95 protein-coding genes and 1 pseudogene are annotated in these 115,343 nt (G+C 61.7%); 64 read left to right on the forward strand and 32 right to left on the reverse strand.

Going from position 1 to position 115,343, the window contains the following annotated elements:
• Positions 1 to 191: 191 nt before the first annotated feature.
• Positions 192 to 2,141, reverse strand: coding sequence for an ABC transporter substrate-binding protein (locus tag J2X76_RS24005; RefSeq protein ID WP_310219906.1), 1,950 nt, complete (start codon positions 2,139 to 2,141; stop codon positions 192 to 194).
• Positions 2,142 to 2,536: 395 nt separating this feature from the next.
• Between J2X76_RS24005 and J2X76_RS24010 the strand changes: the two genes are divergently transcribed.
• The 3 genes from J2X76_RS24010 to J2X76_RS24020 are packed head-to-tail and all read left to right on the forward strand — an operon-like array spanning position 2,537 to position 5,017.
• The gene (locus J2X76_RS24010) at positions 2,537 to 3,268 is read left to right on the forward strand and encodes a FadR/GntR family transcriptional regulator (RefSeq protein ID WP_310219908.1); all 732 of its coding nucleotides are present in this window, start codon (positions 2,537 to 2,539) and stop codon (positions 3,266 to 3,268) included.
• Positions 3,269 to 3,308: 40 nt separating this feature from the next.
• Positions 3,309 to 4,139: an NAD(P)-dependent oxidoreductase gene (locus J2X76_RS24015; RefSeq protein WP_310219909.1), complete on the forward strand. Its 831-nt coding sequence runs from the start codon at positions 3,309 to 3,311 to the stop codon at positions 4,137 to 4,139.
• On the forward strand, positions 4,136 to 5,017 hold the full coding sequence (locus J2X76_RS24020; RefSeq protein ID WP_310219910.1) for an SMP-30/gluconolactonase/LRE family protein: 882 nt from the start codon (positions 4,136 to 4,138) through the stop codon (positions 5,015 to 5,017). Before J2X76_RS24015 ends, J2X76_RS24020 begins: the two co-directional genes overlap by 4 nt.
• 52 nt (positions 5,018 to 5,069) lie before the next feature.
• Here the strand turns inward: J2X76_RS24020 and J2X76_RS24025 are convergent, their stop codons facing one another.
• Entirely contained in the window at positions 5,070 to 6,650 is a 1,581-nt protein-coding gene (locus J2X76_RS24025) for a diguanylate cyclase domain-containing protein (protein ID WP_405030080.1), read from the reverse strand.
• Positions 6,651 to 6,843: 193 nt separating this feature from the next.
• Positions 6,844 to 7,827 (reverse strand): D-erythronate dehydrogenase, encoded by a 984-nt coding sequence (gene denD / locus J2X76_RS24030; protein ID WP_310219912.1) that lies wholly within the window; start codon positions 7,825 to 7,827, stop codon positions 6,844 to 6,846.
• 172 nt (positions 7,828 to 7,999) lie between these two features.
• Between denD and J2X76_RS24035 the strand changes: the two genes are divergently transcribed.
• The 5 genes from J2X76_RS24035 to J2X76_RS24055 all read left to right on the forward strand — a co-directional run bounded on the left by J2X76_RS24035 (position 8,000) and on the right by J2X76_RS24055 (position 13,293).
• Entirely contained in the window at positions 8,000 to 9,445 is a 1,446-nt protein-coding gene (locus J2X76_RS24035; protein WP_310220340.1) for an FAD-binding oxidoreductase, read from the forward strand.
• 34 nt (positions 9,446 to 9,479) lie between these two features.
• Positions 9,480 to 10,190 (forward strand): FadR/GntR family transcriptional regulator, encoded by a 711-nt coding sequence (locus J2X76_RS24040; RefSeq protein ID WP_310220341.1) that lies wholly within the window; start codon positions 9,480 to 9,482, stop codon positions 10,188 to 10,190.
• A 248-nt stretch (positions 10,191 to 10,438) separates the two neighbouring features.
• A complete protein-coding gene (locus J2X76_RS24045) occupies positions 10,439 to 10,972 on the forward strand; it encodes a TRAP transporter small permease (RefSeq protein ID WP_310219913.1) in 534 nt (177 codons plus the stop codon).
• Complete coding sequence (locus tag J2X76_RS24050; RefSeq protein WP_310219914.1) at positions 10,972 to 12,249, forward strand: TRAP transporter large permease subunit; 1,278 nt, start codon at positions 10,972 to 10,974, stop codon at positions 12,247 to 12,249. The genes J2X76_RS24045 and J2X76_RS24050 overlap by 1 nt, the downstream gene beginning before the upstream one ends.
• Positions 12,250 to 12,285: 36 nt before the next feature.
• Positions 12,286 to 13,293: a TRAP transporter substrate-binding protein gene (locus tag J2X76_RS24055; RefSeq protein WP_113128247.1), complete on the forward strand. Its 1,008-nt coding sequence runs from the start codon at positions 12,286 to 12,288 to the stop codon at positions 13,291 to 13,293.
• A 66-nt stretch (positions 13,294 to 13,359) separates the two neighbouring features.
• Here the strand turns inward: J2X76_RS24055 and J2X76_RS24060 are convergent, their stop codons facing one another.
• The 3 genes from J2X76_RS24060 to J2X76_RS24070 all read right to left on the reverse strand — a co-directional run bounded on the left by J2X76_RS24060 (position 13,360) and on the right by J2X76_RS24070 (position 16,645).
• On the reverse strand, positions 13,360 to 14,274 hold the full coding sequence (locus J2X76_RS24060; protein ID WP_310219915.1) for a DMT family transporter: 915 nt from the start codon (positions 14,272 to 14,274) through the stop codon (positions 13,360 to 13,362).
• Between the two features lie 12 nt (positions 14,275 to 14,286).
• Complete coding sequence (locus J2X76_RS24065) at positions 14,287 to 15,489, reverse strand: mandelate racemase/muconate lactonizing enzyme family protein (protein WP_310219916.1); 1,203 nt, start codon at positions 15,487 to 15,489, stop codon at positions 14,287 to 14,289.
• 241 nt (positions 15,490 to 15,730) lie between these two features.
• Entirely contained in the window at positions 15,731 to 16,645 is a 915-nt protein-coding gene (locus J2X76_RS24070) for an iron-siderophore ABC transporter substrate-binding protein (RefSeq protein WP_310219917.1), read from the reverse strand.
• A 94-nt stretch (positions 16,646 to 16,739) separates the two neighbouring features.
• Between J2X76_RS24070 and J2X76_RS24075 the strand changes: the two genes are divergently transcribed.
• From J2X76_RS24075 to J2X76_RS24125, 11 genes are all read left to right on the forward strand, one after another.
• Positions 16,740 to 17,747 (forward strand): iron ABC transporter permease, encoded by a 1,008-nt coding sequence (locus J2X76_RS24075; RefSeq protein WP_310220342.1) that lies wholly within the window; start codon positions 16,740 to 16,742, stop codon positions 17,745 to 17,747.
• Positions 17,744 to 18,775 (forward strand): iron ABC transporter permease, encoded by a 1,032-nt coding sequence (locus tag J2X76_RS24080; RefSeq protein ID WP_310219918.1) that lies wholly within the window; start codon positions 17,744 to 17,746, stop codon positions 18,773 to 18,775. Before J2X76_RS24075 ends, J2X76_RS24080 begins: the two co-directional genes overlap by 4 nt.
• On the forward strand, positions 18,768 to 19,601 hold the full coding sequence (locus J2X76_RS24085) for an ABC transporter ATP-binding protein (RefSeq protein WP_310219919.1): 834 nt from the start codon (positions 18,768 to 18,770) through the stop codon (positions 19,599 to 19,601). Before J2X76_RS24080 ends, J2X76_RS24085 begins: the two co-directional genes overlap by 8 nt.
• Before the next feature lie 387 nt (positions 19,602 to 19,988).
• A complete protein-coding gene (locus J2X76_RS24090) occupies positions 19,989 to 21,821 on the forward strand; it encodes an ABC transporter ATP-binding protein (protein WP_310219920.1) in 1,833 nt (610 codons plus the stop codon).
• Between the two features lie 37 nt (positions 21,822 to 21,858).
• Complete coding sequence (locus J2X76_RS24095) at positions 21,859 to 23,394, forward strand: ABC transporter substrate-binding protein (RefSeq protein WP_310219921.1); 1,536 nt, start codon at positions 21,859 to 21,861, stop codon at positions 23,392 to 23,394.
• A 63-nt stretch (positions 23,395 to 23,457) separates the two neighbouring features.
• Entirely contained in the window at positions 23,458 to 24,381 is a 924-nt protein-coding gene (locus tag J2X76_RS24100; RefSeq protein WP_113128254.1) for an ABC transporter permease, read from the forward strand.
• A gap of 5 nt (positions 24,382 to 24,386) precedes the next feature.
• A complete protein-coding gene (locus tag J2X76_RS24105) occupies positions 24,387 to 25,235 on the forward strand; it encodes an ABC transporter permease (RefSeq protein WP_310219923.1) in 849 nt (282 codons plus the stop codon).
• Positions 25,232 to 26,968, forward strand: a complete 1,737-nt coding sequence (locus J2X76_RS24110) for a M14 family metallopeptidase (protein ID WP_310219925.1) — start codon at positions 25,232 to 25,234, stop codon at positions 26,966 to 26,968. The genes J2X76_RS24105 and J2X76_RS24110 overlap by 4 nt, the downstream gene beginning before the upstream one ends.
• Positions 26,969 to 27,303: 335 nt before the next feature.
• Positions 27,304 to 28,797 (forward strand): DUF4153 domain-containing protein, encoded by a 1,494-nt coding sequence (locus tag J2X76_RS24115; protein ID WP_405030081.1) that lies wholly within the window; start codon positions 27,304 to 27,306, stop codon positions 28,795 to 28,797.
• Positions 28,798 to 28,844: 47 nt separating this feature from the next.
• The gene (locus J2X76_RS24120; protein ID WP_310219927.1) at positions 28,845 to 29,549 is read left to right on the forward strand and encodes a response regulator; all 705 of its coding nucleotides are present in this window, start codon (positions 28,845 to 28,847) and stop codon (positions 29,547 to 29,549) included.
• Positions 29,549 to 30,562, forward strand: coding sequence for a HAMP domain-containing sensor histidine kinase (locus J2X76_RS24125; protein ID WP_310219929.1), 1,014 nt, complete (start codon positions 29,549 to 29,551; stop codon positions 30,560 to 30,562). The genes J2X76_RS24120 and J2X76_RS24125 overlap by 1 nt, the downstream gene beginning before the upstream one ends.
• 67 nt (positions 30,563 to 30,629) lie before the next feature.
• Here J2X76_RS24125 and J2X76_RS24130 read toward each other — a convergent pair whose 3' ends face one another.
• The 3 genes from J2X76_RS24130 to J2X76_RS24140 all read right to left on the reverse strand — a co-directional run bounded on the left by J2X76_RS24130 (position 30,630) and on the right by J2X76_RS24140 (position 33,703).
• Complete coding sequence (locus J2X76_RS24130) at positions 30,630 to 31,454, reverse strand: ATP-binding cassette domain-containing protein (RefSeq protein WP_310219932.1); 825 nt, start codon at positions 31,452 to 31,454, stop codon at positions 30,630 to 30,632.
• Positions 31,455 to 31,634: 180 nt separating this feature from the next.
• Entirely contained in the window at positions 31,635 to 32,360 is a 726-nt protein-coding gene (gene hutC, locus J2X76_RS24135; RefSeq protein ID WP_310219934.1) for a histidine utilization repressor, read from the reverse strand.
• The gene (locus tag J2X76_RS24140; RefSeq protein ID WP_310219935.1) at positions 32,357 to 33,703 is read right to left on the reverse strand and encodes a formimidoylglutamate deiminase; all 1,347 of its coding nucleotides are present in this window, start codon (positions 33,701 to 33,703) and stop codon (positions 32,357 to 32,359) included. Before J2X76_RS24140 ends, hutC begins: the two co-directional genes overlap by 4 nt.
• Before the next feature lie 98 nt (positions 33,704 to 33,801).
• On the opposite strand from J2X76_RS24140, the gene hutI reads away from it, so the two are divergent.
• From hutI to fhuB, 10 genes are all read left to right on the forward strand, one after another.
• Positions 33,802 to 35,055, forward strand: a complete 1,254-nt coding sequence (hutI, locus tag J2X76_RS24145; RefSeq protein WP_310219936.1) for an imidazolonepropionase — start codon at positions 33,802 to 33,804, stop codon at positions 35,053 to 35,055.
• On the forward strand, positions 35,052 to 36,587 hold the full coding sequence (hutH, locus tag J2X76_RS24150; protein ID WP_310219938.1) for a histidine ammonia-lyase: 1,536 nt from the start codon (positions 35,052 to 35,054) through the stop codon (positions 36,585 to 36,587). The genes hutI and hutH overlap by 4 nt, the downstream gene beginning before the upstream one ends.
• Entirely contained in the window at positions 36,588 to 37,406 is an 819-nt protein-coding gene (hutG, locus tag J2X76_RS24155; RefSeq protein ID WP_310219939.1) for an N-formylglutamate deformylase, read from the forward strand. It begins immediately after the preceding gene.
• Between the two features lie 13 nt (positions 37,407 to 37,419).
• Positions 37,420 to 39,093 carry a urocanate hydratase gene (gene hutU, locus J2X76_RS24160; RefSeq protein WP_310219940.1) on the forward strand — a complete coding sequence of 558 codons (1,674 nt, stop codon included), beginning with the start codon at positions 37,420 to 37,422 and terminating at the stop codon, positions 39,091 to 39,093.
• Between the two features lie 4 nt (positions 39,094 to 39,097).
• On the forward strand, positions 39,098 to 39,685 hold the full coding sequence (locus J2X76_RS24165) for a HutD family protein (protein ID WP_310219942.1): 588 nt from the start codon (positions 39,098 to 39,100) through the stop codon (positions 39,683 to 39,685).
• A 99-nt stretch (positions 39,686 to 39,784) separates the two neighbouring features.
• Positions 39,785 to 40,285: an RNA polymerase sigma factor gene (locus tag J2X76_RS24170; protein WP_310219943.1), complete on the forward strand. Its 501-nt coding sequence runs from the start codon at positions 39,785 to 39,787 to the stop codon at positions 40,283 to 40,285.
• Positions 40,286 to 40,364: 79 nt separating this feature from the next.
• The gene (locus tag J2X76_RS24175) at positions 40,365 to 41,300 is read left to right on the forward strand and encodes a FecR family protein (protein WP_310219944.1); all 936 of its coding nucleotides are present in this window, start codon (positions 40,365 to 40,367) and stop codon (positions 41,298 to 41,300) included.
• A gap of 98 nt (positions 41,301 to 41,398) precedes the next feature.
• Positions 41,399 to 43,840: a TonB-dependent siderophore receptor gene (locus J2X76_RS24180; protein WP_310219945.1), complete on the forward strand. Its 2,442-nt coding sequence runs from the start codon at positions 41,399 to 41,401 to the stop codon at positions 43,838 to 43,840.
• Positions 43,841 to 43,850: 10 nt separating this feature from the next.
• Entirely contained in the window at positions 43,851 to 44,735 is an 885-nt protein-coding gene (locus tag J2X76_RS24185; protein ID WP_310219947.1) for an ABC transporter substrate-binding protein, read from the forward strand.
• Positions 44,736 to 44,773: 38 nt separating this feature from the next.
• The gene (gene fhuB / locus J2X76_RS24190) at positions 44,774 to 46,732 is read left to right on the forward strand and encodes a Fe(3+)-hydroxamate ABC transporter permease FhuB (RefSeq protein ID WP_310219949.1); all 1,959 of its coding nucleotides are present in this window, start codon (positions 44,774 to 44,776) and stop codon (positions 46,730 to 46,732) included.
• A gap of 30 nt (positions 46,733 to 46,762) precedes the next feature.
• On the opposite strand, the gene J2X76_RS24195 is transcribed toward fhuB, so the two are convergent.
• Both J2X76_RS24195 and J2X76_RS24200 read right to left on the reverse strand, forming a co-directional pair.
• Positions 46,763 to 47,782 (reverse strand): 2-dehydropantoate 2-reductase, encoded by a 1,020-nt coding sequence (locus J2X76_RS24195; protein WP_310219950.1) that lies wholly within the window; start codon positions 47,780 to 47,782, stop codon positions 46,763 to 46,765.
• A 213-nt stretch (positions 47,783 to 47,995) separates the two neighbouring features.
• Positions 47,996 to 48,904: an AraC family transcriptional regulator gene (locus J2X76_RS24200; protein WP_310219951.1), complete on the reverse strand. Its 909-nt coding sequence runs from the start codon at positions 48,902 to 48,904 to the stop codon at positions 47,996 to 47,998.
• 203 nt (positions 48,905 to 49,107) lie between these two features.
• Between J2X76_RS24200 and J2X76_RS24205 the strand changes: the two genes are divergently transcribed.
• The 7 genes from J2X76_RS24205 to kduI are packed head-to-tail and all read left to right on the forward strand — an operon-like array spanning position 49,108 to position 56,879.
• On the forward strand, positions 49,108 to 49,992 hold the full coding sequence (locus tag J2X76_RS24205) for a sugar ABC transporter permease (protein WP_310220346.1): 885 nt from the start codon (positions 49,108 to 49,110) through the stop codon (positions 49,990 to 49,992).
• Positions 49,993 to 49,994: 2 nt separating this feature from the next.
• On the forward strand, positions 49,995 to 50,903 hold the full coding sequence (locus tag J2X76_RS24210) for a carbohydrate ABC transporter permease (protein WP_310219952.1): 909 nt from the start codon (positions 49,995 to 49,997) through the stop codon (positions 50,901 to 50,903).
• A gap of 4 nt (positions 50,904 to 50,907) precedes the next feature.
• The gene (locus tag J2X76_RS24215) at positions 50,908 to 52,020 is read left to right on the forward strand and encodes an ABC transporter ATP-binding protein (protein WP_310219954.1); all 1,113 of its coding nucleotides are present in this window, start codon (positions 50,908 to 50,910) and stop codon (positions 52,018 to 52,020) included.
• A 48-nt stretch (positions 52,021 to 52,068) separates the two neighbouring features.
• Entirely contained in the window at positions 52,069 to 53,325 is a 1,257-nt protein-coding gene (locus tag J2X76_RS24220; RefSeq protein WP_310219955.1) for an ABC transporter substrate-binding protein, read from the forward strand.
• 4 nt (positions 53,326 to 53,329) lie between these two features.
• On the forward strand, positions 53,330 to 54,844 hold the full coding sequence (locus J2X76_RS24225; protein WP_310219956.1) for a glycoside hydrolase family 28 protein: 1,515 nt from the start codon (positions 53,330 to 53,332) through the stop codon (positions 54,842 to 54,844).
• Positions 54,845 to 54,850: 6 nt separating this feature from the next.
• Complete coding sequence (locus J2X76_RS24230) at positions 54,851 to 55,996, forward strand: glycoside hydrolase family 88 protein (protein ID WP_310219957.1); 1,146 nt, start codon at positions 54,851 to 54,853, stop codon at positions 55,994 to 55,996.
• Between the two features lie 34 nt (positions 55,997 to 56,030).
• On the forward strand, positions 56,031 to 56,879 hold the full coding sequence (kduI, locus tag J2X76_RS24235; protein WP_310219958.1) for a 5-dehydro-4-deoxy-D-glucuronate isomerase: 849 nt from the start codon (positions 56,031 to 56,033) through the stop codon (positions 56,877 to 56,879).
• A 60-nt stretch (positions 56,880 to 56,939) separates the two neighbouring features.
• On the opposite strand, the gene J2X76_RS24240 is transcribed toward kduI, so the two are convergent.
• On the reverse strand, positions 56,940 to 57,989 hold the full coding sequence (locus tag J2X76_RS24240; protein ID WP_310219960.1) for a LacI family DNA-binding transcriptional regulator: 1,050 nt from the start codon (positions 57,987 to 57,989) through the stop codon (positions 56,940 to 56,942).
• Positions 57,990 to 58,162: 173 nt separating this feature from the next.
• On the opposite strand from J2X76_RS24240, the gene J2X76_RS24245 reads away from it, so the two are divergent.
• The 11 genes from J2X76_RS24245 to J2X76_RS24295 all read left to right on the forward strand — a co-directional run bounded on the left by J2X76_RS24245 (position 58,163) and on the right by J2X76_RS24295 (position 74,141).
• Positions 58,163 to 60,088 carry an ABC transporter substrate-binding protein gene (locus J2X76_RS24245; RefSeq protein ID WP_310219962.1) on the forward strand — a complete coding sequence of 642 codons (1,926 nt, stop codon included), beginning with the start codon at positions 58,163 to 58,165 and terminating at the stop codon, positions 60,086 to 60,088.
• Positions 60,089 to 60,175: 87 nt separating this feature from the next.
• The gene (locus J2X76_RS24250; RefSeq protein ID WP_310219963.1) at positions 60,176 to 62,284 is read left to right on the forward strand and encodes a family 10 glycosylhydrolase; all 2,109 of its coding nucleotides are present in this window, start codon (positions 60,176 to 60,178) and stop codon (positions 62,282 to 62,284) included.
• A gap of 109 nt (positions 62,285 to 62,393) precedes the next feature.
• The gene (locus tag J2X76_RS24255; protein ID WP_310219965.1) at positions 62,394 to 63,380 is read left to right on the forward strand and encodes an ABC transporter permease; all 987 of its coding nucleotides are present in this window, start codon (positions 62,394 to 62,396) and stop codon (positions 63,378 to 63,380) included.
• A 10-nt stretch (positions 63,381 to 63,390) separates the two neighbouring features.
• Positions 63,391 to 64,581 (forward strand): ABC transporter permease, encoded by a 1,191-nt coding sequence (locus tag J2X76_RS24260; RefSeq protein ID WP_310219966.1) that lies wholly within the window; start codon positions 63,391 to 63,393, stop codon positions 64,579 to 64,581.
• A 10-nt stretch (positions 64,582 to 64,591) separates the two neighbouring features.
• Positions 64,592 to 66,298: an ABC transporter ATP-binding protein gene (locus J2X76_RS24265; protein ID WP_310219967.1), complete on the forward strand. Its 1,707-nt coding sequence runs from the start codon at positions 64,592 to 64,594 to the stop codon at positions 66,296 to 66,298.
• A gap of 11 nt (positions 66,299 to 66,309) precedes the next feature.
• Positions 66,310 to 67,098: a 2-oxo-tetronate isomerase gene (gene otnI / locus J2X76_RS24270; protein ID WP_310219969.1), complete on the forward strand. Its 789-nt coding sequence runs from the start codon at positions 66,310 to 66,312 to the stop codon at positions 67,096 to 67,098.
• A gap of 108 nt (positions 67,099 to 67,206) precedes the next feature.
• Positions 67,207 to 69,315: a beta-galactosidase gene (locus J2X76_RS24275; protein ID WP_310219970.1), complete on the forward strand. Its 2,109-nt coding sequence runs from the start codon at positions 67,207 to 67,209 to the stop codon at positions 69,313 to 69,315.
• Positions 69,316 to 69,443: 128 nt separating this feature from the next.
• Positions 69,444 to 70,739, forward strand: coding sequence for an FAD-dependent oxidoreductase (locus J2X76_RS24280; RefSeq protein WP_310219971.1), 1,296 nt, complete (start codon positions 69,444 to 69,446; stop codon positions 70,737 to 70,739).
• 187 nt (positions 70,740 to 70,926) lie between these two features.
• Positions 70,927 to 71,613, forward strand: a complete 687-nt coding sequence (locus tag J2X76_RS24285) for a GntR family transcriptional regulator (RefSeq protein WP_310219972.1) — start codon at positions 70,927 to 70,929, stop codon at positions 71,611 to 71,613.
• 39 nt (positions 71,614 to 71,652) lie between these two features.
• Positions 71,653 to 72,903 carry an FAD-dependent oxidoreductase gene (locus J2X76_RS24290; protein ID WP_310219973.1) on the forward strand — a complete coding sequence of 417 codons (1,251 nt, stop codon included), beginning with the start codon at positions 71,653 to 71,655 and terminating at the stop codon, positions 72,901 to 72,903.
• Between the two features lie 95 nt (positions 72,904 to 72,998).
• The gene (locus tag J2X76_RS24295; protein ID WP_310219974.1) at positions 72,999 to 74,141 is read left to right on the forward strand and encodes a Xaa-Pro peptidase family protein; all 1,143 of its coding nucleotides are present in this window, start codon (positions 72,999 to 73,001) and stop codon (positions 74,139 to 74,141) included.
• Positions 74,142 to 74,302: 161 nt separating this feature from the next.
• Here J2X76_RS24295 and J2X76_RS24300 read toward each other — a convergent pair whose 3' ends face one another.
• Positions 74,303 to 75,661: an MFS transporter gene (locus J2X76_RS24300; RefSeq protein WP_310219976.1), complete on the reverse strand. Its 1,359-nt coding sequence runs from the start codon at positions 75,659 to 75,661 to the stop codon at positions 74,303 to 74,305.
• A 331-nt stretch (positions 75,662 to 75,992) separates the two neighbouring features.
• Here J2X76_RS24300 and cyoA point away from each other — a divergent pair, with 331 nt between their 5' ends.
• The 6 genes from cyoA (at position 75,993) to J2X76_RS24330 (ending at position 81,636) form a co-directional block, all read left to right on the forward strand.
• Entirely contained in the window at positions 75,993 to 77,195 is a 1,203-nt protein-coding gene (gene cyoA, locus J2X76_RS24305) for a ubiquinol oxidase subunit II (RefSeq protein WP_310219978.1), read from the forward strand.
• Positions 77,196 to 77,209: 14 nt separating this feature from the next.
• A complete protein-coding gene (gene cyoB / locus J2X76_RS24310) occupies positions 77,210 to 79,213 on the forward strand; it encodes a cytochrome o ubiquinol oxidase subunit I (RefSeq protein WP_310219980.1) in 2,004 nt (667 codons plus the stop codon).
• Positions 79,214 to 79,217: 4 nt separating this feature from the next.
• Complete coding sequence (cyoC, locus tag J2X76_RS24315) at positions 79,218 to 79,850, forward strand: cytochrome o ubiquinol oxidase subunit III (protein ID WP_113128296.1); 633 nt, start codon at positions 79,218 to 79,220, stop codon at positions 79,848 to 79,850.
• Entirely contained in the window at positions 79,847 to 80,254 is a 408-nt protein-coding gene (gene cyoD / locus J2X76_RS24320; protein WP_310219982.1) for a cytochrome o ubiquinol oxidase subunit IV, read from the forward strand. The genes cyoC and cyoD overlap by 4 nt, the downstream gene beginning before the upstream one ends.
• Positions 80,255 to 80,291: 37 nt before the next feature.
• Positions 80,292 to 81,041: an SURF1 family protein gene (locus J2X76_RS24325; protein ID WP_310219984.1), complete on the forward strand. Its 750-nt coding sequence runs from the start codon at positions 80,292 to 80,294 to the stop codon at positions 81,039 to 81,041.
• 139 nt (positions 81,042 to 81,180) lie between these two features.
• Positions 81,181 to 81,636, forward strand: coding sequence for a hypothetical protein (locus J2X76_RS24330; protein ID WP_310219986.1), 456 nt, complete (start codon positions 81,181 to 81,183; stop codon positions 81,634 to 81,636).
• Positions 81,637 to 81,707: 71 nt separating this feature from the next.
• Here J2X76_RS24330 and katG read toward each other — a convergent pair whose 3' ends face one another.
• Positions 81,708 to 83,891 carry a catalase/peroxidase HPI gene (gene katG, locus J2X76_RS24335; RefSeq protein ID WP_310219987.1) on the reverse strand — a complete coding sequence of 728 codons (2,184 nt, stop codon included), beginning with the start codon at positions 83,889 to 83,891 and terminating at the stop codon, positions 81,708 to 81,710.
• Positions 83,892 to 84,096: 205 nt separating this feature from the next.
• On the opposite strand from katG, the gene J2X76_RS24340 reads away from it, so the two are divergent.
• Positions 84,097 to 85,008 (forward strand): LysR substrate-binding domain-containing protein, encoded by a 912-nt coding sequence (locus tag J2X76_RS24340; protein WP_310219988.1) that lies wholly within the window; start codon positions 84,097 to 84,099, stop codon positions 85,006 to 85,008.
• A 74-nt stretch (positions 85,009 to 85,082) separates the two neighbouring features.
• Here J2X76_RS24340 and J2X76_RS24345 read toward each other — a convergent pair whose 3' ends face one another.
• Genes J2X76_RS24345 through J2X76_RS24380 form a run of 8 tightly spaced genes read right to left on the reverse strand, consistent with a single transcriptional unit; the run spans position 85,083 to position 93,658 of the window.
• Positions 85,083 to 86,507: a carboxylesterase family protein gene (locus J2X76_RS24345; RefSeq protein WP_310219989.1), complete on the reverse strand. Its 1,425-nt coding sequence runs from the start codon at positions 86,505 to 86,507 to the stop codon at positions 85,083 to 85,085.
• Positions 86,504 to 87,454, reverse strand: a complete 951-nt coding sequence (locus tag J2X76_RS24350; RefSeq protein WP_310219990.1) for an ABC transporter ATP-binding protein — start codon at positions 87,452 to 87,454, stop codon at positions 86,504 to 86,506. Before J2X76_RS24350 ends, J2X76_RS24345 begins: the two co-directional genes overlap by 4 nt.
• Positions 87,451 to 88,473: an ABC transporter ATP-binding protein gene (locus J2X76_RS24355; RefSeq protein WP_310219992.1), complete on the reverse strand. Its 1,023-nt coding sequence runs from the start codon at positions 88,471 to 88,473 to the stop codon at positions 87,451 to 87,453. Before J2X76_RS24355 ends, J2X76_RS24350 begins: the two co-directional genes overlap by 4 nt.
• Entirely contained in the window at positions 88,470 to 89,414 is a 945-nt protein-coding gene (locus tag J2X76_RS24360; protein WP_113283541.1) for an ABC transporter permease, read from the reverse strand. The genes J2X76_RS24355 and J2X76_RS24360 overlap by 4 nt, the downstream gene beginning before the upstream one ends.
• Positions 89,415 to 90,317, reverse strand: a complete 903-nt coding sequence (locus J2X76_RS24365; RefSeq protein WP_310219993.1) for an ABC transporter permease — start codon at positions 90,315 to 90,317, stop codon at positions 89,415 to 89,417.
• Positions 90,318 to 90,319: 2 nt separating this feature from the next.
• Positions 90,320 to 91,897 carry an ABC transporter substrate-binding protein gene (locus J2X76_RS24370; RefSeq protein ID WP_310219995.1) on the reverse strand — a complete coding sequence of 526 codons (1,578 nt, stop codon included), beginning with the start codon at positions 91,895 to 91,897 and terminating at the stop codon, positions 90,320 to 90,322.
• Positions 91,890 to 92,300 carry a hypothetical protein gene (locus tag J2X76_RS24375; RefSeq protein ID WP_310219996.1) on the reverse strand — a complete coding sequence of 137 codons (411 nt, stop codon included), beginning with the start codon at positions 92,298 to 92,300 and terminating at the stop codon, positions 91,890 to 91,892. The genes J2X76_RS24370 and J2X76_RS24375 overlap by 8 nt, the downstream gene beginning before the upstream one ends.
• On the reverse strand, positions 92,297 to 93,658 hold the full coding sequence (locus J2X76_RS24380) for an acyclic terpene utilization AtuA family protein (RefSeq protein ID WP_310219997.1): 1,362 nt from the start codon (positions 93,656 to 93,658) through the stop codon (positions 92,297 to 92,299). The genes J2X76_RS24375 and J2X76_RS24380 overlap by 4 nt, the downstream gene beginning before the upstream one ends.
• 121 nt (positions 93,659 to 93,779) lie before the next feature.
• Between J2X76_RS24380 and J2X76_RS24385 the strand changes: the two genes are divergently transcribed.
• Both J2X76_RS24385 and J2X76_RS24390 read left to right on the forward strand, forming a co-directional pair.
• A complete protein-coding gene (locus tag J2X76_RS24385) occupies positions 93,780 to 94,502 on the forward strand; it encodes a GntR family transcriptional regulator (RefSeq protein WP_310219999.1) in 723 nt (240 codons plus the stop codon).
• A 213-nt stretch (positions 94,503 to 94,715) separates the two neighbouring features.
• Entirely contained in the window at positions 94,716 to 95,483 is a 768-nt protein-coding gene (locus J2X76_RS24390) for a methyltransferase domain-containing protein (RefSeq protein WP_310220001.1), read from the forward strand.
• Here J2X76_RS24390 and J2X76_RS24395 read toward each other — a convergent pair.
• A complete protein-coding gene (locus J2X76_RS24395) occupies positions 95,406 to 97,187 on the reverse strand; it encodes a hypothetical protein (RefSeq protein WP_310220002.1) in 1,782 nt (593 codons plus the stop codon). The two genes, J2X76_RS24390 and J2X76_RS24395, sit on opposite strands and share 78 nt — an antisense overlap.
• A gap of 197 nt (positions 97,188 to 97,384) precedes the next feature.
• Between J2X76_RS24395 and J2X76_RS24400 the strand changes: the two are divergent.
• The 4 genes and pseudogenes from J2X76_RS24400 to cysN all read left to right on the forward strand — a co-directional run.
• Positions 97,385 to 97,824, forward strand: a pseudogene (locus J2X76_RS24400) (transposase); the annotation flags it as partial.
• A 329-nt stretch (positions 97,825 to 98,153) separates the two neighbouring features.
• Positions 98,154 to 99,284 (forward strand): acyltransferase, encoded by a 1,131-nt coding sequence (locus J2X76_RS24405; protein WP_310220003.1) that lies wholly within the window; start codon positions 98,154 to 98,156, stop codon positions 99,282 to 99,284.
• 21 nt (positions 99,285 to 99,305) lie between these two features.
• Complete coding sequence (gene cysD / locus J2X76_RS24410) at positions 99,306 to 100,202, forward strand: sulfate adenylyltransferase subunit CysD (RefSeq protein ID WP_310220004.1); 897 nt, start codon at positions 99,306 to 99,308, stop codon at positions 100,200 to 100,202.
• The gene (gene cysN, locus J2X76_RS24415; RefSeq protein ID WP_310220006.1) at positions 100,202 to 102,103 is read left to right on the forward strand and encodes a sulfate adenylyltransferase subunit CysN; all 1,902 of its coding nucleotides are present in this window, start codon (positions 100,202 to 100,204) and stop codon (positions 102,101 to 102,103) included. Before cysD ends, cysN begins: the two co-directional genes overlap by 1 nt.
• A gap of 44 nt (positions 102,104 to 102,147) precedes the next feature.
• On the opposite strand, the gene J2X76_RS24420 is transcribed toward cysN, so the two are convergent.
• The gene (locus tag J2X76_RS24420) at positions 102,148 to 102,555 is read right to left on the reverse strand and encodes a hypothetical protein (RefSeq protein WP_310220008.1); all 408 of its coding nucleotides are present in this window, start codon (positions 102,553 to 102,555) and stop codon (positions 102,148 to 102,150) included.
• 398 nt (positions 102,556 to 102,953) lie between these two features.
• Here J2X76_RS24420 and J2X76_RS24425 point away from each other — a divergent pair, with 398 nt between their 5' ends.
• From J2X76_RS24425 to J2X76_RS24440, 4 genes are all read left to right on the forward strand, one after another.
• On the forward strand, positions 102,954 to 103,964 hold the full coding sequence (locus J2X76_RS24425; RefSeq protein WP_310220010.1) for an ATP-binding protein: 1,011 nt from the start codon (positions 102,954 to 102,956) through the stop codon (positions 103,962 to 103,964).
• A gap of 252 nt (positions 103,965 to 104,216) precedes the next feature.
• The gene (locus tag J2X76_RS24430; RefSeq protein WP_310220012.1) at positions 104,217 to 105,152 is read left to right on the forward strand and encodes a hypothetical protein; all 936 of its coding nucleotides are present in this window, start codon (positions 104,217 to 104,219) and stop codon (positions 105,150 to 105,152) included.
• 4 nt (positions 105,153 to 105,156) lie between these two features.
• A complete protein-coding gene (locus J2X76_RS24435; protein ID WP_310220014.1) occupies positions 105,157 to 105,504 on the forward strand; it encodes a hypothetical protein in 348 nt (115 codons plus the stop codon).
• A gap of 269 nt (positions 105,505 to 105,773) precedes the next feature.
• The gene (locus J2X76_RS24440; RefSeq protein WP_113283530.1) at positions 105,774 to 106,673 is read left to right on the forward strand and encodes a MurR/RpiR family transcriptional regulator; all 900 of its coding nucleotides are present in this window, start codon (positions 105,774 to 105,776) and stop codon (positions 106,671 to 106,673) included.
• A 7-nt stretch (positions 106,674 to 106,680) separates the two neighbouring features.
• Here J2X76_RS24440 and J2X76_RS24445 read toward each other — a convergent pair whose 3' ends face one another.
• From J2X76_RS24445 to J2X76_RS24480, 8 genes are all read right to left on the reverse strand, one after another.
• On the reverse strand, positions 106,681 to 107,397 hold the full coding sequence (locus J2X76_RS24445) for an aspartate/glutamate racemase family protein (RefSeq protein WP_310220016.1): 717 nt from the start codon (positions 107,395 to 107,397) through the stop codon (positions 106,681 to 106,683).
• A gap of 30 nt (positions 107,398 to 107,427) precedes the next feature.
• The gene (locus J2X76_RS24450) at positions 107,428 to 108,333 is read right to left on the reverse strand and encodes an ABC transporter substrate-binding protein (protein WP_310220018.1); all 906 of its coding nucleotides are present in this window, start codon (positions 108,331 to 108,333) and stop codon (positions 107,428 to 107,430) included.
• Positions 108,334 to 108,338: 5 nt separating this feature from the next.
• Positions 108,339 to 109,499, reverse strand: a complete 1,161-nt coding sequence (locus tag J2X76_RS24455; RefSeq protein WP_310220020.1) for an ATP-binding cassette domain-containing protein — start codon at positions 109,497 to 109,499, stop codon at positions 108,339 to 108,341.
• A 3-nt stretch (positions 109,500 to 109,502) separates the two neighbouring features.
• A complete protein-coding gene (locus tag J2X76_RS24460; RefSeq protein ID WP_310220022.1) occupies positions 109,503 to 110,339 on the reverse strand; it encodes a carbohydrate ABC transporter permease in 837 nt (278 codons plus the stop codon).
• Entirely contained in the window at positions 110,336 to 111,241 is a 906-nt protein-coding gene (locus tag J2X76_RS24465) for a sugar ABC transporter permease (RefSeq protein WP_310220024.1), read from the reverse strand. The genes J2X76_RS24460 and J2X76_RS24465 overlap by 4 nt, the downstream gene beginning before the upstream one ends.
• Positions 111,242 to 111,268: 27 nt before the next feature.
• Entirely contained in the window at positions 111,269 to 112,528 is a 1,260-nt protein-coding gene (locus J2X76_RS24470) for a sugar ABC transporter substrate-binding protein (protein ID WP_310220026.1), read from the reverse strand.
• 80 nt (positions 112,529 to 112,608) lie between these two features.
• Complete coding sequence (locus J2X76_RS24475) at positions 112,609 to 114,042, reverse strand: Xaa-Pro peptidase family protein (RefSeq protein ID WP_310220027.1); 1,434 nt, start codon at positions 114,040 to 114,042, stop codon at positions 112,609 to 112,611.
• A gap of 608 nt (positions 114,043 to 114,650) precedes the next feature.
• Positions 114,651 to 115,316, reverse strand: a complete 666-nt coding sequence (locus J2X76_RS24480; RefSeq protein WP_310220030.1) for a TetR/AcrR family transcriptional regulator — start codon at positions 115,314 to 115,316, stop codon at positions 114,651 to 114,653.
• Positions 115,317 to 115,343 lie beyond the last annotated feature (27 nt).

Below are 115,343 nucleotides of genomic sequence, written 5' to 3' on the forward strand. Positions count from 1 at the left end.
AAGGAAGCTCACCGCAAACAGAGACGGGATCATCCACAGCAGGCGTTTAACGACGAATTTTAGCATGGAAAGCTCGCAATTCGGATTGCACGGCACACCGATGCGACGCCGATGGCGGTCGCTTCAGCATTCATGCAATGGGACTGGAGGGGTGCCGCCGCCGATCAGGACGGCGGCACGTTCAAGGCAAATCAGCTCGTAAACGTGAATTGCTGCGGCAGGGCCGGACCGGGGTTCGGCCACGACCAGCTGTCAGGCTGCTTTTCCGGCACGTTCCGCAGGTTGTTGCGGATCACGCCGAAGCCACCAACCGCCAGACATATGCCCATGACCTCGAATTCTTCCGCAGCGATATCGAAGAGCTGTTTCATGATCGCACCGCGCTTGTCGAGATCGGCCGTCGCACGTGCCTCGTCGAACAGCTTGAAGCGCTTCTTCTGGCTTTCCGGCGGCTCTTCGCCCTTGGCGCCGTTGGACGTATACCACAGCGTCCACGGGATGGCGTAGCGCGACCCCTGCGGGTGGAAAGCGAAGAAGTCGCGCGGATCGAGCATCGGATCGAGACCACCCGGGCCCGGCCAGACCTGCGCATCATGTGCGTTGTCATCGCCGCGTGTATAATAGAGCGCGCGTTCGATCGTGTTGACCTTCATGTCCACGCCGATCTTCGCCCAGTGCGCCTTTACCAGTTCCAGTACGTCGACCAGATCGGGATAAAGCGTCGGTATGACGTCGACTGCGAAGAAAAGCGGCTGACCGTCCGACCTCAGGCGAATGCCGTTGGCATTCTTCTTGTCGAGGCCGGCCTTGTCGAGCAGGGCATTGGCCTTGTCCGTCGAATATTCGACGAACTGCCGCGCCAGCTTTTCGTGGTACCAGGGGTGCCCCGGACGCGGGCCGGTCTGGTACCCCTCGCTCTGGCCGAAGTAGACGATGTCGATGATTTCCTGGCGATTGATACCCATCGACAGGGCCTGGCGGACCGACTTGTCCGCGAAGATCTTGCGCAGGACAGGGTCCTTGTGGGTCATGTTCAGGTAGAGGGAGCATTGCTGCGCCGCGGACGGCACGAGCGACAGCAGACGATAATCGCCCTTCTTCATGTTCTGCGACAGTGTCGGCTTGTTCGAGAGCGTGTTGATATGACGCTCCTGAATGTCGAGCTTGCCCGAGATGACGTTGAGCATCAGCGATTCAACGTCCTGCGAGATGCCGAAGTTCAACTCGTCGATATAGGGGAGCTGGTTGCCTTCCGTATCGACCTGCCAGAAATAGGGGTTGCGCACCATCAGCACGCGGGTCGCGCCGCCGGAATAGGGTTCCTTGATCACCCACGGATCGAGAACCGGCTTCTCGGCATTGCCCCAGCGCTGCGGGATTTCGATGTCGCCGCATTTGGCGCGGAAGAGATCGGGCCAGTTGGCCGCGCCGGCCGCCTTCACATCGTCGGCAAGCTTGTCGTTGTACTTCGGCAGGAACTTGCTGCAGTAGTGCTTGGCAAACAGCGTCGGATGCTGGCCGAGCGGCGTCGCCAGGTTTTCCAGATAAAGCGCGTTCGGCGCCGCGAAGGTGAACTTGACGGTGTAATCGTCGATCTTCTCGACCACGACGGCCTTGCCGCCTACCTGGATCTGCGCCGGCGTGGCGCTGTAAAGTTCCTTGTTCTTGACCACGTCCTCGATCGCGAAAACCACGTCATCAGCGGTGAACGGATGGCCGTCGGACCATTTCGCGCCCTTCAGCAGATGGAAGGTGAATTGTGAGGCGTCGGCGTTGACCTCCCACTTTTCGGCGAGGTTCGGCAGAACTGCAGTGAAATCCATGTTCCAGCGGACAAGCCCCTGGTTGCCGACCATGCGCAGGATGCCGTTGTGGTCCGACGAGCCGCGCAGGCCGCGCCGCAGCGTGCCGCCATACGTGCCGATCTTTTCCCAGGGCTTCACGACCATGGGATTTTGCGGCAGCCGGTCTGCAAGCGGCGGAAGCTTTCCGTCCTTCACCAGGGCCGCCAGTTGCGGTGCTTCCTTGGCTCCGGCGGCGCGAGCACTGCCGCCCGCCACGGACAGGGCCACAGCCCCGCCGACACCCGCCAGAAATGTCCGGCGGGTCACGCCGGAAGACATGATTTCATCGTCGCGCATAGATCTCCTCCCAATGCAGCACGTGCCGACCGTAGTTGACGACCTGAACGGGTTCCCATCCGAACAGACCGCCATGGACCTCCATCCCATCGGCAGAACGGACCATATGCCGGTTCCCAGATGATTACAAGTATTGACAGGTTTTTACAGGTTCACTAGTTCTAGTTCTCAGGAGCCATGCCGAACGGGAGGAGACGCATGACTTTCAATGGCGAGTCGTGCGAAAGATCAAAGGCGACGCCTGCGATACCGGCCCCCGCCCTGCTGAAACGCGGGCCAGGGAACGTTTTCATTCGGAATGTGCGCAAGAACGGCGGGGATGGGCTGCGGCTCGTATCCTCCGGAAGACGAAGCGCAGGTAGAGTTCCTCGAATGGAGACGTAAAAGGCACGTTGATGGACCAATCCGGCATGATAGCGGCAGCCAAGGCTGAGCCTCGCTTCAGCGACATCATCTACGAAAGGATCGTGGAGATGATCGCCGACGGCCGCTTTCCCGTCAATGAAAGGCTTCCCTCGGAACCCAATCTTTCCGTCATGTTCGGCGCATCGCGGCCGGTCGTGCGCGAGGCGCTGGAGCGTCTTCGTGCCGACCAGCTGATCGTGTCGCGCAAAGGGTCCGGCTCCTATGTGCGCCAAAGGCCGGATTCTTCGGTCCTGAAACAGGTTCCGGTCGGATCCCTGGCCGACGTGCAGCGGTTTTTCGAATTCAGGGCCGGGCTCGAAGCCGAAGCGGCAGCGCTCGCGGCGCGCAACTGGCAAGTCAACGACAAGGTCCGCATCATGGCGGCGCTTGCGGCGCTGGAGCACTGTCTCGAGGTCGGGGAACTCGGTGCCGAGGAGGATCAACGGCTGCATGACGCCATCGCCATGGCGACCGGCAACCAGTTTCATACGATCGTGCGGGAATGGTTCAAGCCGCACTTTTCGATCGGCATGTCGGTGACCCGCAGTCTCAGCCTGAAGCGGACACCGTTGCATGTCCGTCACGTGCAGGACGAACATGCGGCGATCGTGGAAGCCATCCTGGCGCGCCGGGAAATGGATGCGCACAGCGCCATGAAGACACATATCCTGAATGCCCGCGCGCGCATGTTCCAGGGCGTGGAGGCTCAGTCTCTCAACTGAATGATTGCCGCGCGGGGAGGCGCTGCAAGGAGGAGTATTTTTGAAACGGATCGCAATAACTGGCGGCGCGGGCCACATCGCCACTCAAATCAGGAGTTTTCTGCGCCCTGTTGCGCAGCACGTGAGGCTGATCGATCTAAGGCCGGCGAATGCGCTGGCGTCGAACGAAAGTTTTTTCGAGGGTGACCTCGCGGATCCGGATGCCATGCGCGCCGCCCTCGAAGGAATGGACGGCGTCATCCATCTCGGCGGCCTCCCGCGCGAGGCGGATATCCGCGACATGCTGCAGACCAATATCCTCGGCACGCACAATCTCTACGAAGCGGCGCGGGCCACCGGGGTGGACCGGGTCGTTTTCGCCTCCAGCAATCATGCCACCGGCTTTTACCCGCGGTCCGAGACGGTCACGCCGCTCGACGTCCCCCGCCCCGATACGCGCTATGGCCTGTCCAAATGCTGGGGCGAAATGGTGGCCGGCCTTTATTACGACAAGGCCGGCATCCGCACGCTGTCGATCCGGATCGGCAATGCCGCCGCCTATCCCAACAGCGAACGCTCGGCGGCGATCTGGATCAGCCCTCGCGACCTCTTCCAGCTCGTCTGGATCGGCCTCACCCACCCGGAAATAGCCGCCGCGGTCGTATACGGCGTTTCGAGAAGCGATGCCGGGTGGTGGCGCGACGAAACGGCCGAACGGCTGGGTTACCGTCCGCAGGATAATAGTCGCGATCATCTGCGTATCGAAGATACGGGCGAAAGCGCAGTCGCGGCCTTCTTCCAGGGCGGAATTTTCTGCGAAACCGAACATGACGGGCAAATCAGGACGCGCGACAAGAACGGCCTGGTCGCACCCGTGAGGGCCGTATCATGAGCCAACCGGAGATCATCACGCCCAAGGTGCGGCGCGTCATCGACTTTCCGTTGAAGGTTGGAGAATCGCCCACCTGGGACGACCGAACCGGAGACCTGTGGCTGGTCGACATCCTGGCACCGGCGGCGATCTGCCTGCGTGCCGACGGACGGGTCGAACGCTTCGAGATGCCGTTCAAGATCGGCTGTCTCGCACTCTGCGAAAGCGGAGATATCGCCGTCGCGCTGGAAAACGGCGTTCACCTCCTGAACCCTAAGACCGGAACGATGAAGCTGCTCTGCGATCCCGATGGCGGGCGCCCCGACAGCCGGCTCAACGACGGCAAGGTCGGCCCCGACGGCTGCTTCTGGATCGGCACGCGCGACGAGGCGGTCCCGCAGACCGGCAATGCCCGCCTCTACCGGGTCATGCCCGACGGTTCGTTCACCACCGTCGTCGATGGCGGGCTCCTGACCTCCAATGGCCTCGCCTGGAGCCCGGATGGCCGAACCATGTACCACTCGGACAGCAGCGGCCTGTTCGCCCAGGTCTTCGATTTCGATCCGCAGAAAGGCGTCACCGGCCCCCCGCGCCGGCTGCATGATTTCACGCCGGCGGAAGGCCGCCCGGATGGCGCTGCCATGGATGCAGACGGATTCTATTGGATCGCAGGTGTCCTGTCGGGTGGCGTCAACCGGTTGTCGCCGGAAGGCGAGGTCGTCGAAATCTACAAAATGCCTGCCAAATCGCCGACCATGCCCTGTTTCGGGGGCCCGGATCTTGCGACGATCTACGTCACCACGCTCTTTACCGACAACAACGGCACGTTCGAGCACGGGACGCTTTTCGCCTTCGAAGCCGGCATCCGCGGCACCCCCGTCCACCGCTTCAAGATCTGAAGCGACCACGTTGGCCAAGCTGGAGGGGATAACACTCATGACGTTCGGAACGTCAGATAGCCTTGACGAGGGGCTGCACGTGCTCGGCTTCCGTCATCCGCCAGGTGTTCCGACCGTCAGATTTCGCCCGATAGAGTGCGCGGTCGGCGGACTGGACAAGTGTCTCACGATCGCTGCCGACGACGCTTGAAGCGGCGATGCCGATGCTGATGCCAATACTGATGGATAGGCCCTTGATCCGGAAAGGCTCGTTGAAAGCCGCTATGCATCGGTCCGCAAGGTCAGTATCTACGGATCCACCGGTTTTCGCCAGGATCGCGAATTCGTCGCCGCCGAGTCGTGCGACCAGATGTCCGCCCGCCGCCGAACGCAGCCGCTCGCCGGTCATCTTCAACACCTCGTCGCCGGCCGCGTGGCCGAACGTGTCATTGACCGGTTTGAACCCGTCGAGATCGAGGCAATAGACGACGACAATGCTTTCCGTTTCCGGTTTGAGCGCTTCGTCGAGCGCTTTGTAGAATTGCATCCGGTTCGGCAGGCCGGTCAGCACATCGTGATGGGCCAACCGGTTGGCTTCGGCCTCCGCCAGCACCCGGTCGCTGACATCTGCGATGGTCAGCAGAAGCCGTCGGTGGCTGCCGTCGTAGAGCAGGCGGACATAGATGAGGACGTGGTGCTCCTGCCCGTTCGCCGTGCGCTGACGCCAGACGGTGCGGGCTTCGCAATCGCCTTCGAGATGGCGAAGCCTGCCGGCGAACTCCGCACCCTGACCTTCGATGTGCATGTCGAAGACGGCTTTGGCTAGAAGGACCGATCTCTCGTAACCATAGAATTGAAGCGCCGCGTGATTGGCTTCAAGGATCGCAAGACTGTCGCCATCACAGAGCAGCATCGGCATCGGGTTCGCGTCGAACAATTGCCGACGCCATTCTTCCCTTTGCTTGAGGCTGCTGATGTCGATGCGCATGCCGATGGCGCCGCCGTCGGGCGTGCGGCGGTCGTCATAGCGCAACCATCGCCCGTCTTTCATCTGCCGCTCTTCCTGGGAGACGGGCTGGCGAAACCTGGCCATGCGTTCGGCAAGCCAGACATTCGGATCCTGCACGACCTCCTGAATGCTGCCGCCCGCAAGGCTGATCTTCAGAATCTCCTCGAACGGAATTCCCGGCCTTAGATATTCTGCGATATCGGCATAGAGATCGGCATATTTCTGGTTCCAAAGCACGTAACGATCCTTGGAATCGAAGACGCAAACGGCCTGCGGCAGCATCTCGATCACGTATCGGAGCCGAAGATTGGCCTCTCTTGCAGCAAGTCCGGCAGCGTCCTGCAGTCCGCCGGTCTCGATCCAGACCACGGTAATCGGCTCTCCCGATCCGGAACAGGGCGAAACCCTGATATGGCAGCTTCGTATCTCCCCGCCGCCGCTCCGCAAGTGCACCGGCGAACTGTCGTGATCGTCCGGCGGCCATGTCGGCAGGAGATCGGCAACGGCTGCGCCAGGCAAAGTCTCCTCCGCTCCCAAAAGGGAACGAGCCTCGGCATTCGCAAAAAGGACGAAACCGGCCGCGTTCACGATGAGCGCGGCAATTGGACAGGATTCCAGCAAGACCATCACTTCCGCACCAAGCATGGCTTCCTCAAGCACTGCCGACTAAAACGGGAACAATTTTCTGGTCGAAGGTTACGCGGGAAGAATAAAATAAATCGCTAAAGTTCAAACGCGCATATGAATGACGCATCACCACTCTCATTTGCGACGGCGATTTACGGGCTTCCGCTCACATCCGGAGCGGCGCCCTGTCATCAAGGCGCGGTGTGTACCGTTACACGCGGCCGCCAAGCTCATCCTCGATATGAACCCGGATGATCTCGTCGAAATTCTTTTCCGCGGTGAAGCCGAGAGCCGTGGCGCGCTTTGCTTCGAAACCGGGGGCCCAGCCTGCCACCATTCTCATGATCATTTCGTCCGGTACACGACGAATGAGGTTTACGGCTCTTTCACCCGCGACGCGCCGGAGCGCATCGATCTGCTCGCCGACGGTTGCGCTGACGCCCGGCATCGAAAGATTGCGATGCGGGCCGACCTGGCCGATGTCCATGTTCGCCGCATGGACAAGATATCCGACCGCCGAGCGAGGCGACGTATGCCAGTGGCGGACGTCGTCGGGCACGGGGAGAATGGCCTCCTGGCCGATCAGTGGCTCGCGCAGAATATTCGAGAAGAACCCGGATGCCGCCTTGTTGGGCTTGCCGGGCCGGATGCACACGGTGGGCAGCCGGATGCCGATGCCCTCGAAAAAGCCCCGGCGGGTGTAGTCGGAGAGAAGCAATTCCGAAATCGCCTTTTGGGTACCATAGCTGGTCAGCGGCGTCAGATGGAAATCATCCGGGATCGGGAACGGCAGCGGCGCACCTGCGACAGCGATGGACGACGTGAAAATGACGCGCGGCTTGTAACCGTCCTCACCGTTTGCGAGGCGGATCGCATCGAAGAGATAGCGGGTCCCGTCCAGATTGACGCGGTAGCCCTTTTCGAAATCGAGTTCCGCCTCGGCCGAAACGATCGCGGCAAGGTGAAAGATCACGTCGGGGCGGGACAGGATGAGCTTTTCCGCCTCGCCCGGCATGGAGAGGTCGGCGTCGCTCGATATCACGGATCCGGAAAATCCTTCCGGGTGATCGGGTTTTACGACATCGACGAGGGTCAGCTTGTCGATCGGCTTGCCGAGAACCGCGCCTTCCGCAATGAGACGCGTCGTCAGTTTGCGGCCCACCATCCCGGCCGCGCCTATGATCAGAATATGCATGCTTCCTCCCATCTCCCCCGAAGCGCATGGATGCTGGGGAACACCAATATTTGTGTTGTACGGTTGTCTGATAACCTTATATGCTTTCATTGAAAACAGGATAGTTTTGCGCCGGATCCAAAGGCAAATCGAATTATCCGTGCAAGCGACGATTCCGGGGGGAACCATGCAGATGACGGGCCTGCAAGCTGACACGGTCGCAGAGCATCGCCTCCTCCTGCGCTCTAAGCTGGGCGAGGACCTAGCCCTGACGGACGCAGGTGCGATGGAAAGGTATTGCCGCGACTGGCACGGGGACGTGACAAGCGCTGCGATCGCCGTCCTCCGGCCGCGTACGACCGAAGACGTGGCCGCTTGCGTGAAAGCCTGCCGTGAACTCGGCATTGCCATCGTCCCCCAGGGAGGCAATACCGGCCTTGTGCTCGGCGGCATTCCCGACGTGCCGGAAGCCCAGGTCGTTCTCAGCCTGGAACGCTTGAACCGTATCCGCAAGATCGATGTCGATGACTTTTCCGCCGTGGTCGAGGCGGGCTGCATTCTCTGGGAGATGAAGGAAGCGATCGCGGCGCAGGGAATGTTCTTCCCCCTGGCGCTTGGTGCGCAGGGAAGCTGCCGGATCGGCGGCAATGTCTCGACCAATGCCGGCGGTATCAACGTGCTGCGATACGGCATGACGCGTGAACTCGTGCTGGGCCTGGAAGTCGTCCTGCCGGACGGTACGATCTTCGACGGGCTTTCGACGCTGAGGAAAGACAATCGCGGCATCGATCTGAAACAGCTCTTCATCGGCGCCGAGGGCACGCTCGGGATCGTTACTGCCGTATCGATCAAGCTGACGCCCAACCCCGATCAGGTGGCGACCGCCCTTGTCGGCCTCGCCTCTCTGGAGGATGCGATCACGCTTTATCGCCGTGCTCGACGCGACTGCAGCGACCTGATGTCCGCCTTCGAATTCATGCCACCCCTCGCCTTCACGCTCGCCCGCGAAGCCATGCCGGACCTGCCGATCCCGATTGCGGCCGACTACCCCTGCTATGTCCTCATGGAAGTATCGGGCTCGGGCCTCGTCGATATCGACGACCTGATGCAGCGGTTCCTCGAAGGCGTCATGGAAGAAGGTCTCGTGCTCGACGGCACGATTGCCTCGTCGCAGGCGCAGGCCAGAAACCTGTGGCTGATCCGCGAGGGAATGAACGAGGGCCAGGCAAAACGCGGTGTCCATATGCGCAGCGACGTGTCGGTTCCGCTCTCCAAGGTGCCCTCTTTTGTCGCCGAGGCCGAAAACGCGATTCACGAGGCACTGCCGGACTGCGTCTGCGTGTCGTACGGCCATGTCGGCGATGGAAACGTCCATCTCAATGTCCTGCCGTCCACGGAACTGCCCCATGAGCAAAGGCTCGATAGGATCTATCGGTCCAAGACGATCCTGAACCAGGTACTGGATCGCTTCGACGGGAGCCTCAGCGCCGAGCATGGTATCGGCCGGCTCAAGCGGCCGGATTTCGACGCGCGTCTTCCGGACACCAAGCGCCGGCTGCTGACCGCCATCAAGAACGCCATCGATCCGGACATGGTGATGAATCCGGGCTGCCAGTTGAATTTTACCCGCAAGTCGTAGAAGAGCGTCACAAGGGAGAGCGGGCGCCGTGGTAATGGATTTCAGCCAGATCAGACGAAACGATCATCTGCCCGCCCGGATCGCATCGCAGATCGGACGCGAGATCAGCGACGGTCGGATCGCAGCCGGGGAAAAGCTGCCGACGGAACATATCCTGGCAAAGACCTTCGGTGTCAGCCGGTCGGTCGTGCGCGAAGCGATCGCGCAGCTTCGCAATGAGGGCCTGGTCGAGACCCGGCAGGGTGTCGGGGCGTTCGCGACCGATATCGAGCGCCGTCATTCGATCCGCATCGAACAGGGCAATCTCGCAGACCGCCGCAGCTTTCAAAGCCTGTTTCAGCTCAGGCTGCCGCTGGAGATCGAGGCTGCGGGGCTCGCAGCCGTCAATCATACGGCCGAAGACCTTTCGAAGCTCGACGAAGCGCTGGAACAGATGACGGGCGAGGAAAAATGGACCGAAAAAGGCATCCTCGCCGACCTCGCCTTCCATCGCCAGATCGCGGCTTCGACGCATAACGAATATTTCCTGCTATTCCTCGGTTTTATCGCAGAACGAATTCACTTGGCCATCAATACGGCCCGGGAAACGGCGGTGTTGACGGAAATCGTCGAGGTGACGATTGCCGAACACGTCGCGATTCGAGACGCTCTGGCGAGCCGCGATGCGATACGCGCCCGGGAAGCAATGCGCCAACACCTCGACGGCGCGGCAAGCCGGCTCGGTCTTGAGTTGCGGGTTTTCTAGCCGCCTCGGCCGCAGCGGATCGTTGGATCGATCCGGGATTTTCCAAAGCTGTAAAGGGCCGCTGGACAGCACGTAAAACTCTCTCTAGAAATACCGCAGGTGGAAGGTTGTCAGACATCCTGACAATTGAACGGCGCGGAGAGGCGCCTTCACCGGGGAAGGGAGGAGGAGCTGATGAGCCAGGTAATCAGCCGTTTGGAGATATCGAGCCCCAAGCACGGGCTTTGCTAGGAATTCCGGGGGGGAGCATGCAAAAAACAACCGATCTCTTTTTCAAAGTATTGGAAATTCTGTTGATCGTGCTGCTTGCAGCCATGGCGATCATGGTCTTTGCCAATGTCGTTCTTCGTTATGCGTTCAACTCGGGCCTGACGGTTTCCGAGGAGTTGTCGCGCTACTTCTTCGTCTGGCTCACCTTCATCGGCGCCGTCGTCGCCTTTCGTGAGCACGGGCATCTCGGCGTCGAAACCGTCGTCGCGTTCTTTGGCCGGAAGGGACGCATCGTCCTGATGATCCTGTCCAACCTCATCATCCTGATCTGCTCGGTGATCTTTTTCTGGGGCACCTGGAAACAGTTCGACATTAACGCCAGCATGAGCGCCCCCGTGACAGGGCTCTCGATGATCTGGGTCTACGGTATCGGCCTGTTCACCGGCGGGGGAATGTCCATCATGGCGTTTGCACGCCTGATCCGCTCGGTAACCGGCCGGACCACCGACGAGGAAATCGCTGCCTTTGCGGGCGAAAACCTGACGATCGAGCAGATGGCGGAGCGTGCCTGATGACCCTTGTCGTCTTCATTGGATCTCTGCTCGGAGCCATGGCCATCGGTGTACCGGTCGCCTTTTCGCTGATGTTCTGCGGCGTCGTTCTCATGTGGTACATGGGAATGTTCAATACCCAGATCATCGCCCAGAACATGATCGCGGGCGCCGACACGTTTACCCTGCTGGCCATCCCCTTCTTTATTCTGGCCGGCGAACTGATGAATTCGGGTGGGTTGTCGCGCCGCATCATCGACTTTGCGATTGCCTGCGTCGGTCATATTCGCGGCGGTCTCGGGATCGTTGCGATCATGGCCGCCATCATCATGTCGAGCATCTCCGGCTCGGCGGCCGCCGACACGGCGGCACTTGCGGCGATCCTCATCCCGATGATGGCGAAGGCCGGCTACAACGTCCCCCGCTCCGGCGGACTCATCGCCGCCGGCGGTATCATCGCGCCGGTCATCCCGCCGTCGATGGCCTTCATCGTCTTCGGCGTCGCGGCGAACGTCTCCATCACCCAGCTCTTCATGGCCGGCATCTTTCCGGGTCTGCTGATGGGCATCTCGCTGATCGTCGCGTGGCTGATCGTGGTGCGCAAGGACAATATCCAGCCGCTGCCAAAAGCGCCGATGCGCGACCGCCTGAATGCCACCGGCCGTGCCGCATGGGCGCTCGGGATGCCCGTCATCATCCTCGGCGGCATCAAGGCCGGCATCATGACGCCGACCGAAGCCGCGGTGGTCGCCGCCGCCTATGCGCTCTTCGTCGGCATGGTCATCTACCGGGAGCTCAAGCCGGCGGACCTGCCGCGCGTCATCCTGCAGGCGGCCAAGACCACGTCCGTGATCATGTTCCTGGTGGCCGCGGCCCTCGTCTCGTCCTGGCTGATCACCGCGGCAAATATCCCGGCGGAAATCGCCGGTTATATCGAGCCGCTGATCGACCGCCCGATGCTGCTGATGTTCGTCGTGATGATCCTCGTCCTGGTCGTCGGCACCGCCCTCGACCTGACGCCGACCATCCTGATCCTGACGCCGGTGCTGATGCCGATCATCAAGCAGGCCGGCATCGATCCCGTCTATTTCGGCGTGCTGTTCATCATGAACAACTCCATCGGCCTGATCACCCCGCCGGTCGGCGTAGTGCTGAACGTGGTCAGCGGCGTTGCCCGCATTCCGCTCGGAAAGGTGACTGCCGGCGTGTGGCCGTTCCTGGTCGCGCAGACGATCGTGCTTTTCCTTCTGGTCCTGTTTCCGGACCTCGTCATCGTGCCCGCACGGTGGCTGCATTAGGGCCCAGTCTCACTTCAACATCCATGGGAGGATAAAATGAGAAAACTGCTTCTTACGACGACTGCAATTGCATTCGCCTGCTCGGCAGCGGCGCCGGCCTTTGCCGAGTACAATTCGAGAAACATCCGTGTTTCCAACGGCATCAATCAGGATCACCCGGTCGGCAACGGCCTGAAGGCGGTCGACGAGTGCCTTCAGCAGAAATCCGGCGGCAAGATGAAGATCACCGCCTTCTGGGGCGGTGCGCTGGGCGGCGACCTGCAGGCCACCCAGGCCCTGCGCTCCGGCGTTCAGGAAGCGGTGATCTCGTCGTCCTCCCCGCTCGTCGGCATCGTGCCGGCGCTCGGCGTGTTCGACCTGCCTTTCCTGTTCGCCACCCCGCAGGAAGCCGACGCCGTGCTCGACGGCGACTACGGCCAGATGATGAACAAGAAGCTCGAAGCGGCTGGCCTCGTCAATCTCGCCTACTGGGAAAACGGCTTCCGCAACCTGTCCAACTCCGTCCGTCCCGTCACCAAGTGGGAAGACTTTTCGGGGATGAAGGTTCGCGTCATGCAGAACAACATCTTCCTGGACACGTTCCAGAACCTCGGCGCCAACGCCACCCCGATGGCTTTCGGCGAGGTCTTCTCCGCTCTGGAAACCAAGGCGATCGACGCCCAGGAAAACCCCTATGTGACGATCGACACCTCGAAATTCTACGAAGTGCAGAAATATGTGACGGCGACGAACCACGCCTATACGCCGTTCCTCTTCCTGTTCTCGAAGGCGATCTTCGACAGCTATACGAAGGACGAACAGGCGGCCCTCAAGGAATGCGCCGCAATCGGCCGCGACGTGGAACGCAAGGTCCTGCGCGAACTGAACCAGAAGTCGCTCGACAAGATCAAGGCGGCCGGCCTGCAGGTCAACGAACTCTCGGCGGAAGAGCAGACCCGTATCCGCGAGAAGTCGAAGGTCGTCTATGAAAAGCACAAGGCGGCGATCGGTGCCGACGTGGTCGACGGGATGATCGCCAAGCTGACCGAGATCCGCAAGAAGTAGGTCGAAGCTTCGCGCGACCGCGTCGTCCGCGATTGGAAAGCCCGCGAGACAATCGCGGGCTTTTTCTTATTCAGGTATGGCGGGCAGGACGCTCTGGCTTTTCTTGAGCGCCTGTTCGCGGATGAAGATGAAGAGGCCGGAAGCGACGATCAGAGCTGCCCCGACCATCATGCCGAGCCGCGGCGTGTCGCCGAAAAACATCCAGCCGAAGATCACGGCCCAGAGCAGCAGCGTATATTGAAGCGGCGCCACGGTCGCCGCGTCGGAGATCTTGAGGGCGCGATTAACCAGCATATGTGCCGCCATGGCGACGATGCCGAGCAGCCCCAGGAGAAGAAGGTCGCGGCTTGACGCGATCGGCGACCAGTCGACGGGCGCGAAGGCGAGGCCCGCAATGCCTGCACCCATGACCTGAAAGAAAACCAGCGTGCTGTCCGGCGTGCCGCGCAGGAAACGCCCGGAAATCAGCATGAAGGCGAACGCGGCGCTGCCGATGATCGAAATCACGGCGGGCAGGCTGAACATGGCGCTCGACGGCTCGAGCGTGATGATGACGCCGACGAAACCCACCGCAATTGCCGTCCAGCGCCGCCATCCCACCTTTTCACCGAGCAGGAAGGGCGAGCACGCCGCAACATAGATCGGCGCCGCCAGCCAATAGGTCATCACGTCGGCGAGCGGCAGGTACATGACCGCATAATAGAAGCAGAACACTTCGGCGGTCGAAAACGCCACACGGAAAAATTGCATGCCGGGCCGTTCGACGACGAGCAGATTGCCGAAACCGGCCTTCCAGACCATCGGCACGAGGATGAGCAGCGCAGCAAGGCTGCGGACCAGAACAACCTGGCCCAGCCCGTAGCTCGCGACGAGCCATTTGCCCATTGCGTCGTTCAGGGCAAACATCAGCATTCCGAGAAGCATCAGCATCGGGCCGGTCATGCTCGCGGTCCTGAGCACGGTCGCCGAGGAAATATTCATTTCGATTGTACCTTAAAGGATAGAGGCGTCGGACGTCCGCCGGCTGACGGTGAAGACGCGATCGAGTTCCAGATTGAGCTCCATTCCGAGGCCCGGACCGGGCGGCACGGTGATCATGCCATTATTCACTTCCGGCAAAGCGGTCACCAGATCCCGATACCACGTCTTGTAGAACGCACGCACGCTCTCCTGCACCAGCGCATTGGGCGCATTGAGAGACAAATGGGTCGAGGCGCAAAGAACGACCGGGCCGGTGCAGTCATGCGGCGCGACGGGCAGGTGCCAGGTCTCCGCCATGGACGCGATCTTGCGGGCCTCCGAAAGGCCGCCGCACCACGAAATGTCGAGCATGACGATGCCGGCGACCCCGGTTTCCAGGTAGTCGCGAAAACCCCACCGGGTCGCAAGCGTCTCGGAGGCTGAGATCGGCGCGGGCGACACCTCGGCATACCGTTTCAGGCTCGACAGGCTGTCCATCTTGATCGGATCTTCATGCCAGAACGTCTGGTAGGGCGTCAGCGCCTTGGCGATCTGCATGGCCGGCAGGAGCTGCCACATCGAGTGGAACTCCACCATGATGTCCATCCGGTCGCCGACCGCCTTGCGGATCTTCTCGAAAGGCTGGAGCGCAAGCTTCAGTTCCGGCATCGAAATATACTGACCTTTGGTCTTCTCGGCCATGGCGTCGAAGGGCCAGATCTTCATCGCCGTAATGCCTTCTTCGAGCAGCGATTCGGCCAGTTCGTCGGCGCGGTGCAGGAAACCGTTCAGGTCGTCATAGGCGATACCGCCGCTCAAGCCGTAGTTGGCGGTCGTCTGGCCCGTCGCCTTCTTGATGTATTCCGTACCGGCGCAGGTATTGTAGGTGCGGATTTCCCGGCGGCTGAAACCACCCAGCAACTGGGCGATCGGCTGGTCGGTGACCTTTCCGAAAATATCCCACAGCGCGATGTCGAATGCCGAATTGCCCCGCATTTCCGCCCCTGAAGAGCGAAAGCCGACATAGCCGACCAGCTCCTGGGCAAGAAGATCGATCTGGAGGGGATCGCGGCCGATGACCCGGGGAGCAATATATTCGTGGATGTAGCTCTCCACGGTTTCGGCGCCGAAAAAGGTTTCGCCGAGGCCGGTAATTCCCTCATCGGTATGGACGAGAACCCACAACAGGTTCGTGCGCTCTGCGACGCGCACGGTTTCAAGCTTGTTGATTTTCATGTTTCCTCCCTTGACGAATTCAATCACAGGTCATGATCTTTGGTAAGACCAGACGTTGTATTTCTCGCCACAGGACAGGCGTCGAGACCGGGGCGCTTGGGAGAAGCCGCAGCGCCATCGTCCATTCGCCAAGACGACGGAAACCGCGGCCGCTCGCTTCGTTTCAAGCCACCGGCCTCGGTTTCACGAATTCATGGGCACCGAGAAACAGGTTCCGGGCGGCACAACCGCACACCGGTATCTACCGGCGCGAAGCGGACAGCCCGTAGATCTTCTCGATATCGTCCAGCATCAGGTTTGCGGCGATAATGCCACCGGCCGTGTTCCAGACCGCGTCGCTGACGACGCCGACCTTGTTTGCCTTGACGACCGCAAGGTTCTTCCACAGCGCATCGGATGTCCAGTCGGCAGCAGCGGCAGCCGTCTTTCCGTCCCCGGTATCGTAGACGAGGTAGAAAAGCCGGTCGCCTTCGAATTCCGAAATACGTTCCTTGGTCACCTCGTCGGCAAACTCCATGCGGTCCTGATTTGCGGGCCGCGCGAAGCCGACCTGGCTCAACACATTGCCGGCAAAGGTATCCTTCAGCAGTATGCGGGTACGGCCGGGCATGAAGCGCACCAGCGAGATCTTTTCCGCCTTCTTCTCCCCCAGCGCCTTGCTGATCGCCGCGACACGGTCGTCATAGGCCTTGAAGGCGGCTTCCGCCTCGGGCAGCTTGCCGACAGCGGTCGCGTAAAGCTTCATATTGCCTTTCCAGTCGCTTCTGATCCGTTCGGTCAGCACCGTGGGGGCGATAGCCGAGAGCTGTGAATAGATCTTTTCCTGCCTGAACTTGGTACCGAGGATGAGATCAGGCTCGAGCGAGGCGATGAGCTCGAGGTTGACCGCCGATTCGTCGCCGACGACGGTCACGCCGTCCATCTGCCTGGCGATATGGTCGTACCAGGGATTTCCAAGCCAGGAACGAACAGCGCCAACCGGCTTGATGCCGATGGCCAGCAGAGCTTCGGTACCCTCGTTGGTCAGAATGACGACCCTCTTGGGCGCATCCGGTACGTTCGTCGTGCCCATCGCATGAATGACATCGCGTGCATTCGCAGCGGTGAGGAAAAACACGGACAGAAACGCCGCGAACAGGACAGATTTGATACGCACACACGCCTCGAACTTGACAAATGAATGATTTCCAACCAATCGGTCGGGCCGCTAAGATGACGGACATTATCCACTTAAAGTCAAGTTGAAACTCGTGCGCCCGATTGCCATCCCCACGTCTTCCCGCCCGGCGATATCGCTGACGATCGCACTGTGGGTCACATTGACGATGGTCATTCTGGCAAGCATCGCACTGGGATATCGGCAATATTGGCCGTCGGCGATATGGAAGGCGATCTTTGCCTTCGATGGATCGGAAAGCGCCGTTGTCATTACCACTCTGCGCATTCCCCGTGCGCTCCTAGCGCCCCTCGTTGGAGCCGCGCTCGGCGTCGCTGGCGTCCTGACGCAGACGCTTGCGCGCAACCGGATCGCCTCGCCGGACACGCTCGGCATCAATGCGGGCGCGGCTCTGGCGGTGGTGGCGTCGAGCGTGTGGTTCGGGGTGGGCTCGATTGCCGGCATGTCGGTGGCGGCGATATCCGGCGCGCTCGCCACCAGCCTGCTTGTGTTCGGAGTCGCTGCAAGCTCTGGAGGCTTCTCGCCGATCCGGATCGTGCTGGTCGGCGTCACCGTCGGAGGGCTGGGATATTCGATCGTCCAGATCATCCTCACCACCAACGAAGCCCAGCTCAAGGAGCTGTTGTTCTGGCTGACGGGCTCGTTTGCGGATCGCCCGATCTCGTTTGCGATCGGCGGCGCGCCCGTGGTCCTCGTCGGACTGATAGTCGCCTGGATGCTGGCGCAGCCGCTCGATGCGTTGCAGGCAGACGATACGACGGCGGCAAATCTCGGTGTTCCGCTCGCCGTCGTGCGGTGGTCCGGGTTCCTGACTGTGTCCCTGTTGACGGGCGCGAGCGTTTGCATGGCCGGCCCGGTCGGCTTCGTGGGTTTCGTGGTTCCCCATGTCGCAAGACGGTTCGTCGGCCTTGGCCATCGCCGCCTGATCATCACCTCGGCATTGATCGGAGCAATCTATGCAACGACGGCCGACGTGCTTGCACGGTTTATCATCTATCCTGCCGAAGCTCCGGTCGGCGCAATCACCTCCACCGTCGGCGGCATCGTCCTGCTGATCCTTCTGAAGCGGAGGGTGGCATGACCATGCCTGCCCGCGCGCTTGCCTCTTCCAGAGCTCCCTTCGTTCTCGTCGCGATCGTTCTTCTCTTCGTGCTGCTTGCCTCGACCGGCGTCGCATTCGGGTCCACCTGGATCCCGTTGAGCCAGGTCTGGGACGTGCTTCTGGGGGCTGAAATCCGTGGCAAGACCGTGATCATCCTGCAGTTTCGCCTGCCCCGGGTGGTGATCGCCGCGCTGGCGGGCGGAGGTTTCGCCGTCGCCGGATACCTTCTCCAGCGGGTCACCCGCAATGACCTCGCTTCGCCGGGCATTCTTGGCGTCGTCGACGGTGCGGCTCTGGCGGTGGTGTGCTTCCTTGCCGCGCTGTCGAACGAGTCCAACGCTCTCGTCACGTCGATCGCCTACCAGCCCGTCGCGGCCGCCGCCGGATCGATCCTGGCCATCTTCATCGTCTTCGCGTTCGCCGGCAGCCAGGCGGCATCGGCGATCCGGCTGCTTCTGTTCGGCACGGCGGTTGCTGCCGTCCTCAAATCCCTGACGGTGATCGCGATGCTGGTCGGGCCGGTCTATCAGGCGGGCCAGGCAGCGCGCTGGATCGCGGGCGCCGTCAACGAGATCAACTGGAACGAGATCCGCATCACCGCGATGGGCATGCTCCCTCTGATGCTGATCGTTCTGATCGTCGCCCGAAAGCTGCCGCCGGCGGATCTCGACGAGACGTCGGCCCGGAGCATAGGCCTCAACCTGCCGACCTTCCGCGTTCACATATTCGTCCTTGCCGCGGCGATTACCGCATTATCCGCCGCATTTGTCGGCGGTATCGGCTTCATCGGCCTGATGGCGCCGCACCTTGCGCGCCGCCTGATCGGGCGGACGGTCCATTTGGGCCTCGTCGGCAGTTTTTTCATTGGCGCCTCGATGCTGGTTGGCGCGGACCTGATCGTCAGGCTGCTTTTTTCGCCGACGGAAGTGCCCGCCGGTACGGTTCCAGCCATCATCGGCGCTCCCTATTTCCTCTACCTCCTGATGAGAAATCAGCGCCATGACTGAAGCGACGACCGAGGCGACCGCCACCCCGAACGCGGTGATATCGATCGAGGAACTGAGCCTCGACTACGGCAAGGTCAATGTCCTGCATTCCCTGTCGCTCGCCATCCCGAAGGGCAAGATCACCGTGCTGGCGGGAGCGAATGGCTGCGGTAAGTCCACGCTGCTGCGAGCCATCCGCAGGCTCCACAAACCGAGCAGCGGACAGATTTTTCTGGACGAGCTGAACATCCACGGCCTTGGCGAAAAGGCGCTCGCCAGGAAGATCGGACTGCTCGCCCAAAGCCCTTCGGCACCGGAAGATATGACGGTACAGGAACTGGTGCGCCTGGGCCGCTATCCGCATCAGACGCTGCTGCAGCCCTGGAGCGCCGGCGACACCGACGCCATCGAGCAGGCGATGGCCGGTACGGGCGTCGGCGACCTGCGCGACCGCAGGCTCGGCTCCCTGTCCGGCGGGCAGTTGCAACGCGCCTGGATCGCCATGGTGCTGGCGCAGGAGACGGACATCATCTGCCTGGACGAACCGGTCAACCATCTCGACCTCGCACATCAGCTCGAATGCCTCGAACTGGTCCACCGGCTCAAGGAGCAGTTCGGCAGAACGGTCGTGCTGGTCCTGCATGACCTCAACCTCGCGGCGCGATATGGCGACACCTTGGTCTTCCTGCGTGGTGGCAAGATCGTTGCAACCGGCGCACCGGCCGACCTCGTTACCGAGGAACTGGTCGCCGACGTCTTCGGCGTGCAGGCGAGGATCATCACCGATCCCGTCCACGGCCGCCCCCTCTGCATCCCGCTCCGCCTTTCGGAAAGGCAGTCTTCCTAATCAAAAACGCCGGATGCGCGGCTCGGAGCATGACGCCCGGACCGGAGCGTACTGCCGTCGCTTCGCGAGAGAAATATGAGTCGCGCTCACCGTTGACAAAATGTCGACAAAGTGATGACATATTCTTATAAAGGCGGGAGCGAAACAGGTGACGGAAAAACCGAAACAAATTCGGGTCCGCCATGAACGGGAGAATAAACGGGTGCCGATTGGCTTGGCTCTCAGCCGCCGCCATGCTGAAAGCCATGGGCATGTTTCAGGCCCCGCTGCCGCTGCTTGCGCTTCCACACAAATGCTGCCGGGGCCTGATGCCGGTTCCCGTTCGATGTCGGCTACCATCAATCCGGCGGTCTGCGCCGCCATCATCCGGCCAGGGAGCTTCCCCGAGTGACGCCAACCGCATCCGCCCCGCTTCTGACCGTGGACGACCTGTCGGTCGAGTTCGGCGCTTCCCGTGTCATCGAGAACCTGAGCTTTTCCGTTTCGGCCGGCCAGACGGTAGCGATTGTCGGCGAATCCGGTTCGGGCAAGTCGGTGACCTCGCTGTCGGTCATGCGGCTCGCCGACATGCTCGGCGCCAATTACCCGACCGGCCGCATCCTGTTCCAGACCTCGGGCGGCCAGACCGACCTCCTGAAACTCGACCAGAAGAGGATGCGCGGCATTCGCGGCAAGGAGATCTCGATGATCTTCCAGGAGCCGATGACCTCGCTCAACCCGGTCTTCACCATCGGCGACCAGGTGGCCGAAATTTTGAAGCTGCACGAGGGCAAGTCGAACAGCGCGGCGCTGGCCGAAGCAAAACGGCTTCTCGACATGGTCCGCCTGCCCGACGCGGCGGAACTGCTGACCCGCTATCCGCACCAGCTTTCCGGCGGCATGCGCCAGCGCGTGATGATCGCCATGGCGCTTGCCTGCAAGCCGAAGCTTCTGATCGCCGACGAGCCGACGACGGCGCTCGACGTGACGATCCAGGCGCAGATCCTCACCATCCTGCGCGACCTGCAGAAGGAACTCGGCGCGGCCGTCATCTTCATCACCCATGACATGGGCGTCGTCGCCGAAATGGCCGACGAGGTGGTGGTGATGTGGAAGGGCAAGGCGGTCGAAAAGGGCGCGGCTCTCGACATCTTCGAAAAGCCGGTCAATGCCTATACGCGCACGCTGCTTGCCGCCGTGCCGAAACTGGGCAGCATGGCCGGCGAGGAATTCCCCAAGCGCCTGCCGCTGACCGTGCTCGAAGGTGGCGAGCCGAAGCTTTCGGGTAGCGAGCGTATCCAGGATACGGCCCGTTACGACGCCGATCCCCTGCTTTCGGTGCGCGACCTGGTGGTGCGTTTCGATATCAAGAAGGGCCTGCTCGGCAAGGTTACCCATCGCGTCCACGCGGTTGAAAAGGTCTCCTTCGACATTCATCCGGGCGAGACGCTGGCGCTGGTGGGCGAATCCGGCTCGGGCAAATCGACGATCGGCCGCACCATCCAGCAGCTTCAGAAGGCGACGGCCGGCAATATCACCTTCGCGGGCAAGCCGCTTTCGGCGATGAGCATGGCCGAGCGCCACAACCTTCGCCGGGACGTGCAATATATCTTCCAGGATCCGTTCGCTTCGCTCGATCCGCGCAAGACGGTCGGCTTCTCGATTGCCGAGCCGATCCGCACCCACGGCCTTCTCGACAGCGAGAAGGAAATCGCGAAAACCGTCGATGCGCTTCTGGAACGGGTCGGCCTCACCTCCGCGCATGCCCGCCGCTATCCGCACGAATTTTCCGGCGGCCAGCGCCAGCGCGTCTGCATCGCCCGTGCGCTCGCCTCGAAGCCGAAACTGATCATTGCCGACGAGGCGCTTTCGGCGCTCGACGTCTCGATCCAGGCGCAGATCATCAACCTGTTCATGGACCTGCAGGAAGAGCGCGGCCTCGCCTATCTCTTCATCAGCCACGACATGGCGGTGGTCGAGAAGATGAGCCACCGGGTGGCGGTGCTCTATCTCGGCCAGATTATGGAATTCGGCAATCGCCGCCAAATCTTCGAAACCCCGACCCACGACTACACGCGCCGGCTTCTGTCCGCCGTGCCGGTCGCCGATCCGCGCCGGCGCAAGCCGCTGGCGATGATCGAAGGGGACATTCCGAGCCCGGTGCGGGCGGTCGGAAACGAACCGGTGCTTCTCGCCCGGGAGGAAATCGCGCCAGGTCACTACGTGGCCCGCGGTGCATGACGATTTGACATTCGGTTTTTCAACAGGAGCAAAAACGATGATAAAAATGCAGAGGGGTTTGCGGACGGCATTGGTGGCGATGGCGCTCGCAGGCGTGGCATTCGCGCCGGTTTCGGCTCTCGCCGCCGGCAAGCTGACGGTGTCTTCGCCGCAGGATCCGGGCAGCTGGGATCCGATCGACACCTTCCTCGTCAACTGGGCCTCCGTCGCGACCAACATTTTCGACGGCCTGACCTATCGTGGGCCGGACCTGAAGCTCGTTCCGGGCCTTGCGACCTCCTGGGAAGTTCTCGACAACGGCATGCGCATCCGCTTCAAGCTGCGTGAAGGCGTGAAATTTCACAACGGCGAGGCCTTCGACGCCGAGGCGGTCAAATTCACCTTCGACCGCCTGCTCGGAGCCGAAGGCGCCAAGGGTCCGCAGCAGTCCAACTACAACTCGATCGGCAGCGTCGACATCATCGATGCCAACACGGTCGAATTCAAGATGAAGGTGGCCGATCCGGTCATCCTCACCAAGCTCGCCGGTTATGGCGGCATGATCGTGCCGCCGAAATACATCACCGAGAAGGGCGATGCCTATTTCAATGCGCATCCGGTCGGCACCGGCGCCTTCAAGTTCGTCTCCTATGAGCCGAAGGTGAATATCGTGCTTACCGCCAACGCCGACTATTTCGGCGGCGCTCCGAAGATTTCCGACCTCGAATACAAGTTCATCGCCGAGCCGGCGACCGCCGTCGCCGAACTGCAGGCCGGCCGCGTCGATCTCGTCATCCCTCCGACCATCCCGATCGGCATGATCCCGACGATCCAGGGCAATGCCAAGCTCGCCGTGGTCACTTCGCCGGGCCCGACGGTCTATGCGCTGCGCTTCAACACCCGCGACGGCATCACCAAGGATCCGAAGGTCCGCCAGGCGCTGATCATGGGCGTCGACCGCGACGCGATCATCAAGTCGATCCTCGGCGGCCAGGCCCAGCCGATCGCGAGCTTCCAGGGACCGCTGTCCTTCGGTTTCGACAAGACCATGAAGCCGCTGCCTTACGATCCGGCCAAGGCACAGGCTCTGCTGAAGGAAGCAGGCGTCGCTCCAGGCGCTGCCCTGCAGATCGACCTTCGCGGCAACGAGGCGACCTTCATCGAAGTCGCCCAGGCAATCTCCGCCTACCTGCAGACGATCGGCATCACCGCCACGATCAAGCCCTACGAGACGAACGTTCTGCTGAACGACATCATCCCGAACGGCAAGACGGGCGCGATGTTCCAGCAGTCCTGGGGCGGCTGGACGCTCGACTACGACAACACCGCGGTCGCGATGTACAAGACCAAGGAAAAGTGGAACCCCTACGACAGCGACCCGAAGATGGACGAACTGCTCGCCAAGCAGCGCACCATCACCAATGTCGCCGAGCGTGAAAAGGTGCTGCAGGAAATCGCCCGCTACGCCGCTGACCGGGCGCTGGAAATGCCGCTCTACAACCTCAACGCCATCTTCGGCATCAACAAGCGCGTGAAGAATTTTACGCCCGTGCCGGACAGCCGCCTGAAGTTCACCGACGTCACCGTCGACTAAGATTTTAAGAGCCGCCGCCTTTCCAACGAGGCGGCGGCCCGACAAGAACAAGGGACGAGAGATTTGGCCGCATTCCTGGTAAAACGCCTTCTGCAGGCGGTTTTCGTCGTCATCGCCGTGACGCTGACGGTCGCCTTCGCGATCCGGCTGACCGGCGACCCGGCGCTGATGCTGACGCAGGGCGCCGGCAGCGTCACCGAGGCTGACCTCGTGAAAATCCGCGAAGGGCTGGGTCTCAACGAACCGTTCCTCGTCCAGTATTTCAATTTCCTGAAGGGCATCGTCACCCTCGATTTCGGCAAGAGCTTCCTCGGTGGCACGCCGGTATCGCTGCTGATCGGCAAGGCGCTGCCGGCAACCCTGTCGCTTGCCTTCACCTCGCTGATCGTCTCGATCGTCATTTCTATCCCACTCGGCATCAAGGCGGCGACCGCGCGCGGCAAATGGGCCGATCAGATGATCCGCATCTTGTCGCTCGTCGGCCTCTCCTTCCCGAACTTCTGGCTGGCGACGATGCTCGTCCTGCTCTTTGCGATCGCCCTGCCGCTCTTGCCGCCAAGCGGCATGGACGGATTTGCAAGCTTCATCCTGCCGGCCGTTACCATGGGCATCATCCTGACGGCGACCAATGTCCGCCTGGTGCGCACCACCATGCTGGAGACGCTGCGCTCCCAATATATCATGGTCGCCCGCGCCAAGGGGCTGAGCGAAAACGTCGTGCTCTACAAACACGCACTACGCAACTGCGCCATTCCTCTGATCACCTTCTTCGGCCTGCAGTTCGGGGGCCTGCTCGGCGGCATCGTCGTGGTCGAGCGGGTGTTCAACTGGCCGGGTCTGGGGACGCTCGCCTTCGACGCCGTCGGCGCCCGCGACTATCCGGTGCTGCAGGCGGTCATCACGGTCCTGTCGCTGATGATCATCGGCATCAACCTTCTGGTCGACATCGCCTATGGCTTGGTCGATCCCCGCATCCGGACGGAGTGAGAGCCATGGCCTCGTCGCGCAGCGCTTCCTCGAATTTCCTCAAGCTCGAGTTTGTCCTCGGCGCCCTTCTCGTCGGCGTGATCGGGCTCGCCGTCCTCTTTTCCGGCGTGATCTTTCCCGGCGGCGCCGACAAGATCGACCTGATGTCGCGGCTCGTGCCGCCGTTCGCAAGGCCCGCACACCTGTTCGGCACCGATCCGCTCGGCCGCGACGTGTTGGCGCGGGTCGTCGCCGGCGGCAAGATCTCGCTGCTCGTCGGCTTCGCCTCGGTCGCCGGCGGCGTCACCGTCGGCGTCGTCATGGGCCTGATCGCCGGTTATTACCGCGGCATCTGGGACATGCTGGTGATGCGCTTTGCCGATATCCAGCTGGCGCTTCCCTTCATCCTGCTCGCCATCACCTTCATCGCCATCGTCGGCGGCGGGCTGGCGAACACGATCATCCTGCTGGTCGTCTCGCAGTGGGTCCAATATGCCCGCCTGGTGCGCGGCTCGGTGCTGACGCTGCGCGAACGGGAATTCATCCTCTCGGCCCGCGCCATCGGGGTCAAGGATTGGCGCATCATCGTCCAGCACCTGCTGCCGAACCTGATCGGTCCGGTCATCGTGCTGATGACGCTCAATGTCGCCACCAATATCCTGCTCGAGTCGAGCCTCACCTTCCTCGGCCTCGGCATCGACCCGACCATTCCGAGCTGGGGCGGCATGCTGGCCGAAGGCCGCACCTATCTGCAGACGGCCTGGTGGGTCAGCGTCTTCCCGGGCCTTGCGATCCTCCTCACCGTCCTTGGCCTCAACCTCCTCGGCGACTGGCTGCGCGACAGTCTCGATCCCACAGGCAGAACTTCCGCATGACACTGATCCACGAACAGCAGGTCGAGCGCACGCTCGACACCCTCGTCGCACGCTTTTCCGGCGCCAGCGGTGCGACGGTCGAAGCCTGGGTCTTCGACGACGAGAAGAGCCGCAGGCAGGCCGAGGCGAAACTTGCCTCGATGGGCGTCACGGCGAAATTCCGCAGCGCCTATAAGCCGCTGTTGCATTTCCTTCTTGAAGAGGCCGATCTCGAAAACCTCTCGGCCCTGCATGTGGTCTATCCCGTCCACAAGGCCTGCCCGAAGAACCGTTTCCTGCTGGAGGCCTATCCTCTGGCCGGTCTCGTCGGCGAAACACGGCTGACTTTCGAAGCGGGGACTGAAGACGCCTTCTACGCGGTCACGCTGACCACCAAGAACGGCGGCCCCCAGACGCACAAGGTATTCGCGCCGAACCGGCTCCACACGGATTTCATCGGCGAAACGCTGCTGTCGCCCACCGGCTGGCTAAGCCTGGACGGAGGAACCGGCGAACGGCTGGAGACCGACTACGAAATCCTGTTCACGTCCGCAGTCGAAGCCGTCGCGGCCCATGACTGGGGGACGAAGGAGCCTTATTTCGAGGAGCTCAACGTCGCGGTCACCCTGCCGGCCGAAGACCGGCGCCTGGCCGTCGGCGAAGAAGTCGTCAGCCTGCGCGAGGCGCTGCACGAGGATTTCTATTTTTCGCTTCTGGAAGTCTTCCAGAAGAAATCCGGCCGACCGATCGGCGACCGCGGCCTGCAGCCGGGCCAGATCATCCCGGAAATTCGCGAGGGCGAAACCATCTCCGTCCGCGTCGAAACACGGCCGCTCCGGATATCCGACGCAGTCGCTGAACCGCAGCGGCTCACATCCGCCGTGTCTCCGGTTTCCGTGGCGCAGATCCGCCGGGAACTTGCCTCGATCGAGGGCGTCGCCTTCGAAGCCCGCTCGCGGAGCGGCCGCTCCGTGGAAGCGCGTTATCGCGCGGGCGCCGACAAATCCGTTATGATCAGCGGCGGCCAGCACGCTAACGAGACGACCGGCATCGTCGGTGCGCTGCGCGCCGCACAAACGCTTAGCTCAAGACCGGGCGCGCATTTCGTCATTTCGCCGCTCGAAAATCCGGACGGTTACCAGGTACATTGGCGCCTTCGGGCCGACAACCCGCTGCATATGCATCATGCGGCCCGCTACACCGCGCTCGGTGACGATCTCGAATACCGTTCGGGCAAGGAACTGTTCGAAAAGGCGATCCGCGTCGAAGCCGAAAGGGTGAGCGGTGCGAAGCTCCACGTCAACCTGCACGGTTATCCCTCGCATGAATGGACGCGACCGCTTTCCGGCTACGTGCCACGAACATTCGCGATGTGGACAGTGCCGAAGGGTTTTTTCCTGATCATGCGCCATCACGCCGAGTGGACGGCGCAGGCCGAAATCGTGATCGATCGCGTCAGCCGCCATCTCGCAGCCATTCCCGGCCTCGTCGCCTACAATGCCGAGCAGATCAGGCTTTTCGAAACCCATGCCGGCGAAACCGGCTTCCGCATCATCAACGGCTTCCCCTGCCTGATCTCGATCGACGACCGCCACACGGTTCCGCTGACACTGATCACCGAATATCCGGACGAAACCATCTACGGCCCGGCCTTCATCCAGGGCCACACGGCGCAGATGGAAACGGTGCTCGCCGCCTATGACGCGATCCAGACGATCGAAGAACCGGCTCCGGCCCCGGAACCCGCGGTGTAATCACCCTAGCGCTCGTCTGTTTCGGATAGTCTCCAACGCAGCGATGAACCAGGTTTCATCGCTGCGTTGGATGCGCATGCGCGAACCGGCCGCGGCGCAATTCTCCTGAATTACTCCTTGCGGCCTGCACAAAATCTGCAATCCGGTCCGGCATTCTCTTGTCATGAACAAGAGCAACACCCCGCCCCGCATCACCCCCTCCATACTGCCAGACCGCCTCCGCAACGACGGATGGTGGCTGGCGGACGATCGCGAGCCTGACGGAAATTCTCCTGACCGGCGTCCCGTGACCATACTCACGGTGATCGAGGGCGGCCTCAGAGAGAGGACCAGCAGTGCAATCAACCAATAAGCCGATGACACCGAAGCCCTGGACACGCGGCCTCAACCGGATCCCTTTACTCCTGGCGGTCGTGGCAATCTCGGATTTCCTGGTCTTCGGCCGGGCGCCGGGCCTTAATCTTTTCCTGTTTGCGATCTTGGTAACGGCCACGATCCTCTTGTCGGCGCGGCGGCGAATACAACCCCTGACAGCAGCCGTGTGGCTGGGCCTTTCCGCCCTCGCCTCCGGCCCTCTCATCGAAGCTCCCTCGCTGATGGGCATTGCCGTCTCGCTTTGCATGGTCATGTGTGTGGCGCTGGCGGGCGCCAGACTTATACCGCGGAGACTGAGCGGCCTTCCTCCGGTTCTTTTTCGATTTGTCCTCATTGCCCCGCTGCGACTTCTGCAGGACTGCCGTAGGCATCTTGGCTCGCGTACCGAGGGCTCGCTTCTTGTCGCAATCTGGCGAAACATCGGCATCTGGACGGTGCCGCTCATTCTCGCCTCGATTTTCCTGCTTCTCTTTGCCATCGCCAATCCGCTGATCGAGGACGCGCTGCGGAGCATCGACTTCGCATTCCTGCTGCAATTCATGGATCTCTGGCGTATCGGTTTCTGGCTGGCGGTGGCCGCTTTCGTCTGGGCCATGCTGCGCCCGCGCCTCAAGCGGAGGATCCTTCGCCGTCGAGCACATGGCCCGGCCGTGGACCGTGCCGAAATTCCATTTCTCAGCCATGCCTCGCTGCTGCGGTCGCTCATCCTCTTCAATGCGCTGTTTGCGACGCAGACGCTGCTGGATCTCGTCTATCTCTGGGGCGGCGTCGATCTTCCGGATGGCATGAGCCATGCCGAATACGCTCATCGCGGCGCCTATCCGCTGATCGCCACGGCTCTGCTCGCCGCGGCTTTCGTGCTCATCGCTATGCGTCGCGGCGGTCCCGGCGACAACAGCCCTCTGATCCGCAGCCTCGTCCATGCCTGGATCGGCCAGAACATCCTGCTCTGCCTGTCGTCGATCCTGCGGCTCGATCTCTATGTCGAGGCATATTCGCTCACGGAATTGCGGGTTGCCGCGGGAATATGGATGGGCCTCGTTGCCGTCGGCCTTGTCCTGATCCTGCTGCGGATTCTGTTGCGCCAATCCAACCAGTGGCTGATCGCTGCCAATATCGCCGTCCTGATGGGCGTGCTCTATCTCAGCGCCTTCATCGATTTCCCGGCCTTCATCGCCCGCTTCAACGTCACGCACAGCCTGGAACTGAGCCATGAAGGCGTTCCGCTGGATATCGACTACCTGTCGTCGCTCGGCCCATCCGCCATCCCCGCGCTCGATCTATACCTGTCCGCCCTGCCCTATGACGCGACGGAGAAAAGGGGGACGGCACTGTCGATCAGGCAGTCGCTCGCCCACGGTTTCGAGCGTCGTTCGCGCGACTGGCGAAGCTGGAATTTCCGTTCGCAAAGGATCGAGGCCTATCTTCGGTCGCCCTCAACCATTGCAAGATAGAAGAAGAACGATGACAACAGCGTCGGTGAATTTCTGCAGGACCCATCATGGCGCATCGCATCCTCGTCGTCGATGACGAACCCCATATTCGCGACGTGATCTGCTTTGCCCTGGAACGCGCCGGCATGGCGCCGACGACCGCCCGCAACGGCACCGAGGCGATGATGGCCTTCCATCGGGGACATATCGATCTCGTCGTTCTCGATATTGGCATGCCGGAGATGGACGGCCTGGAAGTTTGCCGCCAGATCCGCAGGACATCCGGGCTTCCAATCCTGTTCCTATCGGCCCGGGACGAGGAGATCGACAGGGTGCTCGGGCTCGAAATCGGCGGCGACGACTATGTCACCAAACCGTTCAGCCCTCGCGAACTGGTCGCACGCGTCAAGGCGATACTGAAGCGCAGCGGCAATGGAAGCGGTGCCGATGCCCGGGGGACCATGGTGGCTGTCGGAGAACTCACCCTCGACCGGGCCGGGAGGACCGTAACCTTCGGCGGCACTGCAATCGCGGCGACCGCGCTGGAATTCTCCATCCTCGATGCGCTTCTCTCCCGTCCTGAAATGGTGTTCAGCCGCGAACAGCTGATGGAGGCCGCCTATGGCGCCGGCATCCATGTGGCGGATCGCACGATCGACAGCCATATCCGCAACATCCGGGCCAAGTTTTCGGCAGCGGGCGCCGTTGGCGTCATTGCCACCGTTCACGGCGTCGGTTTCAAGCTGGGCGGCGACCTCGGAAGGAAAGCGTGATGACGGCGCCCAAGGTCAGGACCAAATGGCGGCCTCCGCTGGCGATGATCGTGTATGCCGTCCTGTTGGCCGTGATGGCCCTGCCGGTCCTGATCATCATCTGGTTCCGTGCCACGGAAGCGACCCAGATGCGGATGACACCTGCCGAGGTCGGGGCGCTCGTCGTCGTTCTGGTCCTGACGCTCGCAGTCGCATACGTGCTCGCCCGCACCATCACCGGGCCGATCAATGCGCTGATCTCCCGTACCGAGGAAATCGCCCGCGGAGGCAAGGCGGCGATCCAGCCGCTGGAAAGTTATGGAACGCGCGAAATCGCGACACTGTCGCAAAGCTTCCTTGACCTCGCCGGCAAACTGGTCGACCGCACCGAATATGTCCGCTCCTTTGCCGCCCATGTTTCCCACGAGCTCAAGTCGCCTTTGACCGCGATCCGGGGCGCGGCGGAACTGCTGCGCGATGACGATGCCGATCAGCCGATGACGAAGGCGCAACGCTCGCATTTCCTCGACAATATCGTCGCCGATGCCGAGCGGCTCGATACCTTGCTGTCAAGGCTGAGGGAGCTGGCTCAGGCGGAGCTTCCCGCGATCCAGGGCAAGACAGCGATCGACGATATCCTTCCATTGCTGCGCGAGCGGTTTCCCGTGCTCGAAATTTCCGGTTTGGGAGATATGGATGCCGCCTTCCCCCTTCCCTTCGAGGCAGCCGACATCGTCTTTGCCAATCTCGCGGAAAATGCAGCCCAGCATGGAGCCACCCGATTGGAACTGGTGGCCTCGGTTCATGCGCGGACGGTCACGATTCTCGTGTGCGACAACGGCAGCGGCATTTCCGAAGGAAACCGGGAGCGCGTCTTCCAGCCGTTCTTCTCGACCCGCCGTGAACAGGGTGGCACCGGCATGGGCCTCGACATTGTCCGCACCATGCTCGGATCATACGGCGGCACCATCCGCCTGAAGCAGACGACAGGCACGGGAGCCGAATTCGAGATCGCTCTGCCTTTGGCAGCGTGACGCGACGAGGCCGCTTCAATTTGCCTTGGGTGTGGACCTCATCGGCCCTGCGGCGGCATGCTTGCCGTCAGCATGGCACCCCGACCGGCAAGCCGGTTTGCGGATGCGCCATGATGGCCATGTCGATGCCGTAAATCTGCTTGAGCACATCCGGCGTCATGATCTCCGGCGGAGTTCCGCGCGCGATCAGGCGCCCGCTGTGTAGCGCGATGATCTCGTCGCAGAAGCGCGCCGCCATGTTGACATCGTGCAGGACGACAAGGACGCCGAGCCCTTTCGAATGGCTGAGGCGCTGGACCAGCGTCAGCACCTCCACCTGATGCGAGACGTCGAGTGCCGAGATCGGTTCATCGAGCAGCAGGCATTCCGCATCCTGGGCCACCAGCATGGCCAGCCATACACGCTGGCGTTCGCCACCCGAGAGGGTGTCGACGAAACGGTCCGCCATGTCCGTCACGTCCGTGAGGCTCATGGCCTCTTCGACCTTGTCGCGATCGGCCTTTCCGAAGCGGCCGAGCGCGCCATGCCAGGGATAGCGCCCGAGCGCCACGAGCTCCTTGACCAGCATGCCGTTCGCTGCCGGCGTCTGCTGCGGCAGATAGGCAAGCTTTCTTGCGAACGGCCGATCGCCCCATTCGGAAAGGTACTTGCCTTCGAAAAGCACCGTTCCCCGGGAGGCCGGCTTTTGCCGTGCCAGGACCTTGAGCAAGGTCGATTTGCCGGAACCGTTATGGCCGATCAATCCAATCGTCCGCCGAGCCGGGATTGTCATTGTCAAGGTCTGCAGAAGCGCCTTGCCGGGAACGGTCAAAGACACATCCTTCAGATCGAACAGAGGCGTCTCCCCGCGCTGATGCTCGCTGGTCCTGTCGCGGAGAAGAGCGTCAGTCATCGGATAGTCCTTTCTGCGAATAGGAGATGGCGGCGACGGCGACCCGGAATGGCGGTGTGGCCGCAACTGCGCAACGTCTATGCCAGCAGGATCGTGCCCGGCGCAAGGTCTGCTCCGACCTAGGGGGCGGAATACGAGAGGTCGCGCCGTGCAGTTCCGGCACTGCTGATCGAGCCTGGCCTAATTCTCTCCGCCGGGCGTGAAGCGGGCAACCAGCGCATGCCGGTCGCCCGGATAGGTGAAACGGACGAATGTCACCGGGCCGCTGCTGCCCCAGGTCCGCCGTTCGATGACGAGGCAGGCTGCATTCCTGGGAATATCGAGCGTCTTGCCGACCTCCGCGCTGGCCGACAGCGCATAGATCTTATGTTCAGCGGTGCTCCAGGGGATCTGGCTGATCAGCCATGTCCCGGGCGCCAATCTCGCAAAATCCTCGGCTTCCGCTTCCGGTACGGTCGCAAGGTTGATCAGCCGCTCTTCAAGGCAGAACGGCCGTTCGCCGGCATGATGAAGACAGACGAGATCGAGGACCGAGGCCGTTTCCGAAAGCTCCAGATGCTGCCGGTCGGCCGGGCCTGCCTCGCGCAAGATCCGCCTTTCCAGCCGGTAGGAATAGGGAAGCTTGAGAGAGCGAACCTCCGCTTCGATACTGTGAATTTCGAGCACCGCGGCCTGCATCACCGGCTGCGCTACGAAGCTGCCGGACTTCTTGCGCCGTTCGATCAGGCCGGCCCTTGCAAGATGCGTCAGCACCTTGTTGGCCGTCATCCGGGAACAGCCATATTGAGCGGCAAGGTCGACCTCGAACGGCAGGCGATAGCCGGGGGGCCATTCGCCGGAGACAATCCGTCCCTCTATGTCGCTTAGGATGCGATGATGGAGGGTGGCCTCCTTGCCATTGGTCATAATGTCAGCAATTCCCGCATTACCGTCTTGAAGCGCCGGCCGATCGCATCCCGCTGGACATGCCGCCCGCCTTCGACCTGCTTATGGCCAAGCGCCCAGACGCAATCCACGGCAACACCGCCCGCAAATATCCAATGGTCGAGAATCTGATCGGCGGCAAGGTGGGGTACGTCTTTGACGTCGAGGGCGACGATATCCGCGTAATTGCCTCGAACCAAGCCAACGGCCGCATTAAGTGCCGCTCCGCCGCCCGTCAACGCCGTTTCGAACAGCCGGCGCCCCGTCGAACCTTCCGGCCGAGCCAGGACGTTGCGCTTCCTGAGGCCCAGACGCTGCGAATATTCGAGCTGGCGCAACTCCTGAGCCACAGAAATCAGTATGTTCGAATCCGAGCCGATGCCGAAGCGTCCGTTGTGCCCGACGAAAAGCTCGCCGGGGAAGATGCCGTCGCCGAGATTGGCTTCGGTGATCGGGCAGAGCCCGGCGATCGCACCGCTCTGCGCCATGCGGCGGGTCTCGTCTTCGGTCATGTGGGTCGCGTGGATGAGGCACCAGCGTTCGCTCACCGGCACGTTTGCGAGCAGCCATTCGACTGGCCGCGCACCAGACCAGGCAAGGCAGTCCTCGACCTCCTTCACCTGTTCGGCGATGTGGATATGGATAGGTCCATCACCCGCCATCCGCGCGACCTCACCGAGTTCGTGCGGAGTTACGGCACGAAGACTGTGCGGAGCAACGCCGAGCTCCGCGCCAGGCATGCCGGCTGTCAGGCGATGGCAGGCTTCCATGGTCTTCGCGAAATCGTCCAGCGAATGAATGAACCGCCGCTGCCCCGCGACCGGTGCCGCGCCGCCGAAGCCGGAATGCGCGTAAAACACCGGCAGGAGCGTCAGGCCGATCCCGGCCTCGGCGCTCGCCGCCCCGATGCGTTCAGCCATCTCGGCGACATTGGCATAATGCGCCCCATCCTTGTCGTGATGGAGATAGTGGAATTCACCGACCCGCGAAAAACCGGCCTCCAGCATTTCCATATAAAGCTGTGAGGCGACGGCCTCGGCCTGTTCCGGCGTGATCGACAGCGCGAACTTGTACATCAGCGTCCGCCAGCTCCAGAAGCTGTCCTCACCGGGACCGCGAACCTCCGTGAGGCCCGCCATGGCGCGCTGGAAGGCATGACTGTGCAGGTTCGGCATCGCAGGAACGAGAACCTTGTGGCGCTCGTCCTCTGCTGACACCTCGACTCCAGCCTGCACCCCGGCGAGCCGCCCTGCTTCGATCGTCAGCCTTACGTTCTGCCGCCAACCCTCCGGCAGCAGAGCCAATTCCGCATAAAGCCTGACCATGGATGCTCTTCCCTTTTCCTCGCGGAGATCAAAATTCCTCTTGTCACTCGGATTATTATGTATATACATGTTCAGCCATAAGGAAAGGCGAAAAGCTTATGGGTGGAGAAAAATCTTCAGGGGCTGCGGCAGGCTCCTCTGCGCTTTGGCACAATGCGCGCATCGCCACTCTTGCTCCTTCGGCAACCGGCCTGGGTATTGCCGAAACGGGTGCGATCGCCGTGCGTGACGGCCGCATTGCCTTTGTCGGCCCAATCGCCGACCTGCCTGCCGAGTTCCGCAACCCCGAAGACGAAACCGATTGCGGCGGCAGGTGGATCACCCCGGCCCTCATCGACTGCCACACCCATCTGGTATTCGGCGGCGACCGTGCGATGGAATTCGAAATGCGCCTGGCGGGCTCGACCTACGAGGAGATTTCCCGCGCCGGCGGCGGCATCATCTCATCCGTCAAGGCAACCAACGCGCTTTCGGAGGACGAGCTCCTCGCCCAGGCGCTGCGCAGGCTGGATACGCTGCTCGCCGAAGGCGCCTGCACGGTCGAGATCAAATCCGGCTACGCGTTGAACATCGAAGGTGAGCTCAAGATGCTGCGGGTCGCGCGCAGGCTGGCCGAAGTCAGGCCGGTACGGATCGTCACCAGCTGGCTTGCCGCGCACGCGACACCGCCGGACTACAAGGGCCGCAACGGCGATTATATCACCGACGTGGTCCTGCCGGGCCTAGAGGCTGCCCATTCGGAAGGGCTCGTAGATGCGGTCGACGGTTTTTGCGAAGGCATCGCCTTCTCGCCTGTCGAAATCACGCGTGTTTTCGACAAGGCTAAATCGCTTGGGCTTCCGGTCAAGCTGCATGCGGAACAGCTCTCGGATCTCGGTGGCGCGCGCCTCGCGGCCTCCTATGGCGCGCTGTCGGCCGATCATCTCGAATATCTTTCCGCAGCAGACGCCAGGGTCATGGCTGAGGCCGGCACCGTCGCCGTGCTTCTGCCCGGGGCCTTCTACACGCTTCGCGAAAAGCAGGCCCCGCCCGTAGAGGCGCTGCGTGCTGCCGGCACCTCCATCGCGCTTGCGAGTGACAGCAATCCCGGCACCTCGCCGCTGACCTCTCTGCTCATGACCATGAACATGGGCGCGACGCTGTTCGGCCTTACCGTCGAGGAATGCCTTGCCGGCGTCACGCGGGAGGCCGCGCGCGCGCTCGGCCTTCTGGCCGAGACCGGCACGCTTGAAGCCGGCAAATCCGCAGACTTCGCGATCTGGGATATCGGGCGGCCGGCGGAGCTTGTCTATCGCATCGGCTTCAATCCTCTGGCGGCACGGATCTTCAAGGGCGAAAGGGTTCCCGCATGAGCATCGTTCTGACACCCGGCTCGGTGAGCCTTCGCGAGCTTCAGGACATTTACTGGAACGGCACACCGGCACGGATCGACCGTTCGTTCGACGCGGGCATCGAGAAGGCGGCTGCCCGGATCGCCCAGATCGCCGCCGGCAACGAGCCGGTCTACGGCATCAATACCGGCTTTGGAAAACTCGCATCGATCAAGATCGACAGTGCCGACGTCGCGACGCTGCAGCGCAACCTGATCCTGTCCCATTGCTGCGGCGTCGGCGCGCCGCTCCCGGACAACGTCGTTCGCCTGATCATGGCGCTGAAACTCGTCTCTCTGGGGCGCGGCGCCTCCGGCGTCCGGCTCGAACTGGTGCGACTGATCGAAGCCTTGCTGGAAAAGGGCGTGATCCCGCTCATCCCGGAAAAGGGCTCGGTCGGCGCGTCGGGCGATCTGGCGCCGCTTGCGCATATGGCGGCCGTGATGATGGGCGAAGGCGAGGCCTTTTATCAAGGCAGATTGCTGCCTGCGGCCGAGGCGCTTGCGAAAGCCGGCCTGAAACCGGTCGTTCTTGCCGCCAAGGAGGGCCTGGCCCTGATCAACGGCACCCAGACCTCGACGGCCCTGGCGCTGGCAGGCCTGTTCCGCGCCCACCGGGCTGCCCAGGCAGCGCTGGTGACCGGCGCGATGTCGACGGATGCGGCCATGGGCTCGTCCGCACCCTTCCATCCGGATATCCACACACTTCGCGGGCACAACGGCCAGATCGATGCGGCCGCGGCGCTGCGCGCCCTGCTGTCGGGTTCGGTCATCCGGGAAAGTCATCTGCAAGGCGACGAACGGGTGCAGGATCCCTATTGCATCCGCTGCCAGCCGCAAGTGGACGGCGCCTGCCTCGATCTCCTGCGCTCCGTCGCCCGCACACTCGAGATCGAGGCCAATGCGGTGACTGACAATCCGCTGGTGCTCTCTGATGACAGCGTCGTTTCGGGCGGAAATTTCCACGCGGAGCCTGTGGCCTTTGCCGCCGACCAGATCGCTCTTGCCGTCTGCGAGATCGGCGCCATCTCCCAGCGCCGCATTGCGCTGCTGGTGGATCCGGCCCTCTCCTACGGACTACCTGCCTTTCTCGCGAAAAAGCCGGGACTGAATTCCGGGCTGATGATCGCGGAAGTCACCTCCGCCGCCCTGATGTCGGAAAACAAGCAGATGTCGCATCCGGCCTCGGTCGATTCGACGCCGACCTCCGCCAATCAGGAAGACCATGTTTCCATGGCCTGTCACGGCGCCCGCCGGCTTCTCCAGATGACCGACAACCTTGCGACCATCATCGGCATCGAAGCGCTGACGGCGGCACAGGGCGTGGAACTGCGCAAGCCTTTGACGACCAGCCCGGAACTTCAAAGAGTGATCGCCACCATCCGCGCCGCCGTTCCGAGCCTCGAGGAGGACCGTTACATGGCGAACGACCTCAGGGCCGCCGCTGATCTCGTCGCGACGGGCGCGCTCGCAGCATCCGTTTCGGCGGATATCCTGCCGGTTCTGGAGGCCTGAATGGCGGTGTTCGAAGTCAGACAGGGTACCTCCCCCGTCGTTCTCGGTTTTCCGCATACGGGAACCGATGTGCCCCCGGCGATCTGGGACCGATTGAACGACAACGGTCGCCTGCTTGCCGATACCGACTGGCATATCCACCAGCTCTATGACGGCCTTCTGGCGGATGCGACGACGGTGCGCGCCACGTTCCACCGCTACGTGATCGATGCCAACCGCGATCCGCAGGGCGTCAGCCTCTATCCCGGCCAGAACACCACCGGCCTGATCCCGGAAACAGATTTCGACGGCAAGGGCATCTGGGCGCAGGGCGCCGAACCGACCAAGGCCGACACCGCCGATCGGCTGCGGGATTTCCACGCGCCCTATCACGCGGCGCTTGCAGCCGAAATCAAACGGGTGAAATCCATCCATGGCATTGCCGTGCTCTACGATTGCCATTCGATCCGCTCGCATATCCCGTTCCTGTTCGAAGGCGTCCTGCCCGATTTCAACATCGGCACGGATATGGGCAAAACCTGCGCCCCCGCTATCGAACAAGGGGCCCTCGCCGCGACGACTGCCGCCTCGGGTTATACAAACATCCTCAACGGCCGCTTCAAGGGCGGCTGGACGACACGGCATTACGGCCGGCCGCAGACCGGCGTCCACGCCATCCAGATGGAACTTGCCCAATCCACCCATCTCGCCGCCGAGTCCCCGCCTTTCGCCTATGATCCGACCAAGGCCGAGAGGCTGCGCGTCCATCTCAAGGATATCCTGACGCGGATCGAGCGGACTGCCCTCGACCTCGCCTCACAGAAGAACAACAACAGATAAAGGGAACGTGCCGATGACCAATCCCCGCCACAATATCCGCGAAATCCGTGCGCCCCGCGGCGACAAGCTCAATGCCCGGAGCTGGATGACCGAAGCCCCCCTGCGCATGCTGATGAACAATCTCGACCCCGAGGTGGCGGAAAACCCCAATGAACTGGTCGTCTATGGCGGCATCGGACGCGCCGCCCGAACCTGGGACGATTTCGACCGGATCGCCGCGACCTTGAAGACGCTGACGGAAGAGGAAACGCTTCTCGTTCAGTCCGGCAAACCGGTCGGCGTATTCCGAACGCATAAGGACGCGCCGCGGGTGCTGATCGCCAACTCGAACCTCGTGCCCCATTGGGCCACCTGGGACCATTTCAACGAGCTCGATAAAAAGGGCCTTGCCATGTACGGCCAGATGACGGCCGGGTCGTGGATCTATATCGGCACGCAGGGCATCGTGCAGGGCACTTACGAGACATTCGTGGAAGCCGGACGCCAGCATTACGGCGGCAATCTCAAGGGCAAATGGATCCTGACCGGCGGTCTCGGCGGCATGGGCGGCGCCCAGCCGCTGGCCGCCGTCATGGCCGGCGCCTGCTGCCTTGCCGTCGAATGCAATCCCGACAGCATCGATTTTCGCCTGCGCACCCGTTATGTCGACGCCAAGGCCGAAACGCTCGACGAAGCCATGGAGATGATCACCCGCTGGACCGCCGCCGGCGAGGCGAAATCCGTCGGCCTCTTGGGCAATGCGGCCGAAATTCTTCCCGAAATGGTTCGCCGCGGCATCCGTCCCGATATGGTCACCGACCAGACTTCCGCCCATGATCCGATCAACGGCTACCTGCCGAAGGGCTGGACGATGGCCGAATGGAAGGCGAAGCGCGAAAGCGATCCGAAGGCGGTGGAAAAGGCCGCCCGCGCCTCGATGCGCGAGCATGTGGAGGCGATGATCGCCTTCTGGAATGCCGGCATCCCGACGCTCGACTACGGCAACAATATACGCCAGGTCGCCAAGGACGAGGGGCTGGAAAACGCCTTCGCCTTTCCGGGCTTCGTGCCGGCCTATATCCGTCCGCTCTTCTGCCGCGGCATCGGCCCGTTCCGCTGGGCCGCGCTTTCCGGCGATCCGGAGGATATCTACCGCACCGACGCCAAGGTGAAGGAACTGCTGCCGGACAACGCGCATCTCCACAACTGGCTCGACATGGCGCGGGAGCGGATTTCCTTCCAGGGCCTGCCGGCGCGTATCTGCTGGGTCGGCCTCGGCGTCCGCCACAAGCTCGGCCTTGCCTTCAACGAAATGGTCCGCAACGGTGAGCTGAAAGCGCCGATCGTGATCGGCCGCGACCATCTGGATTCGGGATCGGTCGCCTCTCCCAACCGGGAAACCGAAGCGATGAAGGATGGCTCGGATGCCGTCTCCGACTGGCCGCTCCTGAACGCGCTGCTCAATACCGCGTCCGGTGCCACATGGGTATCGCTGCATCACGGCGGCGGCGTCGGCATGGGGTATTCGCAGCATTCCGGCATGGTCATCTGCTGCGACGGTACCGAGGACGCCGACCGCCGGATCGAACGCGTGCTCTGGAACGATCCCGCCACCGGCGTCATGCGCCACGCGGATGCCGGCTACGAGATCGCCATGGATTGCGCCACGGAAAACGGGCTTCGCCTGCCTGGCATTCTCGGAAACTGAGCCCATGAAAATTCTGCGCGCATCCGACTACAGGCGAATGCCGTGGAAGAACGGCGGCGGCGAGACGGTGGAGATCGCCGTCTTTCCGGCCGGCGCGTCGATCGAGGACTTCGACTGGCGCATCAGCATGGCGACCGTCGCGTCGGATGGCCCGTTCTCGCGCTTTCCGGAGGTGGACCGAACCCTGTCGATCCTCTCCGGCAACGGGATAGTCCTGACGATCGATGGCGGCCCCGCCCTCACTCTCGATCTTCACTCCGATCCCTGTCCGTTCCCAGCCGACAAGCCGGCTTTGGCAACGCTGGTGAACGGCGCGACAACCGACCTCAACGTGATGACGAGGCGCGGCCGGTTCTCTCACCACGTCATCAAGCAGCCGACGCCTGTTTCGCTGTCTCCCGCCAGGTCCCTGAGATTTGTGCTTGCCACCGGGAGAAACGGAATCACATCCGGATCGGAGAATGCCGATCTCGAGCCGCTGGACTGCCTCGTTATCGAAGCCGGCGCGACAGGCGACTTCGCCATCTCCGGGAACTCGGGCATGTTTTTGATCGAGCTTTATCCCGAAAGCCCGAAATTCGGAGCCTCCTGAGCGGCCGCAAAAATACAGCCACATAAAACTTGATATTTGCCATCATGAATTTGAGGCAAGCCTCTTGCCGGCACCCCGGGCACCGGTATAGTTGAGGGGATGGACGATATCCGCAGACGCGATTTTCTCGAGGTTTTCCTTTCCGTGAGGGAGCGTCTTGCCGCCGTCATTCAACGGCGGGTGGAATGCGCTGCGACCACCGCCGATCTCACTCAAGATACGTTCCTGAGACTTTGGGAACGCCCGGGCCTTCTGCGCGGCGTATCCGATCTGGCGGGCTACTTCGTGACCACCGGCCGTAACCTGGCGGCCGATCATGAACGTCGGCGCCGCATCGCGCCTTTCGTCGCCGGCGTCGATCATCTCGAATACGTTGCGGACAATCGCCCCTCCGCCGAGGACGTGATCCTCGGCCGCGATGAACTGCGGAGGCTGCAGGAAATCGTCAACTCGCTGCCGCCGAAATGCCGGCAGGTCTTTCTGCTCTCGCGGATGGAAGGGCTAAGCTACGTCGAGATCGGCACGAAGCTCGGCATCTCTCCCAAAACGGTGTTCAGCCATATGGTGACTGCGCTGGAACGGCTGAAAGCCGGAATATAGGCGGCTTCCTTCATCATGCCGGACCAGATTTCTCTCCGTCCCGTTCGTTCTGTTCTTGGGTATTGAGGGATCACGCCTTATGGAAGACGCGCCGGATGGCCGGAGACATACCGAGGATGAGATTTCGCGCAGGGCGGCCGAGTGGTTCGCGCTTCTGCTGGATGGCGGCGAGACCGCGTCGGACCGCCAGGCTCTTCGGGAATGGCTGCTCGCCGACGAGAGGCACGCGAAGGCCTATGCCGATCTGGAACGGCTATGGTCCGGGGCGGGCATCGTCCATGATCTCGGCAAGGCGCCGTCCTCCTCGCGGCGGACCGTTCTGAAAACGGGCGGTGCCGCCGTCGTGCTTGTCGGCGCCGTCTGGGGCGGCATGCGCCTCCTGGGGCCGGCGGCGACTTATAGCACGGGGACGGGAGAAACCGCCGCCGTCACGTTGCCCGACGGTTCGACCGCCACGCTGTCCACGCGGACCGCACTGACGCTCGATTTCGATGCCGGACGGCGCCGGGTTGTCCTTGAAAAAGGCGAGGCATTTTTCGAGGTCGCGCCGGACGCGTCCCGCCCCTTCGTCGTCGAGGCGGCCGACCTCTTTTCGACGGCGCTCGGCACGGCCTTTTCGGTTGGTTTCCAGGACGACGGCATCGCCGTGACGGTCACCGAACACGCGGTCAGCGTTTCTACCGGCGATAAATTCCAGCGCGTCGAGCAGGGAGAGAGCCTGCTCTACAGGAACGGGCGGCTTTCGATCCCACTCAAGGCGGATGTCGAGACGCAGCTTTCCTGGAGGAGCGGCAAGCTGGTTTTCCTCTCGACCCCATTTCAGGACGTCATTTCGTCCCTCTCCCGCTGGCGCACCGGCAGGATCATCGTCATGGACGAGAGGCTGGCGCGGAGCCCCGTGACGATCATCGTCGATGTGAAGCGATCCGATACCATACTAGACACGCTGGCGCTCGGGCTGCCGATCAGGGTCCAAAACCTGTCGCCCTGGCTGACCTTCATTTACCCGAGATAAATATTTCAATTCACTCAGGTTTTTGGGGAAACCGTTCGTCCCCATGATCAGAGCGCATGTATCGCGCTGGTCTGTCGCGTTGCCTAAGGGGGATTTTCGTGTCGCGTCCTATCATCAACCGCCATCTGCCGGGCATGCCGGCGGGATCGTTCCGCAAGCTGCTTCTGGCAACCGCCTGCGTCATTCCGCTCTTTCAGGCAATCCCGGCAGAGGCGCAGGTTGCAACATCCTCCTACACGTTCTCGATCCCCGCCCAGCCGCTATCTTCCGCCTTGGTGCGCTTTTCCTCGGTCACGGGTATCGACGTGCTTTTCAACGGCGCGCTGCCGGCCGGCGCTCGCACACAGGGTCTCAACGGCTCCGCGTCGCCGGAAGATGCACTCAGGCGGCTGCTCGCCGGAAGCGGGCTCTCCTGGCGGTTCCAGGGGGCCAATACGGTCGTGCTGACGGATCCGACCAATACCGGCGGCGCCGCATCGACGGACAGCACGACGGAACTTGCCCCGATCATATTGCGCTCCGAGACCGCCTGGGGGCCGGTCGACGGTTTCGTCGCGACCCGGAGCGCGAGCGGCACCAAGACCGATACGCCGCTGATCGAGACACCGCAGTCGATTTCCGTGGTCACCCGCGATCAGATGGACGCGCAAGGGATCAACAGCCTCAACAGCGCATTGCGTTACACCCCAGGCGCCAGCGGCGACCTCTATGGCACCGACAATCGCGGTCTCGGGGTCCAGCTTCGCGGCATGGGAACCGGTAGCAGCGGCATCTTCTATCGTGATGGCCTGCAGCTCAAGGATTCCAATTTCACCATGTTCAACGCGATCGAGCCCTATGGCGCCGAACGCTACGAGGTCCTGCGCGGCCCGGCTTCCGTTCTATATGGACAGGCCACGCCCGGCGGCCTGATCAACTACGTCAGCAAGCGGCCGACCGAAGACGTGCTGCGCGAGGTAGAAGTCGTGGGCGGCACTTTCGAACATTATGAGGGCCGGTTCGATTTCGGCGGGCCGGTCGGCAGCGACGACACGCTGTTCTATCGCATGACAGGTGTCGTGCGCGACAGCTCGACCCAGGTCGACTTCGTCGACGACGACCGCCTCTTCCTGGCGCCGGCGATCACGTTCAAGCCGGACGAAGACACCAAGCTCACCGTTCTCGGCCAGTATCAGCGCGACCGTTCTGGCTGGGCGATGCAGTATCTGCCGGCTTCCGGCACCGTTTTCGGCAGCCCATTTGGCAAGATCCCCAACAACCGGTTCGTCGGCGAGCCTGCCTTCGACAAATACAACAACACGCTCGGCTCAATCGGTTACGAATTCGAACACCGTTTCAACGATGTCTGGCAGATCCGCCAAAACGCGCGTTATGTCTGGCTGACCCATGAGGAACAGGGCGTCTTCGGCGCCGGCCTGCAGGCGGACGGGCGTACCTATGATCGTTATACCGACGGCGGCAGTACCAATCTTCAGGGCGCCACGATTGACACGCAGATCATCGGCGAATTCGATACGGGCGAGTTGGCGCACACCCTGCTCGCCGGTATCGACTTCAAGCGCCACTATTATCGCGACTATGCGTCGAGCAGTGAGGACGTGGATCCGCTCGACATCTTCGACCCCGTCTACGGCAGCCCGATTGGCGCGATGTCGAATTACAGGAACACCGAAACCGTCCAGAGCCAGCTTGGCATCTATGGACAGGACCAGATCAAGCTCGATCGGTGGACGCTGACATTGGGCGGGCGTTACGACTGGGCATGGGGTACCGCCCGTGATGCCACCGCATCGGACAATAACGTGAACATGAAAGACGATGCGTTCACCGGACGCGCCGGCCTCGTCTATCTCGCCGACAACGGCCTCGCCCCCTATGTCAGCTACACGGAATCGTTCAATCCGGTCACCATGGCCGGATTCGAACCCGAGACGGGCCGCCAATATGAGGTCGGCATCAAGTATCAGCCGCCGGGCTCAAACTCGTTCATGACGGTGTCGGCTTTCGATCTGGCGCGCCAGAATGTCGTGAGCTACGGCGGACCGGGCGGGGCCATAGCTTCGCAGACAGGGGAAATCACCTCGCGCGGCATTGAAGTCGAGGGCGTGGCAAGCCTCGATTTCGGTTTGGATATGCGTCTCGCCTATACCTATCTCGATACGGAAGTGACAAAGGAAACGAGCGGGGATTCTGCCGCCGGAACAACCGACCTCGGCAACACGCCTTTCGGCGTCGCCCGGCACCGCGTGTCGCTCTGGGCTGACTATGAGTTGCAGGATGGACCGCTGGAAGGTCTCACCATCGGCGGCGGCATTCGATATGTCGGCAAGACCTGGGGCGATGACGCCAATACTTTCAAGGTTCCCGGCTATGTGCTCGCCGACGCCGCACTCAGCTACAAGAAGAACAACACGACACTCTCGCTCAACGTCAGCAACATCTTCGACAAGGATTACGTTGCTTCCTGCTTTGCCGAGAGCTTCGGCTGCTTCTATGGCGAGGGGCGGCGGATCACCGCCTCCCTGAAAGTTACGTGGTAGGGAAGGCCGCTTGAGCGTCGGCTTCCAGTATCCGACAAGGCGCGCTTTCCTGTGCGGGACGGGCGCCTTTGCCGCTATCCCGTTTCGGAGTTTCGCGTCCTCCCCTCCCCGGCGCGTCGCCTGCCTGGAGTGGACAGCGGCTGCGATGGTGATGTCCCTTGGCCTTGCGCCGATCGCCGTCGGCGATCTTAAAGGCTACACCCAGTGGGTCGATCAGCCGACATTGCCTGACACGACGCTCGATCTCGGATCACGGGGCGAACCAAGCCTCGAGCTGCTGGAAGAGCTCGATCCTGACCTGATTGTCGCAACCTATGGCTATGGATTGGCGGCTGGAGACTTTGAGCGCTTCGCGCCGACCTACGGCCTTCCCCTCTATGCCGAGAAAACCGCGCCATATCTGCAGGCCGGGCGGGAGACGCAAAGGCTGGGCGAGCGCCTGGGGCGGGAGCGCGAGGCCGAAACCCTTCTTCTCCGGACGGAGCGAACGATCGACCAATCCCGCATGCAGCTCGCAGACCGCAAGGCCACCCCTCTCTGCCTCTTCACCTTTTTCGATGACCGGCACCTGCGCATCTACGGCACCGGCAGCCTGCTTCAGGATGTGATGGACCGGCTGGATCTCCGCAACGCATGGAACGGAGAAACAAGCGAATGGGGGATTTCGACGGTCGGTGTCGAGCAGCTGGCAACCGTCGGCGACGCCCGGCTCGTTTGCCTGGAACCGATCATGCCGCATGCGGTACGGATGATGCGGCGAAGTTCATTGTGGCAGAACCTGCCCGCGGTGCGTGCCCACCCGATCACCACAATCCCTACTCTCTGGCCGTTCGGCGGGCTGGATGTCGCGGCCCGTTTTGCGTCGCTCCTCGCCGACAAGCTGGTTTCGGCATGAGAACCGGCCCACGGACCTCGCCTGATCCGGGATCGACATTGTTCGCCATTCTGGCCCTTCCGGCATTTGCCGGTCTCTGCCTTCTGCTGACCGCATTCCGGCTGGCCGAGCTGCTGCCGTTGAACCTGTGGTGGGGCGCGGTGATCGCACCCGACGTGACCGATGTCGGACAGCTGCTCTTCCATCACTCCGCCCTTCCCCGTGTGGCTATCAGCATCGTCGCCGGCGCAGCGCTCGGCCTGGCCGGAACGATCTTCCAGCAAACCCTCCGCAATCCGCTCGCCGAACCGGCAACCGTCGGCACGGCAGCGGGCGCCAACCTGGCACTCGGCACTGCCGCCATGCTTGCGCCATTTCTTCTGGAAACCGGTCGAGAACTGGTGGCGATCGGCGGCGGCGCGCTGGCGACCGCGGCGGTCATTCTGATCGCCTGGCGGCGACATCTCTCTGCCGTTTCACTGGTGCTCGCAGGCCTCGTCGTCAGCCTGGTCTGCGGTTCGGCAAGCGCGCTCCTCGTCGTTCTCGACCGCGAATACATGACCGAGCTTTTTATCTGGCAGACGGGGTCCCTCATCCAGAACGGCACGGCCGTGGTGACGGACCTTTCGGTCAAGCTGCTGATCGGATTTGCCCTGGCGACAAGCCTGATCCGACCGATGCGCATTCTCGAGCTGGACGACGAAAGCACCCGCAGCCTCGGATCTTCCCCGGCGGCACTCCGGTTGGCAGGCCTCACCGTCGCCGTCTGGCTCAGCGCCGCCGTGGTTGCCGCGGTCGGCGTCATCGGTTTCGTCGGGCTCGCGGCGCCGCATATCGCAGGAATGCTCGGCGCGCGCACGTTTGCGCGGCGGATGGTCGTGGCGTCGGCCGGCGGTGCGTTGCTCCTTTGGTTCACCGACCAGCTCGTGCAGGTTCTGCCGCTGCCGGAAGAGGTGCCGACAGGCACGGCGACAGCGCTCATCGGAGCCCCCCTGCTTCTCGTGCTCCTGCCGCGCATGCGGGCAGTCATGCCGACGCAAGGGGGGAGCGACGTCGCCTCACCTCGCCATGTGATCCGTTGGTGGATGCCGTTTGCGGCGATAGCTGCAACGGCCGCGACGATTGCCCTCAGTCTGTTTTTTGCACGTGGCGTCGACGGATGGCATTGGGCTTCCGGAGCCGAACTTGCAACCTTCCTGCCGTTACGCCTGCCGCGTGCTCTCGTTGCACTCTCGGCCGGCGCCATTCTCGCCATATCCGGCACGCTCATACAGCGCATGACCGGCAACCCCATGGCCTCACCGGAAGTCCTCGGCATTTCCTCAGGGGCCGCTATCGGCGTGACCCTGCTGTTTCTGATCGGTATCGAACTCGACCGGACGAACATGATCCTGGCGGCCACAGCCGGCGCGTTGCTGACGCTCGGGGCAATCGTGCTGATGGCCGAAAGGACATTCTTTTCGCCCGACCACATTCTGCTTGCGGGAATTTCCCTGTCGGCCATGGGCACGGGGCTTGCTGCTCTGGTGCTGGCGAGCGGCGATCCGCGCATCGATTTCCTGCTCGCCTGGCTCTCCGGCTCGACCTACCGGGCGACACCGGGCGATGCACTGACGGCAGGCTGCGTTTTGCTTGTTATCCTCGCCGGTTCCCCGCTGATGACGCGCTGGCTGGAAATCCTGCCGCTCGGCCAGGCGACCTCGATTGCGCTTGGCATTCCGCTGAAAACCGTGCGGCTTTACATTCTCATTGCCGCCGGTCTTTCCGCCGCTGTGGCCACGGTTTTTGTCGGCCCGCTGAGTTTCGTCGGGCTGATCGCGCCGCGTGCCGCTGACTACCTGGGCTATCACCGGCCGTTGCCTCAGCTTTTCGTCAGCGCGTTCCTCGGCGGTCTCACGATGGCCGTCGCCGACTGGCTCGGCCGGACGATCATCTTCCCCTGGCAGGTGCCCGTCGGCCTGCTGATCGCCCTTATCGGCGGTCCGTTTTTCCTCTGGCAGCTGGCGATCCGGAGATGAGCGCCGCCACATTGCGCTCGGGCGAAACAGTCATGCCGCCGCGTTCGCCAGCTCTTCGAGATTGGCCATAGCGAGCTCGCGCTTGCCGTCCTCGATCTCGTGGATCATGACGATCAGGCGAGCGGCAAGCGGCGTCGGAACCCGCGATTCCCTACCGATCTCGACAACCGGCATCACCTGCGCCTCCACCTCGGTCTTGCGCTTGCGCACGGCAAGATCGCGCCAGATGCCGGAATGCGACTTCGCCGATGTCCGGTTATGCGCGACCATGTCGTCAAAGGACTTTTCGGTCTGCTCCGGCAAAGCCAGCGGCCCGAAGGCAGCCGGATCGAAACCGTCGAAGGCTTCCGGTCGGATGTTGTTGATGGCAGCCACCGTCGCCACTTCCAGCGCAAGCTTGCGCAGAACCGGGCGGGCGACCGGATTGGCGAACACATCGGCAATGCTCTCATTGGTCAGGGCCGTGCCGAAGAGCAGGGCCCCGTAGATGAGCTTACCCCAGAGGAAACCCCAGATGTTGTTGGTGATCAGCGCTTTCGGCTCGAACTGCCGGACGAGCTCGTAGATATCCTCGGCCCGGTCGGTGAAACGCCCGTCGAGCTCGCCGATCACCACCGCGCCCTCGCCGCCATACTGCACGACACCCGGCTGCAGGTAATCCGCCCCGAAATTGACGAAACAGCCGACGACCCGATGCTCCCCGGCGATGCGGGCGATCACCCGTTCATTGAGACCGTTCTGGGCGGAGACCACATATCCGTCGGCGGGGAGATGCCGGACGAGGGATTTTGCCGCCGCTTCCGTATGATGGGCTTTGACGCAGAGAAAAGTCCGGTGATACTCGCCTTCCAGCTCTTCCGGCAGATAGGCCCTGGCCTTGACGGTATCTTCGAAAATCGGGCCGACGATCTTCAGACCATTCGCGTTGATCGCATCGACATGTTCCCTGTCGTTATCGACGAAGATCACATCCTCTCCGGCGCGGAAGAAAGCCGCCCCCAGCGTGCCGCCGATCGCGCCGGCGCCCCAGATCAGGATCGGCTGGCTCATGCGCAACCGCCGGTGATGATCTCTTGACGCTGGGCGCCCAACGGCTCCGGCAGCTCACGGTCGATGCAAAAATCCATGAACACGATCACCATCTGTTCCAGTCGAATAGGGCGACCATGCCCCGCTATCTTCCCCCCGTCAAGCACGGCCCGGTCACGGATCACCCACCGGCAGACGACCGCCCGCGCCTCCGACCGCCGCCATTTTTTCGGGTCAGCGGGCCAGTGGATAGATCAGCTGGCCGTCCTCCTCGCCTCGGGGAAATGCGCCCTCGCGGCTGCGCTTCTCGGACTGCTGGTAGCCCTGCGGGCTGATGCCGATATAACGCTTGAACATGCGGGAGAAATAATAGGCATCGGCATAGCCGGACAGTTCGGCGGCGCGCTTTACCGTACAGCCGCCGGCCATCAGGCCCATGGCTCGCTCCATCCGCTTGAATTCCTGAAACTTGTCCGGGGTCCAGCCGACGCGCTTCCTGAATTCCCGCTTGAAATAATCCGGGTTGTAGGGCGCCGAATGGATCGTCCTCTCGACGATCCCCTCGTCAAGAGGATCGGCGGCGATCTGGCTCGCGGCCACCATCACCGAAAAGGACAGGGCATCCGGGTTGTTGACATTGCCCACCGACTGCTCCTTCCAGCCGATGTGGGCCTGCTCGATGAATTCGATCAGCAGAAACATGAAGAGATGATGCTGGAGGAGTGTCGTCGAATAAGGCGGCGCATTGTCGTGGTAATAACGCGTCAGCGGCCCCATCATGTCCCAGCGGGCGAGGGTGACGGCATGCTTCAGGTTCATCTGGCCGATCAGGTCCAGCCGCCCGAAAAGGTCGAGCGTGAAATGCTGGGCGATGCCGGTATATTCCTCCCGCGAGGTCGAGTAGCCGGAGAACCGCGTATTGGCACGCAACAGCATCGCGCGGCCCGGCGCCATCTCGACCGTCTCCCCCTCCACCTCATAACGCGCCGAGCCCGTCAGGCAGATGATCAGGTCATGGACACTGTTCGATTTGTCGACACCCCAGGTCGGCGAATGCTGCATCCTTATGGTTGAACGCGTCAGCGTCAATGCCATCGCATTCATCGGAATCGCAGACAAAACGCTACCTTCGATTTTCTCCATCCTTTTCCCCGAATTCGTCGATTTGATCTCACGCGCAAAGTGAGAATATCAGTCCGGGAGCTGAGAACTCAACATGTTTGCGGCAGTAATGGGAGGAAATGGCGCTTGATTTGCGCAAGCCTGATGGATTGGGCTGGTACGCAGATCGAACTGCCAGAGATTGCGATGCACAATACTGGAAGTATCTTTTCGAGGCCGGCGGCATGAGCGGCGACAACAGATTTCTGGGCCTGCTCTACCTGTCGCCCTTCGTCATCGGACTGCTGGTCTTCACCGCGCTTCCCTTCATCGCGTCGCTATATCTGAGCTTCACCAACTACAATCTGATGAACGAGCCGGTCTTCACCGGCCTGCAGAACTATATCCGGCTGTTCACCGGCGACCGGACGTTTCGCAAATCGCTGTGGGTGACGCTGGTCTACGTCTTCACCACGGTACCGCTGAAGCTGGCCTTCGCGCTCTTCATGGCGGTGATCCTCAATTACAAGCTGAAGTTCATCAATGTATTCAGGACGGCCTATTACGTTCCGTCCATTCTCGGCGGATCGATCGCCATCGCCGTGCTGTGGCGCTACATTTTCGCCGATGTCGGCCTCGTCAACATTGGCCTCACCACGCTCGGCTTCGAGCCGGTCAACTGGTTCGGCGATCCGACCAATGCGCTGTTCACCATCACGCTTTTGCGCCTGTGGCAGTTCGGCTCGGCCATGGTGATCTTCCTGGCAGCCCTGCAGAGCATCGACAAGACGCTCTACGAAGCCGCCTCGATCGACGGCGCCGGCAAGTGGACGAGCTTCGTCTACATCACCCTGCCGCTGATCACGCCGGTCATCTTCTTCAACCTGATCATGCAGATGGTCCAGGCCTTCCAGGAGTTCAACGGCCCCTACATCATCACCCAGGGCGGCCCGCTGAAATCCACCTATCTCCTGCCGATCTACATCTATGACGAGGCCTTCAAGCGTTTCGACATGGGTTATGCGTCGGCGATCGCCTGGGTCCTGTTCCTGATCATCATGGCCCTCACCCTCATCGCCTTCTGGTCCTCGCGCCACTGGGTCTATTACGCCGGCGACAAGAGGAGCTGACCATGACCGATCACATCCTCTCGCAGAACTCTCCGGCCGCCCACGATATCGACATCGCCCGCAGCCGCGAAACACGCCGCCACCGCATCAATGCCGTGCTGCGATATGCGCTGCTGACCGCCGTCGGGCTGCTGATGCTCTATCCGCTGATCTGGCTGATCGGCGCGTCGTTCAAGACCAATTCGGAGATCTTTTCCAATCCCGGTTTCTGGCCGGAAAACCCGACGCTCGATGGTTATATCAAGGGCTGGAAGACTTCGACGCCCTATTCCTTCGGCACTTTCTTCCTCAACACGCTGTGGATCGTCATCCCGAAAGTCATCGGCACGGCGATTTCCTGCACCGCGGTTGCCTATGGTTTCGCCCGCTTCGATTTTCCGGGCAAGAAGATCCTTTTCGCGGCGCTGATCGCGACGCTTCTCCTGCCGAACGTCGTCACCCGCATTCCGCAATACCTGATCTTCCGCGATCTCGGGTGGCTCGACAGCTACCTGCCGCTCTGGGTGCCCTCGGCGCTGGCAGGCGACGCCTTCTTCGTCTTCATGCTGGTGCAGTTCCTGCGCGCCATACCGCGCGACATGGAAGAAGCCGCCCGCGTCGACGGAGCCAACACCATCCAGACGCTGATCTTCATCGTCGTGCCGCTGCTGATGCCGGCGCTGATCTCGGTGTGCCTCTTCCAGTTCATGTGGACGATGAACGACTTCCTCGGGCCGCTGATCTACATCTCCTCGGTCGACAAATACCCGATCTCGCTGGCCCTGAAACTGTCGATCGACACGACCGAAGCCTTCGAATGGAACCGGGTGCTCGCCATGTCGGTCCTGTCGCTGGCGCCGGCGCTCGCGGTCTTCTTCCTCGCCCAGAAATATTTCATCGACGGCATCTCGTCCGGCGGGATCAAAGGATAGTCACATGGCGCGCCTTCAACTGAGAAACCTCGAAAAGGACTACGGTTCGTTCCGCGCCGTGCATGGCATCAATCTCGATGTCGAGGACGGAGAGTTCATGGTGCTGGTCGGCCCTTCCGGCTGCGCCAAGTCGACGACGCTCAGGATGATCGCCGGCCTCGAACGGGTGACCGGCGGCGAGATCCGCATCGGCGGCGAACTGGTCAACGACAAGACGCCGGGCGACCGCGGCATATCCATGGTCTTCCAGAACTACGCGCTCTATCCGCATATGAAGGTGCGCAAGAACCTCTCCTTCAGCATGCGGCTGAAGCGTCGGCCAAGCGCGGAGATCGAGCAGGCGACAAACCATGTCTCCAGCCTGCTCGAGATCGACCCGCTGCTCGACCGGCTGCCGAAACAGCTCTCCGGCGGCCAGGCGCAGCGCGTCGCGGTGGGTCGGGCGCTGATCAAGAAGCCGCAGGTCTTCCTGTTCGACGAGCCGCTCTCCAACCTCGACGCCAAGCTGCGCGCCTCGATGCGGGTGCGCATCACCGACCTGCACAAGCGGCTGAAGGCGGAAAACCAGCAGGCGACCGTCATTTACGTCACTCACGACCAGACGGAAGCCATGACAATGGGCGACCGCATCTGCGTCATGAAGGACGGCCGCATCATGCAGGTGGCCGATCCCGTCACCCTGTACAGCCGTCCGGCGAATACTTTCGTCGCCGGCTTCATCGGCAGCCCGGAAATGAATTTTCTCGACGGGACGTTCGAAGGCGCTGAAAGTGTCAGGGCCGCGGACCAGACGATTTCGCTTGGCGCAGACTTCGCGCGCCGTCTTTCCGGCGAGCCGAGCGGCGGCGTGACCATCGGCATCCGTCCCCAGCATCTGCGCATCGCCGCAGCCGAGACGCCGGGCACGCTGAAGGGCAAGCTCAATCACATCGAGTTCATGGGCCACGAAGTCTACCTCTATGTCGACATCGGCCCGAAACGCATCATCGCCGTGGTGCCGTCCGCGTCCTACGACCGCGGCGCGCTTCGCGACGACTGGGTCTGGCTGAGCCCGGACCCGAAGGGAGTTCATCTGTTCGATCGCCAGTCCGGGGAGAACATCAGCCTGGCGCTTTGAGATTTCGTCGTTCCAACTTTCATCTTTCAAACTTGGGGAGGAGCCAAAATGAGAACCATGATCATGACGGCGGCTTTGTTTGCCGCCACCAGCCTTTCGACCGCCTTCGCTTCGGATCTGCGCATGTCCTGGTGGGGCAGCGACGACCGTCATGTCGCGACCCAGGAGGCCCTGAAACTCTGCGGCGCCAAATTCGGCCATACGATCGCACCGGAATTCACCGGCTTCCAGGGCCACCAGGAAAAGATCGCCACCCAGCTTGCCGGCCGCACCGAGGCGGACATCATGCAGGTGAACTGGCCCTGGCTGCCGTTGTTCACCAAGAACGGCGACGGCTTTGCCGACCTCAACCAGTACAAGGACGTCATCGACCTCAGCCAGTGGTCGAAGTCGGATCTCGACAGCGGCACCGTCAAGGGCAAGCTGAACGGCATTTCCGTCTCCACCACCGGCCGCGTCTTCATGTTCAACAAGACGACCTATGACAAGGCCGGCATCCCGATCCCGAAGACGTGGGAAGAGCTGATCGCCGCAGCGCCCAAGATGAAGGAAAAGCTCGGCAAGGACTATTATCCCTTCGAAGGCGCTGCACTCGACGCGCGCCTGATGGTGATCCTGCGCACCACCCAGAAGACCGGCAAGGACCTGATCGACCCGGCCACCAACAAGGTCGCCTGGAGCGAAGCCGAACTCGCGGAAGGCCTGGAATTCTACAAGACGCTGGTCGACAAGGGCGTGATCGAAAGCTGGAAACAGGTGGCCGCCGGCGGCAACACGCCGCTACACGAAAACCAGAAATGGGCCAAGGGCCTGATCGCCGGCACCTATCAGTGGGACAGCACCTACGGCAAGATCGCAACCCCGATGGAAAAGGGCCAAGAACTGGTTCCCGTCAAGCTCCTGACCATCGAGGGTGCAAAGACCGACGGCGTTTACCGCAAGCCTTCCATGCTGTTCTCGATTTCCAAGAACAGCAAGGACCCGAAGGGCGCTGCCCAGGTGCTGAATTGCCTGCTCAACGATCCCGAAGCGGTCAAGATCATGGGCGCGACGCGCGGCATACCCTCCAGCAAGATCGCGCTCGACACGCTGACCAAGGAAGGCAAGATCAAGCCGGTGCAGGTGGAAGCCTATAAGCGGGTGATGGAGCCGACGAGCCCCGGCGTCTCGCCGCTCAACGAGCATCCGCGCGTCACCGAAGTCTTCGACACCAATTTCGAAGCCTTCGCCTATGGCCAGCAGTCTTCCAAGGATGCCGCGACCGAAATCATCGCCGGCATCAATCAGGCGCTGACGGGGATCTGAGGACGTGACCAACGTCGCCATCGAACTCCTGATCGCCGGCCCCCGCAGCGCAACCTTCAGCGTCGATGCCGAAAGGCATCTCCACGCGCGGAAGGACAAGCTTGCCTGGCAGGTCCTGGAAATCGGTGGCATTCTGGTAGCCGAGGGGGCGACGAAGAAAGTCGTCTTCACGGTCACCGATCTCGAGCCGGATCAGCCCTACCGCCTGGAAACCGGCGGTACCCGGCTCGAGTTCATCACCCGGAAGGAAACAGCCTTCCTCGACATCCGCGATTTCGGCGCCTCGACGGAAGCAACGAACAATGCGGTGGCGATCCAGCGCGCCATCGACGCCTTGCCGGCTGCGGGCACGTTGCGGATACCGGCCGGGCGTTGGCTCAGCGGTCCCATCTTCCTCAAAAGTCACATGACGCTCCTCGTCGACAACGCCGCGAAACTCGCGGCGATCGCGACGAGGGAAGACTTTCCCATCCTACCCGCACGCCATGCGGATAACCGTATCCTCGGGACCTGGGAAGGCGTGGCGGAATCCTGTTATGCCAGCCTGATCAACGCGATCGATTGCCGGGACGTGCATCTGGCCGGGGCCGGCATCATCGACGGCGGCGGGGATCGTGGCGATTGGTGGTCGTGGCCAAAGGAAACGCGCCAGGGCGCGCGGCGGCCCCGCACCGTCTTCCTCTCGGCCTGCGAGGACGTCACGCTTTCCGGCCTGACCATCCGCAACTCGCCGTCCTGGACGGTCCATCCGGTCCTCTGCAAGGGGCTGACCGTTGCGGATCTCAAGATCGAGAATGACCCCGATTCCCCGAATACCGACGGGCTCAATCCCGAAAGCAGCTCCGCTATCCGCCTTGTTGGCCTGCACATCTCGGTCGGCGACGATTGCATCGCGCTGAAAGCCGGCAAACGCAGCCCGCTCGGCGGACCCGACCGCCCAACCGAACGGGTGCGGATCGAGAACTGCCTGATGGAGCGCGGCCATGGTGCGGTCGTCATCGGCAGCGAGATGAGCGCCGGCATAAGCGACATCGCCATCCGGAACTGCCACTTCAGGGGGACGGACCGCGGACTGCGCATCAAGACGCGCCGGGGACGCGGCGGTTTGGTCGTCGATATCCGGCTGGCCGACAGCCTGATGGAAGACGTGGCGACGCCGGTTGCCGTCAATTCCTTCTATTTCTGCGATGCCGACGGCCGCTCGGACTATGTGCAGTCCCGCTCGCCGCTGCCGGTCTCCGTGGAAACGCCCAGCATCAGGTCGATCACCGTGGAGAATGTCACCGTGTCAGGTGCGCGAACGGCGGCCGCCGTCTTCTACGGCCTGCCGGAAGCGGCGATCCGCGACATCGCCTTCGAAAACTACGCGGTTTCCTTCGCGCCGGATGCCGAGGCGGAGGTGCCGGAAATGGCCTCTCTTCTCCTCCCGCTCCGGCATGCCGGGATCGTTGCCGAAAACGCCGTTTTCAGCCGCCTTGCAAGGCTTTCCCCCGGTTCCATCCATCCAGATCAAGACTGAAAACCGATGCTTCAAGACTACTTCGAGAGTTACGTACGCGATTATGAGTATTACAAAGGCGGCGCCTGGTGCTACGAGGACGGCTGTCTCTATCGTGGCCTGATCGCGCTTTACGAAGCAACCGGCAGCCGCCGATGGCTGGATCATCTGATCCGGCTGATCAGCGGGCAGATCGATGCACAGGGCCGGCTTGTCGGTTACGAGATCAACGAGTTCAACATCGATAATATCCTGCCCGGCCGTGCCCTCGTCTTTCTCTACCGGCACACGGGCGAAAGCCGCTGGCTCGACGCCGCCGCACCGCTTTCGCGGCAACTCGAAACGCATCCGCGCACCGGCAGCGACGTCTACTGGCATAAGCTGCGTTACCCGCACCAGATCTGGCTGGACGGTCTCTACATGGCGCTGCCGTTCAAGGTCGAATACGCCCGCGCGGCTTCAAGACCGCAGGCGATCGAGGAGGCGCTTCGGCAATTCACGACGGCGCTCGATCTCACATATGACCGGCAGGCCGATCTCTACCGTCATGGATATGACGAGGCCCGGCAGCAGCCCTGGGCGGATGCGGAAAGCGGCCTTTCGCCGGCGCATTGGGCAAGGTCGATCGGCTGGCTGGCCATGGCCTTCGTCGACATCATCGAAAACCTGCCCTCCGGCACGACAAGGCGGGAGCTCACCGATCGCGCAGCAGCGCTGGCATCCCGGCTGGTCGCCCTTCGCACCGCGGATCACCGCTGGCTGCAGGTGATCGACCGGCCGGACGAAGCGCTGAACTACCCTGAAAGTTCCGCCACGGCGATGTTCTCCTACTTTCTCCAGAAGCTCGCGCGGCTCGGGGGGCCTAGCGCCTTTTCCGAAGCCGGCCGGGCGAGCCTGCGATCGCTGACGTCACAGGAGCTGCGACCGGATGCCGACGGCCGTGCAAGGCTCCACAACATATGCTGCGTCGCAGGTCTCGGCGGTTTCAACGGCCGTTATCGCGACGGGACGGTCGGATATTATCTCTCCGAGGAAATCCGACCCGACGATATCAAGGGTGTCGGGCCGATGATGATGGCCTATGCGGAAACGCTGCTGGACACGCAAACGGTGATGCCCCAGTCTGCGCGGCTGGAAGCCTCGGCCGAACTCAGCACCGCCGCCAAACGGTAGCACCACGCGCCGACAAACAGGAGGAAACTGCACCATGACGATCGATGTCCGGACGCGCCATGCCGTTCACTACAGCCAGTCGGAGCGCATGACGAGCGCGGAGCTGCGCGAGAACTTCGTGATCGAAGATCTCTTCGTCGCAGGGGCGCTTCAGGCCGTCTACACCCATTACGACCGGATGCTGGTCGCAGGTGCCTCGCCAACCGAAAAAAGCCTCGGCGTCGGTGGCGAACTGGCGAAGGTCGTCGGCGCGGATTATCTCCTGGAACGCCGCGAGCTCGGCCTGATCAATATCGGCGGAGCGGGCCGCGTCATCGCGGATGGCAAGGCCTACGAACTGCAGCCGATGGACGGGCTTTATCTCGGCATGGGAACGAAGGAAATCTTCTTCGAGAGCGCCGATGCCTCGGCTCCTGCCAAGTTCTACATCAACAGCGCGCCGGCGCATGCGACCTTGCCCTCCCGGATCGTCAGCAGCTCGGATGCGATCGAGAACAATCTGGGCGACGGCACGACCTCGAACAAGCGCAAGCTCTATCAGTATCTGCACCCGAAAGTGCTTCCGACCTGCCAGCTGCTGATGGGCCTGACACGGCTGGAGACCGGCAGCGTCTGGAACACCATGCCGGCGCATCTGCATGACCGGCGAATGGAAGCCTATCTCTATTTCGAGCTGCCGGAAAATGCCTTCGTGGTTCACCTGATGGGCCGACCGGAAGCAACCAACCACCTGATTATCCGCAATCAACAGGCCGTGCTTTCGCCACCCTGGTCCATCCATTGCGGCGCCGGCACCGGTGCCTACGCCTTCATCTGGAGCATGGCCGGCGACAACCAGTCCTTCACCGACATGGACATGGTGGACATGAAGAGCCTCAAATAGGCTGTCCAAACCATTCGCTCTGATGTGCCGGCCCGCTCGGACCGGCGACGGTGCAAACCGTCAGACGGAAACTATGCGCGGCTCCTGTCGGGATGCCGCGCGGTCCCCTGGAGGCATAGGGTTCTTGCAAGGCCCGGTGGACCGGCGCTCGACGATCCTCGATGCGACCTGAACCCTTCTGGCCGGCGTTCCCGGCTGGCGCGGGTTTTCGATCCGCTCGAGCAGCAGCCGCAGGCCGACGGCACCGCATTCCTGGCCCTCCATGCGCACGGTCGTCAGAGGCGGCGAAATTTGCTTTGCCGGCGAGAAATCCCCGAAACCGACCACCGAAACGTCGTTGGGAATGCGATAGCCCTGGCCCAGGAGTTCGGAAACGACGTTGAGCGCCAGCCCGTCATGGGCGCAAAAGAAGGCGGTCGGCCGTTCGCCCTTGTCCTTCAGCGCCCGGTAGGCATCGGCAAAGCCGTTCTGCTCCTCGAACTGCAGAACATGCAGTGCGACATCCGGATAACGTTCGGCGATTTCACGCGCACCGTAAAAGCGCTCGCGGCGGCCGCGATAGCCGGGCGTCCCGTAGACATAGGCGATGGAGCGATGGCCGAGCTCGATCAGATATTGGATGACAGCCTGCCCTGCCTCGTGATCGGTCCCGGAGACCTGGTCGGCATCCTCGAGCGGATCCACCCATCCGAACCGGACGATCGGCGTACCCGTTGCCATCGCCGCATGGATCCCCTCGCGCTCATGCGGGCCGACGAGCAGCAGCCCGGCGCAACTGCGCGCCAGTTCCTCGAGCTGGCCCCGGCTGTGCGTCCATAACATCCTGAGGTCCATGCCAAGACGGTGCGCCTCGGCCTGAACGCCACTCTGGATCTGCATATGCAGCTCGCTATTGACCGGATCGAGGTCGTGAAACACCACCGCGATATCACCGGACGCGGCCTGGTTGGCCGGCTTGGTATAGCCGAGGCGCTCCGCCGCCTCGCGAATGCGCTCGCGGGTTTCGTCGCTGACCCCGCTTTTGCCGGATAAGGATCTGGACACCGCGTATTTCGAAAGGCCGACCTCGCGCGCGATCGTCTGTAAGGTGACCCGTCCCCTGCTCTTCATTTCCCACACCCTCCGCTGCTGCCGCCTGCTTACGACGCTGCGCTGCAAAACGCAATTTTACCAAACAACACTACATAACACTTTACCTAACAGTATTCGAATGCAAACTTTTCGTTATCCACGCTGGAAGGGAAACAAGAGGTAACGGCGGGGATTGTCTGGAGGAGACACTCATGATCAAGCTGAAACGTCGCGCGTTTCTGGCCGGGACCTCGGCCGTTTTGATTTTGCCGGCGCTGCCGGCCCTGGCCGTCGACTACAAGGAATCAGGCATCCTGAAGGACAAGGTCGCAAGCGGCGCCCTTCCGCCCGTGAAGGATCGGCTTCCCGCCAACCCCCTTGTCGTCAAACCGGTTGAAAGCGTTGGAAAATACGGAGGTGACTGGAAATTGGCACTGGTCGGCGGCGGGTCGCTCTCCATGCTGTTCCGCTATCAGGCATACGAGCCGCTGCTGCGGTATACGCCGGATTGGTCGGGCGTAACGCTCAATGTCGCGGAAGCCTTCGACGGCAATGCAGACTCCACCGTCTATACCATCCGCCTGCGAAAGGGGATGAAATGGTCCGACGGACACCCCTACACCACCGCCGACGTGAAATTCTGGTACGATACCGTTCTCACCGACAAGCGCGTCGCCGTCACCAGCCAGGGCCACTGGAAGACCGCCGGCAAGCCCGCAAAGCTCGAGGTGGTCGACGAGCAGACCTTCAAGGTGATCTTCGAAAAGCCTAACGGTATGTTCCCGTTGCAGGTCGCGTGGTCCAACTGGGATCACACGACACGCTGCCCGAAACATTATCTCGAACAGTTCCACATCGATTACAATCCGAAGGCGGACGAGCTTGCCAAGCAGCGCGGGTTCCAGACGTGGATCGCCGCCTTCCAGTCGGCCTCCGGTTTCCAGGATGACAACGCCTTCTTCCTCAACTCCTCGAAGAAGCCCACCCTCAACGCCTGGTATTTCACGATCGCGCCGGGTGAAAACACCGAGCGCGTTGTGGCCGAGCGCAACCCCTATTACTGGAAGGTCGATACGGAGGGCAACCAGCTGCCTTACATGGACCGCATCGTCTACCAGATGGTCGCCGATCCGCAGGTTCTGCTCCTGAAATGCATGCAGGGCGAAATCGACCTGATGGACCAGTATATCGCGACACCGAACAACAAGTCGGTTCTGTACGACGCGCGCAAGCAGGGCGATTATGATTTCTACACGCTGACCTCGACCGAGGCCAATGTGATGAACTTCATCTTCAACCTGAACCATAACGACGAGACGAAACGGAAACTCTTCCGCAACAAGAAGTTCCGCGCGGCTCTCTCGACGGCGCTTGACCGCCAGACGCTGATCGACGCGGTGCTGGTCGGCCAGGGCGCGCCCGCCCAGCCCTCGATCAAGGAAGGCGACCCGCTCTACAACGACCAGCTCGCCAAGCAGTTCACCGAGTACAGTGTCGACAAGGCGAATGCCATGCTCGACGAACTGGTTCCGAAGCGTGACAGCCAGAATTTCCGTCTCGACGAGAAGGGCCGGCGGCTGACGATCATCTTCGAGATCGACCAGGCGCGCCCGATCTTCCTCGATCTCTTCCAGCTGGTCATCCCGATGTTCCAGGCGGTCGGCATCGATGCGCAGATGCGCACCATGGACCGGTCGCTCTGGGAAACCCGCGTCCGCCAGGGCCGCGACTTCGATGCGACCGCGCACCAGTTCGGCGCCAATGGCGGCGTCGCGGCGATGCTCGATCCGCGCTACTACGTGCCGACCGACAGCAATGCGATGTATGCCCCGGCTTGGCAGCTCTGGTATCTCGATCCCAAGAACGCCAATGCCGAGGAACCGCCGGAAGACACCAGGCAGCTGCTTGCACTCTACGACAAGCTGAAGGCGACCTCGGACCAGGCGGGCCAGCGCGAGATCATGAAGCAGATCCTGCAGGGCGCCGCCGAAGCCTTCTATGTGTTCGGCATTTCGCAGCCGCCGGACGGCTACGGCATCGTCAAGAACAATATGAAGAACATCACCAAGACCATGCCGAATTCCTTCGGCTGGCCGACCCCTGCCCCGACCATGCCGGAGCAGTTCTACAAGGTCTGAGGGCCTCGCACATTCCGACTTCTTCCGGGCGCCGGTCTCGACCGGCCGGCGCCGAGGGCTCCCTTTTCCCGATGATTGGATGCCATCATGCTCGAGGCGACACGACAGAACACCGACACCCTGCGGACCCCGGACTGGTTCAGGACCGCGACGCGCTGGACCCAGCTGACATTCGTCGAGGATGACCCGGACAAATACGATCCCGCCTTCTGGATCGACGTCTTCAAGCGCACCAAATCCAACGCCGTCTGCCTCAGCGCCGGCGGCTACATCGCCTACTATCCAAGCAAGGTCCCCTATCACTATGTCAGCCAGTATCTGGGCGACAAGGATATTTTCGGCGCGCTCGTCGATGCGGCCCGCAAGCTCGACATGCATGTCATGGCCCGCGTCGATCCGCATGCCATCCATGACGATGCGGCAAAAGCCCACCCCGAATGGGTGATGATCAATGCCGACGGCACGCCGCGGCGTCACTGGGCCTATCCGGATGTCTGGGTCACCAACGCCTACGGCGACTATAATTCGGTGTTCATGCCGGAAGTGGTGAAGGAGATCGTCCGCGAATACGATATCGACGCGATCTTCGCCAATCGCTGGCAGGGCCATGGCGTCGATTACAGCGAGGATAGCGCCCGCCGCTTCAAGGACATGTCCGGCTACGCGCTGCCCAAAAAGGCGGATGCCGAGGATCCGGCCTGGCAGGCCTGGCTGCAATGGCGCCGCCGGGTGCTAACCGACGTGATCGCCCAGTGGGACGACGCGGTGAAGGCCATCCGCCCGCATGCAAGCTTCATCCCCAACATGAGCGGCGCATCGCTGATGGAGTTCGATCTCTCCGTCATCACCAGGCATTGCCCCTTCCTCGTCGTCGACCATCAGGGCCGCAAGGGGCTGGAGCTCGGCTGGTCGGCCGGCCGCAACGGCAAGCGCATCCGCGCGACCTTTGCCGACCGTCCCGTGGTGCTGATCACCTCGATCGGTCCGGAAGAGGAATACCGCTGGAAGGATGCGGTGACCTCGGGCGAGGAAATGCAGCTGTGGATCAACAACGGCACGGCCCACGGGCTTTATGCCTGGTTCACGAAATTCAACGGCGTGGTGCCCGACAAGCGCTGGGTCGAGCCGGTCGCCGAGGCTTTCGTGCTGCAGTCGGCCGTCGAACCGGTGATCGAAAGCATGAAACCGACGGCGGAAATCGCCGTGATCGATCCGTCGACGACCCTGCGCCATTGGGCGCCGGAAGACCGCCACGCAGCCGAAAAACACGACCTCGGCGTCTACCACGCCCTGGTCGAGGCGCGCCTGCCCTTCGAACTTCTCTCCGACCAGGTGCTGACCAAGGACAATCTCGACCGCTTCAAGGTCATCGTGCTCGCCAATGCCTCCTGCCTTTCGGATGCGCAGAACGAGGCGATCCGCGCCTATGTGGCACGCGGCGGCAGCGTTGTCGCCTCCTACGAGACCTCGCTTCGCGACGAATTCGGCAAGGCGCGGCCGGAATTCGGCCTCTCCGACGTGCTCGGCGCCAAATTCGTCTCCGGCCCGCGCGGCATCGTCAAGAACACCTATGTGGCGCTCTCCGGCGACCATCCGGTCAACAAGGGTTTTGACGGTGCCGAGCGCATCATGGGCGGCACAAGGCTGATCCATGTCGAGCCAGCGGCGGGCGCCGCAACACCCTTCCTCTACGTACCCGATTTCCCGGATCTTCCCATGGAAGAGGTCTATCCTCGCAAGGCGCCGGAAGGTGCTGCGGTCGTCGCCCGCGAAACCGGCAAGGGCGGCCGCACGGTCTATATTCCCTGGAATATCGGCGAGATCTTTTGGGAAGTGTTTGCGGTCGATCATGGCCGCCTGCTCTCCAACGCCGTCCATTGGGCGCTCGGCAAGACCCCGCGCGTCACCGTCAAAGGGCCCGGCGTCATCGACCTTGCGCTCAGGGAAAATGCCGAGGGCATCGCCCTCAGCCTCTTCAACCTTACCAATCCGATGATGATGAAAGGCCCGATCCGCGAAAATTACCCTCTGGCGGCCCAGACCGTTTCGGTGGAAGTTCCAGAGGGCAAGTCGGTGGCGAAAGCCTGGCTCGTGGTTGCAGACCGGGCGGCAAGCTTCAGCGTGAAGGATGGACGCGCGGAAGTCGAGGTGCCGGGCATAGAGCGGCTGGAGGTGCTGCATCTCACCTGGAAATAGGGTGGGAGACCGATTGGAGGAGCGTTTCCGGCCTGGAGGGGCCGGGAGCGGATGGAGATCCGAAGGTGGCGCCCCAAGCGGCGTCTTCAACGGGAGGAGAACTATTCCGATGCTTGGTTACATCTTCAAGCGCGTGCTCTACATGATCCCGACCCTGTTCGGCATGTCGCTGATATCGTTCCTGATCATCCAGCTGCCGCCGGGTGACTACCTGACGTCGATGATCGCCACGATGAGCGACAGCGGCCAGGCCGTCGATCCGGCCCAGATCGAGCGGCTGAAGGAGATCTACGGTTTCGACGACCCGTTCTACATCCAGTATCTCAAATGGATCTGGGGCATCGTCAGCCGGGGCGATTTCGGCCACTCCTTCGAATGGAACCAGCCGGTCTCTGGCCTGATCTGGGCGCGGATGGGCTCGACGCTGGTCATCTCGCTGCTGAGCCTGCTGTTCGTGTGGATCGTCGCGCTGCCGATCGGCATCTATTCCGCCGTCCGGCGTCATTCGGTCGGCGACCACGTCTTCACCTTCTTCGGGTTCATCGGCCTTGCCGTGCCGAACTTCATCCTGGCGCTGGTGCTGATGTATGTCGCATACCGTTATCTCGGCCAGAGCGTCGGCGGCCTCAACTCTCCCCAATTTGCCGAGGCTCCCTGGAGCCTTGCCAAGGTCGGCGACTTCCTCGCCCATCTGTGGATTCCGATCATCATCATCGGCGCCTCGGGAACGGCGGCGCTGATCCGTATCCTGCGCGCCAACCTCACCGACGAACTGCACAAGCCCTATCTGATCACCGCCCGCGCCAAGGGCCTGCCGGAATACAAGGTCATCCTCAAATATCCGGTGCGGATCGCCCTCAACCCGTTCGTTTCGGCGATCGGCTGGGTGCTGCCGCATCTGGTGTCCGGGGTGACGATCACCGCCATCGTGCTCAACCTGCCGACTGCCGGCCCGCTGCTGTTCAGGGCGCTGGTGTCGCAGGACATGTATCTCGCCGGCAGTTTCATCCTGCTTTTGAGTGCGCTTACCCTCGTCGGCATGCTGTTATCGGATCTGCTCCTTGCGCTGCTCGATCCGCGCATCCGGTTCAATTGAGGGAGGCGGCATGAGCACGCACGAGACATTCGGAACCTATTCCGGCCCCGTCCACACCGTCGCCGACGGCCCCTCGATCAGTCCGCTGAAGGCGGGCAAGACGGTTTCGACCGCGACCGTCGGGCCCTGGCGGCTGATCGCCGGCAAGCTGGTCCGCCAGAAGGTGGCGATGGTGGCAGGTGCCATCATCCTCATCCTTTACCTGATCGGCCTGTTCGCCGAGTTCCTCGCGCCCGCCCTGCCCGCCACCTCACGGCCGCAATATACCTATGCGCCGCCGCAGGGCCTGAGCTTCTTCGTCACCAAGCCGGACGGCAGTACCGAGTTCAACTTCCATGTGAAGGGCTACAAGGTGGAAATCGAAAAGGTGGCGCTGCGGCGCACCTTTGTCGTCGATGACACCAAGGTCGTGCCGGTCGGGCTGTTCGTCAAAGGCCCGCGTTACGAGCTCTGGGGCCTGATCTCCATGGACCGGCACCTGATCGGCCCGATCAACCCCAACGACCCGATGTACCTGCTCGGCGCCGACCGCCTCGGCCGCGACGTCTTCTCGCGGCTGGTCTACGGCACGCGGATTTCCATGTCGATCGGCCTCGTCGGCGTCGCCATGTCGCTCGTTCTCGGCGTGGTGCTCGGCTCGATATCCGGCTTCTACGGCGGCTGGATCGATACGGTGATCCAGCGCATCATCGAGGTGGTCAGCGCCATGCCGACCATTCCGCTCTGGCTCGGCCTCGCGGCGGCAATTCCGCTGACATGGTCGCCGGTCAACGTCTATTTCGTCATCACCATCATTGTCTCGCTGCTCGGCTGGACCAGTCTTGCGCGCGAGGTGCGCGGGCGGTTCCTCGCCCTTCGGAGCGAGGATTTCGTCACCGCCGCCATGCTCGACGGATCGAGCGAAAAGCGGCTGATCTTCCGCCATATCCTGCCGTCGCTGACGAGCCACATCCTGGCTGTCGTGACACTGGCCGTGCCGACCATGATCGTAGCCGAGACCTCACTCTCCTTTCTCGGCATCGGCCTGAAGCCGCCCGTGGTCAGCTGGGGTGTTCTGCTGCAGGACGCCCAGAACATCCGCACGGTGGCGACGGCGCCATGGCTCCTGATCTGGCCATCGCTTGCCGTGGTCGTCGCGGTGCTGTCCTTCAATTTCTTCGGCGACGGTCTGCGCGATGCCGCCGACCCCTATGACAATTGAGGAGGAAACCATGAGCGCCCTTCCCGAAGACGTCCTCCTCTCCGTCGATAACCTCTCGATCGATTTCCGCTTGAGAACCCATATCCTGCATGCGGTCGAGAATGTCAGTTTCGACCTCAAGCGCGGGCAGACCCTCTGCCTGGTCGGCGAAAGCGGCTCGGGCAAAAGCGTCACCGCCCGTTCTCTGCTGCAAATCGTCGACCGGCCCGGCAGCATCGTCGGCGGACGCATCCTGCTGCGCAACGGCAGCGAGATCACCGATATCGCCAGGCTCGATCCGGACAGCCGGACCATGCGCGCCATTCGCGGCCGCCGCATCGGCTTGATCTTCCAGGAACCGATGAGCTCGCTATCTCCCGTCCATACGATCGGCTCGCAGATCGCCGAAGCCGTCCGTCTGCACAGCGACCTCGACAAGCGAGCCGCACGGGCGAAAACGGTGGAACTGCTTCGGCAGGTCGAAATCCCCAATCCGGAACAGATGGCCGACCGTTACACGTTCGAGTTTTCCGGCGGCATGCGGCAAAGGGCGATGATCGCCATGGCGCTCGCCGGCAATCCCGACATCCTCATCGCCGACGAACCGACGACCGCGCTCGACGTCACCACCCAGGCGGAGATCCTCGACCTGATCAAGCGGCTGCAGGTGGAGCGTGGCATGGCGATGCTGCTGATCACCCACGACATGGGCATCGTCGCGGAAGTGGCGGACGAGGTCGCCGTCATGCGCTTCGGCCGCATCGTCGAGCGGGGTCCGGTCGATGCGATCTACCATGATGCCCAGCATCCCTACACAAGGCAGCTTCTCGCCTCGACGGTGAAGTTGACCCGCCACGTCGAAGGCAGGGTGCCGGCGGTGGCCGCCTCGTCGCAGCCGCCACAACCGATCCTTTCGGTCCGCAATCTCGGCAAGACCTTCGGCTGGCACGGCAGAACCAATGCGCTGCGCGCGGTCGACGACGCCAATTTCGATCTCTATCCGGGTGAAAATCTCGGCATCGTCGGCGAAAGCGGCTCGGGCAAGACGACCCTCGGCCGGCTGATCCTGCGCACCGTCGAGCCGACCACGGGCAGCGTCGTCTATCGCAACAGGGATGGCGGCGAGGTCGAGATCACCAGCCTGACGAAGAAGGAGTTGCGCGGTTTCCACCGGGAAGTCCGCCTCGTCTTCCAGGATCCGTTTGCCTCGCTCAACCCACGCATGACGGTCAAGGACGTGATCGGCGATCCGCTGATCGTCAACGGCCTCGCGAAAGGCAAGGCGCTCGAAGAGCGCGTTGCCGAACTGATGCGTCTTGTCGGGCTCGATCCGATGGGCATGGAGCGCTACCCGCATGCCTTTTCCGGCGGCCAGCGGCAGCGCATCGGCATTGCCCGGGCGCTGGCGCTCGATCCGCGCATCATCATCGCCGACGAGGCGACCTCGGCGCTCGACGTGTCGATCCGCAGCCAGATCCTCGACCTGCTGCTCGACATCAAGAAGCGCCTCAACCTGAGCTTCATCTTCATCTCGCACGACATTTCGGTGGTGCGCTATTTCTGCGACCGCGTCGCCGTCATGCATCGCGGCAAGATCGTAGAACTCGGCGAGGCCGAGCAGATCTGCACCGCGCCGCAGGAAGCCTATACCAAGAGCCTGATTTCCGCCGTTCCCAATCCCGATCCCCGCGACAAGCGCATGCTGCACCGGCACCGCTTCGTCGCCCCCGCCATCTGAGGACAGTGCCAGTGCCAAAATTCTCCGCCAATCTTTCCTTCCTCTACCAGGACCTGCCCTTCCTCGATCGTTTCGCCGCCGCAGCGAAGGACGGTTTCGGCGGGCTTGAATATCTCGGGCCCTATGCCGAACCGAAAGAGAAGGTGGCCGATGCTCTGGAGGCGAGCGGTCTCGTCCAGGCGTTGTTCAACGTGCCGTCAGGCGACTGGGCCGGCGGCGAGCGTGGCACTGCCTGCCTGCCGGACCGCATCCAGGAATTCCGAGACGGAGTAGTGCTGGCGCTGGATTACGCCAAGGCGCTTGATTGCCGGCAGCTCAATGTCATTTCGGGCCTAGTGGCGAACGGAGCCGATATCGACACCCTGGAAAACGTGCTGGTCGAGAACCTGAAATACGCAGCGTCGCGCTGTGCCGATGCCGGCGTCAAACTACTGATCGAACCGATCAACCAACGCGACATTCCCGGTTTCTTCCTGTCGACCACCGACCATGTGGAACACATCCTCGACAGGGTCGGCTCCGACAATCTTTATATCCAGTACGATTTCTACCACATGCAGGTCACGCAGGGCGATCTGATCCCCACCTTCGCCCGCCTGAAGGACAGGATCGCCCATGTGCAGATCGCCGACAATCCCGGCCGCAACGAGCCGGGCACCGGCGAGATCAACTACGATTTCATCCTCCGCGAACTCGACCGCCTCGGCTACGACGGCTGGGTCGGCTGCGAATACAAGCCGAAGGCCGGCACCAGCGAAGGCCTTAGCTGGATGAAGCCTTCCGCCGGAGGGCAAAGCTAACATCAACGCTTTTCAGGACTAACCGGACGCCATCTTCGCCGCTGCCAGACCGGAGCCTTCTCCGGAGGGCGGAGCCATGTCCGAACATCGATGAAGAAGGACAGGACCATGCTCAGAAACGATATCCAGTTCCCCTACGGCGCCGTCTATTTCCGCAAGTCCAACCCGCCCCGCGAGGACTGGGAGCGCGACTATACGACGGCGGGCGAGGACGGCCTCAACATCTTCCGCCACTGGTTCATGTGGGGTGCGATCGAAACCGCGCCGGGCGTCTACGATTGGGAGGAATACGACCGGCAACTCGATCTTGCGGCGAAGAACGGCATTAAGACGGTCATCGCCGAGCTGATCCATGCCGTGCCCGATTGGGCGGTGCGCAAATATGCCGATGCGCTGCAGGTCAATGCCGATGGAACCAGGCTCGGTTCCTATATGGGCGTCTCGGCCGCGACAGGCGGCTTTTCCAACAATGGCGGCGGCGCCGGCGCGCTGACGCTCAACTGCCCGGAGGTCAAGGAGGCGGCCGGCCGGTTCCTCACCGCGCTCGCCACCCGCTACAAGGACCATCCGGCAATCTACGGCTACGATGTCTGGAACGAGTGCAACTATTCCGCCGATGTCGATTACAGCAGCTACGCCAAATCGGCCTTCAGGAAATGGCTCGAAAAGAAATACGGCACGCTGAAGGTGCTCGCCAAGGCCTGGCATCGCTACAGCTATGCGGAATGGGAGGATGTCGAACCGCCGGTGCACATGGCACCCTATCCGGAATGCATCGACTGGCTGCAGTTCAAGCGTGACAATTTCTACGACCAGATGCAATGGCGCATCGATACGATCCGCGCCGTCGACCAGAAGAACACCATCGCCGCCCACGGCATTTCCGGCGCGATCCCCAACATGGCGGCGAACGGCTGCGACGACTGGCTGGCCGCCTCCAAGGTCGAGGTCTACGGTTTCACCTGGATCCAGGCCCGCAAGGGGACGGAAGCCTGGAAGAACTGGTACGGCGTCGACATCAACCGCGCCGCCGCCCGCGGCAAGCCCTTCTGGCATGCGGAGCGCCAGGGCGGACCGCTGTGGCTGCAGCCGCAGGTGATCGGTCGCGACAAGGATGACGGCCGCGTCGCCGAGCCCGAGGATATCCGCCTGTGGAGCATGACCTCGTTTGCCGGCGGCGCCCGCGGCGTGCTGAACCTGCGCTGGCGGCCGCTGCTCGACGGCCCGCTTTTCGGCGCGTTCGGCGCCTACGGCATGGACGGCTCCCGCACGCCGCGCTCGAAGATGCAGAGCGACATGGCCAAATGGGCGAATGACCCGGCACAGGCCGCCCTCTGGGAGGCGAAGCCGGTGCGCGGCGAAATCGGCGTCCTGGTCGTTCCCGAGACGCAGGAATGGGATTACCTGCTGAATTACGACCGCAAGGAAAAACCCTATCCGGAAGCGATGTGGGGCGCCTACCGCGCCTTCCTCGAAAACGGCGTCCAGCCGGACTGGGTGCATATCGATGATATCGATGCCTATGACCGCCTCTATTTCCCCTATCCGATCATGTTCACGACAGAGCAGGCAAAACGCCTCGCAGCCTGGGTGGAAAAGGGCGGCACGCTGATCGCGGAGGCCTGCCCCGGCTATTTCGGCGACCGCGGCCATGTCGGCCAGGTGCAGCCGAACATGGGCCTGGACAAGGTTTTTGGCGCCCGCGAGGATCAGGTCGAATTCATGCCCGACATCGGCGACCGCATCCACTTCAAGCTGAATGGCGCGCCAGTCGATGGCGGTGGGTTCCTGCAGTCCTATGTACTGGCCGGCGGCACCGCGCGCGGCAATTTTGACGATGGACGGCTTGCCGTGGTCGAGAACACCTACGGCAGGGGCCGCACGCTGCTGATCGGAACCAACCCCTCGGTCGCCTATTACAAGTCTGAGGGCAAGGCGAACGGCGCCTTCTTTGCGGAGCTGCTGCGTTGGTCCGACTGCACCCCGCATGCGGCTCTGTCGAACAAGGCGCTGTTCGCCCGCATCCACCGCAGCGAGAAGGGCAGCTTCCTCTGGCTCGTCAACCCGACCCGCTCGGTGCAGGCGACGGAGGTGACGCTGGCCGAGGGACACGGCCGCCTCGCTGCCGGCAAGGCAGTCTGGCCGGTCGGAAATACCCATGACGGCGGCAAGATCGAGGTGCCGGCCCGCGACGTGCTGATCTTGCCGCTCGCGTGACACCATCCGCCGCCCTCGGACAGAATGTCCCGGGGCGGCGCTGAATCCGATCGGTCATTCTCAGCCTCGTAGACGTCCCGAAGCGCTTGCGGTAATGGCAGAAGGCAGGAAGACAGTCGGAGAGCGGAATGCCGGAGCGGGATGTCATCGTCGTCGGCGCAGGGTTTACGGGCCTCAGCGCCGCGCTGGAACTTGTCGACGCAGGGCTCGACGTGCTGCTGCTCGAGGCGCGCGATCGGGTCGGCGGCAAGGTCGAATCCGAGACGCTGTCGGACGGTACCCGCGTCGATACCGGCGGGCAGTTCTTCTGCCGCGACATGGCCGAGCTGATGGCGCTGATCGCCAGGAACGGCAAGACGCCGGTCATGACCCATTACGACGGCGAGATGATCTACCGGCCGGCCGTCCCGCCACAGCAGGGTTTCGCGCGCTGGCAGGGGGTGGATGCGTTGCGCGACCGGATGATCGCCACCGCTCCGGACGACCCCGATCTCGCGAAACTGACGGTCGCCGACTGGGTCGCCCGACAGGACGACGTGCCGGCCGACATCAGGAAAAGCTTCCTGCGGCTGATCAAGGGGCTCTGGTGCCGCGCGCCCGAAGAAATCGCCTTTACCTGGCTCGCCTCGAACGACCGGCGCATTACCAATACCTATTCGGAAATGGAAATGTTCCTTCCCGACACGCTGCACGCACTGGCCGACCAGCTCGCGGCCAGGCTTGGCGGCCGCCTGCGCCTCGGCACGGCGGTGACGAGCATCGAACATTCCGAAACCGGCGCCACCGTCATCGTCGGTGATGAGCGCCTCCCGGCGAAACGCCTCATCCTGGCACTGCCGCCGGTAATGATCCGCCGGCTTCCGTTTTCACCCGCTCTTCCCGGGCAGTTGCAGAAGGCGCTTTCTGCCTGGGCGCCCGGGCTTTCGATCAAGCTGCAGGTGAGCTACGACAAGCCGTTCTGGCGCGAGCGGGGACTTTCGGGCGCCGTCATGTGGCATGAGCCCCAAGGCCTCTATGCCTGCGATGCCAGCCGTGGCGACTATGCCGGCCTGATCATCTTCGTCGGCGGCCCGGAGGCGCAGCAATGGCACGAGCGGCCGCGCGAGGAACTCACCGCCTTCATCCGCGAGCAACTAACCGAAGCCTTCGGGCCCGAAGGCGGTAATCCGCGCGATATCCATGTGCGCGATTGGGTCAACGATCCCTGGAGCGGCGGCGCCTATAGCGATGTCGTGATCGATCTCGATGCGCGCTATGCGGAGGACATTATCAACGAAGGCATCCCGCCCATTCATTTCGCATCGTCGGAATTGTCCCCCTCCTATCCGGGCTATGTCGAAGGCGCGATCGTGGCGGGCAGGCTGGCGGCAGGACGGGTCATCGGCGCATTGGCGAACAGCCGGTCGAAGATCGGGGGCGAATGACGCCTCTATCGGCCCGAAGGACGCAACGGACAAGCCGCACCTTCAGGCACTCCCCGTTTAATCGCTTCGAATCCATCCAAGCCATGACAATGGCTATTTCCTGTCGACAATATGTGTGCAATTATTCGGCCGCATTGGCTCGCGAGACAGGTCGACGATGGCGAAGAATGAACCGGCAGAAACCGATATGCCCCGCGCACGCGGCTCCGGAACGCAGAGCGTCTATACGGTTCTGCGCGGGGAAATCCTCGCCATGACCCTGGCACCGGGCAGCCCTCTCGACGAGGTGCGGCTATCCGAGCGTTTCGGCATGTCGCGCACCCCGATCCGTGAGGCCCTGCTGCGGCTTTCGGCGGATGGCCTCGTCGCCACGCTGCCGAACCGCAACACCATCGTGGCGACGATCGATTTCGCCTCGCTCCCCACCTATTTCGACGCGCTGACGCTGATGTATAGGGTCACCACCCGCGGAGCCGCCATGCGCGGGGCGCCGCAGGCGATGGGCGAGATCCGCAAGCGCCAGGCGGAGTTCGCCGCCGCCGTCGCCGCCCAGGATGCCTTTGCGATGATCGAGGCGAACCGGGAATTCCACGTGGCGATCGCCGAACTTGCCGGCAACGCCTATTACACCACATTCTTTGCCCGACTGCTCGACGAGGGGAGGCGCATCCTGCGTCTCTATTACCGCACGTTCGACGACCGCTTGCCGCGCCAATATGTCGACGAGCATGAGGAGATGATCGCCGCGATCGAAGCGCGCGACGTCGAGCGCTCCGACAAGCTCGCCATCAAGCATGCGGACCAGATCGTCCGGCAGATCCAGGACTATCTCGCCCGCGATCTCGGCCATCCCATCGACCTTGCCGCGAGCTGAGCCGCAACCTTCCGCATTCGTTTCACAGGACCAGAAATCATGAACTCCCCTTCGATCGACGCCGTGGTTATCGGCTCGGGCATAATTGGCGCGATGTCGGCGCATTACCTGCTGGAGGACGGCCGTTCGGTGCTGATGATCGAACGCGGCGAGGTGGCCAGGGGTGCGAGCAGCGGCAATGCCGGCATTCTCGCCTTTCCTGAGATCATACCGATCGCCGCCCCCGGCATGATGCGGAAGGCGCCGAAATGGCTGCTCGATCCGCTGGGACCGCTGAGCCTGCCGCCTTCCTACGCGCTCAACATGGTGCCTTGGCTGTGGCGCCTCTGGCGTGCCAGCGCCCGGCCGGCCTATGAACGCACCGTCGGTGTGCATGCCAGGATGATGCCGATGGCGCGCAGCGAAATGCTGCGTACCGTCGAGCGCGCCGGCCTGCGGGCGATGGTGAAGCAGACCGGCACGCTCGACCTCTACGACAGCGAGGCGAGCCTCAATGCCGCAGGCAACGACTGGCTGGCGAAACGCAAGGCCGGTTTCGAGTTCCAGAAAGTCGGTCGCAGCGAGATCGAGGCTCTGCAACCGGGTCTTGCACCGCAGTTCCAACACGGCGTCTTCACGCCGTCGGGCCTGCAGGTCTCCGATCCTCTGGAATTCACCCAGGCCCTGTTCAGCAACGCCATGTCGCGCGGCGCCTCGCTCAGGATCGGGGAAGCCACCCGTATCGAGCCGACGGCCGACGGCGCCCGTGTCGTGCTGGACGACGGCGCTGTCTTCGAGGCGAAGACCGTGGTGCTGGCTGGCGGCGCCTGGTCGAAAAAGATCGTGACTGGCCTTGGCGACCACGCGCCGCTGGAAACCGAGCGCGGCTACAACACGACGTTGCCGCAGGGCGCCTTTCCGCTGCATCGCCAGCTCTATTTCAACGATCACGGCTTTGTCGTCACGCCGCTCTCCTCCGGTATCCGCGTCGGCGGCGCCGTCGAACTCGGAGGGCTGAACCTGGCTCCGAATTACCGGCGCTCGGAAGCGATGCTGAAAAAGGCGAAAAGCTTCCTGCCGGATCTGAAGACCGATGGCGGCCGGCAATGGATGGGATTTCGTCCGTCAATGCCGGACTGCCTGCCGGTGATCAGCCCGTCAGGCGCCACGCCGGCGGTCATCTACGCCTTCGGCCACGGACATCTCGGCCTCACCCAGTCGGCCGCAACCGGCCGGCTGGTTGCCGATATCGCCGCGCGGCGGACGCCTGCTGTCGATATCCAACCCTACAGCATCAGCCGTTTCCGCTGAGGCAACCGACAGCGAAACGTCGATCGGCAGAACATGCCGAATATCTACGAAATACAAACAGGATATAATCCTTGTGAAGCCGAAAGGAACCGGACATGGCCTGGTCTCACCCCGTCTCCAAGATCACCGATGACGAGCGCCGGCAGCGCCTTTCGCGGCTGCAGGCATCGCTGGACGAAACGGGATTGGGCGGCGCTCTTCTCGGCGCCAGCGAAAGCCTGCGCTATTTCACCGGCCTTGTCTGGCACCAGAGCGAACGCCTGCTCGGCGCGTTGGTGACGCCGAAATCCGTGACCTACATCGTACCGGGGTTCGAACAGAGCCGCGTCGAGAGCCTGCCGCATCTGCCGGGCGAAATCGTCGTCTGGCAGGAGGATGAGGCAGGTGCCGCCCTCGTCGCCTCGCTACTGCCCGCTAATGTCAAACTTGCGCTCGACGACGCCCTGCCGCTATTCGTCTACCACCAGCTCGCCGCCGTCTTCGGCACCGACCGGCTTGTCGATGGCGGACGGCTGATCCGCGATCTGAGGCTCCGCAAGTCGAAGGCAGAGATCGACCTCATTCAATATGCGATGAACCTGACGCTGGAAGTGCATCGCCGCGCGCATGCCTTCATCAAGCCGGGCGTGCTGTCCTCCGACGTGGTGCGCCATATCGACGAACAGCATCGCGCGCTCGGCGCCGAAGGTGGTTCGAGCTTCTGCATCGTCTCGTTCGGGACCGCGACCTCGCTTCCGCACGGGGCCGACGGCGACCAGACCTATGCCCCCGGTGACGTGGTGCTGGTCGACACCGGGTGCCGGCTCGACGGTTATCATTCGGATCTCACCCGCACCTATATGCTGGAGGAGCCGACGCAGGAATTCGCCGTCGCCTGGGCGATCGAGCGCGAGGCGCAACAGGCAGTCTTCGAGGCCGCCCGCCTTGGCACAACCTGCGGCAGCCTCGACGACGCAGCCCGCAGGGTTCTGGCAAGGCATGGGCTGGGGCCGGACTACGTCCTGCCCGGCCTGCCGCATCGCGCCGGCCATGGGCTCGGCCTCGACATCCACGAGGAACCCTATCTGGTGCGCGGCAATGCCACCGTGCTCGAACCGGGTATGTGTTTCTCCAACGAACCGATGATCGTTTTCCCGGATCGCTTCGGCATCCGGCTCGAAGACCATATCCACATGACAGAGACCGGGCCGCAATGGTTCACTCACCCGGCGAAGGGGCCGGCAGAACCCTTCGCATGAGATTTCGGCGGAACCCTGGCCGCCGGGACCCAACCTTTGCTGGACAAGACGGCGGCTTGAGGACGCTTTGCCCCTCCATCTTCTCTCCGTTAAACGGATAGAGGATAAGGCAGGTGGATAAGGCAGCGTTATGCCGTCGCCAAGCCGGGAAAGTCTTCCGCTTACCGCGATCCGCCCGGCTCGCCGCTCTGGTCCAGGACCCGGCTAAGGCTGAGTGCGGCGATGGTGCAGATCGCGCCGGAAATCAGGTAACCGCCGATGAAGATGATGCCGAAACTGCTGGCGAGGCCGAGCGCCACCAGCGGTGCAAAACCGGCGCCGATCAGCCAGGCAAGATCGGAGGTGAGCGCCGCACCGGTATAGCGGTAATACTGCCCGAAACGGGACGAGACCGCCCCGGAGGCCTGGCCGAAGGAGAGGCCGAGTATCCCGAAGCCGATGATGATGAAGGCGTCCTGGCCCTTGCCGCCGGCATTGAGCAGGAAAGGTGCAGAGAACGAGAAGATCGCGATGATAATGGCGCCGATCATCAGCTGGCTGCGGCGGCCGATACGGTCGGCGATCAGGCCCGACAGGATGATGCCGACGATGCCGACGGCGGCGCCGATCACCTGCACGAACAGGAATTCCGCTGCCGACTGGCCGCCGTAAAGGGTGACCCAGCTCAGCGGGAATATCGTCACCAAGTGGAACATCGCGAAGCTTGCCAGCGGCACGAACGCGCCGAGCACCACATCATGCGCGTGCTTGCTCAGCATTTCGAAGATCGGCCGGGCCTGCAGTTCGTTGGCCTCGAGTGCCGAGCCGAACTCCTTGCTGGCGACGATGCGCAGGCGCGCGAACAGCGCCACGACATTGATCGCAAATGCCACGAAGAACGGATAGCGCCATCCCCAGGAAATGAAATCCGCTTCCGAGAGGTTGGCGACGAAATAACCGAACAGGATGCTCGCCAGCGCAAAGCCGATCGGCGCGCCGAGCTGCGGGATCATCGCGTACCAGCCGCGCCGATTGGACGGCGCGTTGAGGTTCAGGAGCGACGCGAGGCCATCCCAGGCTCCCCCGAGCGCGAAGCCCTGTCCCATGCGGAACAGCGCCAGCAATGCCACGGCCCAATAACCGATCGTGTCATAACCTGGCAGGAAGGCGATCGAAGCCGTGGATCCCCCGAGCAGGAAGAGCGCGATCGTCAGCTTCGTGCCGCGCCCGTAGTTGCGGTCGATCCACATGAAGACGAACGATCCGACCGGTCGCGCCATGAAGGCGAGCGGGAAGATCGCGAACGACATGAGGGTCGCGGCGACTGGGCTCGGCGCAAACGGGAAGATAAGCTTGGGGAACACCAGGACGGAGCCCAGCCCATAGACGAAGAAATCGAAGAACTCAGACATGCGACCGATGATCACACCGAGCGCAATGCTGCCCGGCGAGATCGGCTTGTCGTCATGAATGCGGCGGGCATCCCTTTCGAGGCCGGACGATGTGGGACCTGCTGACGCGGGATTGACGACCGTGGTCATGAATTCCTCCTGGCGAAAGTTCGCCTTGTCCCCGAAATGTTGATCAACATGCTGCCGAGATCAAGGAACAAGGCTAAAAAAACCTGACATTTGCGACGGCCAATACCGTCTTCTCATCCACGCCCTCTGGTCAGCCGGACAGGTTGTCCTAGATTTCCCGGTTGGCGGATGTGGAGCCGAGTGTGCAGGTCGTGCAGCAAAACGATGTTGAAGGCCATGCGGTCTTTTGCTGCACTGCGACATCTTGCTGCACTGCGACGAACGGCCCTATTTCAGCCGACGCCGGAACGCGATTACTTCCAACTAGACAAAACGCAAATTCGAGCCCGAGATGACCCCTCAGTTGAAAATCGTCGCACGGTTGTTCGCTCTCCTTGCTCTTATGGGGCTTTCCGGGTGCAATCTGGTCGTCATGTCGCCTTCCGGCGACATCGCAAGGCAGCAAGCCGATCTGATCATCGTCTCCACGGTGCTGATGCTGATCATCATCGTGCCGGTGATCTTCCTCACGCTGTTCTTTGCCTGGCGCTATCGCGGCTCGAACACCAATGCGCCCTACGATCCCGAATGGCACCATTCGACCCGACTCGAAGTCATCATCTGGTCGGCGCCGCTCGCCATCATCATTGCGCTCGGCGCCGTGACCTGGATCAGCACCCATAAGCTGGACCCCTACCGGCCGCTCGACCGGATCGACGCGCGGCGCGCAGTGTCGGCGGAAGTGAAGCCGATCAACGTCGAAGTGGTGGCGCTCGACTGGAAATGGCTGTTCTTCTATCCGGATTACGGCATCGCCACCGTCAACGAGATGGCGGCCCCTGTCGACGTGCCGATCAATTTCAAGATCACCGCCTCGTCGGTCATGAACTCCTTCTACGTACCGGCCCTGGCCGGGATGATCTACGCCATGCCCGGCATGGAAACGAAGCTGCACGCCGTCATCAACAAGCCCGGCGAATACGAAGGCCTCTCCTCGAACTACAGCGGCGACGGCTTTTCACACATGCGCTTCAAGTTCCACGGCGTCGATCAGGCCGGTTTCGACCAGTGGGTGGCCCGCGTGAAGCAGAACGGCACGGCGCTCAACCGCGACGCCTATCTGAAGCTCGAAAAGCCGAGCGCCAAGGAGCCGGTGCGTTATTACGCATCCGTCGAGGACGGACTCTATCGCGCGGTCCTCAACATGTGCGCGACGCCCGGCAAGATGTGCATGGACGAGATGATGCATATCGACATGGCGGGCGGTGCCGGGACCGAAAGCCAGGGGAACCGCGCCAGGCTGGAGCACGACAACCGCCATGCCGGTGAAGGTGGCCACGGAGCATCGGCCGCACCGGCAGCAACTTTCCCCGCAACCGGTAACCCCTCCCGCACCGACGAGCCGGCCGAAGGCATCAATGACCGAACGGGCTCGCAGCCGCAGACGACGAACCAGCACATGCATGAGCCGGGCCAACAGGGGGGCGCCGCGCCCTCACAGCTCAACAACGATCCCCCGGCCCTCACTCCCGGCCAGACCCCGACAAAGCCCTGAACGAGTAGAAACCCATGTTCGGCAACACTTCGATTACGCAATTCCTGTTCGGGCGGCTTTCCCTTGAAGCCATTCCCTATCACGAGCCCATCCTGGTCGTGACCTTCATAGCGGTCGCGATCGGCGGCCTCGCCGTCCTGGCGCTGATCACCAAGTACAAGCTCTGGGGCTATCTGTGGACCGAGTGGTTCACGAGCGTCGATCACAAGAAGATCGGCATCATGTATATCGTGCTCGCCATCATCATGCTGCTGCGCGGTTTTGCCGATGCGATCATGATGCGCATCCAGCAGGCGATCGCCTTCAACGGAAACGAGGGCTACCTCAACCCGCATCACTACGACCAGATCTTCACCGCCCACGGCGTGATCATGATCTTCTTCGTGGCAATGCCCTTCGTCACCGGTTTCATGAACTACGTGGTGCCGCTGCAGATCGGCGCACGCGACGTTTCCTTCCCCTTCCTCAACAACTTCTCCTTCTGGATGACGACGGCCGGCGCCGTCATCATCATGATGTCGCTGTTCGTCGGCGAGTTCGCGCGCACCGGCTGGCTGGCCTATCCGCCGCTTTCGGGGGCCGATTACAGTCCGGGCGTCGGGGTGGACTATTATATCTGGGGCCTGCAGGTGGCGGGCGTCGGCACGACGCTATCCGGCATCAACCTGATCGCCACGATCGTGAAGATGCGCGCCCCCGGCATGACCTTCATGAAGATGCCGGTCTTCACCTGGACCTCGCTCTGCACCAACGTGCTGATCGTCGCCACCTTCCCGATCCTCACCGCCACGCTCGCGCTGCTCTCGCTCGACCGCTATGTCGGCATGAACTTCTTCACGAACGATCTCGGCGGCAACCCGATGATGTACATCAACCTCATCTGGATCTGGGGTCATCCGGAAGTCTACATCCTCGTGCTGCCGGCCTTCGGCATCTTTTCCGAAGTCGTTGCCACCTTCAGCGGCAAGCGCCTCTTCGGTTACGCCTCGATGGTCTACGCCACCTGCGTGATCATGATCCTCTCCTATCTCGTTTGGCTGCATCACTTCTTCACGATGGGCGCGGGCGCGAGCGTGAACGCCTTCTTCGGCATCACGACGATGATCATCTCGATCCCCACCGGCGCCAAGATGTTCAACTGGCTCTTCACCATGTATCGCGGCCGCATCCGCTACGAACTGCCGATGTACTGGACGATCGGCTTCATGGTGACCTTCGTCATCGGCGGCATGACCGGCGTCATGCTGGCCATCCCGCCGGCCGACTTCGTGCTGCACAACTCGCTCTTCCTGATCGCCCACTTCCACAACGTCATCATCGGCGGCGTGCTGTTCGGGCTCATGGCAGGCCTCGTGTACTGGTGGCCGAAGGCCTTCGGCTACAAGCTCGACAAGTTCTGGGGCCTCATCAGCTTCTGGTGCTGGCAGATCGGCTTCTTCGTCGCCTTCATGCCGCTCTACGTGCTCGGCCTGATGGGTGTCACCCGCCGCGTCAGCCAGTTCGAGGATCCTTCCCTGCAGATATGGTTCGTCATCGCCGCCATCGGTGCCGCGATCATTGCCTGCGGCATCGGAGCATTCATCATCCAGCTCGTCGTCTCGTTCCTGCGCCGCGACCAGCTGCGCGAGACTTCCGGGGATCCGTGGGATGGGCGCACGCTGGAATGGTCGACCTCCTCGCCGCCGCCGGACTACAACTTCGCCTTCACGCCCGTCGTGCATGATCACGACAGCTGGTACGACATGAAGAGCCGCGGATACGAGCGTCCGCTCGGCGGCTTCAAGCCGATCCACATGCCGAGGAACACCGGCACAGGCATCATCCTGGCGGGTATCAGCATCGTCTTCGCCTTCGCCATGATCTGGTACATCTGGTGGCTGGCGGCGGTCTCCTTCATTGCGATGATCGCCACGGCGATCGGCCATACGTTCAACTATAACCGGGATTTCCATATTCCCGCCGAAACCGTGACCGCAACAGAGGACGCGCGCTCAAAGCTGCTCGCGGACCGGACCTGAGATCATGAGCCAGACGCAAGCGCAAACCGACGGCCCGGAAAACGGCAAGCTGCAATTCTACGTCACGGAAGAGCACCATCCGGAAGGCAGCACCATGCTGGGCTTCTGGCTCTATCTGATGAGCGACTGCCTGATCTTTGCCGTGCTCTTCGCCACCCACGGCGTGCTCGGCCGCAATTATGCGGCAGGCCCCTCGCCCGCAGACCTGTTCGACCTGCCGATCGTCGCGATCAACACCGCAATGCTGCTCTTCTCGTCGATCACCTACGGCTTCGCCATGCTGCAGATGGAGCGGGGCGCCAAGGCCGAGACGCTGTTCTGGCTCGGCGTGACGGGCATCTTCGGCGTGATCTTCCTCGGGCTGGAACTCTACGAGTTCAACCACCTGATTCACGAGGGTGCCGGGCCGACCCGCTCGGCTTTCCTTTCCTCCTTCTTCACGCTGGTCGGCACCCACGGGCTGCATGTGACCTTCGGCATCATCTGGCTGATCACGCTGATGGTGCAGGTCGGCAGACGGGGCTTGATCGAGGCAAACAAGCGCCGCCTCATGTGCCTGTCGATGTTCTGGCACTTCCTCGACGTCGTCTGGATCGGCGTCTTTTCCTTCGTCTATCTCATGGGAGTCCTCGGATGAGCGCGCACGGCCAAGCCCCATTGCACGAAGATGCCGCTGAGGCCCATCATGGCCACAGCAATGGCCATCAGGCCGGCCACGGCACACTGAAAGGCTATCTGATCGGTTTTGCCCTGTCGGTGATCCTGACGGCTATTCCCTTCTGGCTCGTCATGGGCGGCGTCTTCGACAGCAAGCTTCTCACCGCCTTCATGATCATGGGGCTCGCCGTCGTGCAGATCGTCGTGCACATGGTCTACTTCCTGCACATGAACCCCCGCTCCGAAGGCGGCTGGACGATGATGGCACTGCTCTTCACCCTGGTGCTGGTCGGCATCACGCTTGCCGGTTCCCTCTGGGTCATGCATCATCTCAACACCAACATGATGACGATGTCGCCGGAGATGATGAAGAACATGCCGTGACGCCCCGAAAGGGATGAGCCTCAGAAGGATAAACGCGTTGTCTCTCGACCATCCCTTGATCGGAGAAACGGTGGATGCGGGGCCGACCCGCTCCCAGCTCGTCTTCGCGGGTGCGATGCTGTTCCTGACGCTAATCTTCCTCGGGCTGGGCACCTGGCAGGTGCAGCGGCTCTTCTGGAAACTCGACCTGATCGCCCGCGTCGATGCCAGGGTCACCGCCACCCCGGTGCCGGCTCCGTCACCGGCAGCCTGGTCCGGCATCAACGCCGAAAACGACGAATACCGTCGCGTCATCGCGACCGGCACCTTTCGCCACTACGCGGAAACGCCGGTCCAGGCCGTGACCGATCTCGGACCCGGCTTCTGGATCCTGACGCCGCTGGAGCAGGCGGATGGAACCACGATCCTGATCAATCGCGGCTTCGTGCCGGCGGCCCGCCGCGATCCGGCAGCCCGCGCGGATGGAGAGATCGAAGGTCCCGTCAGGATCACCGGCCTTCTCCGGATGAGCGAGCCGGGCGGCGCCTTCCTGCGCTCCAACGATCCCGCCGACGGCCGCTGGTATTCGCGCGACGTCGCGGCCATTGCGGCAACGAAGGGCATCGGAAAGGCGGCACCCTATTTCATCGATGCCGACGCGACGCCGATCCCCGGCGGCCTGCCGGTCGGCGGACTGACGGTGATCCGCTTCCGCAACAGCCACCTCGTTTATGCCGCCACCTGGTACCTGCTGGCGGCGATGAGTGCCGCGGCGGCCTATGCTATCCAGCGCCGGCGGCTCGCCTGAAACCGGATCCTGAAACTCGGGCGGGGATTTCCGCTGGATAGCGGGCGTGCAATCTGTTCATCCCGCGCCGAATTTCTCATACTTCGGGAACGGTATTCGCCAGCGCCGCAGGCGGGCCGGCTAAAAGCGGATCAATATCATGAGACAGTTTTTCAATTCGAAATACAAGATCATCTTCACGACAACGCTGTTCGTCCTGACATCGGTGTTCATGTCGATCTCGGCGACGGGGCATGTCAGCGGTAATTACATCGCGATCGTGCTGGTCGGGTTCCTGTTCACCATCCTGTCGCTTTATTCGGCGGTCAGGTCGAAATACGCGGAATACCTGATCATCGGCAGCCTGCTGCTATCCCTCTCGACCCTGGTTGGCATCACCGAAGTGCTGACCAAGAAGATCTCCAACATGGAGTATGGGATTTATTTCTTCCCTTTCCTCGGCTGCGTCGGCCTGCTTTCGCTGGTCCTCATCGCACGTTATCTCACCGGTGAGGGATGGAGCGTCAGCTCCGAGAAGACGCGCGAGGCCGTCTCCGTCTGCGCCACGATCCTGGGATTCGTGCTGGCGATCGCCTCGGCCTTCGTGCCGACCTGAAGGTCCGGCATGAACAAGCAACTGAAAAGACGCCAGGGCGTCGCTGAGCGACGCCCTGGCGATTTTATCGATCAGACGAGATCGAAACGGTCGGCGTTCATGACCTTGGTCCAGGCCGCCACGAAGTCCTTGACGAACTTCGCCTTCGAGTCGGACTGGCCGTAGACTTCGGCGATCGCGCGAAGCTGCGAGTGCGAACCGAAGATCAGATCGACGCGGGTGCCGGTCCACTTGGCGGTGCCCGTCTTGCGGTCGCTGCCCTGATAGACGCCCTTCTTGCCTTCGACCGGAGCCCAGATCGTGCCCATGTCGAGCAGGTTGACGAAGAAGTCGTTTGTCAGGGTTTCCGGGTTGTCGGTGAAGACGCCATGTTCCGGCTGACCGGCCTTCAGCACGCGCAGGCCGCCGATGAGTACGGTCATTTCCGGTGCCGTCAGCGTCAGCAGCTGGGCGCGGTCGACGAGGGCTTCTTCCGCCTGCATGAACTGCAGCTTGCTGCCGTTGACGTAGTTGCGGAAAGCATCGGCACGAGGTTCGAGCGGCGCGAAGGAATGCGCATCCGTCTGCTCCTGCGAGGCGTCCATCCGGCCCGGCGTGAACGGCACGATGATGTCCTGGCCGCCGGCCTTGGCCGCCTTCTCGACGCCGGCGGCGCCGGCAAGCACGATCAGGTCGGCCAGAGAGATCTTCTTGCCCCCGGTCTGGGCAGCGTTGAAGTCCTTCTGGATGCCTTCGAGCACACCGAGAACCTTGGCGAGCTGCTCCGGCTGGTTGGCTTCCCAATCCTTCTGCGGGGCAAGCCGGATACGCGCACCATTGGCACCGCCGCGCTTGTCGGAACCGCGGAAGGTCGAGGCGGAAGCCCAGGCAGTCGAGACCAGTTCCTGGACCGAGAGACCGGTTGCCAGAACCTTGGCCTTCAGGCTGGCGACATCCGCGTCGTCGACGAGCGGGTGGTCGACGGCCGGGATGACATCCTGCCAGATCAGGTCTTCGGCCGGAACTTCCGGACCGAGGTAACGGACCTTCGGTCCCATGTCGCGGTGGGTCAGCTTGAACCAGGCACGGGCGAAGGCGTCCGCGAACTGGTCGGGGTTTTCCATGAAACGGCGCGAGATCTTCTCGTAGATCGGATCGAAACGCAACGCGAGGTCGGAGGTCAGCATCTTCGGCTTGTGCTTCTTCGCCGGGTCGAAAGCGTCCGGGATCGTGTCGCCTGCGCCCTTGGCAACCCACTGCTTGGCACCGGCCGGGCTGGTTTCCAGCTCGTATTCGTAACCGAACAGGTTCCAGAAGAAGTTGTTGCTCCACTTGGTCGGGGTCGTCGTCCAGGTCACTTCCAGGCCGCTGCCGATCGCGTCGCGGCCAATGCCGGTGTTGAACTTGCTCGACCAGCCGAGGCCCTGCAATTCCAGCTCGCCGGCTTCCGGATCGACGCCGACGAAGGAAGGATCGCCGGCGCCATGGGTCTTGCCGAAGGTGTGGCCGCCGGCGATCAGCGCGACGGTTTCTTCGTCGTTCATCGCCATGCGGGCGAAGGTTTCGCGGATGTCGCGGGCGGATGCCAACGGGTCCGGATTGCCGTTCGGGCCTTCCGGGTTGACGTAGATGAGGCCCATCTGCACGGCGCCGAGCGGTTCCGCGAGCTGGCGCTCGCCACTATAGCGTTCGTCGCCGAGCCAGGTGCCTTCCGGACCCCAGTAGAGCTCTTCCGGTTCCCAGACGTCGGCGCGGCCACCGGCGAAACCGAAGGTCTTGAAGCCCATCGATTCGAGCGCGACATTGCCCGTCAGGATCATCAGGTCGGCCCAGGAGATCTTGTTGCCGTATTTCTGCTTGATCGGCCACAGCAGACGGCGGGCCTTGTCGAGGTTGACGTTGTCAGGCCAGCTGTTAAGCGGCGCGAAACGCTGCTGGCCCTGGCCTGCGCCACCGCGGCCATCGGTGATGCGGTATGTGCCGGCGCTGTGCCAGGCCATGCGGATGAAGAGGCCGCCATAGTGACCGAAGTCTGCCGGCCACCAGTCCTGCGAATCGGTCATCAGCGCATGAAGATCCTTCTTCAACGCATCGAGATCGAGCGTCTTGAATTCTTCGGCATAGTTGAAGGCTTCGCCCATCGGATCGGAGCGGACGGAGTGCCCGTGAAGGATCTGGACGTTCAGCTGGTTGGGCCACCAGTCGCGGTTCGATCTGCCGCGAGGCGTGTGGGCGACCGGACATTTGCCGGCGTTTTCGCTAGATTTCGCATCCATGACTTTCTCCTTTAGTGCTTTCATTATCTGCCGTGCAAAAGAGAGCATTTTCCGTGAACCGGATGGTTCAGCGCCGCAAGCTTCGGCCTCGCTTCCCGTCCCGTCGGGTTGAAAGCCCAGCGCACCCTCCCTCGGATTCTCTTCTTATCGGAAGCCTCTCATAAATTTAAGTTGGATTTACTGATCGTTGCGATAAGCTGAGATTATGAAGAACCTCACACTGAAACAGCTCCGCTATTTCGAGGCGTTGGCGCGGGATGGCCGCTTCAGGCGCGCAGCCGACGCATGCGCGATCTCCCAACCTGCCCTGTCGATGCAAATCAAGGAACTCGAGCAGGAAGTGGGCGGAGACCTCTTCGAGCGGAACGCCCGTGAAGTGAAACTCACCGCCTTCGGCCAAACGTTCGCGCTTAGGGTGCGCGACATCCTCCGTGCCGTGGATGAATTGGCGGAACTTGCCCGTGCTTCGCGTGATCCGTTTCTGGCCCGCCTGCGTATCGGCATCATTCCAACGATCGCACCCTATCTTTTGCCGGCGATCATCAACGACCTGAACAAGACGTTCGAGGGAATAGAAATACAGGTGCGCGAGACGCAAACCGCAAAGCTGGTTCAGGAACTGGCCCAGGGCGAGCTGGATCTGGCAATCGTCGCCCTGCCCGTCTCGGCACCGTTCCTGACCGAGATGAAATTGTTCGAGGAGGAGTTCGTGCTGGTCCGGGGGCGCGAGGATGCGGGCAAGCCGGTTCCCGAACGCGAGGCGCTTCGCGAAATGCGCCTGCTTCTTCTGGAAGAGGGCCACTGTTTCCGCGACCAGGCGCTGTCGTTCTGCAAGATAGGAGCGACGCGCCCCCGCGAAGTCATGGAAGGCAGCTCTCTGTCGACGCTCGTGCAGATGGTCAGCGCCGGCATCGGCGTCACCCTGATCCCGGAAATGGCAGTGCCGGTGGAAACGCGCTCGGCGCAGGTTTCGATCTCCCGGTTCCAGGCGCCCCGGCCCTCGCGCACGATCGGAATGATCTGGCGCAATTCGACGCCCCTCGTCACCCAGTTACTGCAGATTTCCGAGGTCGTTCGCGGTTCCGCCAATACCATGCGCCGGCACAACACCGCATAGTCCCGAGGCCGAAACGAAGGCGTTTTCCAAGCACCGGCGGCTGGCGTCAAGTCGCCCTGCTTTGAGACTAAAATTCAGAAGAACAGCTTTACGGTTTCTGCTCCCTCAAACCTGCGCCAGGGCACGTCGCCCTCCCGGGAAAAAGTGAGCAAGGCCGCCGACATCTCGTTTGCAAGCTGGACGGCATCCGGCCTGCCAGCAGCGAGCGGAACACGTTCGGCCTCCACATTGCCAAAAACGAAGGGCTCGTCGAAGGCATGCGACGAGCCCAGCCGGCCGCCTTCGAAATCCGGAACCCAGGCGAATTCGTAGGCAAAAGCTTTTCCTCCTGCTCTCGCGTGAATTTCCGCAGTCTTCTGAGCAGGATCGCGATAGATGGTTGCCGAAAGGAAGCGCTCCTCGAGCTCGGCGAGATCGGCCGTGGGGTGCGCCTTTTCGAGTTCCGACAGTACCGCTTCCGCTCTGTCGGGAAAGAAACGCGCGACGGTCGAGAGCACACGTGCCCGATCCTTCGGCGCCTGCATGATGCCGAAGGCATACCACATGCGCGCCTCGTCGCGGGTCCAGCCGACGACCATCTGTTTATCGCGGAAGGTTCCCGTGGCAAGACCGTCGAGCGGATGGCGCTTCAGGCTCCCGCCGTCCAGCACGATGCCCAGCGTGCGTCCCCCGGGAGAATTGCGCTCGCCAAGGTCGGTAGCGATAATTTCTTCCTGCGCGGCAAGAATGCGCTCGACCGGCAGTGCTTGCAGGGCATCGTGATCGCCCCGCCTGATGCCGACGCGGTCCAGAAAATCGCCGGCCATCGAACTTGCGGTCCCTGGATCGATGATGCGGCTTGCCGAACCGCTCATCATCCAGGCGCGCCGGAAAAGGTGGGCGATGCCATCCATCCCGAACAGCGCGCCGATGGTGAAGCCGCCGGACGACAGGCCAACAAGTGTAACGTTGTCCGGATCGCCGCCGAAGGCTCCGATATTCTCCTTGACCCATTCAAGCGCCACGACGAGATCGAGCATGCCGCGATTGGCGGGCGCCCCGTCGCCCATCACCTCGCCGAGATGCAGGAAACCCAGCGCGCCGGTGCGGAAATTGGGCCGGACATAGACAATCTCGCCGCGCCGGACGAAATCGAGTTCGTCCTGATAACCGCCATTCACGGACCCCGTCTGGAAACCGCCGCCGAAGACATGCACGATCACCGGGCGTCTGCCGCCATCTGCCGCTGGCGTGAAGACGTTGAGGTTGAGGCAATCCTCGCCTGTCGAGAAACCCGTATTGCGGGGGGTCCACGCAGGGACCGGGCGACGGATCTGGGGCGGCGCGTTGCCGGGCCGCGTCGCGTTGACAAGACCTCTTGCCATGACGGCCTTCGGCGGCTGGAAGCGCAGGGCACCGACCGGCGGTTCGCCATAGGGTATGCCGACAAAGCTCGTCCCGAGTTCGGAAACGATGCCGCGATAGACAGCTTCGCGGCTCGAAACATCGACCGTCTTCATGTGGACACCGCCTTGTCGAGGAGATGGCAGGCCGCCTGTTGACCATCGCCGAGCTGGCGCATCACCGGTGCCTCGACGGCACAACGTTCGTGCGCCTGCGGGCAGCGGGTGCGGAAGGCGCAACCGCTCGGCGCAGCATGGGCGCTCGGGATCTCGCCTGCAAGGCGGGTGCGCTTGCCTGAACCCCTGCCCGGCACAGAAGCGAGGAGCGCCTGGGTATAGGGATGCGCCGGCGCGCCATATATCCGTTCGCGCGGGCCCAGTTCCACGATCTCTCCGAGATACATGACGGCGATTTCGTCGCACATGAACTGCACGACCCTGAGGTCATGCGATATGAAAAGCATGGTCGTTCCATGCCGTTCCTGCAGATCGCGCAGCAGGTTCAGCACCTGCGCCTGCACCGAAACGTCCAGTGCGCTGACGGGCTCATCGGCGACGATCAGTTCCGGGTTGGTGGCGAGCGCACGGGCAATCGCGATCCGCTGCCGCTGTCCGCCGGAGAACTCATGCGGAAACCGATCGAGCGCAGCCGCAGGCAATCCCACTTCGGCAAGCAGGCCGCGTGCCGTCTCGACACGGGAGGCGGGCGTGCCGATGCCGTGGACCATCTGCGGCTCGGTCAGCGTCTCACGCACTGTCATGCGGCCGTTCAGCGATCCGAACGGATCCTGGAAAATCATCTGCATGTGGCGCCGCTCGCGGCGCAGCTCTTCCGGCCTCATCGCCGACAGATCCCTTCCCCGAAAGCTGATATCGCCGGTCGTCGGCTCGATCAGCCGCAGTACGAGGCGGGCGGTCGTCGACTTGCCGCTGCCGGATTCGCCGACGATGCCGAAGGTCTTGCCCCTGGAGACGGAAAAGGAGACGTTGCGAACGGCCTTGACTGCCTTGAAGGATTTCGAAAGCCCGAGCACTTCGAGCACGGGTGAAGCGCCGCTGATCATGCCGGAACCTCCTCGACCGGGTGCCAGCAACGGACGACGGATGCGCCGACGGCATCAAGACGGGGGCGGGTGCGACATTGTTCGTCCGCACGTTGGCAACGAGGCGCGAACCGACACCCCTCGGGCCATGCGCCCACCGGCGGCACCGTCCCGGGGATCGGGGTCAGGCGATGACGGGCTCCACCATGCGCCGGAATGGCGTCGATCAGCCCGCGAGTATAGGGGTGGTGCGGCTTCTCGATGACAGCGCGGCCCGTCGCCCGCTCCACCACGTCGCCTGCATACATGACCACGGCCCGGTCGCAGAAATCGCCGACAACCTCGAGATCGTGGGTGATGAAGAGCATCGCGAGGTCGAGCTCGCGACGCATGTCTTCCAGCAAGTCCAGGACCTGCGCCTGGATCGTGACGTCGAGCGCGGTGGTCGGCTCATCGGCAATGATCAGCGACGGTCCGCAGGAAATGGCGAGCGCTATCATGACGCGCTGGCGCATGCCGCCGGAAAGCTCATGGACGTAGCCCTTCAGGATATCCCTGGGGCGGGGAATGCCGACCTTGACCAGCAGTTCGACGGCGCGATCCGTCGCTGCCCGCTGGCCGAGCCCGACATTGTGGCTCAGCGTATCGGTCATCTGCCGGCCGATCGTCAATGTCGGGTGCAATGCCGTCATCGGCTCCTGAAAGATGAAACCCATATGCCGACCGCAGAGCTTACGCCGCTCGCGCGGCGAAAGGCCGGAAATGCGTTGCCCGTTCAGCCGGATTTCGCCGGTGATCACCGCGTTGTCGGGTGCGAGCCCCATAACCGCGCTGGCGGTGATCGATTTTCCGCAACCGGATTCGCCGACCAGCGCCACCGCCTCGCCCCGGCCGATCGAGAACGAAATGTCGGTAACGATCGGCAGAAGGCCGCCTTCGTTGCGGAAGGACAAGGACAAGCCCTCGACCTCAAGCACGGGGCCGGTCCCCACGGCGCTATGCGGCGGGCCAAGCGCTTCCGATGGAACATATGTGTTCATTGATAGCGTATCCGGGGATCGAGGAGCGCGTAGACGATGTCGATTGCAAGATTGAGCACCGCAAGAATCAGCGAAATGGTCAGGACCCCGCCTTCGACCAGCGGATAGTCCCGACGGGCGACTGCCTCCACCAGCATGCGGCCGAGACCCGGCAGGGCGAAGATGATTTCGATCGCCACGGCGCCGCCCAGCATATGCCCGGCCGCAAGCCCGACGACGGTGATGACCGGAATCGAGGCGGTGCGTAGCGCATAGCTGCCGATCACCTTGCGCTCCGGCAATCCCTGGGCCCGCGCAGTGGTGATATAGGGCTCGTTCAACACGTCGAGCATGGACGACCGCATCATCCGCGTCATCAGCGCCGACTGGCGCACGCCGAGCGCCAGGGCCGGAAGGAAGATGGTCGCTGCGAAGGCGACGATGCCGGCGGATGGCGGATTGTAGCCCGCAACCGGGAACCAGCGCAGCGTCACCGCAAACAGGAAGATCAGCAGCAGCGCGAACCAGAATTCCGGCACGGAAATACCGAGCACGGCACTGACGATGACACCACGGTCGATCGGCCTGTTGCGGTTCATCGCCGAAACCAGGCCGAGCGTCACGCCGATCACCACGGCCAGCGAAAGGCCCACCAGCGCAAGCAGGATGGTGACGCCGGCATATTCCGGGATGATCTTCATGACGGGTTCACGGAAGAAGATCGACTGGCCGAGATTGAGCGTGACGATATCCTTCAGCCAGATGAAGAATTGCACATAGATTGGTTGATCGAGCCCGAGTTCGGCTCGCAGCGCGGCAATCTGGTCGGCGGTCGCCTGGTCACCCAGCATCATGCCGGCGGGATCGCCCGGCGACAGGCGCAGCAGCAGGAACACCAGCATCAGCGGCACGAAGATGGTCGGGAGGATAAGCAGGAACCGCCTGCCGAGATAGGCCAGCATCTAGCGCCTCCTTGCAAGCCGGGGGTCGAGCACGTCGCGCAAGGCGTCACCCAGCAGGTTGAGCGAAAGAATGGTCAGCATCAGCGCGAGGCCTGGAAACAGCACGATCCAGGGCGCCTGGCCAATGTAGTTGCGCGCTTCGGTCAGTGCGTTGCCCCAGCTCAGATCCTTGGGGCCGATACCGACGCCGATGAAGCTCAGTCCCGCCTCGCCCAGCACGGCGGCGGAGAAGATGAATGAGGTCTGGACGAGGATCGGCGAGCTGACGGCCGGCAGGACGTATCGGGAAAGTATGCGCATCGTCGGCACGCCGACGGCGCGCGCGGCCTCGATCATCTGTAATTCACGGACGACGAGAACCTGTCCGCGGACGATCCGGAGCGATGGCGCGATGAGCACGACGGAAAGCGACGTCATCACCGTCGTGACGCTCGGCCCCATGATGCCGGCGGCAGCCGTTGCCAGCACGATGCCGGGGAAAGCCATCATACCGTCGACGAAGCGCATCAGGACGACGTCCACCTTGCGATAGAAGCCGGAAATCACCCCGAGTACGATCGCCACGGACATTGAAACGAGCGTGACGACAAGACCGACGAGCAGCGACGTCCGCGAGCCGTGCAGCACCATCTTGAACATGTCGCGGCCGAGATTGTCGGTGCCGAACGGATGGTCCAGGCCCGGCGGGGTGAACCGCTGGGCTGGGCTGACGCGCATCGGGTTGCCTGGTGCGATCACCGGAGCGAGAAACGCGCCCAGTACCAAGACCACCAGCACGACAATCGAAAAGACCGCCGCGGGATTGCGGACCAGTCTTTGCCATAGCGGCCGGTGGCTGGAGACGAAGGTTGCTTCCTCTCCAGCGGACGGGCTCTCGGACAGGCTTTGCTCGATCGTGCTCATCCTCACTTCGCCGGAGGCGGCGCCACGTTGTAGAAGTCGTCCGAGCGGGCCGGAATCCGCTGCGGATTGCCGACACCCTTGCGCATGCCGTACATGTTGGACTCGGTCCCGTATTTGATGAACGGGAACTGATCATAGGCAAGCGCGTGGATTTTCTCGAAGATCGCCTTGCGCTCCTTCGGATCGATTGTCGTCGCTATCTGCTTCATCAGCCCGGTCTTTTCCGGATTGTCCCAGAAGCCAGGATAGGTTGGGTTGAGATAGGCAATCGAGGTCGGATCGACATAGGTGGGCAGGAAGCTGGAGAACGCATCCATCTGCGTGGCATTGGCACGGGCCTGGATGTAATTCGCCATCGGCGACTGGACGATATCCACCTTGATGCCGAACTCCTCGAGCTGCTGGCTGGCGGTGATCGCTGTCAGATAGTGCTTCTGGTACTGTTCGCTTGCCACCAGCCAGCGGATCGGCTGACCCTTGTAGTTGGATTTGGCGAGATATTCCTTGACCTTGGCCGCATTCGGCTTGCCGAAACCGTCTGGAACACCGGCCTTCGTATACCAGAATGAGTTCGGATCGGGGATCCAGCTCGGATCGAGCGTGTAGAAATCCTTCTTGCCGACCGACGCCTGCATGATCGGCTCCATCTCCAGCGCATGATAGATGGCACGGCGCAGGTTGACGTCGGCGGCGACGCCTTCCTTGGTGTTGAACACGACCGTCAGCGACTGGTTGTTCGGCACCACGACCGGCTCGGTGCCGGAATTGTTCTTGAGCGCGTCGAAGAAGTCGGACGGCAGCTCGCGGGCGATATCGATCTGCCCGGTGATCAGCGCATCCCGGCGCACGGAGGGCTCCGGCATCAGACGCAGATTGATCTCGTCGGCATAGGCGTATTTTGCACCGGACATGGCCGATGCGGGTTCCTTGCGGCTCTGGTAGTCGGGCCAGCGGGTGAGCTTGGCGCCCTGGTCGGGCTGATAGCTGGTCAGCGTATAAGGGCCGGTGCAATCAAGCCCCTTGGTGCCGACGGTGGCGGACGCGCCCTCCAGGGACTTGGCCGACATTATGGCCGACTGCGCTCCGGCCAGCAGGCCCGGCAGGATCGGGCTCGGGCTCGCCAGTTCGAATTCGACGGTTTTGTCGTCCACAGCCTTGATCGACTTGGTCGTCGCCTTCAGCGATGCGCCAATGCCCGCGGATTCTCGGAAACGGTTGAGCGACGCGACGACGTCGGCTGCGGTCAGCGCAGCGCCGGAATGGAACTTCAGCCCCGAGCGGAGCGCGACGGTGAACTTCAGTCCGTCATCGCTGTATTTGAACGAGTCCGCCAGCATCGGCTGGGGGGTCCATTTTTCATCCAGCCCGAACAGGCCTTCGCAGACGATATAGGACGTACCCCAGTTGACCCCGAATGTCGTGACGACCGGGTCCGGCGATGGCGCCATCTGCGAAATCCCGATGCGCAGGTTGCCGCCGCGCTTCAATTCCTGCGCACCGGCGGGTGCGGCGATCATCGCTGCCGCGGAAATGCCGGCAAGCAAGGCCGGCAAAAGCGTCAGGGTCCTCTTCTTATTCATTGTCCACTCCTCCCATGACTGGATCAAGATTTGACGTATTCGACCGGATGGCCGTATCGGATGGCATGATGTGCGGCGGAAGCTCGACCGGCAGGTCGAGCACGAGGAAAGACAGGGTCTTTCCGTGCGTATCGAGGCTGAGGCTGGAATTGACTCCGCCTTCCAGGGCGTCGTCTATGACGAAATTGAGCGCCTGCAGCTTTGACAGTTCGTAACGCACGACGCGCGTAACGCCCCGGTGCGCGAAGAGTGCCGCGATGGAAGCTTCCGTCACCTGTTCAAGCAGGATCGGCCAGAATTCCGGCCGGTAGGCGATGACATTGACGTTCAGCCGGTTGCCCTTGTCGCCCGCGCGGCCGTGGGCGATCGCATGCAGCGGTACGGTGATGCGGTTCCGTGTCACGGCGCCTCTCCGATAAAGGAATGAGACACGGAAACAAGCGAGCGGGGAACGAGATGCGAGACCGTACGCACGCGGGGACGCACGTTCTGGCGGACTCCGCCGCCACCCGCCGGACCGCAGCAATAAAGCGCGTTGACTTCCTGAACGGCGGCCTCAACGGCGGCGGCTTCGCCACCAAAGGCGAAACGGACACGATAGTCTCCGTCGTTTTTACCGCGAAATTCCGCAAACAGCGTGCCGCCGTCATCGTCGAAAACGCTGGTCGTTCCAATCACGTCGGCCCGCGACGTGACATCAAGCGCCCGTTTGGCGATCCGGTCACGGATGATCGTCACCGCGAGCCGCGCGCGCTGGAAAGCGTTCGGCCCGGCATAGGAAATTTCCGCCTCGCCCAGCCAGTCGCCGTAATAACCGACCGTTGCCTTCAGCGTCGCCGGCGCGGCATGGCCGCGAGCACCCGTCACCCTGACCCGGTCGCGCCCGACGGCAACGACTTCGACCTCGGTCAGGTCGAGTGTCACGTCCGGCGTCAGATAGGCCGCGGGATCGTGGATTTCGTAAAGGAGCTGTTCCTTGACCGTGCGGGTATCGATGCAGCCGCCAGTGCCGTCCGCTTTGGTCAGCACGAAAGTGCCGTCTGCCTCCACCTCTGCGATCGGAAAGCCGATATTGGCGGGATCGGGAACGTCCTTATAGCCCGGGTCGGCGAAGAAGCCGCCCGAGACCTGCGATCCGCATTCGAGCAGATGCCCGGCAAGCGTGCCTGCCGCCATCAGATCGAGATCGTCCCAGTCCCAGCTGAAGTGAGCCACCAGCGGCCCGAGCGCCAGCGCCGGGTCGGCTACGCGGCCCGTCACGACCACCTGGGCGCCGGCGCAGATCGCCTCGGCGATCGGGCGCGCGCCGATATAGGCGTTGACGGCAATAACATCACCCGACGGCGCCGGCAGATGGCGATCGCCTTCCCAGCGTTCGGTCGCATCGATATCCACCCGTCCAACCAGGTCGTCGCCCTCGACCACCGCGACACGGACGCCGGGAAGGCCTTGCCCCTCGGCGATCGCGAGGATGGCGTCAGCCGCGGCCCGGGGGTTGGCGCAGCCGAAATTGCCGACGATGACGATGCGATTTTCGACGCAGGTCTTCAGGATCGGCGGCAGGAACTGTTCGAGCAGCGGCTCGTAACCGGCCTTCGGGTTGCGACGCTTGGCGATCTGGCCAAGCGCCAGCGTCCGCTCGCCGATCGTTTCAAAAATGATCGCGCCACCCTCGCCTGCCGCAGCGATCGCTTCGACGACCGGCTGCGCCGCGTCGATACGGTCTCCCGAAAACCCTGCTCCGCTGCCGATACGATACACGCAATTTCCTCCGTCGAAAATTTCGTAGGTAAAATTATCGATAATGTCAACGATGATTGTTTTGAGCTTCGAGATGGGCTAATGGTTTTCGAATAGGGCGGTGTGCGAGAGTCGCGATTAAATGGATGAAACTGCAGAGAAAAGCGGCAGCTGGGAAGCGGTATACAAAGACCTGCAGCGCAAGATCATCTCCGGCGCCTGCCGGCCGCGGGAGCGGCTGATCGAGGACGAAATCATGACCCGCACCGGCGCCACGCGCCACGGCGTGCGGCGGGCATTCGATGAGCTGGAGAAGGTGGGCCTCCTCATTCGCCAGCCGAACAAGGGCGTCCAGGTTCGGGATTATTCCATTCGCGAGGTCGAGGAGCTTTATGAAATTCGAGAATGCCTCGAAACCCAGGCGGCGCGGCATTTTTCAAAGCCGGCAGAACCGCACTTCATAACGTTCCTCACCAATATCGCCGAGAAACATCGCGACGCCTCTCGGGCCATGCGCTTCTCGGAAGTGTTTACCCTCAACAACGCGTTCCATGAAGCGCTCTACCAGCAGGCCGGCAACAAGCGGCTGGCGGAAGCGATCCAGCATTATACATTTTCGACACACCCGATCCGCACGCGCGCGTTTCCCAGCGAAGAAATGCGCGAGGTCGCGATCAAGGAGCATTTCGAGATGGTCGATGCGATCCGCGACGGTGATGGAAGCCGCCTGGAGGAGATAATTCGCGCCCATATATCGCGGCCAAAGGAATTTTATCTACGTGCTACCAATTTCGAAGCCTCTCTCGAGGAGGAGCTGGGAAACGGAATGATCAGCCCGGTATCAAGCACGCGGCTCCAAGGCTAGTGGATGTCAGCCTATCCGTTTTTTCAACGAATCCGGACATAAGATCCGTCAGGACACCCCTGCCGGCCTCCGCTTGCAAGCCATGCCCACTTTGCTAAAGCCATTTCATCCAGACTTCAGCTCCGATGGGATGGATAATGCCCTGTTGGCACCGGATCTCACCATCCGCCCCGGGTCCGCGGCGTCACCATCAGATATAAGGAATAAACCACCATGAATATCGGCGAACTCTACGATCGGAGCATCGCGAGCACCTACGACCGCGACGAACGGGGCCTGCTTTCGGGGGGGCGGGATCTCGCGTTTCGGCAGATCGAAAAATTCGTGCCTGCGGATGAGGTCGGGAATATCCTCGATCTGGCTGTGGGAACCGGGCAATCGCTTGTCGCGATGCAGACCTTTTTTCCGCACGCTGCGCTGCATGGCATAGACCTGTCGGAGGAAATGCTGAGCATCGCCAAAACCAAGCTCGCCTTCCATTCCATCCATGACGACGTGGCCAATACCGATCGGCACTTTGCGCAGAACAGCATGAACCTGTTGCTCATGCATTTTCTGACAACATTCGTTGACGGCGAAGAAGTTCTGAAGCGCACCGCGAAATTTCTGCAGGCCAACGGCTATTACTCGATCGTCAGCAGCACGTTCGAAGCTTTCCCTCGCATATATTCGCTGGCGCGGATGTTGTTCTCGGAGGAATTCATCCGGGAGAAAAATCCGGCACCTGCCAGCACCGAAACCATCCTTTCCTTCTGTGCCAATGCCGGGCTCGAGATTGTTTCGGTGGAGCGCTTCACGAAGAAGGTCAGCTTTGCGGATTTCGAAGACTTCTACAGTTTCGGGATGAGTTCCGGCTTTTTTACCCATGTCCTCTCCGAACTTGACGAAGCCCAAGTTGCAGGATTAGCCGGCATGGAAGGGGTATTTCCGCTGGAAGACGAATATTGTGCATCCGTCGTATTGGCGCGCCGTCCACGTTGAACGACGGCTCTGTAAATGACCATGCATGACTAGTGATCGGCCGTCGGCTCGTTGGTGAACGACAGCCTTTCCTTCCAGAATGTGCCGCTTGTCATTTTTGCATATCCGAGATTGTAGATGGCGCGCATGTAATTGGTGTTGAACGGGTCGGTCACGTCGTATTTGACCGCCGCATCGATCGACGCGATGCGAAGCCGGATGTGGTTCCGCTGAGCGTAGGCGTAGGTCGCCAGCAAGGCGCTGCGGGTCTGTGCCTTGATCAGGGTCGAACTCGCTCTTGCCATCACGACGAGGGTGTTGTTCCTCGGCGTGGCGAATTCGGGCATCAGAGCGTTGTTGATGATGACGTACATGTTGATCTTCAGTCCCTTGGGCCACGACGGCTTGTCGTCGCTGGCCATCCAGCCTTCGGGGATCGTCAGCATCTGTGACATCGACCCTCCGTCCGAATGCATTTCCTCGCGAAAGCCCAAGCCCGTTGGCCATCACCAGGTAGTCCGGCCGCGCCTCGTAATAGAAGTTGACGCTCATCCCGCCATAACTGACCACCGACGGATAACATACCGGCAGGTCCGGGCAGGTGTAGGAATAGTTGACGACATTGCCATTGGTGTCGGTCACCGACGATAGCAGGAAGCGGCCATCGTGCTGAGCCTTGTATTCCGGCGTACCCGATGCCGGCGTGCTGCCGGAGATCGCCATCACCGACTTGAACAGCGACACCGTCCCGTCGCGATCGGTCACCGTCCAGGTATTGGCCGCCGCATCGAAGATTACCCGCTTGAAGTTCTCGTTCTCGGTCACATGCGTGCCGCCAGCCGAGCAGGAAGCTGCCACCATGCCGGTGGTGCAGGTCACCAGTTCCTCGCCATTCAGGAGATGGATGTCGCCCGCATCGAAGGCCGGATAACCGTAGCCGGGTGTCGCCCGCTCGATCACGTCAAAACCGTCGAGCCCCCATGCATAACCGAGCCAGCCCTGGTAGAGCCCGCCCAGCCGCGTCTTGCGCGCCGAACTGTAGGCCAGCGAAAGCTTCGGCTCCAGCCCACGGAAGCCGGGAACGTCGATGCCGATCTTCTGGGTGAAGAAGCCATTGCCGGTGATCTCCGGGATCGACGGCTTCTCGGGCGCGTTGTTCGGACGTCCCCCAACCGCTGGTGCGGCGGCCGCCATGGTCGACATCGCCTCGGGCTCGAGTGCACCATCGGCATCCTTGGTCTTGGCCGCCGTGCCGGATTGCCCGTCCTCGCTCTGTGGCTTTTCCGCCGGCTTGCCCAGCGCGGTCGCGCCAGCCTTGCCGGTCTCGTCCCCGGCATCCTTGACGCCGCTGCCTTTGGCACTGCCACCAGCAGCCCCGGCCCCCAGACTTTTTCCCTGCGGCTTGCCGAGCTCAAGCGTCCGGTCCACCGCACGATCGTTCGAGGATGCACCGGCCGCGGTCCCTGCTCCCGGCTCAAGCGCCTCGCTCCCGAAAACGCTCCCCGAACCAGCCTGCCCGGACAGCCCAGTTCCCGTCCGGCCCAGCGCACCGCCGCCAAGACCAGTGCCGCTGCCAAACCCACCCGGCTTCACACCCTGCTCCGCCGCCAGAGCGCCACGCCCCAGCAGCCCGTCGGCAACCACCGCTCCCGTCACCCCACCCGAAAAAACGCAAAGCGATACCGTGGCGACAAAAGCCGCAAAACCAACCCGACTGCTACGCATGAGCCCCTCGAAGCGAATCAATTCGTCATCAAAACGCGACGCATCCTAACGTCGCACAACCCACACAGCGCAACCAATTTGTGACGCCAACAAACAAAAATATGAAATGATTAGAAATCGCTCGTACACGTATGTAGTGCCCCCTAAATCCGCGGACCGGATCTCACTTGTTAAATGTGAGGAGTAATGTGCCCGTTATGACCAGTCGCAATCCGAAGATAGAGCGCTGTCCGGCCCTGAGCGCCGTCGTCGTTGGTCCTCGGTTGAGAAGCTCATCATTGTGCAGGACACGCATGAGCCTGATGTTACCGTCAGCATCGTTGCTCGACTTCATAGTATTCAGCCGAACCAGTTGTTCACCTGGCGCAACTCGCGTCGCACGGCGCTTTGACCGCTACTGCCTCGCAGGGAGAGGTCGTCCGGCATCGGAATACCGAGTACTTCAGAACCAAGTGAAAGAGCTTTAGCGCCTTTTCGGCAAGAAGACGATGGAAGGCGAAATCCTCAAAGAAGCGCTTGAGATAGCGTCAGGGTCAAAAAACATCTGTTGCGGTCGCTCTCGTTGCCGAAGCATGTTTCGAGATGACTATGGTATGCGAGACCTTGGGTGTCGCCCGATTCAATATCACGGAACGTATGAAGTCAGGAGCAACTGTTCTACTGGAAACAATCGGCCATGAGCCGCTCGCTTTCGTCCGATCTAAGGAGATGTCTCCGCTTCTTCAAAGCCTTGTCAACGACGGTATCATAACCGTCTATCATCAAATCCCTACTGAACCTGTTAAATTTATGGGGCAACTCCATCTGCTTGCTGCCCAACGCATCCGCGCCGTGCGCCGCACGACAGATCTATTAAAGGTTGACTATGGTGGCGAACTTGGCAAGAAGGCGGGATACCGTGGCAGATCTACAACCAAAAGGTGTGCGATGTATTTTTCTACCCTTGGCTATAGCGGCGGAACATAGATGAGGAATCGAGCCGCGGACGGGCTGCGGGGAATAGCTTGCCTAATGGTCGCTCTTTCCCACTTTGTGCATGCGTTCTGGCCGGCGCTAATGGAGGGGGGCGACCTGATCAAGGAAGAAGGCGTGCAACGGATGACTGTCATCGAGCAGATCCTAAGCAGCCCTCCGTCGACCATATTTTTCAACGGACACTTTGCTGTCTTGATATTCTTTGTACTTTCCGGGTTTGTTTTGAGTATGCCGGCGATTGGCGGAGAACACGTGAGCATTCGCTCCCGCGCTTGGGGAAGATATTTCCGCCTAAACATCCCAATAGCCGTTGCAAGTCTCATAACTTGGTTAATTCTAACGGGCGGCCTTAATTGGAACCACGAGGCTGCTACAATTTCTTCGTCGGACTGGTTTGGCGAATATTTTCAGCGGGATGTTTCCATTCTTACCTTGTTCAAAGCGAGTCTATATACTGGTTTGATGGGATCAACGGTTCTTATCCCGCCAGTATGGTCTTTGAGAGTTGAGTTCCTCGGATCACTACTTTTACTCGCCACTCTCGCTCTTTCTCCGTCGAAAAAGGCCAATCCTCTGGCTTTGGCCATCTGCTCGCTTGGCATTGTCATCTTCAAGCCAAATGACTTTATCTTCCTCTTATGTTTTTTCGCTGGCGCCGCGCTAAACTATATAGCCGTGCCGGCTTTTGCAGGTGCTAGTTGTGCGGTAATAGCGTTTGTGTTCGGGGCCTATCGATCTAGCAATGGATTGTATTTTTGGGTGCCTTCCTTCCCTGAAGCGAACACTAGCTACAATGCGATTGGGGCTGCCTTTTTAGTAGCGGCAGTATGCAAGTCAGGAACAGGTAAGGCACTTCTGGAGTCAACTGTGCCACAGTTCTTGGGGCGCATTTCTTACTCGTTGTACCTGCTTCATTTCATTGTTCTCTGTTCGGTCGCGAGCTATGTCATCGTCTTATTTGGTGTTGAGCCCTTTGGCCTCACCCTTTCTTTGGTTGTTTATTTATTCGTAGCAATTACGGCGTCGGCCGTTTTCACTGACTATGTGGATACGTTCGCTATCAAATTTGGTCACAAATTCTCAGGCGCCATTGGACTGCCACCAAAGGTTGAATCCAATTGATGGAGGGTTAAGCGATTGGAGATGCCGAGACACCTGAAACGGCTGGAAGACGAATCGATATTCATGATGCGGGAGGTTGCGGCTGAGTCAAAAAAGCCAGTGATGTTGTATTCGGTCGGCAAAGATTCCTCGGTGATGCTGCACTTGGCGATGAAGGCCTTTTATCCTTCCAAGCCACCTTTTCCGCTCTTGCATATCGACACGACCTGGAAATTTCGGGAGATGATTGAGTTCCGCGACCGCCTCGTGGCGGAGCGAGGCCTAGAACTAATCAGACATACCAACCTGGAAGGTCTACGCGACAACATCAATCCGTTTGAACACGGATCAAATGCTTATACGCACATCATGAAGACAGATGCGTTGCGGCAGGCACTCGACGCCGGCGGCTTCGATGCGGCTTTCGGCGGCGCCCGTCGGGACGAAGAGAAGAGTCGCTCTAAGGAGCGCATTTTCTCCTTTCGCTCCGCAAACCATGTTTGGGATCCCAAGAACCAGCGACCCGAACTCTGGAACCTATATAATACACGGGTAAGGCCCGGGGAGTCGATCAGGGTCTTTCCACTGTCGAATTGGACCGAACTCGACGTGTGGCAATACATCCTGCTCCAGCACATTCCTATCGTCCCTCTCTATTTTGCGGCCGAACGTCCAGTTGTCGAACGGGGCGGGAAATGGATCATGGTCGACGACGAACGGATGCCGATGGAGCCCGGGGAGATGCCGCAGATGAAATCGGTACGCTTCCGGACGTTGGGTTGCTACCCGCTCACGGCGGCCGTCGAGTCGAACGCGGTCACTGTTGAGGAAATCGTGGCGGAGATGCTCGTCGAGCGGACTTCTGAGCGCTCAGGACGCCTGATCGACCATGAAGATCAGGGCTCTATGGAAGAAAAAAAGCGACAGGGATACTTCTGATGGGTATTGACGTGAAGTCTACCACTTCGGCTTCCGCCGAACATGGGGCCGCACGGGAAAATAAGGACCTCTTGCGATTCCTGACCTGTGGCAGCGTGGACGACGGAAAGTCGACATTAATTGGCCGCTTGCTCTTCGATACGAAATTGATTTTCGAAGACCAACTTGCGGGTATAAAGAGGGATTCGAGAACGTACGGCACGACGGGCGAGGACATAGACCTAGCTCTTTTGGTGGACGGATTGCGGGCCGAACGCGAACAGGGGATTACGATCGATGTCGCCTATCGGTTCTTTACGACCGAAAAGCGGAAGTTTATCGTCGCGGATACGCCCGGCCACGAGCAATATACCCGAAATATGGCGACGGGTGCGTCAAATTCTGATCTCGCCGTTATACTCATTGATGCCCGCAAGGGCATCCTTCCTCAGACACGACGCCATTCCTTCATCGTGTCACTGCTCGGGATTCGTCATGTTGTGCTGGCCATCAACAAGATTGATCTTGTTGACTATAGTCAGCAGGTTTTCGATAGTATCGTTACCAGTTATCGCGACTTCGCCCGGGACCTAGGCTTTCAGACGCAGGACGCGATTCCCTTATCGGCGCGCTATGGAGACAACGTTGTTGCCCGTAGTCCCAATATATCGTGGTATGTGGGCCCAACCTTGGTTGAGCACCTGGAAGAGGTCGACGTCTCCGAAAATTTGGCTGAAATGCCTTTCCGTATGCAGGTTCAGTGGGTGAATCGTCCTAACCTCGATTTCCGGGGTTTTTCCGGTACCGTCGCCTCCGGTGCGATTTCCCCGGGCGACGAGTTAGTCGTTGCCGCATCCGGCCAGAGATCAAGCGTCAGATCCATACTCACCTATGACGGCGAACTGCAGCGTGCCATTGCTGGCGAGGCTGTCACGCTGACCCTAGACTGCGAGATTGACGTGTCGCGCGGCGACGTACTCTGTCCGCCGACACTGCGTCCCGAAGTGGCCGATCAGTTTCAGGCGCGGCTGATTTGGATGTCCGAGCAAGAATTGATTCCGGGCCGTCGGTTGTTGATTAAGATAGGTACGAAAACGGTATCGGCAGCGGTCACGAACATCCGTTACAAGATCGATGTCAATACGTTCGCTAGGCTTGCAGCAAGGACGCTTCAGCTCAATGAAGTGGCCGTCGTGCATATCGCGACCAGTGAACTTGTGACATATGAACCTTATCTTGCTAATCGTTCAATGGGCGCCTTCATCGTTATCGACCGAGTGACTAACCAGACACTAGCCGCTGGCATGATCGACCACGGTTTATGGCGGGCGTCCAGTGTCCATTGGCAGGCGATAACGGTTTCCAAGGAGACACGTGCCGAAATCAAAGGCCAAAGACCAGCAGTGCTTTGGTTCACAGGGCTTTCTGGCGCCGGCAAATCGACCATAGCCAATCTGGTAGAGAAGAAGCTACTCGCTCTCGGTCACCACACCTATTTGCTCGACGGCGACAATGTGCGCCATGGATTGAATAAGGATCTCGGGTTCACGGATGCCGATCGCGTAGAAAACATCCGCCGTGTCTCCGAGGTGGCAAAACTCATGGTAGACGCCGGCATCATCACGTTGGTTTCCTTCATTTCGCCGTTTCGCGCGGAGCGCCAATTTGCGCGGGAGTTGGTAGCTGAAGAGGAGTTCGTGGAGATCTACGTCTCAGCGCCACCTTCTGTAGCCGAGGAACGCGATCCAAAGGGGCTGTACGCGAAGGCACGCCGGGGTGAGCTAAAAAACTTCACTGGCATCGACAGTCCCTACGAAAGCCCGGAAAATCCAGACCTCGTGCTAGATACGACGACGCGGAGCGCAGAAGATCTAGCCGAAGACGTAGTGAGGTTCATCCTTGATCGCATCAAGTGCGCCTAGGATATGGAGCCTGTGCTGTTTTCCGCCAGCGTTCGACCTGAATATCAGCGGAAATTTTGTTGAGGCACGCGGGCAAGCGCCAAGACCTGAGAATAGGTAAGCCGCTTGGATATTTCGTCCTTGATTTTCTCCACCACTTTCTGATCTCGTTTTGCGCCGCCAGGTCTTTGGAGACTGTCAAAAGAAAGCAGTAGTGTTTCCGCAATTTCGTCTTCACTCGGAATAATATTGTACCCCATGGCCTGAAGTAATCTAGCCGCTCCGCCAGAATCAGGGCGAATAATATCCTCGTATCGCACATGAATACGTCTGCGATCATACATCGCGCGAAAAACAAACAGCGATCCCAAATAGTCGTCTACAGCCTGCCTTACAGCGAAGAAAGGCTTGACCCTTTTGCCAAATACCCGCCCTTTTACCGTGCTGTAAACATGCGAGGTGATCGCTTCCAATGGATCTCTTGTAATGAGTATAACGCCAGCTTCCGTTTCCTGCGCATCATGTTGGATAAACTCACGCGGAAAGTGAGATTTCCTTCCGATACATCGCTTATCGCGAATATCGATCAGTTTAAGGCACTGATTTGGCTTCCTAACGTAAATAGGCGGATCATTTTGTTTCGCTCCGGGACATCCGAGCGTCGGCCTCCCGCTGAACCGTTCGATGATAGCGCGAACGGCATGGTTGCCACTTCGAGGATATGAGATTATGTGCCAAGAATTCGGGTATGCCATAGATATTCTCATATCAAAGAACGGCTTAAATCACAACCAACGATGTCCCTTGCGAGCTGCATGGTCTAATATAGCGGCGCCGAAGCTCGGTATCCGCGCCTCAGCGACTGCTACACTTGAAGCGTCTGGTTCGCGAGCGGTCGAGAGTATCAGCTACGCGTTCTAGCGCTAAAGACCTGCTTCTCATCCTCTCCGGTTTTCCGGATACGATCCTGAACAGTACGATACTGAACGAAGGCCCCTATTATTCTGTCGCCATCTTCGTCCTGATCGCGTTCTTTTTTATATTCGCCATTCGCGTCATAACGGAGCCAATCAAACGCATTTCCGAAGCCGCCACCCATTCGGACATCGCAAACAGCGCGGAAATTTTCGAAGAACGCGGACCTGTCGAGATCGTTGCCCTCGCCCATGCTCTCAACGCAATGCGAAGCCGGATACGGGTGATGGTCGAATCAAGGACACGAATGTTGCGGGGCATTGGCCATGATCTTCGAACCCCATTGACCCGGTTACGGCTTCGGGCCGAGCGCATGGAGGACGGACCGATGCGCGAGGGGCTCTTGTCTGACGTCATGCGCATCGACAGCCTCTTGAACGAAGTCTTGAAATATCTCAGGGACGACTACGCGACCGAACCCATGCAGCGGACCGATGTGGCGAGCCTGCTGCAAACCGTCTGCGCGGAGTTCAGCGATGTTGGCTTCCCGGTCCGGTTCGAGGGGCCAAATCGGATGATCATCGATTGCAAACCGCTGGCAATCATGCGCGCGGTGACCAACCTTTGCGACAATAGCGTCAAGTTCGCAACTGAGGTTATTGTTGGCCTACGAAAAGGTAAAGCCGGCTGCGAGATCATTGTGACCGATAACGGACCCGGAATTCCAGAACATCTGAGAACGCGGGTTTTCGAGCCCTTCTTCAAGGGAGATGATGCACGCACGCAAGGGCGGGAAGGCTTCGGCCTCGGACTTTCCATTGTCGCCGACATCGTGCATGCCCATCATGGCACCGTTTCTCTTGCGGGCAATGCGCCAAGCGGCCTGATTTTTCAGATTCTTATCCCAAGCTACGTCGATACCAGGACAACGATTGAGGCAAAGAGGCCCTCGCTTGAGGTGAAATAGAAATACAGCCGCCTTGGCTGGATTGCGCGTAATAGGCCATCGTCATCGGCGGGTTGCTGACCTCGACCGTCCTCAGCCTCGTCGTCATCCCGGTGATATTTACCTTGGTCGACGACTTCCTCGGCCTCCTGCTGCGCATCGGCAAGGCGAGACCATCAACGCTCACGCGCCGCAACACCACTTAACAACAATAAACACCGCTTCACACGCCGACCGTCTAGTTCTCCTCACTGATTTTTCAGGAGAATTCCAATGGTCACGATCGTTTGCATGAAATGGGGAGGCGAGTTCACCGCGCGACACGTGAACGCCCTTTACGCCGGCGTGATGCGAAACATGGAGGAAACATTCGACTTCGTCTGCTTGACGGATGACGGGACGGATCTTGCTCCCGGCATTCTGGTGCGCCCGATCCCCGATTGCGGCCTGCCAGAACGCGCGTGGCGGCGCGGATGCTGGCCGAAACTCGGCGTCTTCGCCCCAGACCTCTTCCCCTTCGCGGATGTCGTGCTGTTTCTGGATCTGGACGTCATGGTGCAACGCTCGCTGGCGCCGTTCATCGATCTGGTACGTCAGCGCCGCCATCTCGTCATCCAGCGGGAATGGAACCCCGATCTGTGGGGATTGTTGCCGCAACCGCTCAGGCCGGATCGGGGCGCCCAGTCGTCCGTTTTCGGCTTCTGCCCCGGGACGATCGAGGACATCTATGGCGACTTCGCCAGGGACCCGCTCGCGGTCATCGCAACCTTCAGGAACGACCAGACCTATCTGACACATCGGGTGAGGCAGAGAAGCTACTGGCCGGCCGGGCTTTGCGTCAGCTTCAAGAGAAGCTGCACCAAATATTTCCCGATCAACCTTTTGCTGCCGACCATCCGGCAGCCGAGGAAAGCGAGGATCATCGTCTTTCACGGCAAGCCCCGTCCCTGGGAAACCCTGGTTGAAAAGGGGCAGCGCTGGGGCTCCAGCAGGCGCTTCGGCATCGGCCCCGTGCCATGGATCGCGCGGTATTTCAGCCAGGCTGACGTGATGCTTTCGATCATCCAGGCGGGCCCGAGCAATGAAGACCGGGTGAAGGGCTTTACGAACCTTAGACCGGTGACTGCGGGCAACCAACGGCGCTCCACCGCTGCGCCCGGCAGCCCTGCACTGTTTGCGGACCCTCCGGTCGACGATGCGCGGAACTGAAATCATGGAGGCTAAAAGCCCGCACGCTCGCCCCGTCCCGCGTATCCTTCTCTACATTCCCTACACCAAATTCGCTTCGAAACTCGCCGAGACCCTCGCCGAACACGCTTTCGCCGTGGCGACCTCGGCCGACCGAAGCCAATTGGCGGCAGCACTCAGGTCTGACCGATACGACGCAATCGTCACAGGCACAGCGCATGTGGCTGAGGTCAGGGCGATATCGATAAACCCGATCATCAACTACGAGGTGTTCGTCCACAAGCATCCCATGGACCCCGAAATGCCGGACGGAAATCGAAGTTACTTTGACGTCGACGATTTCGTCAGTCGCATCCGCTTCCACGTCAGATGAACGGTTTTGCCGTCAGGAGAGCGGTTGGTTCCCACGCAACAAGGTCTGAGAATAATGGGTCAAAGGCAATTTTCATCACCTTGAACGGTGCGCTCCAAAGTGGGCGAGAGCTTTCGGGGCCGCAGCATCGGCCTCTTCCGAGATGCCCGAGCGCGCCTGGGTTCTTCAAGCGTCGCCGGATCAAACAGTTCCTTTGCTCCCGCCCGCTTGTACAAGAGGCCCGGGCCGGCCTAACGTCAGCTCGAATCCATGCAGACGAGGGATGCTCCGTGACTCCGTCCAAATCGACAGCCCAGCAACGGCCGCGCTCCCTCGAAGCGCGGATCTACGCGATCTATTCCTCGCTCTCGCCCGCCGAAAAGCGGCTTGCCGACATCCTGCTGCAATACCAGATGGACTTGCCGAGCTACACGGCCGGTGAGCTTGCGGAAAAGGCGCAGGTGTCGAAAGCGACCGCGGCACGGTTGATCCGCTCGCTCGGTTATGCGACCTATCCCGATGCCAAGCGGCAGATCCGGGCCGACCAGCACTGGGGATCGCCGCGGGCAGGCCTGGAAGACCCCGATCGCGCGCCGTCAGGCAAGGTCTCGCTGAGTAGCACCGTCCAGATGGACATCGACAATATCCGGACCACCGCCGAAAGCCTGTCCGAAACCACGCTCCACGAGGTCAGCCAGGCGATCGTCGGCGCCCGCCGGCTGTGGATCATGGGGCTGCGCAGCGGTTACGGCCTGGCACTTCAGGCCGCCCATTATTTCACGCTGATGAAGAACGACGTGCAGGTCATCCCCGTCGGCGGGGGAAGCTACTCCCACGAGATCGCCTCGATCGCCAAGGGCGACGTGGTGCTCGTCATCGCATTCCGGCGGCGCCCCAGACTGTTGCCGACGATCATCAAGGAAGCGCGCGCAGCGGGCGCGATAACGGTTCTGATCACCGATCTCAGCGCCGCGGCGAGCGCCAAGGCCGCCAACCACGTGCTGCGCTGCCGCTGCCAATCGCCCTCGCCCTTCAATTCCTTCGTCGCTGCCGTCACCATCATCAACTATCTGGCCTGGAGCGTGTCGACGGCGATGGGGGAGGAAAGCCTCGCCCGGTTCGAAAAGATCGACAGGCTGGTGAAGCTGCTCGACGACGTATCAACCCCTCAGACCAATATCGGCCGATAGCTGCGGGTCAGGAAAATTTCTCGAGCACGTGCAGACGCGTCGGCGGTGCCCAGACGCCGGACTTGGAAGTGGTCAGCCCGCACCTGACGAGCGTTTCGGCAAGACCGACGGCCGCCGATACGCCATCGACCACTGGAACGCCGTGCGCGCGCTGCAGGTCGAGTGCAAATTCCGCCATGCCGGCGCAGCCGAGCGAAACGCCCTCGGCCCCCATGGCCAACCCCTGGCGGATGAAGTCCGAGATCCGCTCGAACGCGCCGCTTTGCGGATTTTCCAGCTCGAGCACCGGAATGTCGGTCGCAAAGACCCGGCGGCAGCGATGGCCGAAACCGTAGCGGTGGATATTGTCCTCGATGACCGGCGCCGAGCGGGAAAGCGTCGTCACCACGCAGAAGCTGTGCGCCACGAGGCTGACGGCGTGGAACGAGGCCTCGCCTATCCCGATCACCGGCCTGGTCGCAATCGCCCTTGCGGCATCGAGCCCGGTATCGTCAAAACACGCAATGATATGGGCGTCGGCGCCGTCACGTTCGGCGGCGACGATTTCCTTGAGGAGGCCAGGCACCGATAATGCTCCGTCAAAGGGACCTTCGATCGCTTCCGGACCGGTTCCCGGCTGCCGGCCGATGATTTCGGTGTCACGGCCAGCGACGGCGCGCGCCGCAGTTGCGATACGCTGCGTCATCGACGCGGTCGTGTTGGGATTGATGACGGCGATGCGCATCGTCTTTGATACTCCTCGGATCAACCTGGGTCAGACGCCGGCGAAGGCCGCCGTCGGGCGGGTGTCGATAAGATCTCCGTAGGCGATAGGCGCCTTGGTGAGATGACCGTCGGCAATACCCCGCTGCCAGCGTGCATAGGCATCGGGGTCGATCCGCGGCGTCGTCCACATGCCATTGGCCCGATAGATGTCGGTCAACCTGACGAGCAGGTCCGGCGAAAATTTCGGGAACGTCCCTGCGAGGAAGTCGCGGTACCCCTCGGCTTCGTTTGCCAGGATCCACGCCATGCCGCGACCAAGCGCCCTTGAGAACCGGGCCTGAGTGTCCAGCCGGACATCGTCGCTCTCGCCCTCGGCATAATAGACGCTCCACGGCACGTTGCCGCCCGTGACGGGGAGTTCGGCCACCACATGGACGCCCGTCTTCGATGCGAGCGTGACGGCGGAGGGATAATCGATCACCAGATAATCGCCCATGCCGCCCACGAAGAGATCGGACAACATCTTGCCGTCGAGATCCTGGACGAAATTGACCGCCCGCGGATCGACGCCGTTTTCGCGCAGCACAAGCTTGGTGAAGAGGCCAACGCTGGCACCGTTGCTGCCCTTCATCGAGATCGTCCTGCCGGGCACGGCCTGCCAGTCGAAATCTCCGCGCTGTTCGCGGCCGAGGATGGCGAGCGGGGCGCGGGCGGCGATCTGTGCGAAAGGCGTGTAACGCTTGCCACGGCCATGGAACATCGACGGAACCCAGATGCCGCCCAGCGCGGCGTCGGCCTTGGCGGAACCGATGTCGCTGAGCACGAGATCCCAGGGAGAAGGAACGCTTGCGGTGACGCCGAGCCCCTCCTCCTCGAAGAAACCCTGCCATACGGCGACGTATTCTGGAAGGTAGTTGAGGCTGTGCCCGGTCGCCGAAACGTGGAAAGTCTGCATGATGTTCACTCCTGGCCCGGGAAAATGCGGTCGCCGCTATCGATGTCGAACCACAGGACGTCGCCCGCCTGATAATCCAGCGAACAAAGTTCGCCGATCCTGAACTTCGGATTGCCCGAGACCCTAACGAACACCAGATCGTGTTCCAGCAACCGCTGATCGTTGTTTTCCTCGCCGGTCATCAGCCGGCAACCGATCACCGTCTCGGCGCCCAGGCGTTCGACCACCGCCACCTGTGCGGGCAGACGCCCCTCCCCGGCTGGATGAAGGGTGAGCTTTTCCGGCCTGACGCCGAACGTCATGTGCCGTCTCGAAGGAAGCGGCGCCGCATGATCGACCGGAAGCTTGCCCGAAAGCTGAAGAGCGTCGTTGCTGACCGAAGCCGGAATGAGGTTCATCGGGGGCGACCCCACGAAACGCGCGACGAAGGTGTTGGCGGGGTGATCGTAAATCTCATCCGGCGTATCGACCTGCTGGACGATGCCCTTGTTCATCACGATGATGCGGGTCGCCATGGTCATGGCCTCGACCTGGTCATGCGTCACATAAACGAAGGTCTTGCCGACCTTGTGATGCAGAGCCGAGATCTCCGAACGCATCTGCGTGCGCAGCTTGGCATCCAGGTTGGAAAGCGGCTCGTCGAGCAGGTAGAGGTCCGGATTGCGTACCAGCGCGCGGGCGAGCGCGACGCGCTGGCGCTGCCCGCCCGACAGGCTTGCAGGGCGCCTGTCGAGCAGGGGCTCGAGTTCCAGCTGGCGGGCGATGCTGAGCGTCCGCTCGGCAATATCCGTCCGCTTCATCAGCCGATGGCGGGCGACGATGTTGACGATCGGCAGATGATACCATTTGCGGAACGCGTCCATCACCAGCGGAAACGCGATATTCTCACGGACCGTCATATGCGGGTAGAGCGCATAGGTCTGGAAGACGAAGGCGACGCCGCGCTTTTTCGGCTCCCAATCGTTGGCGACGGATCCGTCGAACAGCAGGTCCCCGGAGGTGATGTCGCTGAGGCCGGCGATCATGCGCAGCAGCGTGGATTTTCCGCAGCCGGAGGGGCCGAGCAGGACCAGGAATTCGCCGTCATGGATATCGGCGTTGAAGGCGTTGATCACGGTGTGATCGCCGAAGGTCTTGGAGACTTTGTTGAACGTCAAGGCGGGCATGGATTATCCCTTTACGGCGCCAGCCGTCAGACCGGCCACGATCTTGCGCTGGATAAGAAGGAAAAAGACGATGGCGGGCGTGCTGAAGACCAGGGCCGCGCCAAGCACGGCGGACATCGGCGTTTCATATTGCCCGACGAAGGAGGCGAGACCGACGCTGGCCGGCCACAGGGTCCGGTCCATGAGGAAGGTCGAGGCAAACAGGAACTCGTTCCAGCCGGCGAAGAAGGACACCACCGCCGCCGCTGCGATGCTCGGCATGATCAGCGGCAGGATGATCATGGTCAGCACGCTGAACCGCGGACAATTGTCGATGATGGCGGACTCCTCGATCTCGTAGGGCACGGCATCCATCGCCCCCTTGAGGACGAAACACGCCACCGGCAGCGAGAACCCGACATTCGCCAAGATCAGGCCCCAGAGACTGTTCAAGAGGCCGAACGTGATGAACATCGCATAGAGCGGAACCAGGATCAGCGCTTCGGGAACGACTTGCGTCATGAACAGCAGAAAACCGACCAGGCCGCGCCCATGGAACTTGAAGCGGCTGAGCGCGTAACCGGCAAGCGCGCCGAGCGTCAGGCTCAGCACGGTGCCGCCCGAGGCGATCAGCAGCGTGTTGAACAGCCAGCGGCCGATCGGAACATTGCCGAGTTCGGTCACCAGATCCGGCAGGTGCTGCAGCTGCGGCCAAGCCACCTGGCCGGTTCCGTAAAGCTGGGAATTGACGTTGAGCGCGGTCGCCGCCATCCAGTAGACCGGAAAGCCGGCGAGCACGACCAGAATTCCGATCAGCGTATATCGCAGCGCCTTCACGGCGAGTTTTCGGGGTGTCATCATCGAGACATCCTCTTCATGCGGCGTTGTTCGGCGGTGTAGTGGATGGCCGCCACCATCAGCGCCAGCGCGAGGCCGACCGCGCCGTAGGCGCTCGCCATTCCCAATTCATGCCCTTCGAACGCGGTCTGGCGGAGCTTGACGACGAGGGTGCTGGTCGAACCCAGCGGACCACCGCCGGTCAGCAGGTAGATGATGTCGAAGCGGCGGATGGACCAGACGGCGACCAGAAGGGCCGCGAGCTGGATCGATGGACGGATATGCGGCAGGGTGACGGCACGGAAGGTGCTGATCCCATCGGCGCCATCGATCCTGGCGGCCTCGCGCACCTCCTGCGGCACCGATTGAAGAGCCGCCAGCACGACCAGCATCACGAACGGCGCGACCTGCCAGACGGTAACCGCGAGGACCGAACCGAGCGCGTAGTCGGTGCTGGTCAGCCACGAGAAGCGACCGAGGCCGAGCAGTTCGGTGATGCGATTGAACACGCCCGATCGTTCATTATACATCCAAAGCCAGATCAGCGAGGCCGCAACACCCGGCACGGCCCAGCCGAACAGCAGGATGGCCCGCGCGACCGCCCGTCCCTTGAAGGGACGATCGATGGCAAGCGCTGCGACGACGCCGAGCGCTACCCCGATGATGACCGTCAGTACCGTGTAGACCAGGGTCGCCTTGAGGGAGACGTAGAAGGCCGGATCCTCAATCAGCCGCTCGTAGTTGCCGAGGCCGATGAATCGGCCCCGGTTGGGATTGACGATCCGGGTGTTGGTCAGGCTCATGTACATCTGCCGCGACAGCGGCCAGAACATGAAGACCATCAGGTAGATCATGGGCGGAAGAATGAAGGCATAGGGCAACAGCTTGACCAGGCCGCTCCTGCTTCTCAGGCCACTCGAGCTCACGTCGGTCTCCCCTTCAATGCGCGTTTCTTAGAACTGCTTGTCGATCGCCGACTGGGCTTCGGCAAGCGCCGTCTTCGGATCGGCATTCGCAAGGATGACCTTTTCGACGGCCTGCATCACGAAACGCATGATTTGAGCCGTTTCGACCTCATATCCCTTGATCAGCGTGCTGCGGGAGGTTTCGGCGAGCTTGACGAAGGTCGGCGCCCAGGGGTTGGCCTTGGAATAGGCTTCACTGACCGGGACATCGGTCGCAAGCGCGTCCGGACCCGACGCCTCGCGCAGGGCCTGCTGGCCGTCGGGGCCGACCAGCCATTTGACGAAGGCGATCGCTTCCTTCTGATGTTTGCTGTGCGAACTCACGCCGACGAAGATCTGCTGATGCGCGCCGGGGTTCTTGAACGGCATCGGAGCGGCATAAAGATCGCCGGACTGAAGCGCGCCGCCGGAGGCGATGTTGAGCGTGCCGCCGGAATTGTCGATCGAGAAGGCCGCGTGCTTCTCCTTGAAGCGCGTGCGCTGGGTCGGGAAGCTGTCGCCGACCGGGATGATGCCGGCATCATACATCTTCTTGAAAGCCGTGATGGCGGCGACGGCCTCCGGCGTGTTGATCGTCAGCTTGCCGTTCGCATCGACCCAGTTGACGCCGTAGCCATAGGCCCAGCTCTGGAAATCCATGAACCAGCCTGAAAAGTCGTTGATCTGGTGGCGCGCCGTGAAGCCGATCACGCCCGGCGTTGCGGCAGATACAGCCTTGGCGGAGGCGATGAGCTCATCCACCGTCGTCGGCACCTTGGCGTTGGCGGCATCGACCAGGGGCTTGTTGTAGATCAGGGCATAAACGGCGCGCTGCCAGGCGACGCCCAGGCGCTTGCCGTCGACCACGCCGTTTTCATTGGTCTTGTTCAGCTTGGCGCCGTCGGCCGCAGCCGAAAGGTCGACGAGGAAGCCTGCATCCGCCATGGCGTAGAACAGGCCCTCCTGCATCATCGCCACATCCGGTCCCTGGCCCGCCCCCATTTCGGTCGTCAGCTTGTCGGCGAATTCGGCAGACGGAATGGCTTCCTGCTCGAGCGTGACATTCGGATTGGCTTCCTGGTACTTGCTGACGGCTGCCCAGAGGTTCTTGCCGCGCAAGGCATCGAGCCACTGGGAATTGGCGAGTTTCAGCGTGACCTTCTCGCTCGATTGCGCACGCGTTTCGCCCGCGCCGAGCCCAACGGTCAACGCAAACGCCGCAACGGCTGCCGTAGCCAACAATTTTCGGCGGCGAATCTTGTCAAACATATCTGTTCTCCATCTGGGTTTTTTATTGGGCGGTTTCTTATTGGTATTCACGGATCAGGCAGTGCGTCAGGCGGTAGACATCAGACCCCTTTCACTCGATGCACTGCAAGCGGAGTATGGTGGCTGAGATTTTCGGCCCCGGTATCGGTAACGAGATAGCAGTCGCCGACATTGCAGCCCGCAACCTCGGGCTCGAGCCATTGCGAGTGCAGGACGAAGGTCATGCCTTCCTCGAGCTTGTCGTGGTTGTTCGACTGGATGTTGTAGTTGGTGAATTTCACCATCGAGACGGAATGTCCGACATTGGGATTGTGAGGACCGAGCGTCGCCGGATAGACATGCATCAGCTTGCGGCCCTGACGTTCCCAATCTTCGTCGACGACATGCTTTCGCGGGATCAGGCGCGGTTTGCCGTCGTCTTCGGACACCCAGTTGTAAGGCATCGTCCGGCTGTCATGCGACGAAAGGTAACCGCGGGCGATATAGGGTTCGAAGGAGGCGTTCGCGAGATCGGAGATGATCGCGCCGGGCCTGATCAGCGCTGCCGCTTTCTGGACACCCTCCGTGCACATCTGCAGCACGTCTTCTTGTCTGTCGGTAATGTCGCCGACCGCGATCATGCGGGCAATCTGGGCCGTGTAGCCCTGATAGATCACTGCCGAAATGTAGAGATTGATGATGTCGCCGTTGCGGACCACGTGACCGTAGGGCTTGCCGCAATGGGTGCCGTATTGGTTGATGCCGATCTGGTAACCGTCCCCGCTTTCACCGCCTCGCGCCATCTGGGCGTAGGTGAAGGCGGCATAGATCTCATAGTCGGTGACGCCAGGTTTGATGACGTGATATGCGGCCTCGATGCCGATGCTGGCCAGCTGTGCTGCCGCCCGCACCACCGCCTGCTCGCGCTTGGAACGCACCTTCTGCATGCGGTCGATGATCGCGCTTGCCTGCACGAACGAGCTCTTCGGCAAACGTTTGCCGAGACCGCTCCAGTAGCCGGCGGACGTCGCATCGCCGATCAGGCCGATCTGCGACGACGCAAAACCCTCGCGCTCCAGGAAGGAACCGACCGCCTCGACGACCTTGTCGACCGTCTTGCCGGGACGATTGTAGGTCTCGCGCCCCCAGGTGCCGACCTGCCAGATGTCCTCGACCAGCACCGCCTCGCCAGCCGGCGGCAGCAGGACGGAGCTGCTGAAGATGGAAAACAGTGTCAGCGGCTTGTCTTCGTCGGTCGGAACCACCAGCACGCCTTCGCGCGCCCAGTCGCACATATAGCGAAGGTACGAATTGGAAACGCGGTAGGAACCGATGGAATCCGCATGGACAAGCATAACGTCATGCCCTGCGACCGTTGCCTCGCGCCGGATGCGACGCAGCCTGTCGACGAATTCGCTTTCCGGAAGCGGACCGACCGGCTCGAACTCGAAACTCGGGCGGAAACCGTCCAGCAGACGCTCGAAGCGCACGTCACCGTGCTGAATGGGGTGGCTTGAACGAGCTTGGACGGTCATTGGGCTTCTCATTTAGCAGATACCGATAGACCTAGATTATCTCTGAAAATTAATTTGCATAGTCCATCGGACGATCATTTGACGACCGAATTGCCCCTAAAACGGGCATTTGAAAAAATGGGGCAGATTCACGCTCGAAAGGAATCAGGCATGTACACCGGGTGCAGATTGTTTCCCTTAGCCGATCAATGAGATCGCTGGTTTTGCAGTCCAGAACAAAGGCAAAAAAAGCATCTTCGCCTGTGAAAAATCGGCACCAGCAGGTGACGCGGGCGCCCATCGTTTAGTCACCGCGGATGCTCGCCGCGACGATATGACGATGCCGGCGCATGAAAAAAACTTTCCATATGCTTGCGTGATCGGCGTGATTGGAGGGGCTTGGGCCGAACGGCGGTTTGCCGGTCCGTGCCAAGGCGTCAGTCATGCTCGGTGATGCCGGACGCCCTGGGCAGGCCCATTGATGACGTTGACGATCTTTTCAGCCACGGATCGGGGGGCACGACGTTAATGTGCCTGGCCGTTTACAGTGTTGCCGGAATTGGACCGCGTAGGTGCAAAATGCGCCGCGGTATGACCTCAAGGTCAATTCGGTGTTTGTGACCACACTCTCAACCGGGATACCCGCTGAGAGAACTTTTCGCCTTTGGCGGCTTTCCGAAAGTCTGGACGATGAAGCTGATCTGCGTTTGGAGATCCGCTTCGATATCCTGCTCGTCGGCCATTCGTTGTTCGACCAGGACCGGATGCACGAATGAAATCATGCAGGCAAGAACGGCGCGTGCCGCCTGGGAGGGATCGCCGATCTGCAGTTCAGCCGTTGCCTGCCCATCCCGGATGACCGTCTCGAGTATCGAGGTCAATTCATCGGAAAACTGGCTCACGACCGGCCAGTTCTCCATTGCGGCGGCCGCGAACAGCGCGTGCACGTTCCTGTCGCTATGTATCCACCGCCGGCACTGCCGATGAGCGGTTTCAAGGATCGATGCAAGCCGACTGTGAGCGGTTGCGTCCTCCTGGGCGATTTCGCGGACAATTTTGACGGTCTGGGCTGCAAATCGCACATAGAGATGCTGATCAACCGAGGCTCGCGTGGGGAAGAACCGGTAGATATTTGCCCTGCTCATGCCGAGTTCGTCGGCGATGTCTGCCAGCGTCATCTTGCGGTGGCCGATATGGCGGAGGAGCTTCTCCGCCACATCCAGGATCTTTTCCCGAGCCAGATCGGTTTCGACATCGTCTATCGCTGGAGACGACGCCTCCGTCATGTTTTTCATCTGGTCACCCTTCAAGTGCACAACAAC

This window comes from Neorhizobium sp. 2083 (genome assembly GCF_031455615.1).
In the GTDB taxonomy this organism is placed as follows: Bacteria; Pseudomonadota; Alphaproteobacteria; order Rhizobiales; family Rhizobiaceae; genus Neorhizobium.

What these genes read in the sequence shown, in the direction of transcription:
- J2X76_RS24005 (WP_310219906.1), bottom strand. Translation starts at nt 2,141, where the DNA reads ATGCGCGACGATGAAATCATGTCTTCCGGCGTGACCCGCCGGACATTT.
- J2X76_RS24010 (WP_310219908.1), top strand. Translation starts at nt 2,537, where the DNA reads ATGGACCAATCCGGCATGATAGCGGCAGCCAAGGCTGAGCCTCGCTTC.
- J2X76_RS24020 (WP_310219910.1), top strand. Translation starts at nt 4,136, where the DNA reads ATGAGCCAACCGGAGATCATCACGCCCAAGGTGCGGCGCGTCATCGAC.
- J2X76_RS24025 (WP_405030080.1), bottom strand. Translation starts at nt 6,650, where the DNA reads ATGCTTGGTGCGGAAGTGATGGTCTTGCTGGAATCCTGTCCAATTGCC.
- denD (WP_310219912.1), bottom strand. Translation starts at nt 7,827, where the DNA reads ATGCATATTCTGATCATAGGCGCGGCCGGGATGGTGGGCCGCAAACTG.
- J2X76_RS24035 (WP_310220340.1), top strand. Translation starts at nt 8,000, where the DNA reads ATGACGGGCCTGCAAGCTGACACGGTCGCAGAGCATCGCCTCCTCCTG.
- J2X76_RS24040 (WP_310220341.1), top strand. Translation starts at nt 9,480, where the DNA reads ATGGATTTCAGCCAGATCAGACGAAACGATCATCTGCCCGCCCGGATC.
- J2X76_RS24045 (WP_310219913.1), top strand. Translation starts at nt 10,439, where the DNA reads ATGCAAAAAACAACCGATCTCTTTTTCAAAGTATTGGAAATTCTGTTG.
- J2X76_RS24050 (WP_310219914.1), top strand. Translation starts at nt 10,972, where the DNA reads ATGACCCTTGTCGTCTTCATTGGATCTCTGCTCGGAGCCATGGCCATC.
- J2X76_RS24055 (WP_113128247.1), top strand. Translation starts at nt 12,286, where the DNA reads ATGAGAAAACTGCTTCTTACGACGACTGCAATTGCATTCGCCTGCTCG.
- J2X76_RS24060 (WP_310219915.1), bottom strand. Translation starts at nt 14,274, where the DNA reads ATGAATATTTCCTCGGCGACCGTGCTCAGGACCGCGAGCATGACCGGC.
- J2X76_RS24065 (WP_310219916.1), bottom strand. Translation starts at nt 15,489, where the DNA reads ATGAAAATCAACAAGCTTGAAACCGTGCGCGTCGCAGAGCGCACGAAC.
- J2X76_RS24080 (WP_310219918.1), top strand. Translation starts at nt 17,744, where the DNA reads ATGACCATGCCTGCCCGCGCGCTTGCCTCTTCCAGAGCTCCCTTCGTT.
- J2X76_RS24085 (WP_310219919.1), top strand. Translation starts at nt 18,768, where the DNA reads ATGACTGAAGCGACGACCGAGGCGACCGCCACCCCGAACGCGGTGATA.
- J2X76_RS24095 (WP_310219921.1), top strand. Translation starts at nt 21,859, where the DNA reads ATGATAAAAATGCAGAGGGGTTTGCGGACGGCATTGGTGGCGATGGCG.
- J2X76_RS24105 (WP_310219923.1), top strand. Translation starts at nt 24,387, where the DNA reads ATGGCCTCGTCGCGCAGCGCTTCCTCGAATTTCCTCAAGCTCGAGTTT.
- J2X76_RS24110 (WP_310219925.1), top strand. Translation starts at nt 25,232, where the DNA reads ATGACACTGATCCACGAACAGCAGGTCGAGCGCACGCTCGACACCCTC.
- J2X76_RS24120 (WP_310219927.1), top strand. Translation starts at nt 28,845, where the DNA reads ATGGCGCATCGCATCCTCGTCGTCGATGACGAACCCCATATTCGCGAC.
- J2X76_RS24125 (WP_310219929.1), top strand. Translation starts at nt 29,549, where the DNA reads ATGACGGCGCCCAAGGTCAGGACCAAATGGCGGCCTCCGCTGGCGATG.
- J2X76_RS24130 (WP_310219932.1), bottom strand. Translation starts at nt 31,454, where the DNA reads ATGACTGACGCTCTTCTCCGCGACAGGACCAGCGAGCATCAGCGCGGG.
- hutC (WP_310219934.1), bottom strand. Translation starts at nt 32,360, where the DNA reads ATGACCAATGGCAAGGAGGCCACCCTCCATCATCGCATCCTAAGCGAC.
- J2X76_RS24140 (WP_310219935.1), bottom strand. Translation starts at nt 33,703, where the DNA reads ATGGTCAGGCTTTATGCGGAATTGGCTCTGCTGCCGGAGGGTTGGCGG.
- hutI (WP_310219936.1), top strand. Translation starts at nt 33,802, where the DNA reads ATGGGTGGAGAAAAATCTTCAGGGGCTGCGGCAGGCTCCTCTGCGCTT.
- hutH (WP_310219938.1), top strand. Translation starts at nt 35,052, where the DNA reads ATGAGCATCGTTCTGACACCCGGCTCGGTGAGCCTTCGCGAGCTTCAG.
- hutG (WP_310219939.1), top strand. Translation starts at nt 36,588, where the DNA reads ATGGCGGTGTTCGAAGTCAGACAGGGTACCTCCCCCGTCGTTCTCGGT.
- hutU (WP_310219940.1), top strand. Translation starts at nt 37,420, where the DNA reads ATGACCAATCCCCGCCACAATATCCGCGAAATCCGTGCGCCCCGCGGC.
- J2X76_RS24165 (WP_310219942.1), top strand. Translation starts at nt 39,098, where the DNA reads ATGAAAATTCTGCGCGCATCCGACTACAGGCGAATGCCGTGGAAGAAC.
- J2X76_RS24170 (WP_310219943.1), top strand. Translation starts at nt 39,785, where the DNA reads ATGGACGATATCCGCAGACGCGATTTTCTCGAGGTTTTCCTTTCCGTG.
- J2X76_RS24175 (WP_310219944.1), top strand. Translation starts at nt 40,365, where the DNA reads ATGGAAGACGCGCCGGATGGCCGGAGACATACCGAGGATGAGATTTCG.
- J2X76_RS24195 (WP_310219950.1), bottom strand. Translation starts at nt 47,782, where the DNA reads ATGAGCCAGCCGATCCTGATCTGGGGCGCCGGCGCGATCGGCGGCACG.
- J2X76_RS24200 (WP_310219951.1), bottom strand. Translation starts at nt 48,904, where the DNA reads ATGGAGAAAATCGAAGGTAGCGTTTTGTCTGCGATTCCGATGAATGCG.
- J2X76_RS24205 (WP_310220346.1), top strand. Translation starts at nt 49,108, where the DNA reads ATGAGCGGCGACAACAGATTTCTGGGCCTGCTCTACCTGTCGCCCTTC.
- J2X76_RS24210 (WP_310219952.1), top strand. Translation starts at nt 49,995, where the DNA reads ATGACCGATCACATCCTCTCGCAGAACTCTCCGGCCGCCCACGATATC.
- J2X76_RS24215 (WP_310219954.1), top strand. Translation starts at nt 50,908, where the DNA reads ATGGCGCGCCTTCAACTGAGAAACCTCGAAAAGGACTACGGTTCGTTC.
- J2X76_RS24220 (WP_310219955.1), top strand. Translation starts at nt 52,069, where the DNA reads ATGAGAACCATGATCATGACGGCGGCTTTGTTTGCCGCCACCAGCCTT.
- J2X76_RS24230 (WP_310219957.1), top strand. Translation starts at nt 54,851, where the DNA reads ATGCTTCAAGACTACTTCGAGAGTTACGTACGCGATTATGAGTATTAC.
- kduI (WP_310219958.1), top strand. Translation starts at nt 56,031, where the DNA reads ATGACGATCGATGTCCGGACGCGCCATGCCGTTCACTACAGCCAGTCG.
- J2X76_RS24240 (WP_310219960.1), bottom strand. Translation starts at nt 57,989, where the DNA reads ATGAAGAGCAGGGGACGGGTCACCTTACAGACGATCGCGCGCGAGGTC.
- J2X76_RS24245 (WP_310219962.1), top strand. Translation starts at nt 58,163, where the DNA reads ATGATCAAGCTGAAACGTCGCGCGTTTCTGGCCGGGACCTCGGCCGTT.
- J2X76_RS24250 (WP_310219963.1), top strand. Translation starts at nt 60,176, where the DNA reads ATGCTCGAGGCGACACGACAGAACACCGACACCCTGCGGACCCCGGAC.
- J2X76_RS24255 (WP_310219965.1), top strand. Translation starts at nt 62,394, where the DNA reads ATGCTTGGTTACATCTTCAAGCGCGTGCTCTACATGATCCCGACCCTG.
- J2X76_RS24260 (WP_310219966.1), top strand. Translation starts at nt 63,391, where the DNA reads ATGAGCACGCACGAGACATTCGGAACCTATTCCGGCCCCGTCCACACC.
- J2X76_RS24265 (WP_310219967.1), top strand. Translation starts at nt 64,592, where the DNA reads ATGAGCGCCCTTCCCGAAGACGTCCTCCTCTCCGTCGATAACCTCTCG.
- J2X76_RS24275 (WP_310219970.1), top strand. Translation starts at nt 67,207, where the DNA reads ATGCTCAGAAACGATATCCAGTTCCCCTACGGCGCCGTCTATTTCCGC.
- J2X76_RS24280 (WP_310219971.1), top strand. Translation starts at nt 69,444, where the DNA reads ATGCCGGAGCGGGATGTCATCGTCGTCGGCGCAGGGTTTACGGGCCTC.
- J2X76_RS24285 (WP_310219972.1), top strand. Translation starts at nt 70,927, where the DNA reads ATGCCCCGCGCACGCGGCTCCGGAACGCAGAGCGTCTATACGGTTCTG.
- J2X76_RS24290 (WP_310219973.1), top strand. Translation starts at nt 71,653, where the DNA reads ATGAACTCCCCTTCGATCGACGCCGTGGTTATCGGCTCGGGCATAATT.
- J2X76_RS24295 (WP_310219974.1), top strand. Translation starts at nt 72,999, where the DNA reads ATGGCCTGGTCTCACCCCGTCTCCAAGATCACCGATGACGAGCGCCGG.
- J2X76_RS24300 (WP_310219976.1), bottom strand. Translation starts at nt 75,661, where the DNA reads ATGACCACGGTCGTCAATCCCGCGTCAGCAGGTCCCACATCGTCCGGC.
- cyoA (WP_310219978.1), top strand. Translation starts at nt 75,993, where the DNA reads ATGACCCCTCAGTTGAAAATCGTCGCACGGTTGTTCGCTCTCCTTGCT.
- cyoB (WP_310219980.1), top strand. Translation starts at nt 77,210, where the DNA reads ATGTTCGGCAACACTTCGATTACGCAATTCCTGTTCGGGCGGCTTTCC.
- cyoC (WP_113128296.1), top strand. Translation starts at nt 79,218, where the DNA reads ATGAGCCAGACGCAAGCGCAAACCGACGGCCCGGAAAACGGCAAGCTG.
- cyoD (WP_310219982.1), top strand. Translation starts at nt 79,847, where the DNA reads ATGAGCGCGCACGGCCAAGCCCCATTGCACGAAGATGCCGCTGAGGCC.
- J2X76_RS24330 (WP_310219986.1), top strand. Translation starts at nt 81,181, where the DNA reads ATGAGACAGTTTTTCAATTCGAAATACAAGATCATCTTCACGACAACG.
- katG (WP_310219987.1), bottom strand. Translation starts at nt 83,891, where the DNA reads ATGGATGCGAAATCTAGCGAAAACGCCGGCAAATGTCCGGTCGCCCAC.
- J2X76_RS24340 (WP_310219988.1), top strand. Translation starts at nt 84,097, where the DNA reads ATGAAGAACCTCACACTGAAACAGCTCCGCTATTTCGAGGCGTTGGCG.
- J2X76_RS24345 (WP_310219989.1), bottom strand. Translation starts at nt 86,507, where the DNA reads ATGAAGACGGTCGATGTTTCGAGCCGCGAAGCTGTCTATCGCGGCATC.
- J2X76_RS24350 (WP_310219990.1), bottom strand. Translation starts at nt 87,454, where the DNA reads ATGATCAGCGGCGCTTCACCCGTGCTCGAAGTGCTCGGGCTTTCGAAA.
- J2X76_RS24355 (WP_310219992.1), bottom strand. Translation starts at nt 88,473, where the DNA reads ATGAACACATATGTTCCATCGGAAGCGCTTGGCCCGCCGCATAGCGCC.
- J2X76_RS24360 (WP_113283541.1), bottom strand. Translation starts at nt 89,414, where the DNA reads ATGCTGGCCTATCTCGGCAGGCGGTTCCTGCTTATCCTCCCGACCATC.
- J2X76_RS24365 (WP_310219993.1), bottom strand. Translation starts at nt 90,317, where the DNA reads ATGAGCACGATCGAGCAAAGCCTGTCCGAGAGCCCGTCCGCTGGAGAG.
- J2X76_RS24370 (WP_310219995.1), bottom strand. Translation starts at nt 91,897, where the DNA reads ATGAATAAGAAGAGGACCCTGACGCTTTTGCCGGCCTTGCTTGCCGGC.
- J2X76_RS24385 (WP_310219999.1), top strand. Translation starts at nt 93,780, where the DNA reads ATGGATGAAACTGCAGAGAAAAGCGGCAGCTGGGAAGCGGTATACAAA.
- J2X76_RS24390 (WP_310220001.1), top strand. Translation starts at nt 94,716, where the DNA reads ATGAATATCGGCGAACTCTACGATCGGAGCATCGCGAGCACCTACGAC.
- J2X76_RS24395 (WP_310220002.1), bottom strand. Translation starts at nt 97,187, where the DNA reads ATGCGTAGCAGTCGGGTTGGTTTTGCGGCTTTTGTCGCCACGGTATCG.
- J2X76_RS24405 (WP_310220003.1), top strand. Translation starts at nt 98,154, where the DNA reads ATGAGGAATCGAGCCGCGGACGGGCTGCGGGGAATAGCTTGCCTAATG.
- cysD (WP_310220004.1), top strand. Translation starts at nt 99,306, where the DNA reads ATGCCGAGACACCTGAAACGGCTGGAAGACGAATCGATATTCATGATG.
- cysN (WP_310220006.1), top strand. Translation starts at nt 100,202, where the DNA reads ATGGGTATTGACGTGAAGTCTACCACTTCGGCTTCCGCCGAACATGGG.
- J2X76_RS24430 (WP_310220012.1), top strand. Translation starts at nt 104,217, where the DNA reads ATGGTCACGATCGTTTGCATGAAATGGGGAGGCGAGTTCACCGCGCGA.
- J2X76_RS24435 (WP_310220014.1), top strand. Translation starts at nt 105,157, where the DNA reads ATGGAGGCTAAAAGCCCGCACGCTCGCCCCGTCCCGCGTATCCTTCTC.
- J2X76_RS24445 (WP_310220016.1), bottom strand. Translation starts at nt 107,397, where the DNA reads ATGCGCATCGCCGTCATCAATCCCAACACGACCGCGTCGATGACGCAG.
- J2X76_RS24450 (WP_310220018.1), bottom strand. Translation starts at nt 108,333, where the DNA reads ATGCAGACTTTCCACGTTTCGGCGACCGGGCACAGCCTCAACTACCTT.
- J2X76_RS24455 (WP_310220020.1), bottom strand. Translation starts at nt 109,499, where the DNA reads ATGCCCGCCTTGACGTTCAACAAAGTCTCCAAGACCTTCGGCGATCAC.
- J2X76_RS24460 (WP_310220022.1), bottom strand. Translation starts at nt 110,339, where the DNA reads ATGATGACACCCCGAAAACTCGCCGTGAAGGCGCTGCGATATACGCTG.
- J2X76_RS24470 (WP_310220026.1), bottom strand. Translation starts at nt 112,528, where the DNA reads ATGTTTGACAAGATTCGCCGCCGAAAATTGTTGGCTACGGCAGCCGTT.
- J2X76_RS24475 (WP_310220027.1), bottom strand. Translation starts at nt 114,042, where the DNA reads ATGACCGTCCAAGCTCGTTCAAGCCACCCCATTCAGCACGGTGACGTG.
- J2X76_RS24480 (WP_310220030.1), bottom strand. Translation starts at nt 115,316, where the DNA reads ATGAAAAACATGACGGAGGCGTCGTCTCCAGCGATAGACGATGTCGAA.